The sequence below is a fragment of the Sphingobacterium gobiense genome, from assembly GCF_002980575.1.
Taxonomy (GTDB): Bacteria; Bacteroidota; Bacteroidia; order Sphingobacteriales; family Sphingobacteriaceae; genus Sphingobacterium; species Sphingobacterium gobiense.
Window position 1 is genome coordinate 115,344 of the sequence record NZ_PVBS01000005.1, and the last position, 115,343, is coordinate 230,686.

Below are 115,343 nucleotides of genomic sequence, written 5' to 3' on the forward strand. Positions count from 1 at the left end.
GGGCTTCTATACAGCACTGCATAACCAATTCATGAATGTGCGGACCGCAGAGGAAGACGCCATTATTCTTGAAGAAATGCGCAATGGGACGGGCGCAACCGTCTATGGTTCCAATATAGAATTGAGTATCGCTCCTTCCAGTGCTGTTACTTTTCAGGCCGGGGGGACTATACAACGCTCGAAATACAACGAGGAGCAGATCATCTTTGAAGCCGAAAACCCGGCGGATGATGTCGCTACTGTGCGCTTTCTACGCACGCCAAACACCTATGGTTACTTGAACACGAATATCAAAGCGACTAAACAATTCGCCGTCGATGTAACTGGTGTGTATACTGGCAGCATGATTGCACCGCATTACCAGGCGGATCAGACGCTCCTGCTCAAAACGACTCGAGATTTCATGGAAATGAACCTGCGTTTAGGTTATACACTACCCATACGGAAGGAATTTAGCGTAGAATTGTTTGGGGGTATACAAAATATATTTAACGCTTTCCAAAAGGATTTCGATAGTGGTCCATTACGCGACTCTGATTATGTTTACGGACCAGCAAAACCACGAACATTTACTTTCGGAATCAGGATTGGCCATTTTCATTAACATCATTTGTAGAGACGTCTGGTATGGCGTCTCTACTAAATTTAAGAAAGGAACAATAGCATGATACGTTATATAGGTACTATTATATTTTTTTTACTAAACCTATCAGCTTTTGCGCAGCAACAAAATACCGTCAACTGGCTTTCTTTTGAGCAGTTATCGGACTCGCTCGCGACAAAGCCCAAGAAGGTCCTGCTTTTTTTTCATACCGATTGGTGCGCCTATTGCCGTAAAATGCAAAAGGTCATTTTTACGGATCCTGATGTTGTAAATGAGCTGAACAGTAACTATTATGCTGTACAATTTGATGCGGAAACTGTGGATACGATACACTTCGACGGACAAGTTGTTGTAAATGAGTCCTCCAAAAAACGTACAGGGCAATACCACAATATGGCAAAGCTGTTAGCCGCCCGCGATGGTAAACTTAGCTTTCCGACTACCCTGATCTTGGCTTCTGATTTCAACGTGGAACAGCGATTTTTTCAGTATGTAGACCGGAAGAAATTGATGAAAGCATTGAAGAATAAGCCTTAGATATCCATAGCCGTTTTGCTTATAGCTAGCATCTAACTACTAATATAGCTTTGCAGTTGGTCTATAGTCTGCTTTTGATCTTCAATAATATGTTTCACGATGTCACCGATAGAAATTATACCGATTACTTTACCGTTCTCCACAACAGGCAAATGCCTAAATAGATTGTTGGTCATCATTTCCATACAGCTATCAATTTTTTCGTTCGTCGTGATGGTCCGAGGATTGTGTGTCATGACCTGCTGGATAGGCGTATCTCTGGATGTTTTACCCTGCAAGATAATTTTCCGAGCATAGTCACGCTCTGTAAAGATACCCATCAACTTATCATTTTCAATAATTAACAAAGCACTGATGTTCTTCTCCATCATCATTTGTAGCGCATCCAATACGGAGGTGTTTTGGCTTACAGCGTGGATAATGGATGGTTTTCCCTCGAGGATGTGTTGTACAGTTTTCATCTTATTATCTATTTATAATGGTTGTTTATCGCTAATAAGTTGACTATCAAACGAATTAGACAATTAAAGATAAGGTTTTTTAACGAAATAAAAAATAAAACCATTTTTCTTACTTTTGCTGTAGCATTACGATATGAACCTGCGTTCTATCATCTAGAAAAGATTTTAAAAATTTATGAAACCGATTCCGATTTGTCGGGAGAACACTCATCAACCATTAAAAAAATAAGAAGAAAAGATGAAAACTCTATTTAAACCATTAATTGTATTATTATGTGCTGCAGTTGCATTTAGTTCTTGTATGAAGGATGACAGCGCGGAGAGAGAAGCTGAGCAGCGTCGACAACAAGAAGCTATAGTTGCTTCATTAGCTGCCGACAAACTTAAAATTGACACTTATCTAGCAGCGAATCCCTCTGAAGCCCCCGGGGGTTGGCAAGCAGATAGTAGAGAAGAGACATTTTCTCTGTTAGGTAAAACAGTTAAAACAGGCATCCACTTTGAAGTGGTTACAGTACCTTCTGAAGAAGATGATGAAGCTTTTGAGTATGAATTCTCCAGCTCAACTGGTCCGGTCCCTCCAAAAGTAAGAGTAAACTACACAGCATCATTATTGGACGGCACCGAGGTACAATCTGGAGAAAACGAAAATATTGATTTCGCTACATTCCAGTCTAGTTCAAATGTTTATAATGGTGTATGGATTATTTCCTTTTTCCCAAAATCGTATAGAGTGAACGGTGAAGACGTACCATACTATGGATTAACAGCAAAAGGCTTAAAAAAAGGCAGCCATATCCGCGTGATCGCCCCTTCTTATTGGGCTTTTTACGATAAAAAAGTAGGCGATATTCCAGCCAACTCACCATTAGTATACGAGTTTGAAGTACTGAGTATCCAAAAATAAAAACAGCAAGAAATCATTTAATAGCACTATTACAAAGGGCGTGTCCAAAAAATCTTTTAGACACGCTCTTTTTTTAATCAAGACAATGAACAACCTATCAAAACTCTTTTTTTTCTTTGTGTTGGCTACAGTCAGCATCACGTCCTGTAGCAAATCAGACGACAACAATAACGATTTGGCGGATGAACAACGTCGTAGAGATTCTCTTAACCGCGTACGAATCGAAGCCTTATTAGAAGAACAGGCTCCTATACTAAAAAATTTTGCAGAGGAACATATCCCAGGGGCAGTATTGGATGATTCCACGGGTATTTGGTTCAAAATTCACACTCCGGGAGAAGAAGGATCCTATACAAGTTGGTTAGTTCCAGGATCCATGGGCGGTTTGGCCCTAGCCAGACCCACTGTAGAAGTAAAATATGCCGGGAAATTACTGAATGGTAATGTGTTTGATAAAACATCCGAAGACGACCCAAAAGACCAAACCCGCTCTTTCCAAATCGGAAATGATAATATGGGCGGTGGGTTGATTCCAGCCTGGAATCTTGCATTCTATCCCAAAGAGGTACGATTAAACGGCAGAGACTATAAAGTAGGCGGTCTCACCGAAAATGGCTTGCAGAAAGGCGCCGTCATCGAGCTTGTTGCTCCATCGCCTTACTGTTATGATAACCGCGAGCAAAAGGATAAAGACGGGAAAGTTACCATCCCCCCGGATTCACCTTTACATTTTTATATCGAGGTGGTGGATATAAAGGATAAAAAATAATTTAATACCGATAAATAAACGAAGCCCGCTGATTCAAACAGCGGGCTTCGTTTATTTTTATTATTTTTACTCTTAACAAATCCATATACAATGAAGATAGCGCTTGCTCAACTGAATTACCATATAGGCAACTTTACCGCCAACGACGAAAAAATTATCAATCATATTGCACGGGCCAAAGCAGATGGCGCCGATTTAATTGTCTTCGCTGAACTTGCTATAGGCGGATACCCCGCTAAAGATCTCTTACGAAACGCACAATTTATTCAGCAATGCACCAATAGCCTGCACCAGATTGCACAAGCTTGTCAGGGCATCAGTTGTATTATCGGATCACCGGTGGTAAACACGGATCCTGAAGGCAAACCACTTTACAATGCAGCCGTCGTATTGGCAAATGGTCAGATCCAACACACGATTAAGAAAAGCTTATTACCGGATTACGACGTCTTTGACGAATACCGATATTTTGAACCTAACCGATCGGCTTCCTGTGTTGAAATCAACGGAGAAAAGGTCGCCTTAACGGTATGTGAAGATCTATGGGATGACGAAGTCTCGAATTCGTATGTAGGCGATATAATGGCTGAGCTGCGGAAAGAAAATCCATCGCTCATCATCAATATTGCTGCCTCTCCGTTTTCTTACACGCACTTCGACAACCGACTCAACGTTTTAAAACGGAATGTTATAAAAGCAGGATGCCCGTTAGTATATGTCAATCAGGTAGGTGCCCATACCGATATTATCTTTGATGGTCGTTCATTAGCGCTGGATCGAAACGGTAATATATTGTCTGAACTAAAAGATTTTGCAGAAGATTATACGGTGGTGGACATCCATGCGCAAGCACCAATTCTCCCAGAGCAAAAACCTACTGAGATTGCGTTAATACACCAGGCTCTCCTTTTAGGAATGCGCGATTATTTTCAGAAGTCGGGCTTTAAAAGAGCCGTACTTGGCCTTTCGGGAGGTTTGGACTCTGCGATTGTCGCCGCATTAGCATGCGAAGCACTCGGTGCGGAAAATGTCCTTGCTGTCTTGATGCCATCTAAGTACTCGAGTGAACACTCGGTAAAAGATGCGTTGGATTTAGTGGAAAATACAGGCTGCGCGCACCAAATTATTCCTATCGAAGACATCGCCAAGTCCTTTGATCAGACACTAGCAGCATCGTTTGCAGGTCGAGCTCCCGATGTTACGGAAGAAAATATACAGGCTCGCGTCCGAGGCACAATCCTCATGGCACTTTCCAATAAGTTCGGTCATATCTTATTAAACACTTCCAATAAAAGCGAAGCGGCTGTAGGCTATGGAACATTATATGGGGATATGGCGGGATCCTTGAGCGTGATTGGCGATGTCTACAAAACCCAAGCTTATACATTAGCACGTTATATCAACCGAGAGCGGGAAGTCATCCCGGTAAATACCATCGTGAAACCACCATCTGCGGAGTTAAGACCAGATCAAAAGGATTCCGATTCTTTGCCCCCTTACGATATATTAGATAGTATACTCTATCAACTGATTGAATTGGAAAAATCAACGGCGGAAGTTATTCAATCGGGATTTGAGGAAACATTGGTAAACCGTATCGCGAGGTTACTGTATAATGCTGAGTTTAAACGCTTCCAAGCTCCACCTATACTACGTGTAAGCCCGAAAGCATTCGGGAGCGGACGAGTTATGCCGTTAGTAACGGGGTTTTAATCTTTTTTTCTTGACAAAAAAAGAAACAAAAAAGTCAAGGCTGAGTATGTTTTCGCTATCTTTCTTTGTCTATTCCTAAACAGAATGAAACTCGCTACGCTTAAAACAACATTCTGTTTTATACGGAATAGCCTGCATCAAGATGTACGCGAAAAAATACAAGGCCGTTTTCCTCCACGTAACCGCTGTTTATTATTGAACGCTTTCATTATGCATTGCATTCCCCCCCTTAACCTCAAATGTCGCCTTGGAAACGTTGCATCTATACAAGTTTGCCTTTGCACGCACCACTCTATGCAAGGATTTCCCAGCGACGAGCTTTTGGTTCTTTTCACGGGGAAAAGAACATAAAAATTACTTTAAACCTTTCATCAATTCACTTGTCTAATACAATACTAAAACAAGCGGTTTATTATGAACAAGATAAAATATATTTTGATATTGGGTATTATTGCGGTCCTTGCATCTTGTGCTTCCGTGAAGTATAACACTACCCAGGTGCAGAACCAGGATTTTCGGCAATATAAGACCTATAGCTGGCTTCCTCCCGTGGATTCGCTGTCTAAAAATTATTTTAATAATGATATTGCAAAAACGAATATCCTGAATGCTGCGAATAAGGAATTAGAGGCATTAGGGCTGCAGTATTCCAAAGACAACCCAGATATTCTTTTTCGCTATATTACCATCGTAAACAATAAAAGCCGTATGGTCTATAGTCCCGGTTGGGGCCCATGGGGCATGGGTTGGGGTATGATGGGCTGGGGCTGGGGAATGGGCTGGGGAGGCCATAGCTATCCTGTAGGCCACGAGAAATATCGCTATGCCCACCTGATTATCGAGGCCGTTGATCGACGCACAAACAGTGTTGTATGGCAAGCACGCGGTTCATCAGAAGTTAAAGCACCTGAAAGGACCATCAATAAATTGCCACAAATTGTCAACGGAATATTCAAACAGTATCCGGTAAAAAAATAAAAAAGTGGCGATGCACTACGCATCGCCACTTTTGTTATCGTGTAAATACAAGTACTTGGTCTAACACCACACCTTCGTCTAGTGCAGAGATTTTGATTCTTGCTTTATCCTTTCCTTTTATAGGGAAGCTTATCTTTCGAATAGCTTGATTCCGAAGCACATTCATTTTCCATTCCTCACTACGTCCTACTGTTTTATAAGAAATTTCTTGAAGAGGTGTGTCATCCAGCGCGACGCCGAAGCGCAGCTCACTACCTACGACCGGATGCCCGGGCAATAAGCGTACTTCCACAAAAACAGAATCACTTTGTATTTTCTCTAAGTCATAATACAGTTCTTCGCCTTTGTGCACAATCACTGCCTTACCTTCATAACCTAAACCCTCCACAGGATGAGACGGCCCCTGTAGATCGGTCCCATTCAACGTTAAGTGTGGTTTAACATCGCTGACCATAGGTACAGTTGCCTGCTCTTCCTTCACGCGTTGAAACACCGGTAAATTTCGAGGTTTATAATCCATCATACGGTTCCATTTTCCACCATTCAGCGCATTATATTGATCCGTCAACCTCACGATTCGATCAAAGGCATCATGGCTTTCTTTCCAGTCTACTTTCCCATGACGCGCTAATTGTGCATATAGCATCTTTTGGTTCATCTCTGCCGCGCCTTGAATTGGATACGTTATTAATTGAAAAAAAGCTTCTCTCTTATTTTCCGGAATAACGCTTTCTATCACCGATACCGCTGTCGAAAGTTCACGATAGGACTGTAATCGATGGCGCACTTCTTCTTCACTCCATGGCAAGTCGCGTACCGTTCGATAATATGTCCGATCGGCTTCCTCTTCACGCGTATTACCCATAAATTCCGGTTTACGGATATGTGCCAATCGGTAATGTTCTTGCATAATAGGCAGTAATTTTTCTCCTGCCTCATCGCCAAATTCACGCGCTAGCCAACGATGAAGATGCTGTTTAACACCCTTTTCGTTGATTTCTGCCATATCCCAAGCCATATCCAAAAACAATTCTGTTTGATACTCCCCAGGCTTGATATCCCCTACATTTACGATCCAAATCTTGCGCACTTCATATTCGTAAGCTGTTTTCAGCTGTTGATGAATCAGTGCGGGACTCGCTGTAGATAGCCATAAATAGTCGTGGGGACGACCCCAATACGAAATATGGTAATATACGCCGTTTCCACCGCTTCGTTGCTTTTCTTTTGCATCGGGGAAGTGCGTTATGTAACCGTAATTGTCATCACACCACATTAACGTTACATAATCGGGGACTTTCATCCCAGCTCGATACACATCAAGTACCTCTTTATAGGGTATAACCACCTGTGGGATTTTTGACGGATCGGAGTTGATGTACGTTTTCAATAGCTCCGTTTGGTCAACTATAACCTTATCAATAGCATCCTTATATGCAGCTATACCCTTCACACCTTCCATAGCACCGTCATGTTTACCGCGCATTCCCATGGTAAAAATATTATTGGAATTGCGCAGTTTTTTCAAGCGATCGGACCAATAAGACAGTACGTTGTCCTTGTTCGTAATATAGTTGTATCGCCCCTCGCCTACGATATCCCATTCTGTCGCACTATTTCTCGCGAGGGGTTCACAGTGTGAAGATCCTATATAGATACCATATTTTTCGGAGGCTTCACGGTTACCTTGTACGAAATAAAACGGAACCGTCACTTCGTGCATAGCCGGCCAGATGGTATTGGCCCGCAGTCGCAATAACAGTTCAAAAATTTTGCTATAGGTTTTCGGACCTATCGTCTGCATTTTTTTTGTTTTATCGGGATCGATACCTTCCTTTATTTTCGCTTCGGGTTCAAATGTATGGGCGCTCCAAGGTGTTAGCCCCCAATCTTCATCGTTCAGGAAAATCCCCCTATACTGTACATTTGGACGCTGACTATCTTGAAAACCAACAGGTAATATGACTTCTGACTTTCGTTCGGGAGTCACATCGGCCCACCATACCCAAGGTGAAACACCAATCAATCGAGACAACTCCAACACACCATACGCCGCCCCATGTGGATCACTTCCAATCACAAAAAGGTATTGTGTGTTTCCAACTGTTATCGTTTGTATATGGAAAGCTTCCCATTGTCCTTTAATATCTGAGATATCAATCTGATGTTTGGCCAGAAGCTGATCAAATGTCTGGCTTTCGCCGGGGATACCAATGATTACTGATCCATCCTTTGGTTCATCGGTCAACCGAAACGGCCGCTCCGCCACACTTTTCGAATCTTCCACAACGAGGCCGATTGCCGTTCTTACCAAAGACATTGTACCACTATAGTGCAGCGAAGCCCCCTGTCCGTTGGCTACTAGTTTAAATCCTTCCTGTCCATAATTGCTAAAAGCAATAAACAAAAGGAAGAACGTTCCTATTACTCTTTTCATCGTAATTAAAATTGTGTTTTATAACGGCGGAATGCAACCTCTACCGTTATGACTATTTTTTCAATTCATTTTTTAACTTCCCGTATACAAACTCTTTATATACCACTTTCTTTTTAGACAACTGATTATTGCTGCTGGCGTATAGCCCCACTCCTAAGCCATTGAATCGATTAATGGGGCTGTCTGCCAATGCCGTCAAATCCTGTATTTTTCCGATAGGTTCCATCTGTGTTTCGGACGCTCCAAAATAGAACCTTATATCCAAGCCTGTTACCCTCAACTGAAAATATACATCGGCTTTATCGTACGGAACCTGTTCAACCAACTGTTTCTCCCCTTCAATTTTTCTATAGAGCGCTATCGTTGATTTTTCCTTAGCTAAGAAATAATAATTGTCAGTCGTCCGATATAGTATAAGTCCAGCATGTTCATTAGCTAATGTTGTTTCCATATACAATTTAGTCATTGCCTGAAAATAATGATCCGTCACCCGTTGAAGCAATATCGGAACAGCAGATAAGCTGTCTACAGATTCCTTCATCAATTGCATCTCTAACTTATTGCCAACAACGTTATAAAACGGATATTGAGGAGCACGAACAGAATACCAGCTTTTATCCCAATGATGCAGTACTTTTTTTTCATTACAAGGCGTCCAAGGTAAATTCGGACGTTGTTGTTCTAAAAGAACTTTACCATACCCGGCATTAAATATTGGCGTTTCCCCTTCAAAATCTACTTTACATAGAAACGTTTCTCTCCCTAAAGGCACTTTATTATTAACAGTACGCTTTCCAAGCACGACCGACCACCATTCTCCGTGCTGCGTTTGTACCAGATCCGCATGACCGATAGCTTGCAGCGGATAATCTTTACCTAAATGTCGATGGGTCAATACAGGATTAATTTGATCCGCGACATAAGGTCCAAAAATAGAATTGCTATGATGTACCGTAACAGAATGGCTCTCGTCGGTACCACCTTCGCCAATCATCAATAAGTAGCGACCTTTCACCTTATAGAGATGTGGTGCCTCCGCATATCGGGCATTATTGGCATGGCCGTGGATCAACATTTTCGGTTCGCCCACCAACTTTTGTTTTTCTAAGTTTATCTCTTGTATCCATATGGTGCATTTACCTGGCCAACTATCGTCACCCTTAATATCCCATCTATTCCCTGTATAGTAGCATTTACCGTCATCATCCCAGAATAAACTAGGATCAATCCCGGGGGCATTCTCTAACCAAACTGGATCAGACCATGGACCAGCTGGATTTCTTGCTGTAATATAGAAATTTCCGCCACACGTATTACAAGTTGTAATAATATAGAATACTCCCTCATGATAACGAATAGTCGGCGCCCATATTCCATTTTTCTCTACAACAGAACTCATATCCAGCTGATCCGATCGCTTAATACCATGCCCTATCAACTTCCAATTCGTCAGATCTTTACTATGATAAATCGGTAACCCCGGATACCACGCAAACGAAGAAGTGACTAAATAGTAATCATCTTCTACTCTACAAATAGAGGGATCTGGATTAAAACCAGGCAATATCGGATTACGGAATGTTTCCGGTATATCCTGGGCATTCGCCCAGGTCAGGCAACAAAATAAAATAACTGTAAAAACTTTTTTCATCGTATTCCCAAAACCTGTTACTCCATCACAAACCCTTCTACATTTTTTGTCTGAATTTCTTCTTCGGAAGCATGGCTAAGCGTCACGTTTTTCAACTGTACATTACGTACGGGCAAATCTGCATTCCCGTTGATCTTGCTTAGAAATTTAGCCCTTTTTGCTGATACGTTTTCTAAATAGACATCCTGAATTGGCGTCAATTTTCGAATCACCGTTGGCACCAAAGTACGCCACTGATATAAAACATCCGTATCAATTCCCAAAATACCTTCCCGGATCGCATTGGCTTCGATATTTTTAAAATATACATGCTTAACATGGCCGCCCATACGCTCATTCGTTTTGATAAACAACAGGTGCATCAGTTTTTCGTTATCATCTGCCACTTTACAATTTTCTACGTAAACATTTTCGATACCTCCGGATAATTCACTGCCTATCGCAACTAACTGATGGCCGTCTTTCACGAGACAATCTCGGATAACAATATTCTTAGATGGCGTTTTTAGTCTCCAGCCTTCCGGATTCCTCCCCGATTTAATGGCAATGGCATCATCTCCCTGATCGAATACGCAGTTCTCAATCAGTACATTTTGACTCATTTCTGGATCAATACCATCGTTGTTATGGCCATGTGCGTACACATCAATACCACGCACGATGATATTCTTAGATAAATAAAGATGTAACGTCCAAAATGGACTGTTACGGATCTTGATATCTTCTACCAATACATTCTCACAACGGTTAAACTGTATAAACTGCGGGCGCATATTCGACGTATCGTTGACCATATTTCTATCTTCTACCGGCACTCGATCCTGCGCCCAGTTATATAAGCGTTTGATACTTTCCATGTGTGCCGATGGACGCGGAAACCATTTACGCCATTGACTAATATCTGCCCTAACCTCGCCTTTTCCAGTAATCGCAACGTTCTTTGCGTCGAACGCATAGATCAATGGCGAATAGTTGTAGCATTCCAATCCTTCCCAGGTGGTAAATACGGCCGGCAAGTAATCTTGTGGATCGGGAGAGAACAACAATACGGCACCTTCGGAAAGATGGAGATTCACATTGCTCTTCAAATGGATTTTCTTGGTTTTCCATTCGCCCGCCGGGATAATCACATTCCCTCCGGCAACGGTAGCGGCAGCTATGGCTTTTTCAAGGGCTACAGCATTTTTTTCTTTGTCTCCCGGTTCTGCACCGTAATCTGTAATGACAAAATCCGCAACCCGTGTAAAGTTCGGTGTTTTGATTTTCGGCATCTTAAAAGGAGCCTCCACGCTAACTTGTTGTAAGGTTACTTGGCTTTTCTGTGCAGAAAGTCGACCTCCGGTAAGAAAAAGAACCAGGAACATCGTCATCGTATATGTATTCCGCATTGTTTTCATCATCTAATTTATTATTCGACTACTATTTTCTTTAAAGCAACGCCATAGCCTGTACTACCGTAATTGTTTCTTCTTTTATCCGACCAGTTCCCACGTTCGCCCATTACGGTGACGACCACAGTATAGGTATCTTTCGGTAATGCCGGACTTACAAATTTGAGTATTTCGGTAGGATATAAACAATACATATCGACAATGGACTCTATAATCGTATTACCTTTTTGATCCCGTATACAAACTTTCGCATACCCACCGTCTGGCCTAGCCAGTCCGTATAATTTTAGACTCGTTCCGGTAAACGTGTACGAAAAATGATCGTCTTTATTATCTGACCGATAAATCGCCATGCTGTCTGCTTTCCAATTGCCTTGAAAGTTCACCGCATCCAGATCTTTCCCTTCGATCTCCGTTCCTTGCGTTTGTAAGAGCTTATGTTGCCCTGTGGACAAATCGACCATCCAAGATTCCTGATAGGCAGGAATAGACAGATCTTCTCCATCTATCTCCAAAGGCTGCCACACATAAGTCGCCGCCGAATTCTGCTTCGGAAACGACCAACGGTCGCCCATATACATAAAGGTGGTATCCTTTGTACCCATAATCGGCAGTACAAAAGAGCACTGGGAATTCCAGGTCAAGCTACCCTCGGGCGCAAACAAACCTTGTTCTGTCCATGGGCCAGCGATGTTCCGTGCGGTATGATACTGATTATCGTTACGCTCCCAGCTGGTCAGGTTTGAACTGAGCAGGAAGTACACCCCATTTTTCTTTAGCATCGCGGGGGATTCGCCCATACCGGGAACATTGCTGGCGACTTGCTTTTCAATTCCACGATAATCGGCTGTCAACTGGTAAATGTCTCCGTGATGTACCAAGAGATACCCCGTTCCGTCTTCATCCTGAAACGCGCCCATATCCCATCTCCTGATCGGCTTTCCTTCGTACAGGATGGGACCTTTGAACGTATAAGGCCCGGTGATATGTTGTGCTGTTGCATACCCTACGTATTGATCTTTGTAGTTCAAGGAATCGACGTGCATAAACATAACATACTCGCCCGTAGCCGGCGATTTCATCACCTTAGGTCGTTCCCCAACACGGTTCTTGCCTAACTTCCCTTCTTCCTGCACCGGAAGTGCCATGCGCTCAAACGTCCAGTTATAGAGATCCGCCGAGGAATAGCAGGCGAAACCGTTAAACACATTAGCCGAATCAGCCTTAAACCCGCCGAACAAATAATACCGACCATTATCTTTGATGACACCCGCGCCATGTGCACTTACGGTATTCCCATGTTGGTCAAACCAAGGCACGCCCGAATAAATCGCTTCGTAGGCGGGTTGCTCAAAACGAGTTTGCCCGTAGCTACAAACGGCTATACAGGCAAACAAGAAGATTGTCGTTAGTCTTTTCATGGAATCTATAAATTTATATAATAATACCACGGGTTGCAACCCGTGGTAACCTGTGATCTCACAGACAATATTTAATACCCGTCATTCTGTGGGTATTCTCCCGTATCCCTATCGATTACTGATTGCGGAATTGGTCTCAAATAATATTTGTTATCCACTATTCCTGAAGGATTCGCCATTTTTGTAAGTATGTTGTGTTCAAAAGCCCTCTCTAACTTTCGGGTACGTTTTAAATCCAGCCATCTTTTATACTCTCCGGCCATCTCTCTTGCCCTTTCATCTAATATAAAATCCAAATCAACATCTGCAGCAGTGATAGCTAGACTTTGTCCTGCTTTCGCCGCTCTTTCTCTAAGAACATTCAGTTTTTCTACAGCTTTATTAGTCTCTCCCGCATTATAATAAGCTTCTGCGGTAATCAAGTACGTCTCTCCTAGTCGAAATAAAAATACATCTTTTGTGCTGGCATAAGTAAATTCGTTGTTATAGGGAAGGCCTGCATCCGGTGCATAAAACTTATTGATCATCGGAAACTTTTCTGCACCTCCCACATTGCTGAATGCTTGCTTCCACCGCTCAAAACGGATCACTTCCACACGAGGATTATTAGTTTTCAAATTTGCTTCATCTGCTGAAGTGAATGGTTGGTCAGGAAACGGAAAATAAAACCTTAAGTCTCCCTTCTTTATATTTCCTTCATCTTTTGTTGCATAAAGTTCACTGAGAAAAGTCGCTTCATACCGGGCATCCTTGGTTGTATTGAACAACGTATACAAAAATTGTGTAGGCATAAAGTCCGATCGTCTTCTATTATAGTCTGTCACAGCGCTAACTTCGTCAAACCCTTGTTCTCGCCAATAACGCCAACCAAACATAATATTCTGTGCATTGCCATTATAACCCGGTTGCGGCCCATACTGCACCGAAAAAATAATTTCCCGATTTTTTTCATTCCCTGGTTCGAAAACTTCAGCAAAAGAAGGTTGTAGACTATACGCAGAACCATTAATGAGCTCGTCTCCTATCTGTGCAGCCTGGGTAAAATCCGCGTTGCTACCGAATGATTTATATCCTTTTGTTAAATACAGTAAAGCTTGCAGCTGTTTTGCAGCTCCTTGTGTGACTTTCCCAGCCTCCACTTTGGTCGGATCAGTTTCCAACGATGGTATAATAGCCGATAGCTCATTCAGTAAAAATTCGTATACCATTTGTTCAGATGCGGGTTCGAAATGGCTGACAGGTTCCGTAAACTCCTCTTCTACAATGGGTACCGAACCAAAATTCTCCACCAACAGATAGTAGTAATAAGCTCTCAAAAAGCGAGCTTCAGCCGTTCTTCTCGCTTTCAGCTCCTCCCCTAAATCGGCAATTTCATCTGCTCTGTGAATAGCCGTATTACAACGCTGAATTCCGCTGAAAGCAGCGGAGAAAAAAGTATTAATAGGATCATTATCCGGTGTCAAGGTGCGGTATTCGTTGAGCTGTTCTGCCGGCACATCGTTCGCCGAACCACTAACCAGTTCAATCTCTCCACGTGTACCAATATCTGTTCCCCACTCAAACAAACTGGGGTTGATTCCGTAGATATTCCGCAAAGAAGCATAACATGAGTTAATTAAGGATTCATAACCGGCAACGTCTACATAGTAGTTCTCCGCCGTTATTCCGCTGATATTATTTTCTTCTAAAAATTTCTCACAAGAAGAAAAAGCAACGGACAATATAAAAATGGAGATGAAAAGATTCTTTTTCATTGTCGTTTTAAATTTAAAATGAAACATTTACCCCAAAAAGATAACTACTCGTACTTATAGCCGTCCCATAGGTGTTCTGGGCGGCCCATTCTGGATCATATCCTTCATAGTCGGTAAACAAAAACGGATTGGTCGCAGTCGCATAGAACCGCAGACTATTAATCTTATATTTACTAATTAAACTGGTAGGAACCGTATAACCCAATGTTATATTACTGACACGCACAAAATCTGCTTTCCGAAAATAAGCGACATTTACAAACGTACCAGGTGTGCCTGGTTGAAAATGCGTCTGCGACGGATTGTCCGGTGTCCAATAATCAACATTCACCTGATTATAAATTTGATTGTAATTCATAAAACTACTGTTAAATGATGAATTAAATTGTTCTCCCCGACGGGTATAGGCCATTGCATAAAGATCTATATTACCATATCGAAATGTTGTCGCAAAAGAACCTGTCCAAGTCGGCACACGCTTGCCAATAATTTGCCGGTCTTCCGCATTAATAACCCCATTATTATCAAGGTCTTTTACACGCACCTGACCGGGCAGCTGGTTATATCCGGCCGCGATCTCACGTTCCGATTCCTGCCAAACTCCATCAAACACATAATTATAATTTACTTGTACCGGATGCCCAATAAAAAAAGCATTCCCAATATCATCAGCTTTCCCATTGGCGGTTTCTAGGATTTCATTCTTATTCGCATCAAATACAAAATCCGTCTTCCAAGAAAACTTATCTGTTTGTACATTCACCGTAGTCAGTCCCACTTCTAAACCGCGATTTCTGAGTTTCCCCATATTTGCACTTACCGATTCCCAGCCTGAGGGTGCAGGTAGATTGCGGTTAAGTAATATATCATGAATTTTGCGATCGTAAAGATCAACCGTTCCGTATATCCGATTCCCTAAAAGTCCGAAATCTAAACCTAGGTTAATTTCCTTGGTCGTTTCCCAAGTCAACAATTTATTTGCGAGCCTGTTAGGAGAATACCCTTGAACCAGTGCATTTCCAAAAAAATAGGTCGATGCTTCCAAGGTTGCCTGCGTAATATAGGGATCTACTCTGTCGTTTCCCGACGCCCCGTAGCTCAATCGAAGTTTCAGATCATTAATCCCTCCTATTTGTTGTATAAATTCTGTTTGCGAAATACGCCATGCAGCCGATGCAGAGGGGAAAAACCCCCATTTGTTTCCTTGCGCCAGTCTGGAAGAACCATCCCACGTACCGGATACCGTTAATAGATACCTATCATTAAAGCTATAGTTTATCCGGCCGCGGACAGATGCTAATGTGTACTGCACAAAATTTGAGCGAACAGTCGGCCCTCGAAAGGTACCGTTAAAATCTGTATTTGTAGCGGATCCGAAGTTGTACCATAGCGAGTGATAAGGTAAGTTGTAAACATCTATTCCGCTCGATTCCAGTCGATCTTTTTGCATACTTTGTATGACGGTTGCTGTTAATTTATGACTTCCCAACGTCCGTTCGTAAATCGCCTGGTTGTCCCAAAGCCAGTTAACCTGTTCACTTGTACTATTATCTCTTGATGAATTATACCCGCCATTCCCTGCACCTTCTTTTGATTCCGAACCAAAATACCAAGCAAACCTATCGGTATTGAGACTGGGTGAAAAAGTTGTTTTCAACGTTAAGTACGGTAACGGCTTTACCTGTAAGTATATCTGCCCGAATGCCCTGATGCCTCGACTATCTCGTATATCATTGACTGCATCAAATAAAGGGTTAGTCACACCGTCTCCGCCAAGAACACGAAAAACAGGGTTGCCATCGCTATCATAAGGAGATACAGTGGGCGGCAGTCGATATGCAGAACGTAAAGTTTCCGAACTCCCTAGATTTTGTAAATTTTGCCCAGCGTAAAAACTCATTCCAGCCATCCATTTCTCTCCGATATTCTTATCTATATTTCCACGAAAGGAATACCGTTTAAAATCTTCTGGGCTCACGTTACCACCCTCTTGTAAAAATCCAATTCCTAACGAAAAACGGGTTTGTTCATCTCCGCCACTAGCGGAAACATTATGGTTCATCTGCCTGCCATCTTTCAGAAAAATCCCGGGCCAATCAGTAAAACGGCCAGCGTCAATATTTGTCCATTGCTCTGATGTAAAGAAAGCATTGTTACTGCGAGAAGTATCCCGCCCGGTTGCCAAAAACTGATCGGTACGATATTTTACATATTGCTCTCCATTCATCATATCCGGCAAATTTGTAGGTTTTCTTGCTCCAACATGCCCATCGTATGTAATCGTCGTTTGACCCTGCTTTCCCCTTTTAGTGGTCACAATCACGACACCCTTAGCACCCCGGGAGCCATAAATCGCCGTTGCCGAAGCATCTTTCAAAACATCTATTTTTTCAATATCTGCCGGATTAATATCATTGAGTCCCGAAGTGGTAGGTATTCCATCGATTACGAACAAAGGGGAGTTAGAGCCTCCGAAAGAACTAATACCACGGATATTAATATTATAACCCGAGCCGGGTTTACCCACATTTTTGACCACAACTGCGCCTGGTGTTTGCCCCTGCAATGCTCCTGTTGCATCGGCTGTTGCAGCTCGGGCAATAGTCGTCGATTCCACGGAACTAATCGCCCCCGTAACATCCGATCTCCGCTGGGTTCCGTAACCTACAACTACGACTTCTTCCAGATCTGCGTTGACGGAACGTAGTTTAATCTGTAATTCTGTTCGCCCATTCAGTGGAATCTCCTGCGTTTCATAACCCACCATCGTAAAAATCAGCGTAACGTTATTATCGGGTACTTCAACGATAAAATACCCCTGCTGATTTGTTGTTGTTCCATTTGCAGAGCCACCTTTCACAACAACAGACACTCCCTGTATAGGGCCGATGGAATCCGATACCACGCCAACAACCGATTGCTGTTGTTTACTTTCTTTCGCTATAATCTTAGCGGAAACAGGTTTAACGCCTGGTTTCTCCTTCACTACAATTGTTTTCTTACTTACCGTATATATCAGTGGTTGATCTGCAAATACTCTTTTCAAAGCATCATCCAATGATGCGTTTTTTAGATTTAACGATACACGCTTCGACTTATTAATCGTCAATGGGTTATATAGAACGTGATATCCGCTCTGCTTCCCGATAGTTTTTAAGGCTTGCTCTAGAGAAGAATTTCTTAGGTCGAGCGTAACCCGTTGTGCGTAACTTGACGCATGTAAACACATCGTTCCGAGCACCATAAAGAATGCTATCAGTTTCATTATTTTCCAGATTTTTGCACCTCGTCTACGGACATATAGACTTGGAGGCACCTCATAATTTTTGTACATTTGGGTGTTTAGCTTTAAAGTGATTAAGAACTCGGTTTATTTTTAATTGCATTAGCTGAACCACCGGGAGCGCGGCATCGCTCTCGGTAATTTTGCTTTTAGTTTTTTTATCTCGTGTAGCTGTCTAGCCCATGACCAAAATCCTCCTTCCTTCTATTTTAAATGTTACGGTCCCGGTCAGTTCAAGCATATCTAAAACCTCATACACTTGCCCGAACCGCGAGACCGTTCCTGAAAAAAGCTTGCCTTTCATATTTCCTTTATATTCCACTTCCACATCATACCATCGAGCAATCTTCCGCATGACGTGTTCGATGCTTTCTTCGTTGAACATAAAATAGCCTTCTTGCCAAGCTAGGATCTCTTCAAGGTCAAAAGTTTCCGTTGTTACCTGTCTCTTCGTCTTATCATATACACTCCGTTCACCCGGTTTAAGCGTATAGTTAGATCCGGCGATATCTACCGCTACCTTCCCTTCAATAAGGGAGGTTTTTACACCCTCTTCATCAGGATAAGCCATGACATTAAACTGCGTACCCAAAACGGTTATCTCTTGGTTATCCGATTTCACCACAAAGGGTCTTCCTGTATCCTTTTGTACGTCAAAAAACACCTCTCCCTCCATTTCAACAAACCGCTCAGTTCCGATAAATGCAGTCGGAAAACGTATAGATGACGACGCATTCAGCCATACTTTTGTTCCATCAGCTAATGTTACTTGGTACTGTCCTCCTCGCGGTGTACGGATCGTATGATATCTTATCTCATCTTCCGACATTTCTCCATAACGTAATTCACCTTCTCCCGCCTTATCTGCCAATACTTTTCCATTAATGGTGACATTACCTAATTGAAGTTCGTTCAGCGAGACCTCTGTTCCATCGTCCAATATAAGCACCGCATTATCACCTCCAGGTACAATCACAATTGTCTCTGTTTCGTCAACGAAGGATGTCTCCCGCTCCGCTACGAGCCAATATAATCCTCCTATGATGAGCACGATAGCCGCCGCGGCGTAGACCCACCATTTTCGCATAGACTGCCGGTATAAAGGCAAATTATCATTATTCGTTTGCATTTCTCTGTGCAAACGTATATAAAGACGTGTCTTAATCTCCCCTTTATCGCCCATAGTCTCCTCGTCCCATGTGATTTCTTCCAATTGAAATTTATCCTGGTAATCTTGCAATTGGCTCAGCTCTTCCTCTGAACAGTGACCAGCTAAATATTTCTCGTATAATTTGATGTACTCCTCTTTGGTTAACATATTTTGATTCCCTTTATATCATAGAGCTTTTTTCTCTCAAGCACACACATACTATTTTTATTATTATTAATCCTATATTTCCTTTATAGATATCTCTTGATGCAGAGGTAACGCATTTAAATTGTTCTAAAAAATAGAAGGATTTCTTTAATCAATTTTTGCCTCTCAAGCCGCAGCGTGGCTTTTACTTTTTTTACCTCAAAAAGTAAACAAAAAAATCGTCGCTTCAAATCTTTGGGGAAAGGGGTAGTACTAAGGAAGAATTCCTGCCACCTCAAAAATTTGGATGCGACCTTGAAGGCTTAAGGAGTGGTTCATGCAATTGTGTTGGCGGTTCGGATTCCGGTCGGTTATTGCTAGCGGGCAGAGTCGATCAAGGTCTCCTTCCCGGTGGCGGACAGACGGAGCCAATGCTTAGGTTTTCGATCGTTATTGTAGCCTTGCCAAGCATTTTCCCTGTGTGGGACGGGCTTGTGCGACGAGCCACCTGAAGGAGGCTAAGGCCTTTTTGCTTCGTTTTTGCCTAAAAAAATGAAGGCCCCGTCCTGGCAAAGGGCAGCGAAGGTGGTGCGTCGGACAAAAAAGAATTTGTCGAAATTAAACCTTGGATGAAACCTTACAACAAAATATCCGTCCCTGCAAGGTTGAAGAGAGCGAAATAAACCAGGTGGTGCCCATGAATGCTTTTGAAAGCATATGATCATAAATAATTTATTTTATATGCAGAACGCGATTATATTGCATATAAAAATAAATTTATTTAGGTTTGATATTGCTAACAGGAAGCCACAAGCACGTAAACGAAAAATAAAACCGTTTTGCTAACCCATGGGAAACAATAAACTTATAGATTCATCTTGCCTCAAAGACCACGAGTATTGGGAGAAGGTACAACAGATAAGTTGTTCCCAGTCTTTTTCAATTCTTTTTGACCGGTATTGGGAAACTTTATACTCCACAGCATTTTCCTATCTAAAGGACCGAGAAAAAAGCGAAGAGATTACGCATGATATTTTTCTCAATCTTTGGCGAAAACGGGAAACATTGACTATTCAGTCGTTCTCCGCCTATCTTCGAGCAGCAGCCCGTTATCATGTATACAAAGAACTTAAGAAAAAGAAAGCATCCGTCATCGTGTATACGGCCGAGCTTACCGAAACAGAGATAGGGATGACCAACCACGGCGAAGAACGTCTTATTTACCAAGACGCGGAAAGATACATTGACGGCCGCCTACAGTCGTTACCTCCCCGATGTCAAGAAATATATTTCATGAGTAGAAAGGAAAATTTGACAAACGATGAAATCGCAAACAAATTGGGGATATCGAAGCGTACCGTAGAGAACCAGCTGACGGTGGCCTTACGCCATATCCGGATACAACTGAAGGTCATCAGTATAATGTTATTAATGTGGTTTACACTCTAAAAGATTGAAGACATCTAAAAAGGGAGGCGCCTTTTTAGACGCCTCCTTTTTAACTATCTCACTCCAAAACGATATTCTGTTTTTGAGGTGTATTGTTCTCCTGGTTTCAGCACCGTGGAGGGAAACGATGGCTGATTAGGTGCATCTGGAAAATGTTGCGTTTCCAGACAAAACGCAGAACGGAACGGGTACCCCTTTCCTCCTTTGCCTTTCGGATCGCTATCTGTCATAAAGTTACCGCTATAAAACTGCAACCCCGGCTCAGTTGTTAATATTTGCATTTCTATCCCAGTTTTAGGCGCATAGACCGCAGCTACTTTACGAAATCCCTCCCCTTTCACTAATTCAAAGTTGTGGTCATACCCCTTACCAACCTTTAGTTGTTCGTTATCCGTATCGACACGTGATCCGATCGTCTGCGGTTTACGGAAATCAAACGCCGTACCAGCTACCGCTAAGCTCTTGCCTGTAGGGATCAACGTTTCGTCCACTTCTGTGATAGCTTCCGCATCTATTTGCAATTCATGATCTAATATCGTTGAGTCTCCTTCTCCGTTGAGATTAAAGTAAGCGTGGTTGGTCAAGTTCAGTACCGTTTCTTTATCTGTTGAACCTTCGTAATTGATAACCAACCCTCCCTCATCCGTTAAGGAATACGTTACTTTCAACGTCACCGTGCCCGGATATCCGGCTTCCCCATCTGGAGAGGTATAAGCCAATGTAATAGCGGTATCCGAAGTCTGCTCTACGGCCCATACTTTGTTATACACGCCATTTGTACCGCCATGGAGTGAATTTTCACCGTCGTTCTTTTCCAACGCATATGTTTCATTGTTAAGCGTGAAGGATGCGTTACCTATACGGTTTCCATACCGTCCAACAATGGCGCCATAAAAGTTACTTGCATTTTGCTTAAACTCTTCTGCCGTATCGTAACCCAAGATAACGTCCGTCTCCTCTCCTTCCTTATCTTTTACGTTTAGACTAACTAGCCTTGCTCCGTAGTTTGTAAGGGTTACATGCAGCTTGTCATTTTGTAGCGAATACAGTTTTACATCTTTTTCGTCAATAACTGTCTCAAAAGCGGTCTGTTCGACACTGTCGCTTTGTGTTTCGCCTGTTTCGCTTTTATTAGTTCCTTGCTGACAGGCATAGGTCAATGCAGCTGTAGCCAATATGGCAATGAAAACATTTCTTTTCATGTTCTTTATAGTTTATAGTTGTTATGTTGTATCCTTTTTTACCAGAACCTCACGTAAATTGCTGTTACAAGCAGTAAAGTTATAACAATCATCACGAGAATGGAAGGTTCCACCTTAAACATTTTTCTATCGAGTTCAAATGCTTTCGGATTAACTTTAGGACCAAATAAGCTTATGCCAACCATCACCAGTATCGTAAATGCAAAAGCTAATCCCATACAGATTTGAAAAGGAATCTCGTATACACCAAACCTGTTCGTGTAGGCGGTATAGATCCAAGTTTCGGGACCGAAGACGTTCACCGCAAACTCATTAAAGAAGACGGAAAGTACAAACCCCGTAATAAGCCCCGCAATCGCCGCTGCTCCGGTCGTGCGCTTCCAAAACATACCTAACAAGAACATAGCAAAGACACCTGGACTGATAAATCCGGTATACTTCTGGATAAAGGTAAATCCACCAGCACCGCCGATACCCAAGGTGTCGTTCCAGGTAAAGAGAACAGCTATCAGGATGGACACAATAATCGTTAATTTACCGATCCAAACCATTTTGCCTTCACTGGCTTCTTTATTCATGTATTTCTTGTAGATATCCAACGTAAAGATAGTAGCTATACTATTCGCTTTACCTGCGAGACCCGCTACGATGGCTGCTGTCAACGCTGCTAATGCCAATCCTTTCATACCGTTTGGTAAGTAACCTAAGATGGCAGAATAGGCATTATCCGCATGGAAGACGCCGCCTGGTGCCATTTCTTCCTGCAAAGCTCCATTCTTATACAGCACATAAGCCGCGATTCCGGGCAACATGACAATGATCGGCATGAAAAGTTTAAGAAAACCTGCAAAGAGAATACCTTTGCGTGCTGTATTGAGGTCGGCCCCCAATGCGCGCTGCGTGATATACTGGTTACAACCCCAGTAGTTTAGGTTCACTATCCATATCCCGGCAAGATACATGCCTATACCCGGTAACATCAAATATTTATTAATTTCTTCCTGTGTAGCACCTGGTCCCGGTTTCTCAACAATCATATTGAAATGCTCCGGCGCATCGGTCATCAAGGCATTGAAGCCAGCAAGTACATCTTTACCAAATCCGAAGTGTTCACTGACCAGCGTCAGGGCTACATAGGTTGTTGCGATACCACCAATGATCAGTACAACCACCTGTATAACGTCAGTAAAACCAATAACACGCATACCGCCGAGCGTAATGATAACGGCAAAGACCGCTAACGCCACCATGATTAAATGAAAGGTATCTCCTCCACCCGCAAGGCTAGAGATCGCTATTGCACCCAAATAAAGGATCGATGTTAGGTTAACGAACACATATAAAAACAACCAAAACACCGCCATGATAAGGCTTGTTGTTTCGTTATAACGGTTGTTCAAGAACTGCGGCATCGTGAAGATCTTATTCTTCAGATAGACAGGAATGAACCATACAGCCACAATAATAAGTGCAACTGCGGCAATAATCTCGTAAGCTGCTACCGCGATTCCTACTTCAAAACCATTTCCGCTCATCCCGATAAACTGCTCTGCAGAGATATTGGAAGCAATTAAAGACGCCCCAATGGCCCACCAGGTTAATGAGCCTTCGGCAAGAAAATAATCCTTACTGGTATTTTGTGCTGCCGTTTTCTTGCGGTAGATCCAGTAGCCATATCCGGCTACAACAAAAAAGTAGATTACGAAGATAATATAGTCTACTGTTGCAAATTTTTCCATGTGTTATACAACTGATAAGTAAAAAGGCTTTCCGCTACATCATTATGTTTTGGAAAGCCTTGGTAAGGTTATTTTTTTAGCAAGTAATATAATTCATTCCACTTTAGTTGGTTTTCCAAACCGGTCAGTGTTGTATTTTCATCAATTGCTACATATTCGAGCCCTGCGATCCTTGCAAAATCTTCCAGATATTCTGGCGTTAAGCTCAGACTGTATGCGGTGTGGTGTGCTCCTCCCGCATAAATCCAGGCGCTACATCCTGTTTTCATATCCGGTAACGGTCTCCATAGTACCCTAGCTACGGGTAATTTTGGAAGTTTCTCTACGACCGGGACACCTTCCACTTTATTTACAATCAGGCGAAAACGTGTTCCCATATCTACCAACGAAGCATTCAAAGCGTCTCCGCTTATACCGTTAAAAACCAAACGTGCCGGATCAGCTTTTCCGCCGATACCTAGTGGATGCACTTCTATCCTCGGCTTGTGCGCAGCCAATGCAGCATCTACCTCCAACATATGTGATCCTAGCACCATAGCATTGTCCGGATCGAAATGGTAGGTATAATCTTCCATAAAAGCTGTTGTACCAGGTAGTCCTGCACCCATTACTTTACAAGCGCGAACTAATGCAGGGGTCTTCCAATCGCCTTCTCCCGCAAACCCATAACCTTCTGCCATCAAACGTTGAACCGGTAAACCCGGAAGTTGCACCATACCGTGCAGATCCTCGAAAGTATCGGTAAAGCCTTTGAAATTGCCTGCTTCCAAGAATTTGCGAAGCCCGATCTCGATTTTAGCGGCTTCTATTAGACTTTCGCGATGTTCTCCACCTTCTACTACGTTAGGAGCAAGTTCATACGTTTCTTCGTATTCGTTTAACAGTGCTTGAAGTTCTTCGTCACTGGTTTCATTGATCACCGCAACTAAATCACCGATAGCGTAGGTATTCACCGAAAAACCAAATTTTGTTTCCGCTTCTACTTTGTCCCCATCGGTAACAGCTACGTTGCGCATATTATCGCCGAAACGTGCAAACTTCGCCCCCTGCCAATCATGCCATGCGGCAGCAGCTCGTGTCCATACATTAATCCGGTCAACGACTTCTTCATCCTGCCAATGGCCGGTTACGACCTTACGTCCTATATTTAACCGCGTTACTATATGTCCAAATTCCCGGTCACCATGTGCGCTTTGGTTGAGGTTCATGAAATCCATATCCATCGTTTCCCATGGAATGTCTCTATTATATTGCGTATGCAGATGCAATAACGGCTTCTGCAATGCTTTCAATCCTCTTATCCACATTTTGGCAGGAGAGAATGTGTGCATCCAGGTCACCAACCCAATACATTCCCGCGTAGCATTAGCTTCCACGATGGTGTCATAAATCTCGTCGCTATTCTTTACAATAGGCTTATAGATTACCTCCACCGGAATTTTTTCGTGGGCTGAAAGATAGCCTGCAATTTCTGCAGCATGCACCGCTACTTCGCGTAGTGTTTCTTCTCCGTATAAATCTTGGCTCCCCGTCAGGAACCAAACTTGTAATTTATTTAATGCAATATTCATTTTTCGTTATTTATTTTTTGATAACTCAGCCCTTATAATTTGTCACGCATCACTGCCTTATTCCTGACCGTAATATGCATCCGTACCATGTTTACGGTCGTAATGCTTTTTGATCAATGCGTCTTTAAGCCGAGGTGCGTTCGGATTGATTTGTTCCGTTAAATGTGCCATTTGTGCGACCGTTTCCAATACAGCACTGTTATAGACTGATTTAATACCCGTCTTCCCCCATGCAAACGGAGCATGGTTTCCAACCAACACCATTTCGACTTCCTTATAATCCAACTGCTGCGCTTCAAAGTGGTTAATAATCTGAAAGCCTGTTTCGTATTCGTAGTTTCCTAAGATCATCTCATCACTCATTGGTGGCGCACAGGGTATGTCAACCGTCAGATGATCCGCGTGAGTCGTTCCAAAAATAGGAATATCCCGTTGACTCTGCGCCCATGCGGTGCCGTATGTAGAATGGGTATGGGTAATCCCACCAATACCATCCCAATGTTTGTAAAGCACCGCGTGTGTCTTTGTATCCGAGGAGGGACGCAAGTTGCCCTCTACTGTATTTCCTTCGAAGTCGACAATCACCATCTGATCTGGCGTCAGCTCTTCATATGGAATACCACTCGGTTTAATAGCAAAAACGCCTTTGTTACGATCTGCCACACTTACATTTCCAAAGGTAAATAGCACTAAACCTAATTTAGGCAGCTGCATGTTGCACGCGTATGCCTCTTCTTTTATTGCTGTATACATTGTTATTATTCGTTTTCTGTGATTTGACTAACCAATCGCTGTTCCCTGTTTCTGGCGTCTTTAGTTTCTACAAAAGATCCTACTTTTTTATACTGCTCATAACGATCTGCATAAATGGTTACCATCTCCGGTCGGGGACTATAAGTACAGTCGAAGCCTTGTCCCATGGCTTCCATCGCATCTTCTACTTTAGTATAAATACCAGCTACTGTTGCGGCAAACATCGCTGCACCTAATGCACAAGTTTGTTCCGATTTGTGAACCCGTATTGGCATATTAATTACATCGGCCATCGTTTGCATAATATAAGGAGACTTTTTGGCTACACCGCCCAGTCCGATAATTCCTTTGACCGGAATGCCTTCATTTATAAAACGATCGACAATACTTTTTGCGCCGAAACAGGTTGCCTCCACAATGGCACGGAAAATCCGCGGCGCGTCTGTTCCGAGGTGCAGTCCGCTTATTGCGGCTTTCAATGTTTGGTCGGCATCGGGAGTACGGCGGCCATTAAACCAGTCGAGCGCAAGTTCGGAGGTCGGCGTTACCGGCAGCGCTTCCGCTTGCCTTCCTAACTGTGGAATGACTTGATCATCGATGAAATCGACCACTTTGCTCAAGTCTTCTTCTCCTAAGATTCCGCTATCTGCTAACAAATTTTTTACCGGCCAGAGCAATACGCTTTTGAACCAGGCATAGGCATCACCAAAGGCCGACTGCCCTGCTTCCATACCAATCATGCCCGGAATCACTGAACCATCTACCTGTCCACAAATACCTTTTACGAGCGTATCCGCTACCTCTGTTTTTGGCGCGACAAGCACATCACATGTGGAGGTACCGATCACCTTACTCACATAATAAGGCTCGATCTCTCCACCCACAGCTCCCATATGACAGTCAAATGCGCCTACACCTACAACAACGTCGGTAGACAACCCTAATCGCGCCGCCCATTCTTCCGATAATGTACCCGCAGCTTGGTCGGAGGTATATGTTTCCGTAAATAACCGTGCTGTTATACCATCTAATAAAGGATCTAACGAACTAAAAAATGAATTGGGGGGTAAACCATCGAACTCGGCTGCCCAAAGCGATTTATGTCCCGCGGCACAAACACTCCGCTTAATAGCTGTTGCTTGCGTTCCGCCTGTCAGTAGAAAAGGGATATAGTCGCAGTGTTCCACCCATGTATAGAGAGATTTTCGCACCGACTCATCTACCCGTAAAACGTGCAGTAATTTTGCCCAAAACCATTCAGACGAGTAAACTCCGCCAACATATTTTAGATAGTTTAGATCAAAGCTGCTTGCATGATCATTAATTTGTTGCGCCTCCTGCACTGCGGTATGGTCTTTCCACAACACGAACATCGCATTGGGGTTATCCGCAAATTCATCTAATAAAGCTAATGGAACACCGTGCTCATCTACCGCTACCGGCGTAGACCCGGTAGTATCTACCGAAATAGCTTTTACCTGCTGCGCAGTGAGAACTCCGTCCGCTTTTTTTAAGCAATCCTTCACCGTTGCTTCTAGCCCTTCAATATAATCTAGTGGATGTTGGCGAAACTGACTAGCCGACGCATCACAAAATTCTCCCTTTTTCCACCTTGGATAATAAAATACGGACGAAGCAATTTCATTTCCATTAGCTGCATCGACCAATATGGCTCTCACGGAGTCACTGCCATAATCCAATCCAATCACATACGATTTTTCCATTACGAACACCTTTTCTGGTTTATAATACCTTTTTTCTGTCCCTCATCCATATTCATACAAATTTGGATTCAAGCGTTTCTCGTTCAAAATTAATGTCAAATTAACACTTAATTTTAGAAAAGTGAAAATTTTATTTTATTTTCCGTAAAATAAATTTAATTGTAGCTATATTAACAGCATAAATCAGTAATCTATTAACGTAGGGAAGCCTACAATCAATATATGGATTTTTACAAAAACGAACCAAAAACGTTGCTGGCCGTGGATTGCGTTATCCTAGGCTTTAATGGTGAATCGCTAGAAATATTATTAGTAAAAAGAGCAATTGCGCCAGAACGCAATAAATGGAGCTTGATGGGAGGTTTTGTACAGGACGATGAAAGCCCAGAACGGGCAGCCTCGCGTGTACTCAAAAAGCTAACGGGCTTGACGAACCTCTATATGGAAAATTGCGGTATATTTGGCGAACCTGGCCGCGAAAAACGACGGGTGGTCAGTATCACTTATTTTGCGCTAATCGACACAAAACAATATAAGCATATCCTCAGCGAGGAGTATGAAGCAAAATGGTTTCCTTTGAATGATCATCCGAAGCTTATTTTCGATCACGAAGACATGATTGCGGCTGCAAAGCATACGCTACGCACTAAGGCGGCATTGTATCCCATCTTGTTTGAGTTGTTACCGGAAAAGTTTACTGTTCCTCAAATTGCATCCTTATATGAATGTGTATATGATATCGATCTCGATAAGCGAAATTTTAGCCGTAAGCTTCTCGCTTCCGGCCTTATTATCAAACTAAATGAAAAAGATAAGAATTCGAAAAAAGGTGCTTTTTATTATCGCTTAAATATGGATATATATAAGGAAAAAATCATGTCTTTCCTACGCTATTTGCCCGGCTGGTCCACCGAATGATGAATTATGAATTTATACGGCCTAAGTACTATAAAGAAGGTCGGATATTGACGTAGAATGGTGTCTCTTTTTGTTCTTTTTTCTGGTGTTTGATGATCTGCGCGGCATATTTCCCCATGAGTTCGAAATCGGTAGATATAGTCGCTATGCCATTGAGGATAAATTTTTTGAGCGGTGTTTCATTGTAAGATATTACCCCGACATCTTTGCCGATTTGATAATCTTTTGCTATCGTTTTTTCTAAAAGCTGTACCAGGTCGTCTTCGGCCAGCATGATATAGCACTCCCCTTTCTTCAGCGTTTCTGCGGAGATATCGCCCACAAGCAGGTGATCAAACGCGTATTGCTGACAAAACCTATAAAAGCCTTTGATTATAGCTTTAGGGTAATCGCTGTGGTCAGGAAAAACAAGTTTCAATGTGCGGTACTGGGAAAGAGGGGATAACATTTTCTCCAAGGCCTCATAAATATCTTTCTCATAGTTTTCATAGACCGCGTCAAAACTTCCTTCCAACCCATCGATAAGTTTTCCTAATAACATCAACTTATCGATTGGAATAAGCCCTAGAACCTCCGGAGCTTGATCACTCCCCTCTTTGAAATGGGGAAACACGACATAGTGGTCATATTGTTTCGTCAAATTCAGTAACAGGCTACGCAAATGGGAGATATCACTGTTGTAGACAAACAAATCCAATGATGCTTCATCCCCCAATTCTCGTGCAAACGCATCGTAAATAATTTTTTTATGTGCACTCAGTTTATTTAGAAATAGGGCAATCTTCTGTTTGCTTACGACATCTGATTTTGCGACGAAATACCCCTTCCCAGGTGTAGAGGAAATAATATCTAAGCTTTTCAAATGTCTGTAACCTTTTTCTACGGTGTCTCGGGAGATATCGAAATAGACGCTCACTTCATTGATCGATGGGAGGATATCTCCCTGCTTTAACTGGTTCTTTCGTACACCTTCGATTACTGCATCTGCTAATTGCAGATACTTCGGTGTAGACGAAAACTCACTGATCTGAATGCTTTTGATAAAATCAATGTCGCTCATGCTGTTTCTATTATCGAAACATTAAAGAAACGCTTTTTTTGGAAAAAATGCAAGTTTTTCCCACGTAGCAATATAACGAAATGCAACGTCGGCGCACGGAAAAACAGCAAATAGTTATTTCTCAACGATTATGTACATGTACATGTTGATGCATGCCCGGAACATCTTTGCTTTGTCAAGTGCGTTATTGATCTTGTTCCGTGACTTTGCCGTCAACTACATGGATATCGCCACAAACGCAGACAGCATGTTTCACTTGTGCAGGTACAACTGGGTTATGTCACTTGAGTTTGTCGTTCATTACAGTGACATAGCCGTTATGTCAAGCAACAAGTGCGTTTTGTAAGCCGACAAAGCCGACAACTACATTGCTTTGTTGATTAAGTCACGGTACATAGTCGCTAAGTACATGGAGGTTGGGGCTATGTAGATGTACAAAATGGGAGATGATCAAATAAAAACAACTTAAATTTATAAAAAATAGGCAGTCCAAGATGAACTGCCTATTTCTACTTTGTCATTTATAAATTCAGTTTATTGTGCTTTTTCTAATTCTAGTACAAAGGCACCAAATCCACCCGCTGAAACGGTATACGAACCGTTAATTCTAATTCTGCCGCTACATGGATCTACATAGTTCGCATTTCCTCCGCCAGTAGATGCTACATATAACGTACCATACTGCCAAGAACCACCATAGGTTCCCAATGGCTGACGCGCAACAGAAGCGGTATTATCTCCTAAATTAATATCGATGGTAATCGGATTAAAACCATCTATAGGATAAGTGATCGCAATGGTGGATTCGTCTACCTTAACCACGTCTGCGATAGATCCTACACCAAAATCAGCCCAACCATCTGTAACAACTCTAAATTTACCGTCACCGATAAAATCATCCGCAATATAACTACAGATAGCGGAATAGCGAGCCGTCGGAGAAGCGTCTGGTTGGCTTCCAACATTGGCACCATAACCATCTCCGACCTCAGGAAAAGCAAGATAGGTCGCTCCTCCGGTAATATAGTTTACGCCAAAATCATAGCTATCGCCAGCAACAATAGTTCCGAACAAATCAGTCAACAACTGGCCGGATACGTCGAACTCATCGGGGTAGGATGTAATGTTGCCTTTCAGTGTTTTTACATTTTTGGCGTCTCCATTTTTCATCACCACAAAATCTAGATAATCTGGCTTTTTGTCCGAGTCTTTGAAATATAAATCGATACCAATTTTTGCTTCAAAAGACATTGGATCATCATCTAGTATTGCCGGACTACCCGAAATTTTCGTAATATGCGGCTGATTAAGATATACCATACCGTCAGGCATAGTCGCGTTATCACTTTTTCTACATGCTGAAACCACCACCAGTGACAACAGCATCAATATGCTAAATATTTTCTTCATTTCAATACAAAATTAATTAAGGCATCCAAAATACTTTAGCTGTACCCAAATTACCCTTTTGAGCCGGTGCATTTGTGTTTTTATTTATCTCATCAGCTATAAATGGTAAAGAAAGTGGGAACGGTCTATTCAAAACAACACGTACAGGAGCAATGTCGTCGCCACCATTTCCGCCCGCTGGCGGTGTTACAATCCCACCGAAGTCCGCAGGATTAAACAGAACTGGATAACCTGTTCTTCTATAGTCATTATATTGGTCAACCCATGATCCGATAGAGGACAGCCATTTTTGCGTCATGATATGCTCCAGCTTTTTATCATTCGAGGCAGAAGTGAACTGTGCCATAACAGCAGAAATATAATCATCTTCTTCATCAGATCCTGACAATACAGGAACAGACTGTGAAGACTGATTATTGGCCACAACATAGTCTATCATTTTAGAAGTTTCCGATATCGCTCTCTCTAAAAGCTCTCCCGCATTGCCGGATATTAGACCTTCTTGTGCTAACTCTGCCTGCAAAAACAAGATATCAGCATACGTGATCATCCTATAAGGTGCAGCTCCAGTTCCACTACTTGCGCTAGCGGTACCACCGGCACCCGTATCATATCTTCCGCCGACCGGATATATTCCGAATAAACTGATCACATTCTGCGAATTTTTTGATCTGTTTGGCCCTTGTGATCCGAAATAGATAGAAACAAATCCTCCATCCCGATATTCTACGATATCTGAAGGGGCATCATCTTCCGTCATCTGGTTATAAAAATAATACGGGATTCGAGGATCTTCGATACCAGTCAATATATTATTATTATACCCCTTCATGATCTCATAAAGCCATGGCGAAGGTGACATGGTACGCTGTGTTGCATAATACTGAGAGAAAGCAGGATTACGGTCATCCGTAGCGCTATTTATCCCAAACGGTACCATAAAAGATTCTGCTGTAGAAGAGATCAAATCACCGCTTGAAATCAGTGCATTGACCTCACCACTTACATCCTTCACTTTACGTTGTTGCACCAACAATTTAAACTTAATGGAGTTTGCCGCTTTAATCCAACGAGTCACATTTCCCCCGTAGATCACATCATCTGCCCCCGGTACAATTTCATTTTCCGCACTTGTGCTTTGTAAATTCACTATCGCTTCATCGAGCAGAGTAAATAATTGTGGATAAATATCCTCGCCTTTATCGTATTTAGGGTATCTGATTTGATTTGTAGTCAATTGGTTTGCTTCAGAAAACGGAACCTCGCCAAATAAGTCAACCAATACAGAATATGCGTAAGCTTTGATTATTTTAGCAATACCGACATACCGAGGATTTCCGTTTTCGGTACCTTGATTGATAATAAATTCGGTATTTGTCAAGACGTCTCTATACAAAAGAGACCAGCCAGCATCCCAAAAATAGTCATTCGGCAGTGCACCGTATTGATCGGCATTGCCGTAATGTGTCATCTGATGTGTATAGGCAGATAGATTTGTACCAAACCCACCTTTAGAAACACCGTTTTCATCAGTGTCACTTCCCATCGAAAGCCCGTAAGCTAGGTATTTTTGAATCCTTGGTAATAACACGTCCTCTGATAACGCGAGCGGATCATTGGGGTTATCGTTAATATCGAAGTGTTTTGAACACGAAGTAACAAAAACAGCAACGGCAGCTATGATAAAATATTTAGTTTTTTTCATGATACATTTCATTTTTAGAATCTAGCAACTAGATTGAATCCATAACGGCGTGTAGTTGGTGCAGCGGACAAGTCAAAACCTTGCGTCGTGGATGAACCAAAACTGTTGACCTCTGGATCGAAGTTAGCATATTTAGGGAAGTTCGGCGCAAAGAACCACAGGTTTCTGCCAGTAACGCTAAAGTGCAATCCTTTAACAAACGTGTTGGCGAATAATTTCTGTGGAAGTTCATATCCTAAAGACACCTCACGCAATCTGTATACAGTTGCGTCATACATATTCCATTCCGTAGCTGTATTGATAGCAAATGTCTGCCCCACGCCTGGATCTGGAGAGAAGTAAAGGTCATTGACTGCTATTCTTGTTTGGTTCTGGATTTTGTTGCCATTTCCGTCTAGTATCGGCTGACCCGTTATCGGATCGCCATACACGCCAGGGATAATAGCATTATATTCACGACCTTCCGTATCTCTGGTTACACCCCTACCCAAATAAGAAGAATTAGTCACGGAATACATATCTCCGCCTTTCGTCCAATCGAAAAGCGCCATCAATGTAAAGTTTTTGTAACTAACTCGGTTATTAATACCCAGCTTAAAGTCCGGGTTAGGGTCACCAACCATACCCTCCTCAGGATCCTCGATCATCGCTCCCGTTGCCGGATTGATCAACAGGTTTCCTTCATCGTCACGCATAGACTTCGTTCCTCTGATATACCCGAAAGGCATCCCCGGCTCCAAATATGGAGAAACACCTGTCAAGACACCTCTCAATTGAATCCTGTCCGTTCCCTCCATTAAGTCTAATACCATATTTTTATTCTTCGTAAATGCGGCGTCTATGCTCCACTGAACAGGAGACTCTGGAGACAATGGTTTTACTCCCAAAGAAATCTCAACACCTCTATTTCGAATTTTGCCGAAATTGGTAAAAAGGAAATCATAACCGGAAGAGTTAGGCATACCTGCGCGAGCCAATAGACCCGTAGAAATTTTGTTATACCATGTGAAATCCACAGTCAATCTATTTTTTAACAAACGAAGTTCTGTTCCTAACTCGACCTCATTGGTAAATTCAGGTGTCAAGTTTGGATCATACGCCGTATAATCGTAACGGCCTGTCGGTTGGCCTTGAAAATTCGGCCCGAACAAGAACACATCTTGTAACATGTAGGGGTCTGTATCACGACCTACCTTTGCCCACGCAGCCCTGACTTTAGCATAATTTAAGATATCGCTATCCATATTCAAAGCATCGGTCAAAACGAAAGAGGTAGATACTCCGGGATAGAAATAAGATCTGGAATTCGAAGGTAAAGTTGAGGACCAATCGTTACGCCCAACCAACTGTACAAACCAATAATCTCTAAAACCAAAATTGGCTTCAGCGAACACGCCCATTATACGACGTTTGAATACCTGATCCGTGTCAAAAATTTGTTGAGCCGTGTTTTTTAAAGAATAGATACCAGGTGTAATGAAACGTCTACCTTCATTGATTACACGGTCCGTAACACGTTGATTATAGTTGTGCCCTATTCTACCAGTTAAAGAAATATCTTCATTAATCTTTGGAGTAAAAGTAGCAAGAAAAGTAGATTCGAGTTCCTTATGATCCCTTCCATCTAATATCAATGCTCCATTTCCCTCAAAAGCACGTGAACTGATTTCATAACGTTCCGAACGATCTAGGAAACTAATATTTGTTCCTAACATATAGCTAAAGCTTAACCAATCGGTTGCTTCAAAATCCAATCCCGCCGAACCCAATATGCGGTTTTCCCTCGTTGTCGCAAAGTTATTGTGTGCCGACCATGTTGGATGATCAAATTGACCGGCCCCTAACCAGTTGAGGTTATGTCCGTTCGCGTCTTCCCAAGGTAATGATACATCCCAGTTTCTTGCTAAGAACAATGAACGCGCAAATTGAGAAGCCGCCCCAGACACCTGGTTTTCCCCGAAATACCCTCCGATCTGGCCGGAGTTAGCGAATGTCAAATTAGCCCTCGCGGTCAATCTATCGTATAATTTGGCTGTTCCGCCGGCAGAAAGATTATAGCGTTTATAACTGGAATTGGGGACATACCCTTGATGGTCTAACATAGAAGCAGTCATATTGAATCCCAAGACATCCGTACCTCCGTTTATTCCAACCGAGTTCTCGTACACTACTCCTGTGTTAAACAAGTCTTTCACGTTGTTTGGGTATGCTTGGTATGGAACTTTACTTCCAGGTGCAAAAATACCTGCATCTATATAGGGACCCCAAGCCGCAATACTATCTAGGTTCCTGAACGCTGGCCCCCACGAACCATTAGAGTTTGAATAGGCAAAGTTGGCCCCTGCTCCGTAAAGATTTTGATATTTAGGTAGGTTTGCTATATTTTCTAGCGAAACGGAACTTCTGAACGTAATCGATGTTGGTCTGTTCAATTTCGCACTTCCAGACTTCGTCGTGATTAAAACCACTCCATTAGAAGCCCTCGAACCATACAGCGCGGATGCAGCAGAACCTTTTAGAATGTTCATGGTTTCGATATCATTCGGATCCAACATGGCGATACCGGATGAATATGCTGTACCTCCAGATGTTTGATTACTTGTCACAACACTAGAATTATCGAAAGGAACGCCGTCAACAATAATAAGCGGCTGATTGTCGCCAGTAAACGACGCGTTACCCCTTATCTGGAAACGTGTTGCAGCTCCAGGTGTACCTTGCGATGTACGAATGTCTACACCGGCTACTTTACCCTGCATGGATTTCAAAATATCCGGCTCCGAATTTTGCACTAGATCTTCGGGATCGACATTCGCCTGAGCATATGTCAAACTTTTAGCTTGACGTTGGATTCCCATCGCGGTAACGACTACCTCTTCTAAAGTTCCCTCGTCTGCAGTTAATACTACATTGACGACTGCGCGGGAACCTACGTTAACACGCTGGCTAGTGTAACCTACATAGGAAAATGCGAATACGGCATCATTTCCAGTAACCGAGATGGAATAGTGGCCGTCTCCATCGGTTTGCGTGGCGTTCGACGTACCCACCACAGCCACGGACACACCCGAAATTGGGCTTCCATCGCCTGCCGATGTCACGCGACCACTCACCTGTCGGTTTTGTGCAAACGATACCCCTACCAGGCACGTTAACACAAAAATTAAACTGAGTAATTTTTGTTTCATGTTTGTTTTGTTTAGTTATTAATTTGTTGATTGTTTATTGCTTATGCTATTTACTGAAATACATAGCGGTTTGTTTAAACGTTACATATCTTACACGAATTACTACTATCGTAATACCAATTTATGTAAACCAAAAAGTCAGTAAAGTTAAAACCTACATCACATGCCGTTTGTGTGTAAAAAGTTACCGCCCTAACAAAGAAAATGCAAAAGATTAGTTAATAAAGTCTGTTTCATCTGAGTTGTTTGTTTAGTTAATCAATTTTTCTATATCTCCCATTAACAGAAAACGCATGCACACTACGCTATAACTGTTAAAAACTGTTAAACTATGCAAACATAAAAAATTAACTTTGTTCTTGCAACTTTTCAAAAAAACTCACACAATCACTGATACCGTACTAATAATTCGGGCGGAAAAGTACAAAACAGAAAAAACCAACAAACAAAATAACAATACAGAATACCATTAACATAACAAAACTTTATTCTATAAACATGCCTAAATTAAAAACATTAACACTGTATATATTAAACTAAAAACGAATTCAATATTTTGGAACAGAACGATAAATATTATATTCTGTAAAGAAAAAGCCACATCAAAATGCGTCAATAAGTACACATAAAAAATCTATCTTTGTAGCATGCGTTTTGACATCATTACTGTTTTACCGGGCTTACTGGACAGTCCATTTGCACATTCTATTCTACAACGTGCTCAGCAAAAGGGCTTGGTCGACATCCACGTACATAACTTGCGGGATTATGCGACAAACAAGCATAAATCTGTTGACGACTATCCCTATGGCGGAGGCTCAGGAATGGTCATGCAAATTGAACCCTTTGCAGCCTGCATCGAAAAGTTACAAGCGGAACGGCAATATGACGAAGTAATTTACATGACACCGGACGGCGAAACCCTCAACCAGGAAATTGCAAACGTGTTATCATCCATAGAGAATGTCATTATCCTCTGCGGACATTACAAAGGAATCGATCAGCGTATCCGGGATGTATTTGTGACCAAAGAAATTTCCGTAGGCGACTATGTGCTATCTGGTGGAGAGCTTCCCGCTGCAATATTGGTTGACGCTGTTGTCCGATTGATACCGGGTGTGTTGTCAGATGAAACCTCGGCTCTGTCAGATTCTTTTCAAGACGGATTGCTGGATGCCCCCATCTATACACGGCCCGCTGAGTGGCGCGGTCACCGTATCCCTGAAGTCCTGCTCAGTGGTCACGAAGCAAAAATAGCTGCTTGGCGTTATGAGCAACAACTGAAACGTACGGAAGAACGTCGACCTGATTTGCTAAATGATTAAAACTAATCGACATTTTTTATTTTTTTATCAAAAAAAATTTGTCAAATAAAAAATATTCATAAATTTGCGCTGTACATGATAACAAAACAATTACATACAAGCTGGTGGTGGCCCGAAGTAAGCAACGTCGGGAATGTGCTTGGTATGTATTAGAAGATATTCATAATCAACCAAAACCATTTGAAAGTAAGCCCGGCGATTAAACGTCGGGCTTTTTTTATTTTTGGCACAGCGGCTACGAGATGAGACTACGTCCGCTACAACACGAAAAACAACAGTATGAAATACACATTAAAAACGAACTACAGAAAGATACTGGCTGACACGACGACGCCGGTAAGCATCTACCTCCGTTTGCGAGATACCTTTCCCAACAGTTTGCTCTTGGAAAGCTCAGAATACCATAGTCGCGACAACAATATCAGCTATATTTGCTGCGATCCTATTGCAGGCATCACCCTTAACAAAGAACATCTGCGCATCGTTGAGCCGGGCAAGCAGCCTGTTTACAAACCGGCTAGCGAAATTAACCTCCGAGAAGAGGTGTCTTCTTTCCGTAAGCACTTCTCCCAAATGAAAATTGAAGGAGTGAATGTTATTTCTTCTGGACTGTTCGGATACTTTACGTTTGATGCTATTGAGCACTTTGAAGACATCGAGCTAACAGCAGGTACACATCTAGCACGCGAAATTCCAGCTATGCAATATCATGTATACCGTTACGTTATCGCTATTGACCATTTTAGAAATCAACTCTATATCTTCGAAAACCTGCTCGCCGACGAATCCTCCGATCTAGAAAGATTGGAATATTTAATACAAAATAAAAATTTCCCAGAATACCATTTTAAACGCCAAGGCGGGGAAGCTTCTAATATGAGGGATGAAGATTTTAAGAATCTGGTCAACAGGATGAAACAACATATACAACGTGGAGACGTCTTTCAGATTGTACCCTCACGTGCTTTCTCCACGCCATTTGCGGGAGATGAGTTTAATGTATATCGCGCGCTGCGGTCGGTCAACCCTTCACCTTATCTTTTCTATTTTGATTACGGCGATTTCAAACTATTTGGTTCATCGCCCGAGGCACAGTTAACGATTAAAAAAGGGGAAGCCACCATATACCCCATCGCGGGAACGTTTAAGCGCACAGGCGACATGGAAAAAGACGAAAAGATTGCCGAAGAATTGAAAAATGATCCAAAAGAATCCGCAGAACATGTCATGTTGGTAGACTTAGCGCGCAATGATCTGAGTCGCCATTGTACAAACGTAAACGTAAAATCATATAAAGAGGCACAATATTACTCCCATATTATCCATTTGGTATCAAAAGTTTCCGGTGATCTCAATCCTACTTCAAACCCTTTTGATGTAGTAGGCGACACATTCCCTGCCGGAACACTCTCCGGTGCTCCCAAACATAAAGCACTTACGCTGATCGATCGTTATGAGGGTTTGCCGCGTTCTTTTTATTCTGGAGCGATAGGTTATATGGGCTTTAATGGTGATTTCAATCACGCCATCATGATTCGCTCTTTTCTAAGCAAGTATAATGTACTGCATTATCAAGCTGGAGCGGGGATCGTTCTGGATTCTGATGCTGAAAAGGAGTTGCAGGAGGTTAATAATAAAATTGCAGCTTTACGCCGCGCATTAGAAATTGCTGAAACGTTATGATACGGCCACTGCCATACTGCACGACACTTTCGCATGTCAAAGCATCGATTGAGACCATCGATAATCGGATATTGGAGTTAGAGGCGCTCCGAAAACTATACGAAGACAAAGAAACGGAGTTAGAACAGGAAGAACAAATATAATGACACAGAACAACATATTAGTAATCGACAACTACGATTCATTCACGTATAACCTCGTCCACTTGTTACAAGAATTAGGACAAACGTATACCGTGTGGCGAAATGATAAATTCGAATTAGACGATATAGAACCCTTTAACAGCATATTGCTGTCGCCCGGCCCGGGAATACCAAAGGAAGCGGGGCTTTTAATGGATGTTATCCGTCGATATGCTCCCTCCAAAAGCATCTTAGGCATCTGCTTGGGGCAACAGGCAATTGCGGAAGTATTCGGCGGTACACTATACAACATGCCTAAGCCTTTACATGGCGTCGCGACCGACATTATTATTACCGATGAAACGGAAAAACTTTTTCATGATTTCCCTAAGGATTCCAGGATTGGACGTTACCACTCGTGGGCGGTGTCCAAAGATAGTTTGCCGGCATGCCTCCATGTAACAGCGGTAGATGCTGATGGAGTCATCATGGCATTGCGCCACAGGGAATACGATGTACGTGGTGTACAGTTTCACCCAGAATCGGTGTTAACAACAAATGGCAAAAAATTGATTGCGAATTGGTTATCTTAATTTACATTTTTGACCGCAAAAGCGTAGCAAAACTCGTCGCTGGGAAATCTTTGCATAATGGTTAAGTGCAAAGAAGAGATGCCTACAATGCAAAGTTTCCAAGGCGACATATCGTGTTAATTAGGGACATCTTAAATATAGTTCCGATAACTACAGAATATGATGACAATATTAGATAAAATAATAGAACGAAAAAAAGTAGAGGTAGCGGAAGCTAAAAAGCAAGTCTCATTGGAAGAACTAGAGCAGTATCCGTTTTTCAGCAGAACTTGTTATTCGCTGAGAGATTCCGTATTGCATCCTGAACGGACGGGCATCATTGCAGAGTTTAAACGGGCGTCTCCATCAAAGGGGCTCATCAATAGCACCTCAAGCGTCGCGGAGGTGGTGATAGGTTACCAGGATGCGGGTGCTTCGGCAGTTTCGGTATTGACGGACTCGGATTTTTTTAAGGGTTCTCTTGCGGATTTACGTACTGCGCGGGAAGTCTTAACCATCCCTTTGCTGCGTAAAGAGTTTATCGTAGACACCTATCAAATAGCCGAAGCAAAAGCGCATGGCGCTGATATCATTCTCCTAATCGCAGCATGCTTAGATAGCAACGAAATACAAGCGTACGCAGATTATGCTAAATCGTTAGGATTGAATGTGCTCCTAGAAGTTCACAACGAAGAAGAACTCCAACGTAGTATCTTTGACAGCATAGATGCTATAGGCGTCAACAACCGGAACCTTAAAGATTTTGTGGTAGACCTGAATCACTCCTATGACTTGGCAAATACTATTCCTAACCGGTTTATCAAGGTTTCGGAAAGTGGCATCTCGGATCCTAAGACGATAAAAGAATTAAAAAAAGCCGGCTTTCAAGGTTTTTTGATTGGAGAAAACTTCATGAAAACCGGAGATCCTACGAAAGCAATAAAGGAATTTGTGAAGGAATTATAGAGGCGCATATATTGCGTCTCTATAGCCTCATTTTCGCTCGCGTTTGCGTATCGCCCTATCCGCACGTTTCCGAGCAGTTTTAATTTTGTAATCGAGCCATTTACCCTTGAACACTTTACGCATAGTATCATCAAAATAACGCGTGACAAATAGGTTTCTAGCCCCTTTTATCTTTTCGCTAATTGAATTTGCCAGTGCTCGCACCGAAATGGAGTAGCCTTCAGTGTCATATTGTATATAGTGCCACCATCCTGCTGGCATATACAATGTATCCCCAGGATTAATAACCGCTTCATAACCATCCAATAACTTTAAGGCAGGGTACTCATCATAGCTGCTTGTTTTTAAGTTGGCAATACTATGAAAGTTATAAGGCAGCTTATACATCAGGTCGGACTGGTTGTTTGGAAAAAGCCATATCCGTTTAGTGCCTTGAAATTGTGAAATGAATACGTGCGACATATCGATATCAAAGTGGTTACGGGTCGCCGAACCTTCTCCTCCGAAAAACATATAAGGAAGCCATTGCAAGACCTTCCCGCCAGTTACATCATTATAGATAACATCTTTTTTTAACTCTGGCCTGATCTTTATCAAATTGAAAAGGAACAGACGAAGCTCCGTAGGCTCCGTACTTATTTTATCAAGATATTCACCAAAACTCATCCTTCCCACTGGGGGACTAGCGGCATGGTTTTGCGATTCTTCTTCACGGCCGTATATATCGATCTGTTCACTCCCTGCTATTTCCTTGAAATAGTCATAGCTCCATTTTTGCCAGCAAGAGCTCTCTTTGCTGATAAAATCTTTAATGATAACCGGCTGTCCTTTGTTGAGATAATCTCGAACAAAATCATTTGGAGAAATTCCTGATATACTATTTACTGGTTTTAGTTTCACAAGTTCTAACGCTTAACAACTATTTACAAACTTACGAAAATATTCTGCAACAGCCCCTTCTATTTATTTACTTGTTTAATGTATTGTTCTACTGCCATAGTCATGCTTGGCGCTTCTGGTGTAGGGGCTGGTATATCTAAGGTTAAATTATGGTTGAGCAGCTCTTGTTGGGTCGTAGCACCAAATGCAGCAATGCGTGTGTTATTCTGCTTATAATCAGGGAAATTTTCGAACAACGATTGTACACTTGAAGGGCTAAAGAAAACGATAATATCATAAAATACATTTTCCAGATCTTTGATGTCGCTGATAACGGTGCGGAACAAAACTGCCGGAGTAAAATCATATCCATTATCCTGTAGCCATTTTTGTGTTTCTTCGTTAGCCACGTCCGAACATGGAAAAAGAAATTTTTCTTTACTATGTTTCCTTAAAACTTCCTCTAGGTCTTTGGCCGTTTGCTTACCAAAGAAAATTTTACGTTTACGATATTGGATATATTTTTGCAAATAAAGAGCGATAGCCTCTGAAATACAGAAATATTTCATATCTGCCGGGACCTCATACCTCATTTCCTCACATACACGAAAGAAGTGGTCGACTGCATTCTTGCTGGTAAAGATAACAGCTGTAAAATCCGCAAAGTTAATTTTTTCCTTACGCACATCTTTCGCCGGAACACCTTCGACATGGATAAACCCTCTAAAATCCAATTTTAAGTTATATTTTTCTGCTAAGGCAAAATACGGAGATTTATCATTTTCAGGTTTGGGTAAGGTAACTAAGATACTTTTTACCTTCTTGGCTCTTGCTTCATCTACTTGCATATTCAATTTTTTTAATTGCTCAATGTTCTAACCAATATCAAAATCGGCGCTACTTCAAGTGCGCAAAGATACAGAATTAAATAAAAAATTGAAAACTTTAGATTTCCGAACAAACGGAATGCAGCTCGTAAGAATCTATATATAAACAAGATAGACACCAATACACTGAACAAAATTAACAGAATCTTAAAATATGTCGTGGGAACAAGCGCTACCGCTAGCAGGAAAGGCATCAAAAAAAGCATACTATTGAAGTAAACCAAGTAAAGTACCGTCACGTATTCCCTCACCAAACGACCTATTTCAAACACAAACGAAATAAACCTAATTAAGAGTATTTTAATAATGAACAATAATGCAACAAGAAACGCCGTTTGTACATAGTTTTCGAAGTTGAGAACATCAAAACGCACGAAAGACGATTCCATGAGCACGATGAAGAGACCTAACGCCAAGCTAAAGATAAAATACAGAAATATATACGGCCATGACGTGAGCATATTATCTTCTTTACTCATCTGCAACAATGCCCGCTCGTCGTAATAGGCTTGTACAATCATCGCAAAATCACCCGGAAAAGCTAGACGTACGAGTGCAATCGCCAAGAACAACAAGAAAACGACCAGCAGCACCCACACGGGGCGCTCACTTTTTATCTCCCCTTGCCCATGAGGTATGCTTTCAGTGGATCCCGCCATAGATTTCATATAATCCAGAGAGGCAACTGGATTTATACTGCGCTGCCTAATTTCAGTCAAAAGTTGTTCGAGGAGTTTGTTTGGGCGATCCTCCGCCGGCAGTATATAATTGAAATTATCTATTTCCATTCCTTCCACGCGATTCCCCCACGCTATGCTGATTATCAAACAAAGTAGGCTACTCAAAAAGATACGCTTCAATAGATACATCCGAAAATTTTCTTACTTTGGCGTAAAGTTAGCATAATATCACCAAGCTGAAAAAAGAAAAAGACATGATGCCATCCGCTATTGAACGTTGCCCTTGGTGCGGTAACGATGATTTATACGTAAAATACCATGATGAAGAATGGGGTAAAGAAGTATCTTCTGACACTGTTCTTTTCGAATTTCTCGTTCTTGAATCAGCGCAGGCTGGCTTAAGCTGGATTACGATCTTACGGCGGCGAGAAGGATATCGGAAAGCTTTTGCAGCATTCGATTATAAAAAAGTAGCACAATTTGATGAACGTAAAATTGAAGAGCTCGTACAGGACGAACGCATCATACGTCACCGTGGAAAAATTGCATCAACCGTAAAAAATGCACAGGTATTTATACAAATACAACAGGAATTCGGATCATTTTACAACTATCTTTACAGCTTTATGCCAGAACGAAAACGCATCGTCAACTCGCCGAAAGACTTAAAATCAGCTCCAACACACAGCAAGGAATCGGATGCCATATCCAAGGATCTTAAAAAACGTGGAATAAAATTCTTCGGCACTACGATATGTTATGCATTTATGCAGGCCGTCGGTATGGTTGATGATCATCTGGACAGTTGTTCTTTTAAAAATTAGTTTTTCCTTTTTTACCACAAAAAAAGAAACAAAAAAGTTCGCCGCTTCGAATGTTTTACATATGGGATAGTACTAGAAATGAGTTTGTACAGTTGTAAACATTCGCATGCGGCATTAGATGTTAACGGGGGATGGTGCAATGCGTAAATGAAAACAATCAATAACGCTTGGCGGTTATACGGATAAAATGGCCTTATATTGTTTTGCGGTCATTTTTCTGGAGATTATTTCGTTAAAAACAAAATAATGTTTGAGCGAAGCGAGTTTTATTTTGTTTAGGAATAAACAAGGGAAAATAGCAAAACCATATTCAGCCTTGATTTTTTTGCTTCGTTTTTTCATCAAGGAAAAAATGAAGAAGAAAGAAATTCTGTAACTTTGCAAAAAATCAACAAGATGGCTGTAAAGATTGGTGAGCATATTGATTTAGGTAAATTTCCGTTACTACTGGCCCCTATGGAGGATGTCAGTGACCCGCCGTTCCGTTATGTGTGTAAGCAAAACGGGGTGGATATGATGTATACAGAGTTTATTTCTTCGGAGGGATTAATTCGCGACGCTGCTAAATCTAAACAGAAGCTTGACATCTTTGAATACGAAAGGCCTATCGGTATACAGATATTCGGCTCCGATATTGAAAGCATGCGTCAGTCTGCCGAGATATGCACCTTAGCGCAACCGGATTTGATTGACATCAATTATGGTTGCCCGGTAAAGAACGTTGCTTGTCGTGGGGCAGGCGCTAGTTTATTACAAGATATCGATAAAATGGTTGCTATGACTAAGGCTGTCGTTGACGCCACGCCCCTCCCGGTAACTGTAAAAACCCGTCTCGGCTGGGATGATAATACTAAAAATGTATACGAAGTAGCAGAGCGCCTACAGGATGTGGGTATAAAGGCATTATCTATTCACGGACGTACAAGAGCCCAGATGTATAAAGGACAGGCCGACTGGAGCATGATACGCGATATAAAACGTAATCCACGTATTCAGATTCCTATTTTTGGAAACGGTGATGTCGACTCTGTGGAAAAGGCTGCCGCCTGGCGAATGGAATATGAAGTCGACGGCATTATGATTGGACGCGCATCCATTGGGTATCCTTGGATATTTCGGGAAATCAAACACTTCTTTGAAACAGGAGAACGATTGGGAGGCCCTACCATAGACGAGCGCGTTGAAGTCTGCAAGACGCATTTGACCAAGTCTATCGAATGGAAAGGGGATAAAACCGGTGTGTTTGAAATGCGACGTCATTACGCCAATTACTTTAAGGGTATACCGAACTTTAAAGAATATCGAACAAAGTTGGTGGGGTTAGGCGACCACAACGAAATTCTGGAAGTGCTGGAAGAGATCAAAGAAAAGTTCGCGGAAGATATGGCAGTGTAAAGTTATTTCAAATTATTTTTCCGTTGTAGGAGCAATTGCTCTATATTCTTCCTCTCCGAAAAAACAATCGCTGAACAGAACAATAATAGTAACCCGTTGCCGATCCAGAAGTTACTATCAAAAATAAAGAAACTAGCAAGCGAGACGCCTAATCCAATCAAAAGATAAAGAATTATTTTTAGGAAATGATAGGGTATTGGATAATATTTTTGTCCCCAAAAAAGAGATAATCCGATCATGGCCAAGTAGGCAGTAGTGGTTGTAGCAACAGCACCTGGATAGGAATAGATGGGTATCAACAGAAAATTCAAAACAATGGTTACGAGTGCCCCCGCTACAGATATATATACCGCAAAGCGCGTCTGATCCGTTAGCTTGTACCACACCGACAGGTTCATATAGATTCCCAACAGTACAAAGTTTAAAAGTATAAACGGTACGACTTTGAGTCCTGTCCAGTAGATGTCTGGCTGGAGTTCATTCCCTTTGATAAAATCTTTAAGCCAATCCAAATTGACAACAATACCCACCATGACCAATACCATCAACATCACAAAGTACTCCATAATCTTTGCATACATATGGCGAGCATTCTCATTCTTGGCGTACGAAAAAAAGAAAGGTTCCGCACCTAAGCGAAAGGCGGTAACAAATAAGTTTAGAAAAACGGCTATTTTGGTTACGGCGGCATATATACCCAATTCCGTTTCTCCATATTCTCCCGGCAGTAGTTTGCGAAAGAACATCTTATCCAGATTTTCATTGATAATAAATGATATATTAGCAATCAAAATGGGAAAGCTGTAGACCAACATGCTTTTCATCAATGGCTTGTCAATGCGCAACCGCAGCGTTAATATCTCCGGCAGCAATAAAAGCAGCGTAAACACACTGGCGAACAGGTTGGAAAGGAAAACGTATCCGAGCCATCCCTCCTGAAACCAACCCGAAGCAAAATTGGCCCAAAAAGGGGATGTTTTTATCCATTCGGGCAGACAGACGATAAAAAACAGATTCGAAAATAGCGTAATGAAGATATTAATGAATTTGATATAGCCATAGCGAATAGGGCGTCCTTCTGCACGTAGTTTCGCAAAAGGCACAACCGCCAATGCATCCGCCACTAAAATAAACACAAAATACTGGATATATTTTGCGTATTCTCCTGTATTACCATCTCCGGCGAACCATGAGGCTATCGGGTCTATAAAAGTGAGTACGGAAACAACTAACAACGACGAGGTAATCAACGTAATCACGAAACTGTTGTTAGAAACTCGTTCTTTATGTTTTGGTTCGACTTTCTGTAAAAACCGGAAATACGTGGTTTCCATGCCAAATGCTAGAATAGCATTCCACATAGATACCCAAGCGTAGAGGTCGGAATAAACCCCATACACAGCTGCATCTTTAAATTTTCGGAGATATATAGGCGTCATCAAAAAACTGATCATCCGGGAAACAATGGTTGTAAAACCATATATTACCGTATCACTCACAAATTTTTTGATGGAAGACACGCGGCTATTTTTTCTTTTTTACGACTTCAAAATTCTGGAATGCTCGTAGGGTTCCCTCAACAGAACTGACTTTTTCAACTTCAGCACGATCAGGCCCTTCATGGCAGAACGCTAACAAAGCCTCAAGCGCAAAGGTCTCACCTTCAGCTTCTAAATAAACCGAACCGTTGGGTTGGTTCATAACGAATCCTTTTACGCCAAGCTGATCTGCCACCGCCTTACACGTTGCACGATAATAAACGCCTTGTACCTTGCCTGTAATCGTAATATTCAGATGTTTCATTATTACAGTCAAACTTAGATAAATTCGCTTTTATATCCAATTTAATTATTCAAGGATATAAAAAGAATTTGCTCTAATTACCTTCGGTGAGCTCACAACGCTCGGTTCTCCTCTGCCCCAAAATACTTTTTTTAGAGGGAACGTACATAAGAAAACGGAAAGAAACTAAGCTATTCTTTTCAACGTGACCCGTTCCGTCAGACGCAAATTATTCATCCCCTCCAACAGTACTAAACCGGGTGTTTTACCAACCTCGATAGATCCTAGTTGATCTGCAAGTCCTAACACCGTCGCACCATTAATCGTTGCCCATGGCAAGATTTGTAAGAAATCCAATTGGCTAAAGTGCGAAGAAAGCACTTTTAATTCCTCCAGAATATCAAGCGTATCATTAGATGCTAAACTGTCTGTGCCTACTACCATTCGGTTTTGGTTCGGAACAAAACTGAGTATTTTAGGTAGCTTACCTTCAATGTAGAGATTTGATTTCGGACAAACACAAAAGTAAACATCTCTGCCCAAACGTTCGACAAAATCAATATCCTTTAAAGACATATAGGTGTTGTGAATCAACATCAGGGGATTGTTCTTTGGTAAGTGCGCAAGATAAGATTGGATAGAATTCCTTGCTTGCGCTTTGAACGAGTCCGCATTCAATCCCATTTCTTTGTAAAAATCTAGAAACTCTCCTTGCTTATAACGATAAAGTCTATTCTCTTCATCGCTCTCTTGATTATGGACACTCAAGATATTATCTTCACTCACGAGCTTACGAAATGCTTTAAACAGTTCCTTCGAACACGAATACGGAGCGTGCGGCGTAATAGAAGCGTGATTAGCGTCAAAATAGAATTCGATATCACGTGCCTTATCCACACGGACTTGTACATCTTCTTTTGTCATCGCCATCACCTCTACAAAGGTGTGATATTTTATGCTGCTATTGGTTTTCGTCTTTGCTGACAACGCCGTATTAACATGATCACCCACAGCTTGGATGCCGTTATCGTACATCGTCTTATCAGCGGCTTCGATTTGCGCCAAAATATCTTTTTCTTTTGCAGACCGTTGTTTCATTACGTCCGCTAAAAAACGCGGCAGCCCAGTTCCTTTTTTTGTTTTACCAAGCATGTGCGACAATTCAATGTGGCAATGAGCATTGATAAACCCTGGTATTAAGACCCCGTCATAGAATTCTTTCTTCACATTGGACACGGCAGGATCCGTTTCTTTGTAGACCCCTTTAATCACGCCTGTTTTATCAATCGCAACGACCCCTTTTCGCATGAAATCTCCCTTAACAGGAATCACAATGCTTGCTGAAATATATCTCATTTAACTAATTGAACTATTTTGTTGTTTCTATTAGAATCAAAAATGACGCCATAATTTGAGAATAGCAAATTAATCTTTACTTTTGCGGTTATCGAAAGGGGTGCCTTGTTGTTTGAACACAAAAACGGGCTGAGATTACACCCAGTTTCGCATAATTGCGAAACGCACCTGATCCAGATAATGCTGGCGTAGGGAGGTTTAGTTGAATAATAAAGCTGTTGCTAACCCCTGGTAATAGTATGTTTAACTTAGTTTAATTGTTTATTTTTATGTTAAAACATGGAATTATTACCGTGGCGATGCTATTCGGAGCACTCTTCGCTTTTGCACAAAGCCAATTTACCGTTCGAGTCCTCGACATCAACCAAAAACCTTTGCTTGGAGCAACGGTCATATTTCAAGGAATCACAAAAACCAGTGATATAGAGGGCGTAGCTGCATTTCCAAACGTAGAACAGACGGTTTCCGATTTACGCGTTCGCTACATAGGATATGCTCCTTATCACAAACAAGTAAACCCAAGTCAACAAGCAGAACTTACGGTAGTACTGTATACAGAAACAAGAATGACCGGTGAAGTACAGGTCATGGCGACACGAGCGGGAGACAACGCTGCAACGACCTATAAAAACATTTCAAAAGAAGATATTACGCGCGGCAATCTCGGACAAGATATCCCGTATTTACTCGACCAGACACCGTCCGTAGTCATCGGCTCGGACGCCGGCGGGGGAATTGGCTATACCAACATGACAATCCGCGGGTCGGACAACCAGCGTATCAATGTGACCCTGAATGGTATCCCATTAAATGATGCAGAGAGTATGGGATCTTTCTTTGTAAATCTACCAGATTTTGCTTCAAGCTCCGAAAGTATCCAGATTCAACGTGGTATAGGAACTTCCACCAACGGTGCAGGAGCGTTTGGCGCCTCACTTAATATCCAGTCGGATGCACTAGAGCTAAACCCATACGCAGAACTAAATAATAGCGTTGGTTCTTATAATACGTGGAAAAATACGTTTAAAGTGGGCTCCGGATTAATTCAAGATAAATTTGCATTCAATGCACGATTATCACGAATTAGTTCCGATGGCTATATCGACCGCGCTTCATCCGATTTAAAATCTTTCTATATCGATGCGGGATACTATGGTGAAAAGCATCACTTGAAAGCCACTGTATTCTCCGGCAAGGAGAAAACTTATCAGGCGTGGGATGGCGTACCAGAAGAAATGCTGGAAGATAACCGTCGCTATAATGGTTTTACATACGAAAACCAAACCGACAACTACACGCAGACCCACCATCATCTTCACTACAACTATTTTGCGTCTGACCAGACTACACTAAACATGGCGTTGCACTATACGCGCGGAGCTGGTTATTACGAAGAAGACAGAAAAGGAGAGCCATTTAGTGGATACGGTTTAGCGCCTATCAATATCGGCGATTCTACGATCAACAGCACAGATCTTATCCGTCGCCGTTGGTTGGACAACTATTTTTATGGAACGGTATTCTCTATCCATCATCAGGTGAATGAAAACCACAATTTGATTTTCGGTGGAGGCGCCAATCAATATCGGGGCGATCATTATGGTGAAGTAATTTGGGCACAATATGCATCGGATAGCCAATTAGGCGACAAGTACTATTTCAACGACGCAGAGAAAAATGATGTCAATGTATATGGTAAATGGAACGCTACCTTTGGTGCGATGCGCTTGTATACGGATTTGCAATACCGTTTAGTCGATTACACTTTCGAGGGATATAACCATAATCTGGAACTGGCAGATGTGAATGTAAAACATCATTTCTTCAACCCGAAAATAGGGGCTACTTACCTCTTGTCGCCCACAGCCAATGTTTACGCTTCGTATGCATTCGGCAATAAAGAACCGGTTCGCGATGACTATGTGGAATCCTCCCCCAACGCGCGACCAGAAGCTGAAAGAATGCATAATATTGAAATGGGATACCGATTGAGAAGGGAATCATTAAATATTGGCGGAAACTTGTATGGTATGTTCTATAAAAATCAACTGATCAAGACCGGTGAAATCAACGACGTCGGTGGTTCAATACGCGAAAACGTACCTGATAGTTATCGCCTCGGCTTAGAACTGGATGCCGCGTGGCAATTATCAGAACATTTCCGATGGAAAGCCACGGCAGGATTGAGCCAAAATAAGATCAAGAACTATACGGAATACCTTACCGTTATGGACGAAGACTGGAATGAATTGGACGGGCCACAGGTAGAACAACATTACCGCTCAACGACGATTTCCTTCTCGCCATCCACTATTTTGTCCAATGAGTTTTCCTATTCACCTATACGCCCGCTGGAATTTAGTGTGGCTAGCAAATACGTATCAAGGCAATATCTGGACAATACGCAGTCGACAGACCGTAGCGTGGATCCTTTCTTTGTAAACAATCTGCGTATACGTTATAATTTCTCGTTGTTAGGGATGAACGATATAGATGCTAATTTAGCTATTAACAATATCTTCAACGAAAAGTACGAGTCACACGGTTATACATATGGTGGGATCACGCCTGATGGAACGCGTCTTTACGGCAATGCCTATTTTCCGCAAGCGGAAACAAATTTCCTGTTCGGCTTGAATATTCGGTTTTAATTTCTATTTTGCAACATGCGAGCAGTTATACAACGGGTTACCCAAGCCTCGTGTACCGTAGATGGCGTATGTACAGGAGAAATTAAACAGGGATTGTTGGTATTATTGGGTATAGAAGAAGATGATACCGATAGCGAGACGGAATGGGTGGCTCACAAATTGGTCAATCTCCGTATATTTTCTGACGAGGCTGGCTTAATGAACAAGTCCATTCAAGACATAGCTGGCAATATTCTTCTTATATCCCAATTTACATTGATTGCACAGACCAGAAAAGGTAATCGACCGTCTTTTATCCGCGCGGCAAAACCCAACAAAGCGGAGCAGTTATACCAAACCATGAGTGAACGTTTATCCGCGCTACTGAACAAACAGGTACAGATGGGTGTCTTTGGAGCGGATATGGAGATCGATTTGTGTAACGATGGTCCGGTAACGATCATTTTGGACACAAAAGAGTGATGAATTATGGGTGCTAATTACGAACATATAAACTATTTCTAATGACAATTAAAGAAGCACAAGACATTGTAGATAAATGGATCAACAACACCGGCGTCCGTTATTTCAATGAGTTAACAAATACCGCCATGCTTATGGAAGAGGTAGGTGAAGTAGCCCGGATTATGGCTCGGCAGTACGGAGAGCAGTCGTTTAAGAAGTCAGATAAGGAAGTCAATCTAGCAGATGAAATGGCAGATGTACTATTTGTACTTATCTGTCTCGCTAATCAAACGGGCATAGACCTTACCGATGCATTGCAAAAGAACCTGGAAAAAAAATCAATTCGCGATGCAGATAGGCATAAGAATAACGAAAAATTATTGTAACGTTATCTCAATTTCCGCAAATACGGGCAAATGATCAGAAGCATAGGTTTCGGGAATTATTTTATAAGTCTTCCAACTGAATTTTGTCTGTTTGCTGACCATGATATAATCAATTTCGTTCTTTGCTCCGATATTCGGATGCGTAGGGCCATTGGTTGACTTATTTCGGATAAATTGTTCTTCCAAAATCTTAATGGTTTCGTCGTTAGGTTTCGCGTTAAAATCCCCAACGAGAATTAACGGGGTTTCTATTCTTGCACCTAATTCTTTTATATAGTTTGCTTGTGCAACTTTATTTTTTGCTTTTAAATCCAGATGTGTATTGGCGAAAGACAGCACTTTACCATTAGATAATTCCACATCGACAATAGCGAGCGATCTATTTTCACTTTTCTCGACCATGGGCAAATCATAACGTTTATTACCAACAATTTTATGCTTGGTGAGGATTAACGTGCCATATTCACCGTCTTCTAAATCGATTCCTTTGGAGAAAAAATAGTGCATTCCTGTCAAATCTGCTAACTCTTTCGCTTGATCTACCATCTGGGAGCGCGATAAACGAACATCTACCTCTTGTATACCAACCAAATCGGCGTTAGCGGTCTTAATAACCTCCGCTATATGAGGCAAATCAATCTTATTCGGATCTCCCGGAGGGTTACCGTGATGTATATTATACGATAATATGCGAACCGATTGCGCATGAAGCAAGGCGAAACAAACACAAAATATGATGGTCGAAACGAATGTTTTCATGACGTCTAAGTTAGGCAAAAAAATATTTTTAATCTATATTTACATACGATAAACAGTTTTATCTCCATGAAGTTACTTTCTAGCATCCTTATCATTTTACTTTTAGTAGGTTCTTATACTAAAGCACAAGATAATACTGAACGCGTTGCTCAACCAGAATTTAATCATGCAGCGATAGTCACGGCGCACCCCCTTGCCTCACAGGTTGGCGTAGATATCCTCAAAAAAGGAGGTAACGCGATTGATGCTGCTATTGCAGTGCAATTTGCCCTCGCCGTGGTTTATCCAAATGCAGGTAATATCGGTGGAGGCGGCTTCATGATATATCGAGATAAAAATGGTTTCGTGACGTCTTTGGATTTTCGTGAAAAAGCGCCTGCGAGTGCACATCGTGACATGTATTTAGATGAAAAAGGGGATCCCATTACAGACCTCAGTCTGTATGGTCAACTCGCTGCGGGTGTCCCGGGTTCAGTGGCAGGTATGGACAAGGCACATAAAAAATATGGCAGCATGCCGTGGAAAGAGCTTATCAATCCTGCTATCGATTTTGCTGAAAATGGTTTCCCCATCACCGCCCGACAAGCAAAAGAGTTCAATAATTACCAAAAACGATTTAAGAAGTTTAATCTCAATGGCGCTGCAATTATTCGTAACGAAGACTGGAAGCCCGGAAATTTATTTGTGCAGAAACAACTTGCTCGTACGCTAAGGCAGATTGCTAGTCAGGGCCGGGACGGCTTTTATAAGGGAGCTGTAGCTGATTTCATTGTCGCCGAAATGAAACGTGGTAATGGCATTATCACCCACGCGGATTTAACTAATTATGAAGCAGTTTGGCGAGAACCGATTATCGGAACTTACAAAGATTATAAGATTATTTCCATGCCGCCGCCTTCCAGTGGCGGCATTGCACTATTAGCTTTATTACAATCGGTGGAACAATATCCTTTACATGCTTGGGGCTTTCAGTCCGATAGCACAGTAAGAGCGATGGTAGAGGCAGAACGGCATATTTATGCGGATAGGGCGTCCTATTTAGGTGATCCAGACTTTTATAAGGTGCCGGTAAAACATCTAACGGATAAAAAATTTAACCAGGATCGCATGGCAAAGGTTAACTTAGCTAAAGCAACGCCTAGCACCGAGGTAAAAGCTTCTTCGTTTCCCGGCTACGAACCGGAAGAGACCACACACTTCAGTATTGTTGATGCGGAAGGAAATGCTGTTTCATTAACTACCACGATTAATGGTTCTTATGGCTCTTATGTATGGGTAGATGGCGCTGGCTTTCTATTAAATAACGAAATGGATGATTTTTCTGTAAAACCGGGAACTCCCAATTTATATGGTTTACTAGGAGGTAAAGCGAACGCCATTGTACCACAAAAAAGGATGCTTAGTGCGATGACACCTACCATCGTAGAACAAGGTGGACATTTAAAGATGGTTATTGGAACGCCTGGCGGTTCGACGATCATTACATCGGTATTCCAGGGTATTCTTAATGTGTTAGAATTTGGCATGAGCGCACAAGAATCTGTCAGCAAGCCCCGTTTTCATCACCAATGGAAGCCCGATCGCATTGATGTAGAGGAGAAAGCTATCGCCGATTCTGTCCGCAAAAGTCTGGAAAGCGACGGTTATATCCTTCATCCAAGAAACGCAATAGGCCGTATGAAGAATATTGTGGTACTTCCTAACGGAAAATTGCAAACGGGTGCAGACCCACGTGGTGACGATTTTGCCGAGGGATATTGATAGTTATATCTATTCTATTCCAAATATCTTGAGTCAATTTGCTTATTCGCTTTTGCACCGAGCTGCTTTAGATTTTCTACTTTTTTTATTACGTTTCCAGTACCCGATGACAACTTTCGCATTGCTTCTTGATGTTTTTCGGATGCACGCTGCAGATGGGTCTCTAATTGTTGCATATCGTTTAAAAAGCCTACAAACTTATCGTATAGTAAGCCGGCTTCTTTCGCAATTTCCAGTACATTTCGATTTTGGCGTTCCTGTACCCATACACTTGCAATCGTTCGCAAGGTTGCCAACAGCGTTGATGGCCCTACGATAACGACACGTCTATCCCAAGCGTTGGAAAACAGATCCGGCTTTTCCCGAATAGCAACACTCAGCGCAGACTCTATCGGCATAAACAATAAGACAAAATCTGGAGAATGAATACCATAGAGATCGTGGTAATTCTTTGCTGATAACTGCCGAATATGCGATTCGATGGACTGTACATGTTGTCGTAAGTATTGAACTTGTTCTACTTCATCATCCTCATTCACCCAACGTTCGTAGGCCGTCAACGATACTTTAGAATCGATAACCAGATGTTTATCATCCGGCAGTAAGATAATAGCGTCCGGGATTTTCCGGCTATTGTCTTCATCAAAAACAGCTTGCAGTCTGTATTCTTGATCTTTTACCAAACCCGAACGTTCCAACACGCGTTCCAAGATAATTTCGCCCCAATACCCTTGTTTTTTACTATCGCCTTTCAACGCCCTGGTCAGATTATTTGCTTCGTTTTTAATCAGCATACTCTGTTGCATCAACTGCTCCACTACACCTTTCAACACATTACGTTCCGCGGCTTCTTGCTGGTATGTACGTTCTACTTTCTCCTCAAACGTCTTGATTTTTTCTTTTAACGGTGTGAGTATCTGGTCCAGTTGTTGTTGATTGACAGTTGTAAATTTTTGCGTCTTTTCTTCGAGAATCGCATTTGCCATTTGCTGAAACTCCAAATGAAACTGCTTGCGTAATTGTTGCATTTCTTCCTGCTGGGCCTGGTATTTTTCTTGCTGTGCCTGCAGATATGCATTGGTGCTTTCGAGGGTTCGCTCTACGGCAGCTCGCTCCCGTCGTTCTGTTTCAAGTGTTTGCTCGACAAGCTCTTTTCCTTGAACCAATAACCGCTCTCTTTCTTGCACTTTAGTCAATTCTATCACGGCGGCTGACTTCTCCCGTTCGACTTGCTGCAACACATTTCTTGGTATCTTTTTTGCCTGCAGCCAAATAAGCCCAATAGTGATACCGAACAGGACAACAATGATAAGCAGTAACAAGATATCCATAAATCCTTCTTTATTGTAGTTTTTGGTGCGTTCTCCACCATAAATCTGGCATGTCGCCGCTTACCGCTTGCTGGTAATCTTCGTAACGACATGGCACCCAATAATACCGCTCGTTTACAGATCTCGATCCAAAATAAGGCACTTGCATCCACCAACGATCGGATTTCTTACTCTTAACAAAAACCAATTCGTAGTCATCATTTTCTAGCGTCGTGCGATAAATTATATAAGCCGATTTCGGTATAACCGGTGTATCATTTTTACGACTGTAAAATCCATCAACAAAACACCATATCATTTGGGCGACCAAACTACCTGTATGTCCCATGGGATCGAAGGTCGGATTATATTCATAAAATCCAATAGACGAACACTTATCCGACATTCCTGCATAACGTGCCAATTGACAAGCTTCGTCTCCATATAACCCGTTCGGATTTGCGTTGGCGTTGCCTGGCGCTTCCGAAGCACGTATTGCACCGATATCAAAACTAACCATATCCGCAGCACGAATCAACGGCTCTGCTTGATCGAGCTTACCGGCCATTATCCCAATACGCATGGTACTAAAAAATAGTTTATCATACATATTGATAGATTCCTTACTTACTAAATAGGTTTGATAGGCCAGGTTACTTAGATTGAATAGGTAATCCGGCTGATGCAATATAATATGATTGAGATAGGTATTGGAATTTAACGGGGGGCTCTCTACTTGATCTTGGTCCAGGTCAAATCGGGCGTCAATAATCGCTATTTCCACGCGTTGTTCCAATCCTTCGTAACCCGTATATTGGGCATAGGTCAGGTCCTGCCCTCCACCTATTATAACAGGTAAAATATCCTGCTTCACCAATTCCTCTACCACGGTTCTCAATGCAATGTACGTATCCTGTACCGTCGCACCTGCTCGGATATTCCCTAAATCGGCGATACGCATATCATAGTCGCCTTGATAGAGATTATAGAAATGCTTTCGCACGGCGTCAGGCGATTTCTTCACGCCACGATTGTTAACAGATGCCCGCTCCTCCTCTACGCCCACTAAAGCTACATGTGGCTTTCGTTCTGCGTGTTCTAAATCAGGGAAAGAAGTTTCATAAACCTGTATGATTTTCCCGAATTGCGAGTTATAAAAATCGTTGCCAGCACAAAAGTCCCGCGCTACGATAGGTGTAAAAAAATCAGCTAAAGACATTTTAACAAAGTAAAAGGTAAAACCCCGAAAGGCTCATTGATACCTCAAAAGTAAACAAAACATCAATAAAGTAAGCAGTCAAAAGCGAAAGTTTCCGCAAATTGTGAAAAGAAAATAAATACCCGTTTCTTATACTTGCAAACCCAATATCAATAGGTTATCTTTGAGCGAAACAATTTCAACGACAATTCAAGATAGGTGATATTAGTAACCGGAGGAACAGGCTTTTTGGGATCTACATTGATCAAGTTTTTAATCGATGAGGGAAATGCCGTTCTAGCGATTAAGCGTGAACAGTCGGAAGTCCCCGAGACATTGCGATCTTCTTCCTTAGTGGAATGGTTGCATGCTGATATCACAGACTATTTTGCTTTAGCGGATGTTTTTGCTGGCGTGACCCAAGTATACCATTGTGCCGCTAAAATATCCTATCAAAAAGAGGATTGGGCAAGTATGTTACACACCAATATCGAAGGCACCAAACACATCGTCAATCTTTGTTTGGAGCACGGCGCTCGCCTGGTGCACGTAAGTTCCATCGCTGCTTTAGGCTCTCCGAAAATGGGCGAGTTGATTTCTGAACAGAGCAAATGGGATGATGGTGCAGACCATTCGAAATATGCGCTTTCTAAATATGAAAGTGAAATGGAGGTATGGCGTGGCATCATGGAAGGGTTGGACGGCGTTATCGTCAATCCATCCGTTATTATGGGCGTAGGTTCTGGCAAAAAAGGTTCAGGAGCAATCTTTAACTTGATTCAAAAAGGAATTAAAGTGTATCCTCCAGGAACAGTAGGTATTGTAGACGTGGAAGATGTTGCCAAAATCATGATCCTATTAATGAGCAACCGCGATATCAGAAGTGAACGCTTTGTACTCAATAGCGAGAACATCACCAATAAAAATTTATTGGAACGCGTAGCTGACGTATTAGGTAAACCGGCTCCAACCATTAAGGCCAGACCTTTTATGCTTAGCATCGCCTGGAGGGTGGCCAAGGTTATCGCCTTATTCAAAGGAGGGCGGCCGACCTTGACACGTGAAACTGCGAAAGCTTCGGCTTCTCATTTAGCTTATTCAAACAAGAAAGTGACCGACACCACAGGATACTGTTTTAAACCGGTTGATTTAACTTTGAAAGAAATGAGTAGGAATTTTAACAATTAATTAAGATGAAACCTGCGTAAATTACCATAGAACAAAATATGAATAATTTGTGCAAGCTCCATTGCCATAAAAAATAAATCACTCTAATGAAAAATTATTACATCATTGATTTCGATAGCACTTTTACGCAAGTCGAAGCTTTGGATGAATTAGCAAGAATATCCTTAGAAAACCATCCCGACAGAGACAAAATCTATCAGCAGATAGAGGACTACACCAACCTCGCCATGGAAGGGAAGATTTCCTTTAGAGAGAGTTTAACGGGACGTGTTCAACTCCTAAGCGCAAATAAAAGTCATTTGGATAAACTGGTAACCCAACTGAAAAAAAAGGTGTCCCGATCGTTTGGTCGAAATAAAGAATTTTTCAAAAAGCATAAAGACACCGCATTGATTGTTTCGGGTGGATTTAAGGAGTTCATTACGCCGGTTGTAACCCCCTACTACATTCAGAACGAAAATATATATGCTAATACTTTTAAATTTGATAAAGATGGTAACATTATCGGTTATGACGAAAGTAATCCTCTTTCTGATGAAGGTGGCAAAGTCAAATTGCTGAATGAGCTTAAATTGGACGGCAGAATATTCGGCATTGGTGATGGTTATTCGGATTTCCAGCTAAAAGAGTCTGGTCTCATCGAGAAGTTTTTCGCATTTACAGAAAATATCGCCCGCAAGAGTGTTACAGACAGAGCTGACCACATCACGCCTAGCTTCGACGAGTTCCTATATGTCAACGATCTACCTCGCGCCATTTCATATCCTAAAAACCGAATTTTATGTCTTATCGTGGGCAACATACCAGATATTGCTGTGCATATCTTAAAAACAGATGGTTTCTCTGTCCGGGTAAAAGATACCTTTGAAGATAAATATACCAAAGACGTTGGTATGCTTTTATTGGCCGAAGGTACACGCGTTGATGACGAACAGCTATCCCAAGCTGACAAATTAAAAACGATTGGATACCTTGGTGATGTAAAAGGATATGTAAATAAAAAAATATGCACGGAAAAAGGAATCGTCATTTTTGATGATAAAAAACAAAAAAAGCATAACGCGGGATTTATCCCACGACGTATGGCAGACTTCATTAACAATGGAGATACCTATATGAGTCGAAATTTCCCCAATCTGATGCTACCCCGACTTATCCAAGCACATCGACTTTTACACATCCATAAAAATGTGCCCGGTGTCATGGCGCAGATAAATAACGTATATGCAGAAAACGACATCAATATTATTTCACAATTTTTGATGACAAAAGGGGAAATTGGCTATGCGGTTACGGATATTCATACAGCGTATGATCGAACTGTTTTAAAGCAATTAAAGCAAATCGACAATACCATTAAATTTAGGATACTATACAAGTAGAGACACAGGCTTTTGTACCCCTTTACTTGCTTAACCGACAAATTGGACCTTCCCTTTTGGGGTGACCACCATATCCAAAGGGACATCCAATGGATTTATGTCGTCAATTTTTTCGATGGGTTCGAAGAGCGAAACACCTATTTTTCGACAATCGGCGCGACATTTTGATAAAAAGCGATCGTAGAACCCCTTACCATACCCTATCCTATTACCAGCTTTGTCTACAATTAATAAGGGCACTAGTACTACATCTAGTAATGTCTCGCTCACTTGTTCTCCATCAATAGGCTCTACAATACCCCAAGCATTTTCCTTTAACACGACATCTTCTGTTAGTAGAAAATGTTTCATGGAATAATCTCTAGGTTCGGAACGACTAACAACAATATGTATACGGGGATAATACACGCGAATATTCGTGATAAATGACCACATATCCGGCTCATTTTGCTCCGTAATAGGCAAAAACGTATGGATGTAATGTACCCCACGCCAGTCAACTTGCAAGAGTTCGTTCAATATCGAGATATTAAATGATCCAATTTCTTCCTCCGTTAAGAGGGAACGCCGTCGTTTGTAATCTCTACGTAACTCTGCTTTTGTCATACTCGATTAACAAAAAACGGCCTTGTGCCTTAAAGGCTAACAAGACCGCATAATCAACCTAAACCTAATGTTCTATTTTACACGCTCGATATAATCTCCCGTACGTGTGTCCACTTTCACTTTATCCCCCTGATTGATAAACAAAGGCACACGGATCTCAACTCCTGTTTCCACCGTTGCATTTTTTAGTGCATTTGTGGATGTGTCACCTTTTACAGCAGGCTCCGTATACGTGATCTCCAACTCTACAGATGCCGGTAAGTTTGCCATAATCGGCTCATCGCTTTCAAAAGCAACCAACACGTTCATCCCCTCTTTCAAAAATCGCGCTGCATCTCCAAACAATGCTTTTGGGATATTGAATTGCTCGTATGTATTGTTATCCATAACGATGAAGAAATCGGCGTCATCATATAAATATTGATAATCGCTTGTCTCTACACGAGCAATCTCAACCTCTTCGTCCGTTCTAAAACGGTATTCTACCAACTTACCCGTACGCACATTACGCATCCTCGCTTGATAAAATGCACGTAAATTTCCTGGTGTCCGGTGAATATATTCCTCCACAGTGACCAACTCTCCATTAAAACGAAGTATATTCCCTGATTTTACTTCAGATGCTTTTGACATAACAATCTATTTGGTTTTGTGTAGCAAAAATACAAAATCTCCGCTTCTTATAAAAACGATAATTTCTTCTCTTTAAAAGAAATCATATTTATTTGCTCGTCACAAAAATCGTATTCTTTTTCTTGATTAGAACCTATAATTAGTATACGAGCTGTTCCAATCGTACGTTCAATCAAAGATAGATACCATTCTTCTCCTTCTACATCCAGATTACTCATAGGCTCGTCAAGCAGTACAATACCACTATCGGCACAACAGGCCAATGCGAGCTTAACCCGTTGCTTCATTCCGGAAGAGAAAAAACGAATTTCTTTATCTAAGGCTTTTTCTAAATGTAACGTTCTAACGACTTCGTCTAAATCAAACCCCGGTAGGTAGCCTTTGAATTTGAAATGAAACACAATCAACTCCTTTAATGTCAATTCTTCTATCAACTCCATATAGGGAGCAGCTAGGGTCAACTGTTGGTATATATTTTCCGGTGAGATAGATTGAGCATCTATACTTTCGTAGGCAATTTTTCCTTCACTCGGCGCAAGGCTTCCAGATATCACTTTCAACAATGTTGATTTTCCGGAGCCATTTGGTCCCAGTACTGCATATTTCTTTCCACATGAAAAGGTATAGTCAATATGGCGGAAAATCCACTCGCTGTTATACCGTCTGCCTAAATCGTGTAAAGTTATATTCAATAAGTCCTTATTTTTAAAGTGTGGAAGTTCTTCCCTGATTAAAACCCTTAATTACACCTCGATTAGAATTGCGTACAAAGGAAAGGATCTCATCACGTAACTCTGTAGGTGTAAACTCTGCTTCTACTAAGTCTAACGCTTTCGTCAGATTGCGGTGCTGGACGAACAATACCCGATAAATATCCTGAATTTCTGTAATCTCTTCGGTGCTAAATCCTCTGCGACGTAACCCGACAGAATTAATACCCGCATAAGCAATAGGCTCCCGGGCAGCTTTGATAAATGGCGGCACATCTTTTCTCACTAGCGTTCCGCCGGTTACAAATGCATGTGATCCAATTTTACAGAATTGATGTACAGCAACCATTCCCGCGAGAACAACATAATCTCCAACAGTGATATGCCCTGCCAGCGTACTGGAATTGGAGAAGATACAGTTATTCCCCACAAAACAGTCGTGGGCAATGTGACTATAGGCTTGAATAAGACAATTTTCCCCAATTACTGTTTTGTACCTATCTTTTGTACCCCGATTAATGGTTACACATTCCCGAATTGTAGTATTGTCTCCAATCTCTGCCGTCGTAATCTCGCCTTCAAATTTCAAATCTTGTGGTTCACCCGAAATAACGGATCCGGGGAAAATACGACAGTTTCTTCCAATACGAGCACCATTCATGATGGTAACGTTGGACCCTATCCAAGTGCCCTCTCCAATTTCTACATCCCTATGTACGGTAGAGAATGGCTCTACCACTACGTTTTGCGCTATTTTAGCTTCGGGATGTATGTATGATAACGGTTGTATCATGTTAATTACCTTTTACTTTTACAATTTGAGCCATAAGCTCAGCCTCACTCACTACTTTGTCACCTACCATGCCTACGCCCTTCATTCTGGCAATTCCCCGACGAATAGGTTCTAGCAACTCACAACTGAAAATAATCGTATCACCAGGAGTCACCTGATTCTTAAAACGAGCATTTTCTATTTTTAGGAACAGTGTAAGCCAATTTTCTGGATCGGGAACCGTATTTAACACTAAAATCCCACCTGTTTGTGCCATGGCCTCGATTTGCAATACCCCCGGGAATACTGGTGCTTCAGGAAAATGTCCCATAAAAATATCTTCGTTCATCGTGACATTTTTTAATCCTACAACGTGCGTTTCTGACAGCTCCAAAATTTTATCGACCATCAACATAGGTTGACGATGCGGTAATATTTTCATAATTTGTACCGTATCATAAACCGGTGCCATATTCGGATCGTAAACTTTTAGATTCTTACGATTCTTGTCTTTCTTGATTTCTGCTTTTATTTTCTTAGCGAAAGCCGCATTTGCAGTATGTCCCGGACGGGCAGCCATGATATGCCCTTTCAACGGACGTCCGACTAAAGCCAAGTCGCCAATCATATCCAGCAATTTATGCCGTGCAGGTTCATTTTGGTAGCGCAATTGGATATTGTTCAAAATTCCCTCATTAGCAACTTCCACTGTTTTATTAAATAATCCTGATAATTTATCCAGTTCTTCCCTACTCACCTCTTTATCGACAATAACGATAGCATTGGATAGATCTCCTCCTTTGATTAAGTTATGGTTGACCAAGCTCTCTAATTCGTGCAAAAAACAGAATGTTCTCGAACCAGAAATTTCATTTTTAAATTCCGTGATATTACTGATAGAAGCATGTTGACTACCCAATACAGGTGAATTAAAATCAATCATACAAGTCAGGCGATAGCCATCCAACGGCATCGCTATAATTTCAACTTTTCTATCTTTCTCTACATAAACAATATTATCCTGGATTTCATAATAGTCTCTATCCGCTTCTTGATCTACCAAGCCCGTTTCTACTAACTTCTCTACAAAAATTCTGGAACTACCGTCCAAAATAGGAACTTCCGGACCATCTATTTCAATGAGAACGTTATCTACCTGAAGTCCCACCAACGCTGCCATCAAGTGTTCGATGGTGCTGATCGATGCCCCATTTTGGGAAATGGTCGTACCACGCGATGTATCGGATACATTATCTGCATCTACAGCTACGATAGGCTCTCCATCCAGATCGATTCTTTTAAATTTATACCAATGGAACTCTGGGGCAGGCTTAATGGTCATGTTTACAGCTTTGCCTGTATGTAGTCCAATTCCTGAAATGGAAATTTCAGATTGTATCGTCCTCTGTTTTACATTCATATCTAACATTCTATTTAGGAAATTTATCGATTTTCGTTATAGAGTTCTTTAAGACGAGCTTCCAATTCCGCAACACGTTGTTCTAGTGCAGGCAATTTGCTATAAATGACGTGCGAACGTAGGTTACTGTTATAGGGCATGGCCGGCGAACCACCCCATTTCTTATTTTCTTGGCCTATAGATCTATTAACCCCTGATTGGGCTTGAATTTGTGATCCCGTTGCTACTTGAATATGTCCCACTACGCCCACTTGTCCACCCAAGACGACGTGCTCTCCAATCTTCGTGCTTCCAGAAATGCCTGTTTGTGCGGCTGCTACGGTATTGGCGCCGATTTCTACATTATGGGCTATTTGTATGAGGTTATCTAATTTCACCCCTTTTCGAATGATTGTAGAACCAAGTGTTGCTCGGTCAATTACCGTATTAGCGCCAATCTCCACATGATCTTCAATGACTACGTTTCCAATTTGGGGCACTTTACTATAAGTACCGTCTTTTTGCGGAGCAAAACCAAATCCATCACTGCCTACAATTACACCGCTATGAAGTACCACGTTGTTTCCAATTTTACTATCGTGATAAATTCTAACGCCCGGATAAACTATCGTATTATTTCCAATAATAACGCCGTCTCCGATGTATACTTGGGGATATATCTTCACCTGATCGCCAATGACGACATCTCGTCCGACATAAGAAAAAGCACCGAAATATAAATCTTGCCCTATACTTGCCGATTCGTGGATGAAAGAAGGCTCTTCAATCCCACTGCGTTCGTTACGCAACTGATCATAAACACGCAAAAGTTCGGAAAAAGCGGAATATGCGTCTTTAACACGAATTAAACTAATGTTGACAGGTTTAGTCAACTGCAGGTCCTCATTAATGATAACAACGGACGCATTTGTCTCATAAAGGAAATGTTCGTATTTTGGGTTTGACAGAAAAGCTAATGCCCCCTCTTCACCCTCTTCAATCTTAGCCAGCTGATTTACAAGAACATCAGGATTTCCTTCAACGTATCCGTTCAATAATGTTGCTATTTGATTTGCAGTAAATTGCATCTTACAAATGTATACTTTTTCTTACTATTTTTTTGAGAAATTATTCCCCTCATCCAGCGGGTGTCCTATTTCTTTTGGATAGGAAATGGCAAACTTAACCACGCGCTTTGCCAACGCCTCTATATTCGAAACATCCGAGGCTTCCGTAATATCCTGAACATAGCCACGGTTGTTTATGATTTTAATTGTATTATGCTGTGTATCGTAAGCACTGTTTTGGATCACTTGCGTATACACGAAGTAATCAACTTCGCTTTCTTCCAAATCGAAATAATTTTTCACTTTTTCGCGTATCATATCCACATCTGTTTGTAAAAACGGCGTATTTCTGAGTTCTGTACGTGGAAGATCTCTGTCCATCAATTTTCGACACAGTGTACGTAATATTTTGTCTTCATCATATACCCATTCTTTCAAAGCTGACATGATATCGGTATCGTCTAAACGGGTAAACCACGCTAAATGACGAATATCCGCTAAGAAATTTTGATGGTTAATTTTATTTTTCAAAAAATGGCCTAAGGCCGTTGTGGCAAATAGGACGTGCCCTTGTGCCGCCAGTTCTTTAGCACGATAAAGAATCTTAATAAGCATTTGTTCTGCGCTGACAACCGTTTTATGCAGATAAACTTGCCAATACATAAGACGACGAGCAATTAAGAATTTTTCGATAGAATAAATTCCTTTTGCTTCCACGACCAACTCGCCCTCCTCCACATTCAGCATCGTTATAATACGATCAAAAGAAATAACGCCTTCCGACACTCCCGTAAAAAAGCTATCGCGGTTTAAATAATCCATACGGTCCATATCCAATTGGCTGGACACTAATTGATGAAAAAACTTTCTAGGATAATGATCGTTAAAAATGGTAATCGCTAAGGATAGCCTCCCTTCGAACTCTTCGTTCAGTTTATCCATCAACAGGGACGAAAGCATTTCATGAGAAACACCCTCAATAAGTGTATGTTCTAACGAATGTGAAAAAGGCCCGTGACCTATATCGTGCAGCAATATCGCGATCAGCACGGCTTCTTCCTCCTCATAGCTAATAGACACATCTTTGTTACGAAGTGTATCAATTGCCGACGACATGAGATGCATAGCGCCAATGGCGTGTTGAAAACGCGTGTGAAGTGCTCCTGGATACACCAAATGCGTCATGCTAACTTGCTTGATAAACCGCAGCCTTTGCAAGTATGGATGTTGAATAAGATCGAAAATAAAAGCCGACGGAATAGAAACAAATCCGTAGACAGGGTCGTTAATTATCTTTTTCTTATTCAACTTTACGCTATGATGTTAATTATTATCTTTAAATTTCATCCATCTATTTTCTTTTCAATGGCTGATGAGAGCTAGAACAAATTCATTTCATATGCTTATAATTATATTGTATATAAAAATGAATTTGTCTATGTTTGAGACACGAACGAGCGCTTTTCAACAAACAACTACATCGTAGTCGCAAAAGAGTTCAAAGGTAGTCATATATGAGGACAAACTCTTTCTATTTCAACATAGCAGTTCATCTCTCTTTCTTTTTCCCTCGGTGCTTAATCGCCTTCGGATGTCTAAATTAAGCGCAAAGATAAGGAGAATGAAGTTAATTAATGTTAAAAATACATGATACAAAAAATACATATACTGTGGGCTGATGATGAAATTGAGTTTTTAAGGCCACACATCCTATTATTGGAAGAGAGAGGTTATCGCGTGAAAACCGTTAATAACGGTAACGATGCGGTGGATGCTTTTCAAAACGAGCCCTTTGACCTTGTTTTTCTAGATGAGAATATGCCTGGTAAAACGGGACTGGAAACACTTGTCATATTAAAAACCATTAATCCAACCATCCCTACGGTACTAGTAACGAAGAACGAAGAGGAACATCTGATGGAGGACGCGATTGGTTCCAAAATAGACGATTATCTAATTAAACCTGTCAATCCCAAACAAATCCTCTTGACCATAAAAAAATTCACCGAGAATAAACGACTGGTCAGTGAAAAGACTTCTATGGCTTATCAACAGGAATTCCGGAATCTTGGGATGACCATCAATGATGACCTAAATTATAAACAGTGGGTAGAGGCTTATCGTAAACTTATTTATTGGGAACTTTCTTTGCAGAAGCTGGAAGATGCAGGTATGCACGAAATTCTCACGATGCAAAAATCTGACGCCAACACACTGTTTTCCAAGTTTATAGAAAAAAATTATTTAAACTGGATACAAAACAAGGAAGAAGGCCCAATTCAATCACATCATGTGTTTAAAAACAAAGTATTCCCCCATCTAGACAAGGAACGACCTACTTTTTTCTTCTTAATTGATAACTTGCGGTACGATCAATGGAAAGTGATCAACGAAGTCATAACAGACTATTATCGGTTGGAGGAAGAAGATGCCTACTATAGCATCTTACCAACGGCCACTCAGTACGCAAGAAATGCGATCTTCAGCGGTTTAACACCCTTGGAAATGGAAAAAAGATTTCCCGATTTTTGGCAAAACGATGATGATGAGGGAGGTAAAAACTTATATGAAGATAAATTCTTAGCAGATCAAATCAATCGCATCTATCGTCGGGATTTAAGACATTCCTATCACAAAATAATCACATTAAGCCAAGGAAGAGATATTGTTGAGTCGATGAATAACCTAATGCAATACGATTTAAACGTCTTAGTTTACAACTTTGTCGATATGCTGTCGCACGCCCGCACAGATATGGCTATGATTCGGGAATTGGCAAATGACGAAAGGGCCTATCGTTCATTAACGCTATCCTGGTTTGAGCATTCTCCACTGTTGGACGCTTTAAAATGGCTCGCACAGCGAAATGTACGCGTTATCGTCACGACCGACCATGGCACTATACGGGTTAAAAAACCGAGTAAGATTATTGGCGACAGAAATACAAATACGAACTTGCGGTACAAGCAAGGGAGAAATTTGAATTATAAAAACAAAGAAGTGTTTGTAATCAAAAACCCACATGACGCACAACTTCCTAAACTTCATGTGAGCTCAACATTTGTGTTTGCCAAAGATGATTATTTCTTTGTCTACCCTAATAACTATAATCATTTTGTTAACTACTATAACGAAACGTTTCAACACGGGGGTGTCTCTTTAGAAGAGATGATCATTCCATACGCGGTTTACACACCTAAATAATAGCTTCATCACCTTTAAAGAACAATTTAGTAAGATGACAATTGTCGTGAATAATCTTCAAGAACTGGACATTGCTGCTCAACAGATACTGTCCGATTTCCCAAATGACAGGATTTTTTTGCTTTATGGCAACATGGGGGCGGGTAAGACAACACTAGTCAATTCCTTTTGCAGGGCGCTAGGCGTGACTGATAACACGAGTAGTCCCACATTTTCAATTGTCAATGAATACAATTCATCCCATGGCCCGATATATCATTTTGATTTTTATCGCTTAAAGCGTGAAGAAGAAGCGCTGGATATGGGGTACGAGGAGTATTTTTATACAGATGCTTATTGCTTTGTAGAATGGCCGGAAAAAATCCCCAATCTCCTTCCGGAAGGATCCCGCCAGATAACGCTTGCCGTTTCGTCAACGAATAACACGAGAAAGATCATAATAAAATAAATTTCTTTTTCGTGCAACCTTTGTACAATTATCATCGTCTTGTTATTAAAGACTAATCTGAAATTGGATAACGCGAACTTAGATACCTTATGGAATGCCTGTCTAGCGGGAAACCGCAAGGCGCAGTTTCAATTGTATCAAATGTTATCCGCTCGGATGTTTGGGGTGTGTCTACGTTATGCACAGTATGAGTCGGAAGCAGAGGAAATTCTCCAGGCTGGATTCATTAAGGTATTCACAAAAGGACAGCTATTTGACAATAAGGGTTCATTAGAGGGGTGGATTCGTAAAATCATGGTCAACACGGCCATTGAATTACACCGGAACAAGAGCAAACATGGTTTTGAACCACTTACGTTCGATTATCCAGTGGCCGATAGTCGCTCTGGAAGCGACGAAAACCTGCAGTATAAAGATTTGTTGGCTATGGTGACAACACTTCCATTAGGTTACCGAACAGTCTTTAACCTCTACGTGATCGAGGGCTACTCGCATAAAGAAATTGCCCAAATGCTATCCATTAGTGAGGGCAGTTCCAAATCACAACTGTCCAGGGCGCGACAATGGCTTAAAGAGAAATTGATGAAAATTGAAAATATCGGTTATGAACGATAAAGATTTAGACAAACTATTTCAGGAGCACCTGGAACATCATACTGCTCCTCCAAGAAACGACATTTGGCATCAAATCGAAAACCGGTTAGATCAACAAAAGGTTGTCCCCGTCAGAAGACTGAATTGGGTAAGTTATGCCGCAATAGCCGTTGGATGTCTTGGCTTGATTGCATTATTATATAATATTATGCCATTTACAACGACAGAGGATATATCAATTATAACCCAAAAGGAGGTACCGATGGCAGCGAAAAATACTAAGCGAGAATCCTCCAACTCAGTTCAGTCGGTTATCCCTGTTAAAAAAGGACACGCGAAGCGATCCGAACAAGAAGTAGCAAAAAAGGACGAGTTTGTGCAAAAGGCTTCCATATCCGAGAAAAAAAAACCTGCTAACGAGCGTCTACCTCTAACGGAAGAACCGCGTGTGGAACTCGTGGGATTAGAACCAGCTGGTGTTTCACTACCGCTCACAGCTGATCTTGATATAGATGACAAAGTACCACAGAAGTACGCTATCAGTGTCCCGCCTGTCGCTCCGTTGATTGATAGTCCGGAAACAGAAGAAAGCATGTTAGCTTCTACTCGAAAAAAACCGACCGAAGGTATAGTACCTGGCATCTTGAACAAAATATCAGATGCATTAAACCCCACTGATAATACAAGCGTTCAATTCAGTAAAGATGACGAAGGATTTCTTCGGCTCGATATAGTCAATAGCTTAGTGAAAAACCGTAATAAAAAAAGAAGATAATCTATTATGAAACCATCATGGCTTATTCAAACCAGACAGCGGGATGAATAACCCTGATAGCTTCATCACCATTGAAAGAAAATTTATACAGATGAAAAAGAACTTATTATTTACAGGATTAGTCGGCATAGCGTTACTTATCTCCGCACAACATTCTTTTGCACAAGAAGACGAAGGCAGTGATACCCTCGCCAGAAAAATCGACCTCGAACCAACTTTGGGAAAAAAAGATTATGATGACCGTGGCAAGGTGATCAAATATCCGCGTGTATTTGGCGGGCTTACTTTTACGCGGATAGATTGGGGATTCTCCCGCCTGATGGACGATGGAAGTTTTACATTAGGAGAGGAAAATCAGTTTTTAAAATACAAGAAGGCATCTAATTTTGGGTTTGACGTTGCGCAATTCGGTGTTCGTTTTAACGACGCTTTCAAAATGTATGTATCCGCAGGCTTTGAGTGGAATTATCTCAGGCTAAAAAATGATATTATTCTAAATACGGACGCAACCCCATTGGCTTATAGCCCGTCCGATATTACTTATAAAAAGAACATATTTACGTCGACCTACCTTCGCACGCCACTAAGCTTCGAATGGCGAGGAGGTAGAAACCATCACGGCCACCGACCCAAAATCGCTTTTGGTGCAATGACGGGCATTCTGCTCAAAGGAACACAACGATTCAAAAGCGAAGAACAGGGTAAGCAAAAGTTCAGGGACAACTACAATTTGGCAAGTTTTCAATATGGGGTGTTCGCACGGGTAGGATTTGGATCACTAGGTGTTTTCACTAAATACTACATGAATGATATGTTCGAGAATAGCCCGAACCAAGAAAACTTAAATAATTTCACATTTGGGCTGACATTAGGGTTCTAAAGGAATGGAAGCGAGGAACCGTCTTTGTTCGTAAAATATGTTACTTTTGTACCATACAAGGTAATTATTCTCTATGGTGCAGCAAACCTCTTCTTGTCAATATATTCCTACCGATCAACAAAAAACGGGAATACCCCTTATCTACGGCGAACATCTTTCTCACACCTTCCATGCGAAGCAGAATGTTGTAGCGGTTGATAAGGTTGATTTCGGTATCGCTGAGGGAAAGATCACAGCGATTATCGGAGAATCAGGAAGTGGTAAAAGCACGTTGTTAAAACTTATATACGGTCTATTAGAGCCTTCTTCAGGGGAAGTTCGCTATCGCGGCTGGTTAGTTCCCACCCGAAAAGACAAACTTATCCCAGGGCATGATGCTATGAAATTAGTATCACAGGGATTTGATGATCTCAATCTGTATGCAAAAGTCTGGGATAACATCGCGTCCCAGTTGCCCAACACCAATCTTTCGCTGAAAGAGTCCAAGACACGTGAAACACTAGACAGACTAAATATTCTTCATCTTGGCCAACAACGGGTGGCCGATTTGAGTGGCGGAGAAAAACAACGGGTGGCTATTGCGCGTGCTTTGGTGAACGAGCCGGAAGTGCTACTCATGGATGAACCCTTCAACCAAGTAGACGCCGCATTTCGAGATGCATTACAACAAGATATTCGACTGATCGTAGAAGAAACGGGCATTACGGTACTTTTGGTTTCCCATGATCCTACCGAGGTTCTTGCCATGGCCGATGAATTAATCGTCATGAAAAATGCGAAAATAATGGAGCAAGGGTCCCCGACAAGGCTTTATTACGAACCGACCCATAGCTACACGGCACAACTTCTTGCAAAAAGCAATATATTATCCTCCGACCAAGCCGCTCTCCTGGGAATTTCATCACACCATACTATTGGGATTCATCAGGAGGATGTCGCTTTTGAAGAACATACACAAGGGGAGTTTCAAGTAAAAGATATACGTTTCCGTGGCTTCTACAAAGAATTGGTGTTAAATAACAGACAGCTTGCTTTGCATGCCATTTTACACCCGTTATCCAATATCGCCATCGGCAGTAACGTAGTAGTTACTATTAAAAAATATATTACGTTTTATTAAAACCTCGGTGTACCCGGCTCTTATTTTAAATCCTCTAACCACGTAAACATGGCTTCTGACCATTTTTTAGCATCGGTTCTATTATGCAAGCCAAAACCATGCCCACCGGTCTTATAGACGAATATTTCATTGATAACACCTTCCCTATCCAGTGCTTCTTGGTAACGCAAGGCGTTGGCGATGAGCACCGTTTTATCGTCTTCGGCGTGCACTAAAAAAGTAGGAGGTGTGTTCTTTGACACCTGTTTTTCCAAAGAAAAATACACAGAATCTTCTGTTTCGGGATGTTCTCCTATCAAATTTTTCTTGGATCCCTTATGCGTAATCTCATCATCCATCGAAATAACGGGATAAATCAATACGGAAAAATCAGGTGCTAAATTAATAGCATGCTTATTCTCAATTTTCACATCATCAAAATGATTTGACAGTGATGAAGCCAAGTGGCCTCCGGCTGAAAAGCCTATTACACCGACCTTGTCAAAGTCATAATGTTCTCTAATACATTGCATACTGCGTTGGGCATCCTGTAAAGGCCCTATCTTTCGTACCTTCATATACTCATCTTTAGGTAAGCGGTAATACAGCACGAATGCACTGTAACCCTGCTCATTAAACGCCTTAGCTATTTCATGTCCTTCGTGGTTAATCGCCACATGGGAATATCCACCTCCAGGAATCACCAATACAGCCTGTTTTGCACTAGGCAACTCGTATTTATACAAAACAGGAACATTCTCCGCTCCCAAAGCTTCAGCTGATTTTGTTGCGTTCGGGATTATGGAATACAATGCAACTTTTTCCTGCGCTAACGTATAATAATTTAATAACACCACAAATAGTAAAGAATAAATAAACCTCATTTTTCTATTGATTAGCTACGATAATTAAATCCAGATCTTTCGAGGGCAAATTAAACTTTTCGGCAATGTCTTTGTTTGTCAACATCCCCTGATAGAGATAGACTGCACTGCGAATACATTTATCAGACCATATCATATTATTCATACCCCCGCATTCTCCAATCTGTAGGAGCAGGGGTGTCATAATGTTTGTGAGCGCGTAGGTCGCCGTACGAGCCACACGCGATGCAATATTAGGGACACAATAATGTATCACGTCGTATTTCCGGAATACGGGTTGGTCAAGGGTAGTCACTTCGGACGTTTCGAAACATCCACCTTGATCGATGCTGACGTCAATGAGCACAGAATTTGGTTTCATTTTGGAAACGGTGTCTTCCGAGATGATACAAGGAGAACGACCGTTCTTCGAGCGCACAGCTCCAATAACAACATCACAAGATCTAATTGCTTTATTTAATACAATCGGTTGTATAACCGAGGTAAAAACGCGGCTTCCTACATTATTTTGTAGTCTGCGTAATCGGTATACAGAACTATCAAATACTTTAACCTGTGCTCCGAGAGCGATAGCGGCACGAGCGGCGTATTCACCTACCGTACCTGCACCAATAATCACCATTTCTGTAGGAGGAACACCCGTAATACCCCCTAGCATCAGCCCCTTTCCATCAAAAATATTACTAAGATACTCTGCTGCAATAAGCACGGAAGTTGCACCCACAATTTCACTCATGGCACGTACAACGGTCAAATGCCCACCCTCATCTTGCAAGTATTCATAGGAGATCGCTGTGATTTGCTTGCGCATTAAGCCCTGTAACACAGACAACTTCATTAGCGAGGGCTGATGGGAGGACAGCAAGACCTGCTTATTTCTCATCATGTTCACCTCCTCTAAGGTTGGGCTCGCGATTTTAATTACGATATCGCATTGAAACACCTCTTGTTTATCACGGCTAATCCGCGCACCTTGTTCGCTATAATGGGTGTCTAGAAAGTTTGAAGCATCGCCAGCCCCCGACTCAATAATTACCTCGTGACCGTATTCAATGAGCAAAGCAACAGATAATGGTGTTAGGGGTATCCGCTTTTCCTGTAATGATATTTCTTTCGGCACCCCAATTTTTAATGTGTGCCGACTTTTACCCACACTTGCCAATGCTTCTTTCGGTTGAAATATCGCCTTGTGGGCAATTTTTGACATATCGTTCATGCTACAATCATATCTGTTTTTAAACTAGTGAATTTAGAGATTATTCTTGATATTTGGGGAATCAGATTCATAAATCCTTTTTTTTTTATACTTTTACAATCTATGTAAAAATATGTCAATGCAAAAGTTTCCTGTTTTTAATCAAATTGGCATTGTTCCGAGATGGACTATTTTTATTTTTGACTTAGCTATTGCAGCTATAGCCTTTGTATTCGCTTACGGCTTATTCCAGTCGTTCAATATACAGGCGTATGCCCAATCACGTTTTGCGGTCGAATTGATTTACTGTTTAGGTATTACCTCTTTTTCCTTCCTGATTTTCAAACTCTATTCGGGCATTGTCCGCTATACCAGTGCCGTTGATTCCATCCGCATATTATCTACGTTGCTTTTTAACGTCATTATTCTGTTCGCTATTAAGTTGGTTATGATTGCTTGCAACGTTCCGACACTTATTCCCGTTAATGTCATCATCGTATATAGCCTGTTTGCGTTTACCGGCTTAACAACCTATCGAACATTAATTAAAATATTTTTTCAATATAATAAAACTAAGTCTTCGGATAAAAAAAATGTGGTTGTATATGGTGCCGGTGATTTAGGCATAGCAGTAAAACGTACCTTTGACCATGACCTCAAGTCCAACAAATACATCGTTGCCTATCTCGATGATGACGAAACTAAGATCGACAAATATATTGACGGTATTAAAATTTTCAGTTCAAAGGATCTTGGCGGTTTGATCGATCGATTGGCTATCGATGAATTAATTTTTGCCTCGCACAGAATCAGTACAGAAAAAAAGAATCAGGTTATTGATATTTGCCTAGAGCAAAAGATAAATGTGCTTACCCTCCCCCCAGTTAGCGAAATCATCAACGGCACCGTTTCGCCCACACAAATCACGAAAGTTAAAATCGAAGATTTATTGGAACGAGCTCCTATAAAACTGAACAACGGAACACTTTTAGAACAATTAAGAGGGAAACGTATCTTGGTAACAGGTGCCGCAGGTTCTATCGGAAGTGAAATTGCTAAACAACTGGGATATTTCGAACCGCAACTTATTATCTTATGCGATCAAGCAGAATCCCCTTTACATAACCTACATTTAGACCTACAGGAGCGGTTTAAAGGCCAGGCCTATCAAGCTTTCATTGCGGATGTGAAAAATGAGGGACGAATGCGGACACTGTTTGAAACATTTAAACCTCAATATGTTTATCATGCGGCAGCATACAAGCACGTACCCATGATGGAAAACCATCCTATTGAAGGTATACGGACGAATGTGTTCGGTACATTTACTTTAGCAAATCTTGCAATCGAGTTTGACGTATCGAAATTTGTTTTTGTTTCTACTGATAAAGCTGTCAACCCTACTAATGTCATGGGGGCGACCAAGCGTATTGCCGAAATGTACGTGCAGTCCTTAAACAACAATTTGGCCGTAAGTCGTCCAAATGCAAAGACCCGATTTATAACGACACGCTTTGGGAATGTTCTGGGATCAAATGGCTCCGTTATTCCACGTTTTCGAGAGCAAATCGAAAAGGGGGGACCACTTACAGTGACGCATCCGGAGATCACACGCTATTTCATGACCATTCCCGAAGCGTGTCAATTAGTTATCGAAGCAGGATCCATGGGGAATGGAGGAGAGATATTCGTATTTGACATGGGAAAATCAGTCAAGATAGTTGATCTTGCCGAAAAAATGATCAAACTTTCAGGCTTTATTCCTTACCAAGATATCGATATTAAGTTTACAGGACTACGTCCGGGTGAAAAATTATACGAGGAATTGCTTAACGATCTTGAAAACACCCTCCCTACTCATCACCAAAAAATTATGATTGCAAAGGTCCGAGAAAATAATTTTTCATTGGTCAGCGAACAACTCAATCGTCTCTTTGAGGCCGCTATAACAGACAATAACGTGGAGGCTGTTCGTCAGATGAAAGCTATCGTTCCCGAATTTAAGAGTCAAAACTCAATCTATGAGCAGCTCGACGGTAACATTTCACCTACCACCACCGGATAGACAACAAAATGTTTACTAAATTTATACTTGAAAAGCATAGATTAACGTGAATATCCACTATTGTCAGTAAAATACCACAGAAAACTTGTAATAAAATTTTAAAAGTGTAATTTTGCGTTCCATATTTATTATACGATAACAACAAATGTCAAATAAAAACGTAAATCAAACTGAACCTAAAAAACCTTCAGGTTCATTTTTTCAGGATAATCAAAAAAGTATTGCTTTCATTGTTGGTGGTATCATTCTTTTGATTTTACTGTACCTAGGTTATCAGCGATTGTACCTAGCTCCTCGCGCCGAAAAGGCAGCAAATCAACTATATAAAGCAGAAGAATATGCTGCAATTGACTCCCTACAAGCCAAAGCTATTGAAGGAGACGGTTCATTTTTAGGTTTTAAGGAAATCGCAGAAGAATATTCCAATACGAAATCTGCTAATATTGCAAATGCTTATCTAGGTGGATTGTACCTACGTCAAGGAAATTTTCAGGAGGCAATAAAACATCTTCAAAAATATTCGGATACAGGAAGCGATATTTTAGATCCATTGGTTACGGGATTAATTGGAGATGCATATTCAGAATCTAAAGATTACAAAAGTGCGGCTAATCACTACAAAAAAGCGGCGCAGAAAAGCAAAAACACCTATACAACTCCCTTATTCCTTAAAAAATTAGGTTTAGTATACGAAGCGTTAGAAGATTTCAAAAACGCGGAACAGGCTTATCAATCAATCAAATCCGACTATCCAAATAGTCCCGAAGCGAACATGATTGATGGCCTTATAGCACGTACTCAGGCAAAACAACAATAAGAAATAGCTCATTAGAGGATATAGGCTGCTTATTTTTTGTAAGCAGCCTTTTTTATTTATCTTTGCCCTATGTCTAGTAGCATGAAGAATTTGTCAGACTTCTCACATATTGAAGTTGGCAACGCGAAGGGTTTGAAATTTGCAGTCGTCGTTTCCCAATGGAATGCCCAAGTTACGGGATCCTTGTTAGATGGCGCCCTGCAAGGTTTACAGCAGCACGGAACTGTAGAAAATGATATTGATATTATCCATGTTCCCGGTAGTTATGAATTGATTTCCGGAGCTGATATAGCACTTCGTAATAAATCGTTTGATGCAATTATATGTCTTGGTTGCGTCATTCAAGGTGAAACAAGGCATTTTGACTTTATATGTGACGCCGTAGGAAACGGTATCGCAAACGTTGCTATCAAACATAATAAACCAGTTATTTTCGGCGTATTAACAACAGATAATATAGAACAGGCTCTGGATCGGGCTGGAGGAAAACATGGTAACAAGGGAGAAGAAGCTGCCGTTACAGCAATCCAAATGGCACTCATCAGTAAACAATACTAGTGGTTGTTGCATTATCCTTAAATAGGAAGGAATCAACTATGAAAACATTCCTAATAGCAATTATTATCGGGGTACTTTCCTTTTCTCATGTCATTATATCGGCACAGGAGGAGCAGGAAGTGAGCAAGGTCCTATTGAAAGGAATCGGTGGAAAGAACAAGTGGGACAGTACAAACTATATTCTCTTTACGGTAAATGGAAACGACGCAAAATACTTTCAAGATGCACGAAAGTTTATCATCAATACGAAGTCGGGACAAGCACGTTTCGAAGGCAAAACTAACGACGGAAATAACATTGTATCCCTGTTCAACTTTAAAACAGGTAAACTAGCTAAGTTTTTTATCAACGGCAAAGAAGTAACACAGACGGGCTCCGAAACAAACGAGCATTTTACCAAAATTAACGAGCAGTTCATAAGGGACTATACTTTTCTTTTTCTGCCTGTGTTGATCGAGCAACCCGAAACAAAAACAGGGAAGATATCTACTAAGATTTTTAATGCAGAAAAGCTAAATTCGCTTTCCTTTCAATTAAAAGGAGGTGTATCAGGCGAGGTATTATTTAGTGGTGAAACGGGATGGATTAAACAATTTGTCAATAAAGAAGGCCACACGTATCTTGTAAACGGCTACAAGGATATAGGTGGCGGGTTATTCCTGCCTACCAGTTTTAAGAACCTAAAGAATAATGAAAAGAGTGTAATATTTTCCACCGTAGCGGCATTTACGGAAATGGAAGAGTCGAGGTTTTCAACATTGTAATCTTCCACTATTTCTCGTGGGAAATGGCTTTTATAACGTCCAAGCGTAATTATTATCTTATTTTCTCCATCTGAAAACTATTTTTTCAATTTTATTTTGTACAATAAATAATCATTTCTATATTTGCACACCGAAACACAAAAACGGCCCGTTCGTCTAGGGGTTAGGACGCAAGATTTTCATTCTTGAAACAGGGGTTCGATTCCCCTACGGGCTACAGACAACAAAGTCAAAGCACAAACGAAAAAACGCTGTAAACAAGAGTCTACAGCGTTTTTTCGTTTGTGCCAATTCACTACTATTTTATTCACTAAATCGCTTCAAGCAATCATTACTCCGTATCTTCAGACGTTAACAAAACGGGTGTTTGAGGGTTAAGAACAATGGTCCTTGCTAAGCTTTTGTGTAACAGTTTCTTGAAAAAACTTCTTGCGTCGACAAGTGTAACGAGGGTCATGTCAGCATTCAGCTGTTTGAGGATGTCGTTTACGGCATCCACATTTTCGGGTACGTGAGCGAGTTCCGTGGACAGATTATCCAAAGGCGTCTCGTTCTCCAATACCGCTTTCCATTCTTCTAAACGCTGTCGGTCGCTTTCTGCCGGCTCATCTTCCGACTCATGGATATGAACCAAGGTACAGGATGGTCGCATATGGCCAAACAAGGAATTAAAGCTAGTAAGACTCTTGACATCCCCCTGCTGATAGTCACTGAAGAACACAACGTGCTCCAATTTGAAAGCATTTTTTGTATGCTCCGGGACGATCAATAACGGACGGGACACATCCTTCGCTACGTCATAGGTATTATTACCCAACAGGTCCTGCCTTCTGCCAGATTCTCCTTGGGCGCCCATAATTACCAGCTGAACGCTGTTTTCCGCAATATAATCATTGACGGCGTCCAGTAGGCTGCTTTTTTTGACGGCGCTCGAGGCCACTTGTATCTCCGAAACATTATTCAGCTTGCCCATAAACTCGGCAAGTCCGTCTTCTGCCCGTAGTTTCGCCTGCTGCTCGTCCGTCTCATTGGCTCCCGAGGTCTGGAAGGCTGACGTGAACGACTGGTAGACGTGAAGGATATAGACGTCTGTCCCCATTTGCTGGGCAAGTTCTATGGCATAACGTGCAGCTGTTAGCGAATTGTTTGAAAAGTCTGTGGGTACCAAAATGGTTTGCTTCATATCTGTTTTTTTTTACCGCCTCGTATATTACACCAACGGGCTATTCCACCAAAAATACAAAGCCTTGATGGTTTTGGCAAGTAGAGAACGTTATTCAGGAAAGGATTTACTTTTTTGATTCCAGAAATCCATATTACGAAAATTGTATTTTGAATTGTTGAATACAGGATCTTTTCCCTCACTTATCTGTCCGTTGTAGTCTTTTAGCAATATCAATACTCTGTTGTGCAAGAAAATAATGGCAATGACATTGAGCCATGCCATGATGCCGACACCAATATCCCCCAATATCCATGCGGATTCTGCCGTGGATATACAGCCTATATATACCGATAAGAGAATAAGAAGACGCAATGTCCATATTAATAGCTTGTTTTTGCTCGCCCCCATTACAAAACTTACATTGGTTTCAGCAATATAATAATAGGCCATGATTGTGGTAAAGGCAAAAAAGAAAAGAGCAATCGCTACAAAACTATCTCCTAACAGTGGGAAGTGTTTCGCGACGGCATGCTGCGTATATTCCGGTCCAGCCTGTATAGACTCGTGAAGGTTCTGAACAAGAAAACCTCCCTCAGGATCGGTTACGTTGTACTGCCCAGTAAACAGTATCATGAATGCCGTTGCCGTACATACAAATAAAGTGTCTACATATACAGAAAACCCTTGTACCAGTCCTTGTTTAATGGGATGGCTTACCGCCGCTGCTGAAGCCGCATGGGGCGCTGTACCCTGCCCGGCTTCGTTGCTATAGATACCACGCTTTACTCCCCATGATATCGCCATTCCGATGATGCCACCAAAGACAGACTCCGTGTTAAAGGCCGCATCGAATATCATGGCAATAACGGCCGGTATTTGTTGAAAATTGAGCGTCATGATAACGATCGCCATCAAGATATACGCTCCAGCCATAAACGGTACAACATATTCTGCCACCCGGCTTATACGTTTGACACCGCCAATAATAATAAAGGCAAGAAGTGACACCAATACTACTGCGATAACGTGGTGAGAAATCCCAAAAGAGGAATGGACAGCTAACGAAATACTATTGCTCTGAACACTTGGTAATAAAAAACCGGTACTGATAATGGTAACAACCGCAAATGTCCATGCAAAGACTTTAGAGTTTAATCCTTTCAAAATATAAAATGCTGGCCCACCTCGATACTGCCCATCCTTTACCTCCTTGTACATTTGCCCGAGGGAGGCTTCAATGATGGCGGAAGAACTACCAAGAAACGCAATCACCCACATCCAAAACACTGCTCCTGGACCGCCCATACCGATGGCGGTAGCGACACCTGCTATATTACCTGTTCCAACACGTCCCGATATTGCGAGGGAAAAAGCTTGAAATGAAGATATACCTCGGCTTGAGTTACTACCTGCAAAAAGAAGTTTTATCATGTGTTTGAGATAACGTACTTGGGGAAACCGAAAACGCAAAGTAAAATAGATCCCTGTAAACAGGCAGAGGTATACAAGGGCGTCGCTCCAGACAATATTATAAATTTGGTTTATGAACTGCTGCATCCAGTGATGTTAAAGTTTAAGAGCCCTAAGGTAGAAAAAAATACACACTAAAAACAAATTATAGAATTTACCTATCTTTTTTCTATAACTTATATCTTCTGTTTATACACAATTAATATCCGACTATTTATCGCGGCAGATATGATTTTTTTTTTACCTTTATCCCGAACCGCTTGCATTACATGTGATTTAAGGTTAGGAATGTGGTGGGTACAAGATGAACTTACCGAAGGCGTTTTTGTCATTCTTAAAATATATAGAATCAACTTGAGCGTTGCTCGGTTTTTTATCTCCACCAATCTATGGACATTCTTCCGACCTGATTCCCAGGCGCTGATGCAATCACATTTTACGAAGAGGTTTTTTGTATCATTAGAAAAATTCAAATAACTATTGCTCATGAATATTTACGAGGTGATTTCCATCGGTTTATACGTATTGATTATGATTATGATCGGTATCTACGGATATCGAAAATCGACAAGCAACTCAGAGGAATTTTTAATAGGTGGACGCAAGATGGGACCATTTGTGACTGCCTTGTCTGCAGGGGCATCCGATATGAGTGGATGGCTATTGATGGGATTGCCCGGCGCAATGTACATGATGGGAATGTCTGGTTCGTGGCTCGCTATCGGGCTGACAACAGGTGCATTTCTCAATTATGTCATCGTAGCGCCACGTTTACGCGTATACACCGAGGTGGCAAAAAATGCTATAACGCTTCCGGTATTCTTTGAAAACCGATTCCGGGACAAGTCACAACTGTTGAAACTAGTATCCTCCGTTTTTATTTTGATATTCTTTACGCTGTATACTTCCGCGGGCATGGTTTCCGGAGGCAGACTGTTTGAATCTGCTTTTAACATGGATTACAGTATCGGTCTTTGGGCTACGTCGCTAGTCGTCGTTTTTTATACGTTTATCGGCGGTTTTATGGCCGTCAGTTTAACAGACGCTGTACAGGGTAGTATCATGGTCATCGCGCTGCTCCTGATACCATCGGTTGTTGTTTTTCAACTAGGGGGAGTAGAAGAAACATTAGACATCATCCAACGCAAGAACACTAACTATATGGATATGTTGCGGGGAACTACTGCTGTTTCTATTGTTTCTCTGCTAGCATGGGGCCTGGGATACTTCGGTCAGCCGCACATTCTTGTCCGATTTATGGCAATCGATAGTGTGAAGGATATAAAAAAGGCAAGGCGGGTAGGCATGACCTGGATGGCAGGAACAGTTCTTGGTTCCCTACTCCTGGGATTTTTTGGAATTGCATACCTTCAACAGTTCGATGCGGAAACCATGCAGCGGTTCGATGCGTCGCAAGAACTATCGGAAACGATATTCATATACCTTTCAAAAGCTCTTTTCCATCCACTTATCGGCGGATTCCTGCTTTCAGCCATTTTGGCCGCGGTTATGAGTACGATATCATCCCAACTTCTAGTCACTTCCAGCTCGATGACAGAGGATATTTACAGAACATTTTTTAATAAACACGCCAATGCAAGGAACATGCTTATCATGAGCCGGCTCTCTGTCCTTGTCGTTGCAATCGTTGCGTTTCTACTCGCATTGAATCCACAAGAAAGCATTCTTGGGCTTGTTGGTAATGCCTGGGCCGGATTTGGCGCAGCCTTCGGTCCGTTGGTTATTCTGTCATTGCTTTGGAAGCGTATGACAGTGGCGGGAGCCTTGGCGGGTATGTTAGTGGGTGGAGCCACGGTCTTACTATGGATTTACATACCCCACGACTACAAGGAAGTATATGAAATTATTCCAGGGTTTCTTTTAAGCTTTCTGACGATCGTCGTCGTTTCACTGATGGGTAAACCTGTTTCGGCAGAAATCGAGAAGGAATTTGAAGAAGTAAGGACGAGAACGTCCAGTTCAGACACACAGTAATGTAAACGAAGAAAGCATCAATCATGGATTGATGCTTTCTTCGTTTACAAGTTGGCAATCGCTGCAAATAGCTAAAAGAATTATATTTCCTTTAGCTCTCCAACCAATTTAGTAATGGTTTGCTTGGCATCGCCAAAGAGCATAAGACAGTTATCCGCACCAAATAACTCATTCTCAATACCGGCGTATCCTTTCCCCATGCTTCTTTTACTAACGATAACGGTCTGTGCTTTCTCGACGTTCAAGACCGGCATACCAAAAATCGGACTATTCGGGTTTGTTTTAGCCGCAGGATTAACTACATCGTTAGCTCCAACCACAAATACAAGATCCGTATTGGCAAAGTCATCATTAATTTCGTCCATTTCGATAAGCTTATCATAAGATATATTTGCTTCTGCTAAGAGTACATTCATATGTCCCGGCATTCTACCTGCAACGGGGTGGATAGCAAAACGTACGTCGACACCTTTTTTTTCACACAATTCACTTAGTTCTCGAATGGTATGCTGAGCTTGCGCAACGGCCATTCCATAGCCGGGAACGATGATTAGAGAAGAAACGGAATCAAAGATTTGGGCGGCTTCTTCAACACCCACTTCTTTCACAACTATTTGCGGACCATCAGCTGATGTGCCTCCCCCACCAGATGTCTGGCCAAACCCTCCTAAAAGGACGTTGGCCAATGAGCGGTTCATCGCCTTACACATAATCTGTGTGAGAATAATTCCTGAAGCTCCTACCAACGCACCAGATACAATGAGTACATTGTTGTTAAGAACAAAACCTGTTGCACAGGCAGCCATTCCCGAATAGGAATTTAGTAAGGAGATAACAACCGGCATGTCCGCTCCGCCGATGGGGATAACCACAAGTATCCCTATACTTAAAGCGAGAACACCTAGTACGATAATGTAGATCGGATTCGTAAAATCTGTCAATGCAAAAACTGCAACAACGACAGACAATACTAATAGAATCAAATTGACGAGATGTTGACCTTTAAAAAGAATCGCCCGACCCGACATTTTTCCGCTGAGCTTCATAAAAGCAATAATCGATCCAGTGAATGTAACTCCCCCGATGAAGATACTCAAAGCAACGCTAACTCCCGTTATTGTATCAACTCCTAAATTGCGTTGTTGTGTATTCAGCCAAAAATCAGATAAAGCCACAGCCAGCGATGCCAACCCTCCGAAGCCATTAAACATAGCTACCATCTCCGGAATCTTTGTCATTTGCACTTTAAATGCAATAACTAACCCAATAGTGGACCCGATAAGAACACATATAAGTATATCAATCAGTGAAATAGCCTCTACCTGAACGACAGTTGCCAATACGGCGATGAACATACCAACTGACGAGACGATATTTCCTTTGCGAGCGGTTTTCGTACGTCCTAACATTTTAATGCCGGCTATAAACAATATAGAGGCGACTAGATATGAGATTTGTATTATGATGTTCATTCTTTCCTATTTTTTTTTGAACATTTTCAGCATTCTGTCAGTAACCGTGTAACCACCAACCACATTAATGGTTGCTAAAATAAGTGCCAGCATTCCCAGCCACTTACTTACGGAAACAAATCCCAGTTCATTGCAGGCGAGAATTGCCCCCACAATAGTGATTCCGGAAATCGCATTTGATCCTGACATCAGTGGGGTATGAAGCGTCGGAGGCACTTTATTTATTAGCTCAAAACCTAGATAACTGGCTAATATTAATATGTACAATAGAATAATAAAACTCTCAGCAGACATAACTTATGATTTTTGAATTATTTAGATAAAATAGATTTTGTAAATTCATGCACCAATTCCCCTTGATGTGTGATCAATGCTCCTTTGGTTATTTCTTCGTCCATCTCCCATTTAAAACCTTCGTTGTTGGCTAGATGAAGTAAAAGAGCACTAATATTGGTTGCATACAGTTGACTAGCATTGACGGGCAACAATGACGGAATGTTAGATTCCCCGATTATAGTGACATTATATTTTTCGACAGTCTTGTTAAATTCTGAAATTTCACAATTACCTCCAGATTCAACGGCCATATCGACAATTACGGAACCGGCTTTCATAGATTTAACCATTTCCTCTGTAACCAGAATTGGTGACTTCTTACCCATCACTAGCGCGGTTGTAATGACAAGATCAGCGTCTTTGATTTTATCTTTAATCAATTGCTGCTGTTTTGCTAGAAATTCTTGCGAGACTTCTTTCGCATAGCCGCCTTCTGTTTTTACTTCCTCGGCTGTCTCAACAACTAAAAAGCGGCCACCTAACGACTCCACTTGCTCCTTTGTTTCTGGCCGCACATCGGATACTTCGACCACAGCACCCAGACGTTTGGCAGTAGCGATAGCTTGTAAACCAGCTACTCCAGCTCCAAAGACAAGCACCTTCGCGGGAGTAATTGTTCCAGCGGCGGTCATCATCAATGGGAATATTTTTCCCAAGGCATTCGCTCCTATAACTACCGCTTTATAGCCCGCCAAATTTGCTTGCGAACTCAAAGCGTCCATTTTCTGCGCTCGTGATATACGAGGTACCGCATCCATAGCGAACGAGGTAATTTGACGAGCGTTTAGCATATCGAGAAGTTCCGGTTGCGTATAAGGGTATAGCAAAGAAATACTGACCGCTTGTTTTTTATACTGCGAAGCTTCTTCTCGCGTAGGAGCGTTCACTTTGAGAACGACGTCTGCATTAAAAATCTCGGTTTTTGAAACAATACCTGCGCCCGCCAATTTGTAATCTTCATCGGCGAAGTTAGAACCTAGCCCAGCGCCACTTTCTATCTGAACCTGAAAACCTTTCTTGACGAGCATTTTAACTATCTCCGGACTAAGCGCCACTCTACGCTCATTGATTTTGGTTTCTTTAAGTACCCCTAGAATCATTATTTTTGAATATTATTACAATAAACCAATTACCTCTAAAAAATATTGCAAATTCGCCGAATATAAGACATTAATTAATATAATTAAAATAAAAAGCGGCAATAAATAAAATAAAAATTATTTATTGCCGCTTTTAGTATGGAATTTATATTACTTTTTATTATCCGCTTTTTTATCTTTTATTTTTCGCTCCAAAGGCCGGTCCGTAGGATCATTTGGCATAACATTCAGTTGCTCTACCTGCGGATCTACGCCAGCTTCCCCATCGCCATCTTTAGTACGTTCTGTCTTTTCAACCACCGACCCAAGTTCCTGATAAGTATCTCCTTCTTTCTTTTTCTTTTTCTCTCTGAGACCTGTCTTTTCATTCTCTACTTTTGTTGCCATAACCATTTATTTTATAAGGTTTCAATTGAATCTTCTTTCATAGAATGAGAAGGCGTATCAGATTTTGATTTTACTTGTAACGATTTTGCCTGCTCCAAATGGTTTCTAAGCGATGGCACCTTTTCCGCAGCCCAACTTCTAAACTCCTGATCACTTAAATTATTAGCTGCATTTTCAAATAATACAATAGCACTTTCGTGGGTTTTTACCGCAACATCCTTGAACGCGTTATCAAAATCCGCTCCTGAGAGCACAGATAACGACTCTAATATGGAAGCTTGATTTTCTTCCATACCATTCGGTACAACTAATTTTTTGGCCAACGCAGCGTCTTGCAATTCCTCAAGCACCTTGGTATGATCATTTATCAACATTTGACCATATCGCTTGATTTCCTCATTTTCTGACTGCTTTAAGGCCTGTGTTCCCAATGCGATTTCGAATTGGTTCGAACTAACCGCTTTCGTTAAAAACTCTTGGTCCCTATTAGCCTCCTGTGCGGATATACGTGGTAAAAATAGAATAACCGTACCTAGCACGGCGAAACAATACTTGAGATATCTTTTCATACTTTCATACTTTTGTTATTTTAATAAAGAATTATGACCGTCCTACGTAAATCAGAACGCTCTTTAATCTCCTTAATATTAATCATGTCCTTGTGTTTTGACAATCTTATTGTAAATGCCAAAAAGTAAAAAAGGAGCAACCCACTGTCCAACAAACAAAGCGGTATGCTTATGTCCCATACATTTTAACGTAGCGGATGCCGCCATCGCCGCAATGGCGACACATAAATATGCCTTTGATGGCACTTGCGCTGTCTTATTTTCAATTTCCTTGGTCATTTCGCCTTCCTTCGCATTGACGTTTTTTTCTAAATTTTCCATGTTATTCCTTTTTAATTAAACCATCTATTTTTATTACTGCCTTTTATTATTTGCATATACATTTGTTGTAGCAGCTTCAAGAGTACAATATATCTCTTTCATAGTAAAAGGATTATATCTCGAAATAGTTGGCTAAAAATTAAATACGGGTATTTCACGCCACTGAGATACGTATCTCACACTCCGACTCGTATTTATTCCGTTTTAGGTATTTATTTAATAAACAATCCCTTACAACAAATTGTTCATTAAATACGGTTAATAGAAAAACATAATCAGATGAAAACAATTATCATTACAACAGACTTTTCAGAATCAGCACTAAATGCTGCCAGATATGCCACGAAACTAGCAAAATCTGTAGAGGCAAATCATATTATACTTTATCACGCATATGACAATTTGCCTATTGGCACAGATCTCCCGATGACAGACGCAGCCCCTTCTCTAGAGAAACAAAGTTTATCAAATTTAGAGGCGGTACAGCAGGAATTAATACAGATACTCGGAGGAAATAGCTCTGTGAGCATCCATGTGGTAACGAATCACTTCCCATTACTACACGGTATTGAAGGACTTCTCGAGAAATGGGATGCTGATCTGGTTGTAGTAGGAGCCACGGGAAGGAGTAATTTGGAACAGGCACTAATCGGCAGTAATACGGCCAACCTAGCGTCATCCTTAAAGCGACCATTGCTTATCGTCCCCAATCATGCTGGCTACGAGCCTATCCGCAAGATCGTTTTCGCCTGCGATTTAAAAGAAATATCGCCTGCCACGCCCGTGGCCGAAATTGCCCAATGGCTAGAAAGACTTCGCGCAAAATTACTGGTTCTGAATGTCATACCAGAAGCGAAACAAGCAAACCCCGACACAACTACGGAGCAATATAAAATAAATGCGCTATTGGAAGTATTCCAACCGGAATATCACTATACAACAGGTGATGACATTGCAGAAGAAATAGAAACCTTTGCTGAATACCATAACGCTGGATTAATTGTTACTATTCCAAAATCATATGGATTCTTTGAGCGACTATTTCACCGAAGGGTAAGCAAACAGCTGATCAAAAAATCGAGCATTCCGCTCTTGCTTCTTAAAGAAAAAGAGGAATAGAAAGCTTCACGAATGCATTCAAATAGCCTAGACGACCCTTAACAGGGTCGTTTTTTTTAAATACCGTATATAACTGATTAACGTAAATCGAGCAAATATCATCATTGAGGGTATTTATTTTATTTTTTGGGTATTTATCACTGCAACTATATTAAACTGAAAAGGTTCTATTTACACATTAATACATAAAATATAATGAAATTGGGCTATAGCTCTGTTTCATAAAAAAATAATCAGATGAAAACACAAAACTTTTTTACTGAGAACGGACAAGGTCCTATTCTAGCTTTCACATTGGCAGACCCAGCATCTGATCCTGCGACTCCGAATCGTGGAGGAGGAGGAAATCCACCGGATGAAGAAAATCTACCAGATGGCGGAGAACGCGTTGAGAATCTCCCTCCCGAACAACCTGATGTAGATCCTCTTGAGCGGGAAGAACCAGAATTGGAGGAGATCGATGAGAACCAGCCCGATGAGCAACCCGACATCGATCCATTAGAAGCTCCGAATCCAGATATCGACGAGATCAACCCTGATGCAGATCCCGAAATTAATGAACTTTCTACGCCAGAACCTAACATTGACCGCGGTACTTCAATCGTACCGGGCACAAATCCTACAGGAAGAGATCATTCGCGATTCAGCTAAAACGAGGAGAGACGAGGTGACTGGAGAACGGCGACTAAGGAAGTAGGAAACTACGATATCAATATACGAGCGAGCGTTATATAGGAAGGGAATGCTGCCGAAAACTGTCGGGGAATCTGGTAGCGGTTAACGGAATCATGCCTAGCTAGAAGAAACTTTAGCTCCTCGGGCATCCATATCTTCCTTAAAGGATTCTAAAAATCGACTCCGAAAGCGTTCAATATAACGAACGTGCTTAATGCCTACCTGAATGCTAAGTTGATAGCTATCAACCGTAATTTCCTTTGTGAATATTTTCACGGGTATAGACCGGTCTATCTCTTCAAAGCTCGCCAGCTTGGCCTCCAATTCTTTCTTGACTTCTTCAACTTGAATGGTATTGTCCACAGTTAATGTCATATTCACGCGGATATCCGCGTCTCTAAACGTCCAATTGACTAACCTTCCAGAAAGTAAGTCACCGTTAGGTATAATTACTCGAGCACCTTCATCTGTCAACAATGTACTGGAACGAATACCGATTTCCATCACCTGGCCTTTTTTATCAGCCAACTCCACATAATCACCGATCTTGAAAGGTTTTTCGAAAACCAGAATAATACCCGAAACGAAATTATTGATGACATTCTGTAATCCCAAGCCTATACCAACACTCAATGCACCAATAATAACCGTCAATTTATCGATCCCTAAACCCAATATACTAATACCCATCAAAAAACCTATAACGATAATAAGCAGCCTAAACAGTGGGAATAGCGTCATCTTCCGAACCTGCAACTCATTTTTAGGCGAAGAATCATCTAATAAATTTTTTAAGTTTTTCTGAAACCAGTTTGCTAACCAAATAACGGCGCCTGCAAGCATAAGATTACCATAGGCAAACACAATTCCTCCGATTTTATGTTCTGTCATGAGCAAACGTTCCAACAGCGAACTCGCTTCTCGGACGAGATGGAAATTGTTCAACAATACTAACACAATCAAAGCAGCCGAACAAAAACGGAATAGGCGTTCAAAACTCAGCAACATTCGCTTCACATCGAAACGACGTAACATAGCTTCGGGCTTCGCTCGTTCATATTGCTGCTCAATATCGTGAAGTAACATTTCGCGTACAGCACGTAGTGCAATAATTTGCAATAATCCAATACCCGCCGCCAAACTCCACATACGCGCAAAACTGACATATCCCATTATATTTAGCGCGATGGCCAGAAAATGCCCTAGTATAATCGCCCAACGGGCATAGCGGTGAATATATCCTATCGGATTATCGATGTCTGTTCGGCGTCCTATAGACCAAACCATGATCATACCGATGACGTTAGCCAATATTGCAAAAACCTTCGTCCACCACGGGGTGGATAAAAAGAGATTTGCCACTATCAATATAATATAAGAAATGAAAATCAGCCCTAGTACTTTCCGTTTAAAGGCCGAAAGCTCTTTGTATAAAAGAATATAAAGGAACACAAAAACGAGAAAATAACTGCTTTCAAGAATAAGAACAGGCACAGACAAGGAGGCAAAAGGCAATAACGTCAAAAAGAAAATGGACGCTTTCAAAAACGGGATCCATAATGGTTCGTTCTGATATAATCGAAATTCCTCATCGTCCTGCTCTGCCTTACGCCCCAGCTTATACATCCAATAAAAATAAAATAGGCTTATTAAAATTAGAAAAAGACGATTACTCCATGCCGGAAAATCGAAAAACCCTGAAGTAGAACCATCCTTCCCTAAATTGGTGTGTACCGCCCGCATTATATGCCGTTGAATAGGTTTCTTCTTTACAGTACTCGTATCTACATCATTTATTGCTAGTTCTGCTCGTTGGTTTCCAATCCATCTTTCTAGGTAAATGACGTCGGCAATCAGTCTTTCATAGCCATTGATCAGATGTGACAATGTGTCTACCAAGTGTTTATTTTTGTTTTCGATAGCATCCGTTTCTAACAATTCTTCCAAAACCACACTATCTCCTTCAACAGGTGTATGTGCAGATGTTAACGGCCATGTCGTTCGGGCAGTCTTAATATCATAAATATATTTTGAAATCCCTTTCTTTTTCTCAATCAGAAAAATCAACGTGCTATCTAGGGCCGTGGAATCACGTGTTCCACGCTCGAACAAAAAACGCTTTTTTATACTGTCGACAGTGAGTGAAAAGGTATCTTGTACCCGTTTCCAATGCTGCAACTGTGCTTGCCTTTCCGCCCAAATGACGTCTTGTGAACGAACGGTCGAATCTTGCGAGTGAGCCACAGGATAAATGGCGCCGTACAGTATGAATACAAAAAGCCGTAATAACGACTGTACAAATATGCTATTGTTCTCCTTTTTACCCATAGTTATAGAAATAGAACACCACGTACGTTCAAACGTTTTGCGCTGATACAGATTAAGCGGTTTCCTTTATTTATCCATTACTTACACACGACCTTTACTTGGCTTTATGTCGAAGTAGACCCGCCACCGTATTCTCCAATTCATCTAGATCAAACGGTTTGGCCAAATATGCCTCTGCGCCCGCCTGTTCCGCGAGGGAACTTACGTCGTTGTTCGCTGAACAATAAATGACGGGGATATGCTTAAAAGCAGGTTCACTTTTGAGTATTTGCGTAGCTTTTACGCCACCAATATTAGGAATCCAATTGTCCATAATAATCATGTCCGGGCTTACTTCTTTAACCCGTTCCAAAATATCATGTGAGGTTTCTGAAATTTCTACTTGGTATCCCGAGGATTCGAGAACAATGGTAAAAACATCTAAAATATTGGTATCATCATCAAATACAAGTATTTTTTTGTTCTTCATGGTGCTGTAAAATTAATAGTTCGTACTTAACTGATTAATGAAGGAAGCCATTTCTCCTGGTTTTAAAACCGTGTCAACCTGTAAATTAAGAAGGGCCTGTTGAGGCATAAAAGCTATTTCGGCTGTATCGGGATCCTGGACGAGGATTGTACCTTGCTGCTTTGCTATACACCGCAAACCGTCGATACCATCTGTGTTAGCTCCAGATAACAGTAGGGCAGTGGTATGCTCCGTAAATATTTGTGCGGCAGACCGAAACGAGACATCGATAGATGGTCGAGAATAGTTGACTTTTTCCGAATAATCCAAAGAGACTAGCTGCTTGTTTTCAAATAAAAGATGATAATCTGCCGGTACTAGATATATGTAACTGGCTTTCAGCGTCATTTTATCATAGGTTTCCTCCACTGGTAAACGGCTACGAGATCCCAATAATCCTTCCAGTATACTTTCGGGGTGTGACTGGCGATGAACCACCACCACTATGGGAAAAGAAAGGTGATCGCTAAGATGAGGCAGTACCTCCAAAAGTACACTGATGCTTCCCGCAGACCCACCTATTAATAGAATCTCTGTCACCTTTTTCATGGCCATTTTTACTAAGATATTTTTTTCCAAATTCGATCCTCATTCCACTGTTTGTATCGGTGCTCGACATTGGAAAATCGAAGCGTTTCCTTGGCTCCCAACGCCAAAAAGCCAAGCGGCTGAAGACTATCGTCAAAAAGTTTAAACACTTTGTTTTGAAGGTCCTTATCAAAATAGATAAGGACATTTCTGCATAAAATAAGCTGAAATTCATTAAAGGAGGAATCTGACACCAAATTATGGGTGGAAAACACCATTCTACTGCTTAGATTAGAATGGAATTTTACCACGTCATACATCGAAACGTAATAAGAAGAAAAATCCCGTTTTCCAGCTGATAAAATATAGTTTCTGGAATACTGCTTCATTTGATTTAATGGGAAAATACCTTTGGAGGCCTTTTCTAGCACGTTGGGATTAATGTCCGTCGCATAAATCAACGTTTTATCAAACAAATTAGCTTCCTTTAACAATATAGCTAGTGAATAAGCTTCCTCGCCTGTTGAACAGCCAGCTACCCAGATACGAATGAACGGATACGTTCCTAGGACGGGTAATATATGCTGGCGTAATGTAGCGTAAAATTGAGGGTCTCTAAACATCTCCGTGACATTGACGGTTATTTCTTCAATAAAACGCGACAGATAGGCCCCATCATGCGTAAGCCTATACCTTAATTCCGCAAAGCTTGCGAACTTATCGAGCATACATATTCTATTGAGGCGTCGTTTTAACGACGCCTTGCTATATTGCGTAAAGTCATAACCATACAAATTGGAAATATCCTTTAACAACATTTCCATATCATCGTCCTTCACTATATCCAACTCAATCATCTATAACAACTCCTCAATAACTTTCATTAACTTATCCACATCGATGGGTTTCGCAATATAATCATCTGCTCCGGCCGCCAAGCATTTCTCCCTATCACCACTCATTGCATTTGCTGTAACAGCAACAATTGGGACCCTTCCATATACATCCGAACGTCGAATCTGTTTTATAGCTTCATAACCGTCCATTTCAGGCATCATCATGTCCAACAAGACCAATCCTATCTCGGAGTTAGCTTGCAAAAGCTGCAAACCTTCTAGCGCGTTTTGAGCAGATAAAAACGTGTATCGCCTAGCTTTCAGCGTTAATTGTAACGCGAAAATATTCCGGCTATCGTCATCGATAATTAAAATTACCTTTTGCGTTTTCATTGTTATGTATAATTCCAACGTTAGTTCTCATCCAATCATTTTCCTTTTATTGGTTGACAGAGCTCGACGTAAATAATTATTTTTCAATATTATTTATCTCTCGGTTTCATATAACCACACTCTCAGAAGGGATAACAATTGGTCTTTATCGACCGGTTTGGATATATAATCCGACGCTCCCGCTTTGATACATTTTTCACGATCGCCCGTCATCGCCTTTGCCGTCACAGCAATGATGGGTAATTTAGCGTATTTCTGTATACTCCTGATTTGTCTGATCGTTTCATAACCATCCATTTCAGGCATCATCATGTCCATTAAGATAATCGATGTCTCCGGATGCATTTCCAATTGTTGTAATGCCTCTTTCCCATCTATTGCTGAAATTACCTTCATTTGATAGTGCTCCAATGTTTTCGTCAACGAAAAGATATTCCGCACATCGTCATCTGCAATCAGCACCGTTTTTCCATTAAGCACCTCGTTAAGGGAGCCTAACTTATTTAATTTCCTTTTTTCCGGTTCTAGATTGCTTTCTTCTACCAAATGAAGAAATAACCCTACCTCATCCAGAATACGTTGGAACGAATGTGCCGTCTTAATAACAATCGAATCGGCATACTGTTTTATTTTCAACTCTTCCGTCTGAGATAAATTTTTACCTGTAAAAATAATAATAGGTAAATGTTCTAGCCCCTCATTTCGCTTAATCGCTTCCAACGTTTTATAGCCTGTTTCATCCGGCACACCCATATCCAAAATAACACAATTAACATTGTCAGATATCAATGCGCGAATACTATCGTCTACACTGTTCTTAATCTCGGAGACGATATTAAAATTGCTCAGAAAATAAGATAATGCCGTCGCATGTTTTGGGTTTTCTTCAACAATCAACACCTTTTTAGGACTCCGGGTAAGCGCATCTTCTATTTTACGAAACATTTGTCCAATCTGTTCTATCGCAATAGGTTTATTTATAAAATCAATAGCACCTTTCGACAGACTCTCCCGTTTCACTTCCAACGACGACATAATGTGTACGGGGATATGTTTTGTTTTCGCATTATTCTTGAGTTCTTCCATCACTTGCCACCCGTCTTTTACAGGAAGCTGTATATCCAATAAAATTGCCAAAGGTTGATACTTTTCAGCCGCCTCTGTCGCCCAATCCCCCCGTACAATCACGATGCCTTTATACCCATTTTGATTTGTATACTTAAGCAACGTTTTAGCGAATGGCGTATCGTCTTCAACAATAAGGATAACGCTATCTCCCGGTTTAATATCATGGCGGTCATCTTTAACTTCCTCAGGAATATCTGAGATAGTTAACGAAGAGGATGCATCAGTAACTAGGGAGGTCACCTCTTTTACATCATGTGTAATGCTCTCTACCAGCATATCAGGTGCGGCTACCAAAGGGATGACCATTTTCCGGATAGGGATAATAAGACAGAAGGTACTCCCCTCGCCTAGCACACTGTTCAGCGTAATTTCGCCGCCTAATAATCGGGCAATTTCTCTACTGATAGAAAGCCCCAATCCGGTCCCCCCAAACCTACGTCGTGTAGAACCATCTGCTTGTTGGAACGCCTCGAATATAATCTTTTGATTTTCTGGACTAATTCCAATTCCTGTGTCTTCCACGATGAACTGTACATAATCGGGATTATCGTGTTGTTGAGAAATCGATAATGTCACGCGACCTTTGGGCGTAAATTTAATGGCGTTGGAAAGGAGATTGCGGAGCACCTGCTCAAGCCTTAGTTTATCTATTTCCACATAGTTCGTTGCGCTTTCGTCTATTTCAACCTTTAACTCAAGTCCCTTTTCCTCCACTATTGGCAAAAACAAACTTAATAAGTCGTTTCTCAGATCGCTTAATGCCACATGTTCGTACTCGAGTTCCATCTTTCCAGCTTCTATCTTCGAGAGATCCAAGATTTCATCGATAAGGTTCAATAAGCTAGAACCAGAGCTTTGTATAACTTTGGCGGATTCCACTTGGTCTTCCGTTAAATTGGCATCTGCATTTTCGACCATTAATCGAGATAATAACAAAATAGAATTTAGCGGTGTCCGGAGCTCATGCGACATATTGGCAAGAAACTCCGACTTATACTTTGTGCTGAGCGCGAGCTCCTCCGCTTTCTTTTGAATTTCAAGATTTCGTTCAGCAATAAGATGATTCTTTTCCTCTAACAGTTTTGAGCGTTCTTCTAATTCCTGATTTGACTGCATTAGTTCTTCTTGTTGCACGCGCAGTTCTTCTTCAGAAGCCTGCAGTTTTTGCGTTTGAGCTTCTAGCTCCGTATTAAGATTCTCTAGTTCTGCATGTTGTGTTTGTAGTTCCTCTGCCTGGGCTTGCGTTTCTTCCAATAACGTTTGGATCTGCTTTCTCCCTTTCGCAGCCAAAATTTCTAACGTAATATTGCGACAAGCCTCTTGATAGAAGTCCATGTCCAATTGCTCAAAAGGTAGCCTACTTCCGAGCTCAATTACTCCAAAACACTGTCCTTTTACCATCAAAGGCAACCACAGTAGATGGGTGGTTTTTATTTCTCCCGAAGAAAAACTAACAACATAGTCCTTTTCATCTACGTTTTCTAAAACTTTAATTCTTTTATCTTTAAATACTTGCCCCACAATTCCTTCGCCCGGCTGATATTCCTTTTTCATGTGGTCTGCTAAACCATAAGAACCTGATAGCGAAAGCAGGCCTTTGTCCCATATATAAACCGCCCCATTTAAACACTCTGTATAGGATACCAGCAACTCCAACGCGTCATTCGCAACGATCTCCTCCGTCTTATTGCCCGCTAAAATATCGTTTATTTTAGCTAGTCCGGTTTGTCGCCACTCGTTATCATTAAGCCTTCCAAACGACTCTTCCAACGCAATTGCCATACCATTGAGGGAAGTAGCAATATAACCCAATGTATCCTTTTGAGCATCATCTAGCCTAACGGAATAATCTGCATCTGCGATCCGTTGCGTCATATTGTGTATAATATTCAAACGGTGTGTCGTATCCTCATCTTTCTCGCGAAGCAGTAATTGCATATTCTCTCGTCTTCGAAACTCATTTCGGATTTGTAGGTAGAACAAGATGGTAACAACGAGGGAAACCAAAGCTGCAAAAATGATAAAGAATGAAGTCAATCCAGAATTTCGCTGCATTCTCGTGGTTTGGAGATCGAGCTTACTAGCTTCTTCATGCACAAAGCGACCGATAATATTCCTGCAGCTGTCCATATACAATTTACCACGCTCTAACTGTTCGACCGTAACTGCCCCTCCCTCTCTTTTTAAATTAACATGTTCATTTAAGAGATCCAGCCTCGTCTTCATTAATACCTCTATGCTGTCTACACGTCGTGCTTGTTCTGGTGTATCACTGGTTAACTCGCGGGTTGCGGATAAAGATGCTGGCAGGGAAATTCGGCTTTCATGATAAGGTCCTAAAAACCTTACCTCACCTGTTAACAGATAGCCACGTTGCCCTGTTTCCACGTTCTGTAGATTAATCAAAATCTGATTGATCGAATCGATTGTTCGATGTGTTTTGATAACCTTGTTGCGGTTATTCATCTGCGTCTTGATACTAATGTAGGAAGCAGATGAACTTAACAATAATACAAACAACGAAAATCCAAATCCAACCTGTAATTTCCGAATAAGATTCTTGGACATAACGATTTAGTTAAAATGGTATAGTAAAATAAAAGGTCGTCCCTTGGTTTGAAGAACTTTCTATGCCGTACGTGCCATTGTGCTGTTTAATAATTTCTGCACAGATATACAAACCGATCCCTAGTCCTTGAAATTTTACAGATGATTCCTCCACGCGGTAAAATTTCGTAAAGATATTATTTTTTTTGTGGTCCGGAATCCCAATTCCAAAATCTTGGACGGCTATATAAAGCTGATCTCTATCGGCAGCAGTGTGTATAACTACCTTATCACTGTCGGGAGAATATTTTATAGCATTCGTCAGGAAGTTGATTAGCACTTGCTCGATACGAAAAGCATCACCGTTCACTTCTTGTGTAATTAATTCCCCTTTTCGTTCGATTTGTACCTGCACATGGCTATGCGTATAATAAATAGTTTCGATAGCGCTTTCAATCAGCTTTTCCATATTAAACAGCTTTTTATTCACCTTTAGCTTTCCATTTTCAATCTTGGAAATGTCTAATAGATCAGCAATAAGACTGTCCAATTTATTAATCTGATTTTGCGCACGGCTGATATAGGTTGCAAATTTGCTTTCTTTCTGGACATCCGGCATACGTTCTAATAATTGAATATAAGCCTTGATACTCGTCAGTGGAGTCTTGAGTTCGTGGCTTGCTATACTCAAAAATTCATCTTTTTTCCTCTCTTCTTCTTTCTGTTCGTGTATATCGGTAAAAGTTCCTACCCAACTGTGTACTCCCGTTCTGTCCTTGACAGGGATAATACGTAAGAGATGATAACAAAAAAGTCCGGATTTCAGTCCTTTGATACGCACTTCCAGCTCCAATGGCTGGCTACGTTCAATACAGTGTTGCCAAACTTTTTTGATACAAGTATCATCTGGGTGTACTTCGGGGAACGTCTCGGGGCAACGAGAAAATTTATACCACCTTTTATTGACAAAAGTAATCCTACCTTTACCATCCGCTGTAAAAGCAATTTGTGGCAAACTTTCGAGCGTAGTATGTAAATGCTCCACCTTATCTCTCAGTTCCTGTTGCGCCTTTTTTCTCGTTTCTATCTCTGATTCCAATATTTTTTGAGTCTCGTTCAGTGCTAGTGTCTGCTCATATAATCGATAGAACGTCTTTACTTTCAGCATTAAAATATCGGGGTCTACTGGCTTGGTTATATAATCTATACCACCCGAAGCGTAACCTCTAGCTATAAATTTCTTATCTGTATTCACAGCGGATAAAAATATAATAGGCACTTCTTTGGTTTTACTAAACCCCGATAGCGTTTCCGCTACTTCAAAGCCATCTATGCCCGGCATTTGCACGTCCAGAATAACCAGCGCGTAGTCGTTTTTCAATACTTTTTTAAGAGCATCTTCCCCCGAAAGGGCGGAATCAACTTCAAAACCTTTGGATCTTAGCAGCTTATCAAGTGAATATATATTTTCTATTTGGTCGTCAACGATTAAAATCATGCATTCTTTTTTATTAGTTTTACGAACTTAGCGTTATGCGGATGGGACAAAAACCAATCCAAAAAACTGCTCTTCGAGCCTTCTTCGAAGAAAGAGAAGAAAAGAATTTGTATACGTTTCCATGTCTAAATACAAGGATTACGAATAACGAATCTACATCATATTTCGCAGAATAAAATACATCAAAATCACAGCTACTAAAATTTTAATGGCGTATTCACCAAACAGGATTCTCCGCCATTTCATTAGACGTTCATCTGGATCTTTCACCAATCGATACCCAAAGCCGATGGTTAGGTAGGGAATAAAAGGTAGTAGCAAAGCATTGTAATGAAATGCTTCCCGAAAATCTCCATGTAATATTGCATGAACCGCACGTTGCGAACCGCATCCCGGGCAATCCAATCCCGTCAATGCCTTGAACGGACACTGCGGAAACCAGCTATGAGCAGCAGGATCGTAGATATAATAAATGTACGTCGCGGCTCCCAACATTACCATACTGGCTCCTAGAAATACCCAACGATACTTTCTCAACATGTTGTTAGAAATTTCCAGACATCATCGCCCCGAACATTGCGAAACCAAAAATAATGAAATAAAGCAGCCACAGTCCAATACAAACGCCGACATTGATCCACAACCATTTTTTTGCATTTGCAGAATCCGTCTCCGCTCCCGATACATCACCAGCATAGAATTTTTTTTCCACGCGTGATGCGTACACAATGGAGGGAATTCCTAACGGCCAACAACAAAAAATGGTCGTAAGAATCGTTTCTAGCAGATAGGTCTTTGGCGGTTGCCCCATACGCTGGTTATATGGTGAAGCCGGTGTATTCGGAAATTGAGGAGGAGTTTGTGATCCTGTGAAATAAGGCTGCGAATCGATGGATAGAATACCGCTCAATTCCGGTACATTTTTAGCAAGCACCCAGTTCGGCATACCTTCAGTCCATACATATGTATCGCCAGTAACACCTTTGGTTTTTAACTCCTCTACCGAAAAAGGGCCGAACGTATTTGTTCCATCCGTATAATGATATTTTTGCATCTGATATGAATATGTTGGACTAAATATAAAAAAGAAAAAAGGCTTCAGAAAATATCCGAAGCCTTTTGTTTCAATTATATAATAGGGACGTGCCTATCTTACATCATGCCTGGCATACCTCCGCCCATTGGTGGAGCTCCAGCACTAGCCGCTCCAGCCTCTTCTGGCTCATCAGCTAACACACATTCTGTAGTTAATAGCATAGATGCAACAGAAGCTGCATTTTCCAATGATACGCGAGAAACTTTGGTTGGGTCGATAACGCCTGCACCAATCAAGTTTTCATACACGTCTGTACGTGCATTGTATCCGAAGTCAGCCGTACCTTCTTTTACTTTTTGAACAACTACCGCGCCTTCGATACCGGCGTTGTTACAGATTTGACGAAGAGGTTCTTCAATAGCACGCTTGATAATGTCGATACCGATTGTTTCATCTTCATTAGCACCTTTAAGATCTACTAACGCCTCAATCGCACGGATAAAAGCAACGCCACCACCAGCAACTATACCTTCCTCTACTGCAGCGCGGGTAGCATGCAATGCATCGTCTACACGGTCTTTTTTCTCTTTCATCTCTACTTCTGTAGTGGCACCTACATAAAGTACAGCTACACCACCAGACAGTTTCGCCAAACGTTCCTGCAATTTCTCACGGTCGTAGTCTGACGTTGTAGTTTCGATTTGTGAACGGATTTGTGCAACACGAGCTTTGATATCGTCCGCATTTCCTGAGCCATTAATAACTGTTGTATTGTCCTTGTCTACGGTTATTTTCTCCGCTTGGCCTAGGTAAGAAAGCTCCGCATTCTCTAATTTATAACCTCTTTCTTCAGAGATAACCGTACCGCCTGTTAAAATAGCAATATCCTCTAACATTGCTTTACGACGGTCGCCAAAGCCCGGTGCTTTCACCGCAGCTACTTTCAGTGAACCACGGATTTTGTTCACGACTAATGTAGCTAAAGCTTCGCCATCCAAGTCTTCCGCAATAATCAACAACGGCTTGCCTGTTTGCACTTGTTTTTCCAAGATAGGCAACAATTCTTTCATATTGCTGATTTTCTTGTCGTAAATCAAGATATAAGGGTTCTCCAATTCCGCTTCCATTTTGTCAGAGTTCGTCACGAAATACGGCGACAAATAACCACGGTCAAACTGCATACCTTCAACTGTCTTCACCTCAGTTTCGGTACCTTTAGCTTCTTCTACCGTTATAACCCCGTCGTTTCCAACTTTCTGCATAGCCTCGGCAATTAAAGAGCCGATTACTTCGTCATTGTTTGCAGAAATCGTAGCAACCTGTTTGATTTTGTTGTTATCAGCTCCTACCTCTTTTGATTGCGATTGCAAATTAGCGACAACCGCAGCAACCGCTTTGTCGATACCACGTTTCAAATCCATTGGGTTAGCACCCGCTGCTACAGATTTCAAACCCGGAGCAACGATAGCTTGAGCAAGAACAGTAGCAGTTGTTGTACCATCACCAGCTTGATCAGCTGTTTTAGAAGCAACCTCTTTCACCATCTGTGCGCCCATATTTTCCAAAGCATCTTTCAATTCGATTTCTTTGGCTACGGTTACACCATCTTTTGTAATCGCAGGAGAACCAAATTTTTTCTCGATGATTACATTACGACCTTTAGGTCCCAAAGTTACTTTTACTGCGTTCGCCAAGGTGTCGACACCTTTTTTCAGTGCGTCACGCGCTTCTACGTTATATCTTACTTGTTTTGCCATTTTTTTAATTAGTATTTAGTACTAAGTATTAGATATTGCTAACTCTTTTTTTAATATTGATTTTACCTTGACTTATAGAACCGCGTAAATATCAGATTCACGCATAATCAAATACTCCTTACCTTCGTAAGTAATCTCTGTACCTGCATATTTGCCATATAAAACTTTATCGCCCACTTGAACAGTTAGCGGCTCTTCCGGTTTTCCCACTCCTATTGCAACGATAGTCCCTTGAGAAGGTTTCTCTTTTGCCGTGTCCGGAATGTAGATTCCTGATGCTGTTTTTTCTTCTGCGGGAGCTGCCTCTACGACAACTCTGTCTCCGATAGGTTTAATACTTAATGCCATAGTAATCTAGTTATTTTTTAATTTGATTTTTGATTTAAATTCTTCTCTTCATCTCCATCACCAACTATGCCAAATGGAAAAACAAGGGAATTATTGTCATTTTTTCACGCACTCGCGCCATCCTGTCATACTAAATGAGACAGTATTTCAAACACCGCCATCACCAGGATTCACAACGCGATAGCGATGGACACGAGATGTGGTTCTTGATAGTCTCTTTAAAACAGATGTTTAAAAAAAAGACCTCACAACTAGTTTGCGAGGTCTTCAATATATCGATTAAGCTACGTCTTAATTTACGCTATCAACACCTGTTGCCGGCGTAGGCGTTTCCGTTCCCGTGACGGGCGCTGTTTCTTGTTGTGTAGGACCCGGATTAAGGTTCAGTGGAGAAGTTTGTGCCGGAGCATCGATTTGATCACCGAGTCCTCCTGTTCCCCCTCCGGCTGATGGTCCTAAAATGTTCATCGCCAAACAGAACACCATCAATGCAATGGCCAAGCCCCATGTTCCTTTTTCTAAGAAATCACCTGTGCGTTGCACCCCCATTAAATTAGAGCTGCCAGCGAATCCTGATGCTAAGCCCCCTCCTTTAGGGTTTTGAATCAACACGATAAATCCCAATAAAACACTCACCAATATGATCAGGACAATTAAAAATGTTTGCATTATTTTATTTGTTAATATAGTTTTTCTTCCAATTCCTTAATTCGGGTCGCAAAATACGATTTTTTTTCTGGAAATCTCAAAATTAATTTTTTATAAACTTCTATAGCTTTGACATACATGGCTTGATCCGCGTATATATCCGCAAGCGTTTCTGTCACTAAGTCAAATTGTTCTTCCGAACTCTTTCTGGCTTTGTTTTCGACATTTAAATTCTCTGGTTGTGGAGGTTGTATCTGAGGTTCTTCCCGAATAAATCGCTCTATCACTTCTGCCACCTTACTTGGTCCATTAGCTATCGATTCGCGACGCTTCACTTCATCGCTCAGTTTATCTTCCGGATGCTGTAGGTGGATAATATGCTCACGAATCTGTTGATCGAGTGTAACACGATCCAATTCCGCTGGATTAAATGACGTTCTATTTGCCACTGGAATTCGAAGACTTGCAAATGGCTGGTAAGTGTCGGCATGCTCCAATCGGGTCTTATGTAACCACCAACGGAAGCTATAAGGCATCAACTCGTCATTATATAAACTAATATTTTCTTCTTTTCTGTCGTTTTCTGTCTGCTGTTCTTCAGAAATTTCTCCTTTTTGCTGTTCAAATTGTTTGTCCTTAGCATGAACAGCAAAATAATCTCCACCTCCTATACCTTCTTGCACCAACGTCTCTAAAGCATCTTTACGCTCTTCCCCCTCTGTATTTACGACAGATTGCGTGTCAGCTCGTTGCTCATCTGGCCGCTTGTGCTCATCATCCGTTAAACGCTCTTCCACAAGAGGTTCTTCCATCTCGTCCGAAGATGCCGCTACATCCTCAAAGGGTACGTAATCGTCATCTTCTACTTCTACTGTAGGCACCTCTTCTATCGGCAACTGAACATATTCTGCCAACCAGTTGGCACTACTTGCCAACAGAATTGCCCGATTTTCTAGGCGAACCGACTGCCCATCTTTCAAAAACTTATGCCTTTCAAAGGCAAAGTGAAGTGGCTGCGAATAGGGATATCGAGCGAGCAATTGCTCAAAATCAGTCAAGGCAATATCCTTTGGGCTAACCAAAGCTTGGTGATATAAATGTATAAATGACGATCCTTGCTTTCCCATATATTTTACCAGTTAGCGAATGCTCTATTGTAAATATCTTCCGTCAGTAAATTAATAATTTCCCTTGTTAAATTTTCTTCTTGCGATTGTATCAAACCAGAAAACTCTCTAAATTGTGAAAACGATTCCTCGAAATTACTCTCTCCGGTTTCGTCTAAACGGTTTGTATATTTTACTTTAACCGTAATCGTCAAACGATTTAAGGCCGCACGATCTGTGTTGGCCTCTACTGCTGCGGGAGCAATATCATACCCCGTGATAACACCTTCGAACATGGCATCTGCCTCACCGTTGACTTGACTAAGTCTAGATTGGTTTCGAATACGTTCCTTCAGCCCCTCTGTAAAGTTTTGACCGAGCGTTTGGTAGACCATAGGCGCAATATTTTCGAAATAAGCCACATGCACCGTTTTCATATTCTGGGGAATAGACCCTCCTGTAAAACCATATTTAACACCACAGCCGTTAAATAAGAAGCATACCACAACAGCTAATAAGGGAAATAAAAATATATTCCTCGTTTTCATGGCATTCATCAATCTAAATTTAAATCTTTGATTTTCCTATACAAGGTACGTTCAGAAATGCCCAGTTCCCGAGCAGCTGCCTTACGTTTACCTTTATGTTTCTTCAACGCCTTTTTTATCAAATCCGATTCCTTCTCTACCAAAGAAAGCGACTCCTCTATTTCCTCAGCTTCTTGGTCATCATATGACATATAGTCATTCCCTTTTGGGCCTTGATTAGGGTTATGAATAGTTAAAGTGGGGTTTACACCTTCTTCACCTAAATAGCCCGCAGAAGGCTTAACTTCTTTATACAATTGATTAATATACGGTGAATTTTGCTCATAAGTACCTGGATTTACTCCCTCTTTAATAAGCTCTACCACAAGTTTCTTCAAATCCACCATATCCTTTTTCATATCAAAAAGCACTTTATACAATAAATCTCGCTCTGAAAAATCTTCTTTTCCGGCATCTTTGACAAAGACGGGCAACGATGATACAGGCTGCTCTACGGGCAAGTACTTAGATAGTATAGACGAATCGACAACACGTTCCTTTTCCAACACAGCAATTTGCTCGGCAATATTTTTTAATTGTCGCACATTTCCAGGCCAGCTATAATTCATTAGCGTTTCCTGTGCGTCTGGTGTCAATTGTACCCCTGGCGATCTGTATTTATCTGAAAAATCAACAATGAATTTTCTAAAGAGTAGATTGATGTCTTCTTTACGTTCTCGTAAAGAAGGAATCCGCAACGGGACAGTATTCAAACGATAATACAGATCTTCTCTAAACCTAGCTTTTTTTACCGCTTCATACACATCGACATTCGTTGCCGCAACTACACGTACATTCGCTTTCTGTACTTTCGATGAACCTACACGAATGTATTCCCCCGTCTCCAACACCCGTAATAGCCTCGCTTGTGTACCTAAAGGGAGTTCGCCTACTTCATCCAAAAAAATAGTCCCACCATCTACGACTTCAAAATATCCTTTTCGTGCTTCGTGTGCACCCGTAAATGAACCCTTCTCGTGACCGAACAATTCAGAGTCTATAGTTCCTTCTGGAATCGCACCACAGTTTACCGCGATAAAAGACCCGTGTTTTCTCGCACTTAACTGGTGAATAATATGTGAAAAAACCTCTTTCCCTGATCCACTTTCGCCTTGTATCAACACAGATATGTCCGTTGGGGCCACTTGCCAGGCGACATCAATTGCACGATTTAATAACGGTGAATTACCAATGATTCCAAATCTATTTTTAATATCTTGAATATCCATTTTCTTCCGACCTTCTACTCTACAATCCTGCCAATTAAAGTTGCTGATGTACAACGTTCAGCCAATACGTGGACATATTGCCCCGGCTTGAAGCGTTCATCAATAGGGAAGACAACCATCGAATTTTGATCATTTCGACCACAATAATCTTGATCCGAACGTTTTGAAAATCCTTCAATAAGAACTTTTTGTACTTTGCCAACAAAATTTTGTAAACGATAAAGGCTGTGCTCCTGCTGTTTATTAACGACCTCTGTCAACCGTCTTTTCTTCACATCTTCTGGTACGTCATCTTCATAACGTTTTGCAGCCAATGTACCTGGTCGCTCGGAATAAGCAAACATATAGGCAAAATCATACTTTACGTAATCCATCATAGAAAGCGTTTCTTGATGTTCTTCTTCTGTTTCGGTACAGAATCCCGTAATCACGTCAGTAGATATACCACAGGTTGGAATAATACGACGGATAGCATTAACCCTATCCATATACCATTGTCGGTCGTATGTACGGTTCATCAATTCCAATACCCGTGAACTTCCCGATTGCACCGGCAAGTGTATGTATTTACAAATGTTTTCGTACCGAGACATGGTATACAATACCTCGTCGGTAATATCTTTCGGATGAGAAGTGGAGAAACGCACACGAAGTTCCGGACTTACTTCCGCCACCATAGCCAATAGCTGTGCAAAGTTTATCATCTGTCCCTGCGTTTCGTCTTCCGCTACTGGCTTCGTATATTTATACGAATCGACATTCTGTCCCAACAAAGTGACTTCTCGATAGCCAGCGTTAAACAGATCTTGTGCTTCTTTCACAACAGAATGGCAGTCCCGACTTCTTTCACGCCCGCGTGTAAAAGGAACAACACAAAATGAACACATATTGTCGCACCCGCGCATTATAGAAATAAACGCAGAAATTCCATTGGAGTTTAAACGGACCGGACTTATATCTGCATAGGTTTCCTCTCTTGAAAGCAGTACATTGACCGCTTTGTTGCCGTCATCAACCTTATCTATCAAGTTTGGTAAATCACGATAAGCGTCTGGACCTACTACGACATCAACTAGCTTCTCCTCTTCGAGGAATTTCGACTTCAATCGCTCTGCCATACAACCTAGAACACCCACTACCAAGCCTGGATTCTTCGCTTTCGCAGATTCAAATTCTTTCAGCCTATTCCGCACACGCTGTTCTGCGTTTTCCCGGATGGAGCAGGTGTTGATAAACACAACATCAGCTTCCTTATAATCTTTGGTTGTTTCAAAACCATTATCCAACAAAATAGAAGCAACAATCTCACTATCAGAGAAGTTCATTTGACAGCCGTAGCTTTCGATATACAATTTTCTTCCCTTAGATTTGCCTGTAGGGAGCATATCCAAAGCCTCACCTTGACGAGACTCGTCGTGTATTTTTGTTGTGTGTTGTAATTCTATCATAGCATCAACTAAAAGATTACAAAGTTACAAATAAAAACTTAGATTGATGACAGTTTGGCAGCGCTTGTAAAAAAACCTATAGCTCAAGCAGGGGCACCAACAAGGATAGAGATGCCATGGAGGTTCTGGATGGTCTTTCGATCCAGACATAAAAAAAAAGCGCTGTCCAGATAGAACAGCGCTTTTCATTATTATATATACACAAAAATTCTGATGCCTAATTCCCAGCTTCCGCTTGTGCTTCTTTAATCATGTCGTCACCAGCTACAATCACAATCTCCACGCGACGATTTTCAGCCCGTCCCGCGTCTGTATCGTTGGATGCAATCGGTTCCGAATAGTTTTTACCTTCTGTTTTTATCCGAGAACTACGCAATCCCTGTGAAACGGCATAAGCTCTAACTGATGCGGCACGGGATTCTGATACCTTCTGATTTGCAGCTAACGTACCAATATTATCGGTATGTCCAATAACTAAAATATTCGTACCCGGCTCTTTATTTAGTGTTTCCACCAATTTGGAAATATTTGTCTTCGCAGCAGATTTCAGCGTGGAACTATTGAAGTCAAATAAAATGCCTTCGTCAAACTTCACAATGATCCCTTCATCGGCTTTGATCACTTCCGCCCCAGCTACTGTATTTTCAATCTCCTTGGCCTGTCTATCCATCTTTTTACCGATCAAGCCACCTGCTACACCACCAATGGCCGCACCTGCGATAGCCCCTACAGCCGTATTACCGGCCTTGCCACCAATTAATGCCCCTAAACCAGCTCCCGCAGCTGTTCCAATAGCAGCTCCTTTTGTTGTGTTACTAGCATTTTGTACAGCAGCACAACTGGCAAACAACATTACTGACGTGGCTACTGACAAGCCATAGACAGCTATTTTTCTATTGAATTTCATAATTAATTATTTTCTATGTTCACTTAATTACATTATACAAACAAAGTAAATGCCAAAATACAACAACTATGACTTAAATCAACGGAAACCTGCATGGATGCCGTTAATAGAGGGATATAAATATTATTCTAATAAAAATTAAACAGAATTATCGTTCCTGTGGAGGAATTTCGAGTTTCGGCAAACGGTTAGAACGGGGTCGTCCATTTTTGTCCCAAGCTTCAAATGACCGTTTAACATAATGCATGAAGTCATATTGCCCCCAATTTTTAACCATACTATAGGAAGGACGGTATATATCCATAAACGACTGGAGTTCGTCTCCCTCTAAGCTAATCAAGGACTGTACGCTAGTTTTGTTAAAAACTCGATCAACTTGGCTTTCTTCAAGTTCTCTATCCATCAAATTTGCAAATCGCTTTGCGTTTTTTGCATCACGTCCAAATAAATTATACAACGCGGTCGCCGGACTACCTAAATAAGTACCCACTGTATTCTTGCCTCCGTTATAGACTCCTTTCTTACGATAGTCGTCCAACATATCCCTCATCTCCGCTTCCTTGCTCATCCGGCTCACAATCACCGTTTCAATTGTCAAACCAGCCTGCATTTCGACAAGGATATCTTCATTTGTCTGCAAAACGGTTTTCACCGGCCCATATCCGGTTTTTGTCAAAGAAAGACTGTCTCCAACAGACGCTTCGATGATAAATACACCAAATGTATTTGTTTGCACACGCTTTTTTGTCCGCAAGTTCGTTACGTTTACCTCCGAAAGACGTGTGCTTCCACCCTTTTCTACTACGATACCTGAAACTCCACTTGACTGCTGTGCACATGTGTTTGATGCTCTTATGAGTAGGAGCGTTATACAACTCACGAGTAACCAAATATATTTCTTATTTATATACATTCATATAAATTTAGCAAATGTTTAGCGTAACCAATGTTAAAAAGTTCTAAATCTAACCAAAAGTTAGCTATACGGATAGAAAACAAAATTGCCACCCTCTGGCACGACAACAAAAAGACACATATATCCATTGGTATCTTTGAAATGCTTCACAAAGTAGTCTTTTCGATCTTCTTTGATAAGTCCACGGTCGACAAACTCCTCCAGCGAGCTCACATTAATGGTCCACTGTGTATTCAATTCGTCTTTATTTAACAATAGCTCTCCAATACTGACCTCATGTTGATGCGCAATAAAAATTGGATATAACGTGTATCCTTCTGCTATCATTTCCGTAGCCACCTCCTTTATGGAATCACTGTAAAAATCCAGATCAACTTTCAAGCTTTTAAGAGGGCTGTTTGCGGTCGGATCGTCTGAAGACGACATTCTTCTCATTAAATCTTCAATATCCATATTCTCTCTTTACTCCTCAATTTTCACTAATAAAACGACATTTTCTACATGTTGTGTATGTGGAAACATGTCCACAGGTTTGATACGTTCTACCTTGTATTTTTCTTGCAATAAAGCTAAGTCACGAGCTTGCGTTGCGGCGTTGCAGCTTACATAGACTACTTTTTTAGCTTCCATTTCCAAAATGCGATTCACAACATCGGGATGCATTCCTGCTCGTGGTGGATCCGTAATCACAACATCGGGCCGACCATGCTCGTTTACGAAATCCGCAGTCAGTACATCTTTCATATCCCCTGCATAGAACTTCGTATTGCCAACCCCATTTATTTGCGAATTGATCTTCGCATCTTCAATAGCAGAAGGCACATACTCTACACCCACAACTTCTCTCGCCATACCTGCTACAAAATTAGCAATTGTTCCTGCTCCGGTGTATAGATCATAGACCAATTCATCTCCTTTTAAGCCGGCGAAGTCGCGTGTTATCTTATACAGCTCATACGCTTGCGCAGAATTCGTTTGATAAAAAGACTTTGGTCCCACCTTGAACTTCAATCCTTCCATCTCTTCATAGATAAAATCACGTCCGCTAAAAATATAGATGTCCTGATCAAAAATGGTATCGTTACGCTTCTGATTGATGATGTATAACAGTGAGGTAAGTCCTGGAAGCTGCTCGCTGATATAGTTCATCAATAAATCGACCTGTCCTTCTTCCGGGTAGGCAAAAACAACAATCACCATCACTTCTCCTGTCGAAGACGTACGGACAATTAGATTACGCAAAGCACCTTCATGTGCACGTAGATCATAAAAAGAGATTCCCTGTGCTATGGCAAAAGTACGCACCGCATTCCGAATAGTATTGGATGGATCTTGTTGCAGAAAGCAGTGATCTATGTCTAAAATCTTGTCAAACCTTCCTGGCACATGAAACCCTAGAGCGTTAAAATCGTCTGGCTTTACTTCTTCGTCCACCGACGTCAGCCATCGTTTATTAGAAAATGTAAATTCCAGTTTATTCCTATAATACGTCGTTTCCGCCGAGGCCAGAATAGGTTCCATTGAAGAAACATCAACTTTACCTAAGCGCTTGAGTGCGTTCTCGACATATTGTTGTTTGAACAACAACTGCGCGGGGTATTCCATGTGTTGCCACTTACATCCTCCACATACACCGAAATGCGGACAAAAAGGGTCTACACGATATTTTGAGGGCTCCTTTAATGCTACCAAACGTCCCTCTACAAAGTTTTTCTTCTTCCGGAACAGCTCTACATCTGCGACGTCGCCAGGCACAGCCTGCTCGACGAACAGTACTAATTCGTCGTGCTTAGCGACCCCTTTGCCCTCTTCCGCTATATCAATAATTTGGACATCGGATACAAACCGCTTGTCCTGTGGAATTCGTCTACCCATAATGGGTGCAAAAGTACGGTTTTTTTTGGTGTTCTTTTTTTAGAAAAAAGAACGAAAGAAGCGTCGCTTCGGATCTTTGGTATAGGGGATAATACTAAGGATGAGTTTCTACAGTTATCAAAGTTCCGGAGGCGACATTTTATGTTAATAGAGGTGGTGCAATTTACCTCGCCCACCCTAGATCTGCTTCCGTTATAGGCGAAACATATATCTAAAAGCGATCAATAATAGAATTTGTTCTTTCCGTTTCGAAGGCATGTACTAAATACGTATATAATATAACACGGATGTAGACCCCCACGCACACGGAACGTGGGCTAAAACGGCCGCGGAACCTTGCAAGCCTAGATCTTTTGCTTCTTTTCCATCAATGGGAAAAGAAGACGAAAAACTACGTCTCTAACAATGTCGCCTGCACCAGATAAGGCAAGATTTCCTTTTGAAAAGAGATGAAGTTTTTACGCACATCGGCATCTGTCACTGCAGTAAACGCGAACGAAAACACGATATTCTTACTCGATTTGATCAGAAAGGTTAATCTTTCTTCCGGTACAGTTAGTGCAATAGTCGCGTTTTGTATAAAAGAGCTAAGTAGCAGAAATTCCAAATCGTCGGAAAGTGTCTTCAAGTACTCCTGCGCATTGGCCGACTCCCGAATAAATTCCCATCCCACAAACTCATTACAGACAGTGTACGTCACACGGCTTACACGAAGAATCGTATTCGCTAGAAAAGTAGAAAGGTCTTTTTCTCTGATATTTTTATTCAGAATGTCTTCTACGTTTTCCCGGATATAATCCATTAATACTGCATGCAGAATGAGCTCTTTACTAGCAAAATGTTTATAAAATGTTGCTTTTGCGATGCGCGCCTGTTTTGCCAGTTCATTTACACTGGTTTTGTTATATCCGTAACGCCTAAAAAGTTCACGTGCGGATTTCTTTATTGATAATATGACTTGGTCAGACTCCATATATTATTGGGGAGATTACACCAGTTCCGTCTCAAACTGCGACAAGAAACGGACATCGTTTTCAGAGAACAAGCGTAAATCCCGAATTTCGTATTTCAAATTTGTTATCCGTTCGATACCCATACCAAAAGCGAAACCCGAATACTTCTTGCTATCAATCCCACAATTCTCTAACACATTAGGGTCTACCATACCACACCCCAATATCTCCACCCATCCGGAATTTTTACAGAGTTGACATCCTTCTCCTTTACAAATTGTGCAAGAAATATCCATTTCGGCGGATGGTTCGGTAAAAGGAAAATATGAAGGACGGAAGCGTACTTTTGTACCCTCGCCATATAACTCTTGCACAAAATGAAACAAGGTTTGCTTCAAATCTGCAAAAGAAACATTTTCGTCGACATACAGGCCTTCCACTTGATGAAAAAAGCAATGCGCTCGTGCTGATATGGCTTCATTTCTATAAACACGTCCCGGCATAATAGCACGAAATGGCGGTTTTCCCATTTCCATTAAGCGAACCTGAACAGAAGATGTGTGTGTACGTAACGCGATGTCATTACCATCTTTCTTTTCTACGAAAAAGGTATCTTGCATATCCCGGGCAGGGTGTTCAGGAGGAAAATTGAGTGCAGAGAAGTTGTGCCAATCGTCTTCGATTTCTGGTCCTTCGGCCACGATAAAGCCCAACTTTTTGAAAATTTCTACGATTTCTTTTCGTACTAACGAGAGCGGGTGCCTAGATCCCAACTGAAACCCCTCACCCGGGAGCGTCAAGTCACCCTCCTCACGCTGCAGGCTCTTTTTTGTTTGTGCAAACTGGGCTTGGGCGTCGCTATATGTTTTTTCGGCTAATAACTTAAACTCGTTTAAAACTTTGCCTAACGTACGCTTTTCTTCAGTTGATACCGTTTTAAATTCTTCAAATAATCCTTTAACGATACCCTTGGCAACTAAAAACTTTAAACGAAAATTTTCAACATCAACTGCCGAAGTGGGGGCAAATCCTTTTATCTCTTCTGTAAACTGCTTAATTTTGTCCTGCAACATAATGCCAAAGATACGGCAAAATATTAAAATATTACAAGATGCCCTGCCGAAATTCCAACGCACTAAAGGACCTAAGCATCAGTATTCATGACATACTAAAAAGGCAGCCCATCGGCATCATCGTTATTTTCTGTAAAATCGACTTCTTCGTCTTTTCCTCCATCATTTTTTTCTTCTTCCTGCGATGTGGATCTCCCCGTTTGTGCAAAATCAGAAGGACGTCCCAATAATTTAAAGCTCTCGCCAACGATCTCTGTCACATACCGACGAGTTCCCTCTTTATCCTCATAATTACGGGTCCGCAACCGCCCTTCTATATAAGCCAGCTTTCCCTTTTGAAGATATTTAACCGCCATCTCCGCTAGATTGCGCCACATAACGATATTGTGCCATTCAGTATGTTGAACCCTTACACCATCTTTAGTGTATGTTTCAGAAGTTGCAAAAGGAAAACTGCAAACGGAGACATTGTTGTCTAAATAACGTACTTCGGGATCTTTTCCCAAATGCCCGACTAAAATCACTTTATTAACACTTGCCATAATTTATAATTTAGGGCTAATTAATTGTATCTTGTTATATAAGATTATATACTCTATAGTCAGAATGAACACTTTTGATTTCACGCTACCTATTTAACGGAGATGAGATGACCATTTTTTTCCAGAAAAGAGAATATAAGTTTATGTTTAGCTAATTTATCGATTTTTTCACAAAAATAGTAATTCCAACCCTTTTTTTTCTTTTTCAACGCATGAGGATCTCTAACTATAAAAAAACGTGCATAAATGTTTTGATGACTTAGCACTTGTTTTATCTGTTTGCCTACAGCCTCCAAAACCGCATTCTCTTCAAAAAATTGGACAAAATCTGCATGTGCCATTAAATCGGACAGCGAAACGTCTTCCGCGGTCTCTATCATCGGGAACTCATAAAGGTTCGTCCAGACATCGCCTTGTCCTCGCTTTGACATCAAAATTTTGTCGTCCTCCACTACAATAAAATAATGGAAATATCTATTACGGCTCACCTTCCCTTTCAACTTCACAGGTAGCACATCAACTCGTCTTTCTTGAAAAGCTACACATTCCACACGAAAAATACAATCCGCACATAGCGGGTTCTTTGGCTTGCATTGCAAAGCTCCAAAATCCATAATAGCCTGATTGTATATACCAGGATTACGTTTATCAAGCATATCGTGGGCAATCTCAGCAAATGTTTTTTTCCCCTGTATGGAATTAATTGGTTCCTTTACCCCAAAGTAGCGTGCCAACACCCTATATACATTTCCGTCGACTACCGCCCTGGGTTCATTTGCCGAAAAAGACGCAATGGCTGCTGCTGTATATTCTCCAACACCGGGCAAACGAATAGCTTCCTCATAGGCAGTTGGAAACATACCCTGAAAATCACTCACAACCATTTTAGCTGCTTTATGCATGTTTCGGGCACGCGAGTAATATCCTAAACCTTGCCATAGCCTTAGGATATCTTCTTCGTCGGCTTCTGCAAATTTTGTTACAATTGGAAATGCCTCTACAAAACGATGGAAATAGGGCATTCCCTGTTCCACTCTGGTCTGTTGTAAGATAATCTCCGACAGCCAGATAATATAGGCGTCATGTGTGGCTCTCCACGGCAAATCACGCCCTTTTTCACAGTACCAATTCATTAATTTTACAGCGAACGACATGCACAAAGTTGCCTATTTTTTTGTAATAAAAAGAGTCCTAAAAAATGTTAAAATTTGTAAAATATTGACCACAAACAGCTTGTTATACTACCTTTGTGCTTTCGTATCATAAAAGTTTTTATTGTTGAGGCCCATGCTAAAGAAAAAAACCGCCGTGCTTTTCGTCGAACCGGATGGTACATCTACCAAGAGAATGCAGGTACCCACGTTCGTCGTCACTCACTGGAGAAAAATTTTGTGTTCCTTCCTTGCCTTCACTGCTATAACGGTGCTATCTGTCGTGTACGTGGTTAAACAAAGAACATCTGAAAAATATATAAAGGTCTATGACCAAAAAATAAATAAGCTGAAAGCTGAAAACCGTCTGTTGGAATTGGATGAGTTCAACAATCAGCTGACAACCGAGGAAATAAAGAAATCGTTCAATTCCATCGATAGTACCATTGACCGCATTAACCAAAAGATGAAGAAGCGGGGACTGAAGGAAATTAAAATGAATCCCAATATGGGTGGTCCTGTGGAAAAAGATAACGATGATTTAGTAGAGCTTTCTGTTTTCTACAAAAAACAACTAAAAGATCTGGAATCCAAATTAGATGGTTTACCGTTAGGTAGGCCACATCAGGGCCGAATTACATCGTCCTATGGATATCGTAGGAACCCCTTTACAAACCGCGGTCGTGAAATGCACCAAGGAGTAGATTTGAAAGGAAGAACAGGAGATCCCGTTAAGTCAACAGCAAAAGGTAGGGTTACGTTTGCCGGTTGGAAAGGAGCATATGGATATGTGGTCATGGTTAAACATAAGAATGGCTATGAAACGCGCTACGCGCACTTAACCCGCACACGTGTTAAAAGAGGACAGGCTGTGGAAGCAGGAGATATTGTCGGTTTGCTCGGCAGCACTGGTCGAAGTACCGGGCCTCACTTACATTATGAAGTTCTCTTAAACAACAGAAAACTCAACCCATCCAAATACTTTTCATTGTAATAAATTACGCTGCAAGAGTTTACCATTGCAACACACTAACTATAGGGAAATGATCCGAAGGGAATTTCCCCATATACGTATCTGTTAAAATACCGTATTTATATACATTGAACGGTTTAGTAATAAAAATATGATCGATACGCTGCTTGGGCTTAATACCTTTTCCCCACGCGTTAAAAGAGGAGTTCGGTTCGTACACGATTTTTGCCTGTTCATAGGTGTCTTGTACTATTCCACTTTTTGAAAGCGTAAAGTATGCTTCGTTGGTTTCATCCACATTAAAATCGCCAGTCAAGATGATGGGCAAATCTTCTGCTAGTTCTTTTGCTTTTTCTAAAATAAGCTTTGCGCTTTCTCTGCGTGCTTCAATACCTCGATGGTCAAAATGCGTATTCATGAAGATAAATTGCTTGCTATTTTCGGTATCTTCAAATACACCCCATGTACAAATCCTTG

The 115,343-nt window shown here is 41.3% G+C and carries 103 protein-coding genes and 1 tRNA gene (2 of these 104 cut by a window edge); 36 read left to right on the top strand and 68 right to left on the bottom strand.

The genetic code is table 11. The features are described 5' to 3' along the window. Positions 1-604, top strand: partial view of a TonB-dependent receptor gene (locus C5749_RS18120; protein ID WP_105727626.1) — the end only. It extends 1,745 nt beyond the left edge of the window; 604 of the gene's 2,349 nt are visible here — the last part of the coding sequence; its start codon lies beyond the left edge, outside the window; the stop codon is at positions 602-604. Positions 605-664: 60 nt separating this feature from the next. Further along, positions 665-1,141 (top strand): thioredoxin family protein, encoded by a 477-nt coding sequence (locus C5749_RS18125; RefSeq protein WP_105727627.1) that lies wholly within the window; start codon positions 665-667, stop codon positions 1,139-1,141. Between the two features lie 32 nt (positions 1,142-1,173). Here C5749_RS18125 and C5749_RS18130 read toward each other — a convergent pair whose 3' ends face one another. Next, positions 1,174-1,602 carry a CBS domain-containing protein gene (locus tag C5749_RS18130; protein ID WP_105727628.1) on the bottom strand — a complete coding sequence of 143 codons (429 nt, stop codon included), beginning with the start codon at positions 1,600-1,602 and terminating at the stop codon, positions 1,174-1,176. Positions 1,603-1,840: 238 nt separating this feature from the next. Here C5749_RS18130 and C5749_RS18140 point away from each other — a divergent pair, with 238 nt between their 5' ends. The 4 genes from C5749_RS18140 to C5749_RS18155 all read left to right on the top strand — a co-directional run bounded on the left by C5749_RS18140 (position 1,841) and on the right by C5749_RS18155 (position 5,969). Continuing rightward, complete coding sequence (locus C5749_RS18140) at positions 1,841-2,509, top strand: FKBP-type peptidyl-prolyl cis-trans isomerase (RefSeq protein WP_146113790.1); 669 nt, start codon at positions 1,841-1,843, stop codon at positions 2,507-2,509. An 85-nt stretch (positions 2,510-2,594) separates the two neighbouring features. Beyond that, on the top strand, positions 2,595-3,278 hold the full coding sequence (locus C5749_RS18145) for an FKBP-type peptidyl-prolyl cis-trans isomerase (RefSeq protein ID WP_105727631.1): 684 nt from the start codon (positions 2,595-2,597) through the stop codon (positions 3,276-3,278). A 90-nt stretch (positions 3,279-3,368) separates the two neighbouring features. Then, positions 3,369-4,991: an NAD+ synthase gene (locus C5749_RS18150; RefSeq protein WP_105727632.1), complete on the top strand. Its 1,623-nt coding sequence runs from the start codon at positions 3,369-3,371 to the stop codon at positions 4,989-4,991. Positions 4,992-5,405: 414 nt separating this feature from the next. After that, positions 5,406-5,969 carry a DUF4136 domain-containing protein gene (locus tag C5749_RS18155; RefSeq protein ID WP_105727633.1) on the top strand — a complete coding sequence of 188 codons (564 nt, stop codon included), beginning with the start codon at positions 5,406-5,408 and terminating at the stop codon, positions 5,967-5,969. A gap of 34 nt (positions 5,970-6,003) precedes the next feature. Here the strand turns inward: C5749_RS18155 and C5749_RS18160 are convergent, their stop codons facing one another. From C5749_RS18160 to C5749_RS18190, 7 genes are all read right to left on the bottom strand, one after another. Continuing rightward, positions 6,004-8,406 (bottom strand): glycosyl hydrolase 115 family protein, encoded by a 2,403-nt coding sequence (locus C5749_RS18160; RefSeq protein ID WP_105727634.1) that lies wholly within the window; start codon positions 8,404-8,406, stop codon positions 6,004-6,006. A gap of 52 nt (positions 8,407-8,458) precedes the next feature. Continuing rightward, on the bottom strand, positions 8,459-10,057 hold the full coding sequence (locus C5749_RS18165) for a glycoside hydrolase family 43 protein (RefSeq protein ID WP_105727635.1): 1,599 nt from the start codon (positions 10,055-10,057) through the stop codon (positions 8,459-8,461). 17 nt (positions 10,058-10,074) lie between these two features. Then, positions 10,075-11,457: a glycoside hydrolase family 28 protein gene (locus C5749_RS18170; protein ID WP_245893840.1), complete on the bottom strand. Its 1,383-nt coding sequence runs from the start codon at positions 11,455-11,457 to the stop codon at positions 10,075-10,077. 8 nt (positions 11,458-11,465) lie between these two features. Continuing rightward, positions 11,466-12,869: a family 43 glycosylhydrolase gene (locus C5749_RS18175; protein WP_105727636.1), complete on the bottom strand. Its 1,404-nt coding sequence runs from the start codon at positions 12,867-12,869 to the stop codon at positions 11,466-11,468. A 71-nt stretch (positions 12,870-12,940) separates the two neighbouring features. Further along, positions 12,941-14,623, bottom strand: a complete 1,683-nt coding sequence (locus C5749_RS18180) for a RagB/SusD family nutrient uptake outer membrane protein (RefSeq protein WP_105727753.1) — start codon at positions 14,621-14,623, stop codon at positions 12,941-12,943. Positions 14,624-14,636: 13 nt separating this feature from the next. Then, positions 14,637-17,888, bottom strand: coding sequence for a TonB-dependent receptor (locus C5749_RS18185; protein WP_245893841.1), 3,252 nt, complete (start codon positions 17,886-17,888; stop codon positions 14,637-14,639). A gap of 193 nt (positions 17,889-18,081) precedes the next feature. Further along, positions 18,082-19,224 carry a FecR family protein gene (locus C5749_RS18190; protein ID WP_105727638.1) on the bottom strand — a complete coding sequence of 381 codons (1,143 nt, stop codon included), beginning with the start codon at positions 19,222-19,224 and terminating at the stop codon, positions 18,082-18,084. A gap of 828 nt (positions 19,225-20,052) precedes the next feature. Between C5749_RS18190 and C5749_RS18195 the strand changes: the two genes are divergently transcribed. Continuing rightward, positions 20,053-20,652, top strand: a complete 600-nt coding sequence (locus C5749_RS18195) for an RNA polymerase sigma-70 factor (RefSeq protein WP_105727639.1) — start codon at positions 20,053-20,055, stop codon at positions 20,650-20,652. A gap of 53 nt (positions 20,653-20,705) precedes the next feature. On the opposite strand, the gene C5749_RS18200 is transcribed toward C5749_RS18195, so the two are convergent. The 5 genes from C5749_RS18200 to C5749_RS18220 form a co-directional block, all read right to left on the bottom strand. Then, positions 20,706-21,854 (bottom strand): aldose epimerase family protein, encoded by a 1,149-nt coding sequence (locus C5749_RS18200; protein ID WP_105727640.1) that lies wholly within the window; start codon positions 21,852-21,854, stop codon positions 20,706-20,708. A 38-nt stretch (positions 21,855-21,892) separates the two neighbouring features. Next, positions 21,893-23,593 (bottom strand): sodium:solute symporter family transporter, encoded by a 1,701-nt coding sequence (locus tag C5749_RS18205; protein WP_105727641.1) that lies wholly within the window; start codon positions 23,591-23,593, stop codon positions 21,893-21,895. 68 nt (positions 23,594-23,661) lie between these two features. Next, complete coding sequence (gene araA / locus C5749_RS18210; protein ID WP_105727642.1) at positions 23,662-25,164, bottom strand: L-arabinose isomerase; 1,503 nt, start codon at positions 25,162-25,164, stop codon at positions 23,662-23,664. Positions 25,165-25,221: 57 nt separating this feature from the next. Further along, positions 25,222-25,917: an L-ribulose-5-phosphate 4-epimerase gene (locus C5749_RS18215; protein ID WP_105727643.1), complete on the bottom strand. Its 696-nt coding sequence runs from the start codon at positions 25,915-25,917 to the stop codon at positions 25,222-25,224. A 5-nt stretch (positions 25,918-25,922) separates the two neighbouring features. Next, complete coding sequence (locus C5749_RS18220; RefSeq protein WP_105727644.1) at positions 25,923-27,641, bottom strand: ribulokinase; 1,719 nt, start codon at positions 27,639-27,641, stop codon at positions 25,923-25,925. Positions 27,642-27,863: 222 nt separating this feature from the next. Here C5749_RS18220 and C5749_RS18225 point away from each other — a divergent pair, with 222 nt between their 5' ends. Continuing rightward, a complete protein-coding gene (locus C5749_RS18225) occupies positions 27,864-28,559 on the top strand; it encodes an NUDIX hydrolase (protein ID WP_105727645.1) in 696 nt (231 codons plus the stop codon). 28 nt (positions 28,560-28,587) lie between these two features. Here the strand turns inward: C5749_RS18225 and C5749_RS18230 are convergent, their stop codons facing one another. From C5749_RS18230 to C5749_RS18245, 4 genes are all read right to left on the bottom strand, one after another. Continuing rightward, positions 28,588-29,619: a GntR family transcriptional regulator gene (locus C5749_RS18230; protein WP_105727646.1), complete on the bottom strand. Its 1,032-nt coding sequence runs from the start codon at positions 29,617-29,619 to the stop codon at positions 28,588-28,590. Positions 29,620-30,153: 534 nt separating this feature from the next. Further along, entirely contained in the window at positions 30,154-31,029 is an 876-nt protein-coding gene (locus tag C5749_RS18235; RefSeq protein WP_105727647.1) for a hypothetical protein, read from the bottom strand. 16 nt (positions 31,030-31,045) lie between these two features. Further along, positions 31,046-32,734: a SusD/RagB family nutrient-binding outer membrane lipoprotein gene (locus tag C5749_RS18240; protein WP_181151521.1), complete on the bottom strand. Its 1,689-nt coding sequence runs from the start codon at positions 32,732-32,734 to the stop codon at positions 31,046-31,048. A 14-nt stretch (positions 32,735-32,748) separates the two neighbouring features. Then, positions 32,749-35,922 carry a SusC/RagA family TonB-linked outer membrane protein gene (locus C5749_RS18245; RefSeq protein ID WP_105727649.1) on the bottom strand — a complete coding sequence of 1,058 codons (3,174 nt, stop codon included), beginning with the start codon at positions 35,920-35,922 and terminating at the stop codon, positions 32,749-32,751. Between the two features lie 647 nt (positions 35,923-36,569). On the opposite strand from C5749_RS18245, the gene trmD reads away from it, so the two are divergent. The 5 genes from trmD to trpC all read left to right on the top strand — a co-directional run bounded on the left by trmD (position 36,570) and on the right by trpC (position 40,590). Next, on the top strand, positions 36,570-37,247 hold the full coding sequence (gene trmD / locus C5749_RS18250) for a tRNA (guanosine(37)-N1)-methyltransferase TrmD (protein WP_105727650.1): 678 nt from the start codon (positions 36,570-36,572) through the stop codon (positions 37,245-37,247). A 279-nt stretch (positions 37,248-37,526) separates the two neighbouring features. Then, the gene (locus tag C5749_RS18255; protein ID WP_105727651.1) at positions 37,527-38,930 is read left to right on the top strand and encodes an anthranilate synthase component I family protein; all 1,404 of its coding nucleotides are present in this window, start codon (positions 37,527-37,529) and stop codon (positions 38,928-38,930) included. Further along, positions 38,927-39,073, top strand: a complete 147-nt coding sequence (locus C5749_RS18260) for a hypothetical protein (RefSeq protein WP_245893842.1) — start codon at positions 38,927-38,929, stop codon at positions 39,071-39,073. The genes C5749_RS18255 and C5749_RS18260 overlap by 4 nt, the downstream gene beginning before the upstream one ends. Continuing rightward, the gene (locus C5749_RS18265) at positions 39,073-39,645 is read left to right on the top strand and encodes an anthranilate synthase component II (protein WP_105727652.1); all 573 of its coding nucleotides are present in this window, start codon (positions 39,073-39,075) and stop codon (positions 39,643-39,645) included. Before C5749_RS18260 ends, C5749_RS18265 begins: the two co-directional genes overlap by 1 nt. Before the next feature lie 162 nt (positions 39,646-39,807). Then, positions 39,808-40,590: an indole-3-glycerol phosphate synthase TrpC gene (trpC, locus tag C5749_RS18270; protein ID WP_105727653.1), complete on the top strand. Its 783-nt coding sequence runs from the start codon at positions 39,808-39,810 to the stop codon at positions 40,588-40,590. Between the two features lie 27 nt (positions 40,591-40,617). Here trpC and C5749_RS18275 read toward each other — a convergent pair whose 3' ends face one another. Genes C5749_RS18275 through C5749_RS18285 form a run of 3 tightly spaced genes read right to left on the bottom strand, consistent with a single transcriptional unit; the run spans position 40,618 to position 43,225 of the window. Next, a complete protein-coding gene (locus C5749_RS18275; RefSeq protein ID WP_105727654.1) occupies positions 40,618-41,490 on the bottom strand; it encodes a cupin-like domain-containing protein in 873 nt (290 codons plus the stop codon). Between the two features lie 59 nt (positions 41,491-41,549). Continuing rightward, positions 41,550-42,317 carry a uroporphyrinogen-III synthase gene (locus tag C5749_RS18280; RefSeq protein WP_105727655.1) on the bottom strand — a complete coding sequence of 256 codons (768 nt, stop codon included), beginning with the start codon at positions 42,315-42,317 and terminating at the stop codon, positions 41,550-41,552. Positions 42,318-42,328: 11 nt separating this feature from the next. Then, the gene (locus tag C5749_RS18285; protein ID WP_105727656.1) at positions 42,329-43,225 is read right to left on the bottom strand and encodes a DUF4271 domain-containing protein; all 897 of its coding nucleotides are present in this window, start codon (positions 43,223-43,225) and stop codon (positions 42,329-42,331) included. A gap of 68 nt (positions 43,226-43,293) precedes the next feature. Here C5749_RS18285 and C5749_RS18290 point away from each other — a divergent pair, with 68 nt between their 5' ends. Continuing rightward, positions 43,294-43,860 carry a DNA-3-methyladenine glycosylase I gene (locus C5749_RS18290; protein WP_105727754.1) on the top strand — a complete coding sequence of 189 codons (567 nt, stop codon included), beginning with the start codon at positions 43,294-43,296 and terminating at the stop codon, positions 43,858-43,860. A gap of 396 nt (positions 43,861-44,256) precedes the next feature. Further along, entirely contained in the window at positions 44,257-45,255 is a 999-nt protein-coding gene (dusB, locus tag C5749_RS18295) for a tRNA dihydrouridine synthase DusB (RefSeq protein ID WP_105727657.1), read from the top strand. Between the two features lie 2 nt (positions 45,256-45,257). Here the strand turns inward: dusB and C5749_RS18300 are convergent, their stop codons facing one another. From C5749_RS18300 to C5749_RS18310, 3 genes are all read right to left on the bottom strand, one after another. Then, positions 45,258-46,754 (bottom strand): MATE family efflux transporter, encoded by a 1,497-nt coding sequence (locus C5749_RS18300; RefSeq protein ID WP_245893843.1) that lies wholly within the window; start codon positions 46,752-46,754, stop codon positions 45,258-45,260. A gap of 25 nt (positions 46,755-46,779) precedes the next feature. Beyond that, positions 46,780-47,058 carry an acylphosphatase gene (locus C5749_RS18305; protein ID WP_105727658.1) on the bottom strand — a complete coding sequence of 93 codons (279 nt, stop codon included), beginning with the start codon at positions 47,056-47,058 and terminating at the stop codon, positions 46,780-46,782. A gap of 165 nt (positions 47,059-47,223) precedes the next feature. Next, a complete protein-coding gene (locus tag C5749_RS18310) occupies positions 47,224-48,393 on the bottom strand; it encodes an amidohydrolase family protein (protein ID WP_105727659.1) in 1,170 nt (389 codons plus the stop codon). Positions 48,394-48,662: 269 nt separating this feature from the next. On the opposite strand from C5749_RS18310, the gene C5749_RS18315 reads away from it, so the two are divergent. The 3 genes from C5749_RS18315 to C5749_RS18325 are packed head-to-tail and all read left to right on the top strand — an operon-like array spanning position 48,663 to position 51,874. After that, positions 48,663-51,044 (top strand): TonB-dependent receptor, encoded by a 2,382-nt coding sequence (locus C5749_RS18315; protein ID WP_105727660.1) that lies wholly within the window; start codon positions 48,663-48,665, stop codon positions 51,042-51,044. Positions 51,045-51,059: 15 nt separating this feature from the next. Beyond that, entirely contained in the window at positions 51,060-51,506 is a 447-nt protein-coding gene (gene dtd / locus C5749_RS18320) for a D-aminoacyl-tRNA deacylase (protein WP_105727661.1), read from the top strand. A 41-nt stretch (positions 51,507-51,547) separates the two neighbouring features. Continuing rightward, complete coding sequence (locus C5749_RS18325) at positions 51,548-51,874, top strand: nucleotide pyrophosphohydrolase (protein ID WP_105727662.1); 327 nt, start codon at positions 51,548-51,550, stop codon at positions 51,872-51,874. On the opposite strand, the gene C5749_RS18330 is transcribed toward C5749_RS18325, so the two are convergent. Continuing rightward, positions 51,866-52,633 carry an endonuclease/exonuclease/phosphatase family protein gene (locus tag C5749_RS18330; protein WP_105727663.1) on the bottom strand — a complete coding sequence of 256 codons (768 nt, stop codon included), beginning with the start codon at positions 52,631-52,633 and terminating at the stop codon, positions 51,866-51,868. The genes C5749_RS18325 and C5749_RS18330 overlap by 9 nt on opposite strands. Positions 52,634-52,699: 66 nt before the next feature. On the opposite strand from C5749_RS18330, the gene ggt reads away from it, so the two are divergent. After that, on the top strand, positions 52,700-54,394 hold the full coding sequence (gene ggt / locus C5749_RS18335) for a gamma-glutamyltransferase (protein ID WP_105727664.1): 1,695 nt from the start codon (positions 52,700-52,702) through the stop codon (positions 54,392-54,394). 14 nt (positions 54,395-54,408) lie between these two features. On the opposite strand, the gene C5749_RS18340 is transcribed toward ggt, so the two are convergent. Further along, on the bottom strand, positions 54,409-55,725 hold the full coding sequence (locus C5749_RS18340) for a DNA recombination protein RmuC (RefSeq protein WP_105727665.1): 1,317 nt from the start codon (positions 55,723-55,725) through the stop codon (positions 54,409-54,411). Between the two features lie 10 nt (positions 55,726-55,735). Further along, positions 55,736-56,923, bottom strand: coding sequence for a formimidoylglutamase (locus C5749_RS18345; protein ID WP_105727666.1), 1,188 nt, complete (start codon positions 56,921-56,923; stop codon positions 55,736-55,738). Positions 56,924-57,121: 198 nt separating this feature from the next. Between C5749_RS18345 and C5749_RS18350 the strand changes: the two genes are divergently transcribed. Together C5749_RS18350 and C5749_RS18355 are read left to right on the top strand one after the other, a co-directional pair. Then, positions 57,122-58,090, top strand: coding sequence for an SDR family NAD(P)-dependent oxidoreductase (locus tag C5749_RS18350; protein ID WP_105727667.1), 969 nt, complete (start codon positions 57,122-57,124; stop codon positions 58,088-58,090). An 86-nt stretch (positions 58,091-58,176) separates the two neighbouring features. Then, on the top strand, positions 58,177-59,472 hold the full coding sequence (locus tag C5749_RS18355) for an HAD-IB family phosphatase (RefSeq protein WP_105727668.1): 1,296 nt from the start codon (positions 58,177-58,179) through the stop codon (positions 59,470-59,472). 30 nt (positions 59,473-59,502) lie between these two features. On the opposite strand, the gene C5749_RS18360 is transcribed toward C5749_RS18355, so the two are convergent. The 7 genes from C5749_RS18360 to C5749_RS18390 all read right to left on the bottom strand — a co-directional run bounded on the left by C5749_RS18360 (position 59,503) and on the right by C5749_RS18390 (position 65,967). Beyond that, the gene (locus C5749_RS18360; RefSeq protein ID WP_105727669.1) at positions 59,503-60,078 is read right to left on the bottom strand and encodes a 5-formyltetrahydrofolate cyclo-ligase; all 576 of its coding nucleotides are present in this window, start codon (positions 60,076-60,078) and stop codon (positions 59,503-59,505) included. Between the two features lie 72 nt (positions 60,079-60,150). Further along, positions 60,151-60,711 carry an elongation factor P gene (efp, locus tag C5749_RS18365; RefSeq protein ID WP_105727670.1) on the bottom strand — a complete coding sequence of 187 codons (561 nt, stop codon included), beginning with the start codon at positions 60,709-60,711 and terminating at the stop codon, positions 60,151-60,153. 47 nt (positions 60,712-60,758) lie between these two features. Continuing rightward, on the bottom strand, positions 60,759-61,403 hold the full coding sequence (locus C5749_RS18370) for an ABC transporter ATP-binding protein (protein ID WP_105727671.1): 645 nt from the start codon (positions 61,401-61,403) through the stop codon (positions 60,759-60,761). A gap of 13 nt (positions 61,404-61,416) precedes the next feature. Next, entirely contained in the window at positions 61,417-62,214 is a 798-nt protein-coding gene (gene lpxA / locus C5749_RS18375; RefSeq protein ID WP_105727672.1) for an acyl-ACP--UDP-N-acetylglucosamine O-acyltransferase, read from the bottom strand. Position 62,215: 1 nt separating this feature from the next. Continuing rightward, positions 62,216-63,613, bottom strand: coding sequence for a bifunctional UDP-3-O-[3-hydroxymyristoyl] N-acetylglucosamine deacetylase/3-hydroxyacyl-ACP dehydratase (locus C5749_RS18380; protein ID WP_181151522.1), 1,398 nt, complete (start codon positions 63,611-63,613; stop codon positions 62,216-62,218). Positions 63,614-63,636: 23 nt separating this feature from the next. Continuing rightward, a complete protein-coding gene (lpxD, locus tag C5749_RS18385) occupies positions 63,637-64,680 on the bottom strand; it encodes a UDP-3-O-(3-hydroxymyristoyl)glucosamine N-acyltransferase (RefSeq protein WP_105727674.1) in 1,044 nt (347 codons plus the stop codon). A 24-nt stretch (positions 64,681-64,704) separates the two neighbouring features. After that, on the bottom strand, positions 64,705-65,967 hold the full coding sequence (locus C5749_RS18390; protein ID WP_105727675.1) for an HD domain-containing protein: 1,263 nt from the start codon (positions 65,965-65,967) through the stop codon (positions 64,705-64,707). 342 nt (positions 65,968-66,309) lie between these two features. Here C5749_RS18390 and porX point away from each other — a divergent pair, with 342 nt between their 5' ends. From porX to C5749_RS18420, 6 genes are all read left to right on the top strand, one after another. Continuing rightward, positions 66,310-67,863 carry a T9SS response regulator signal transducer PorX gene (gene porX / locus C5749_RS18395; RefSeq protein ID WP_105727756.1) on the top strand — a complete coding sequence of 518 codons (1,554 nt, stop codon included), beginning with the start codon at positions 66,310-66,312 and terminating at the stop codon, positions 67,861-67,863. 34 nt (positions 67,864-67,897) lie between these two features. Then, positions 67,898-68,311: a tRNA (adenosine(37)-N6)-threonylcarbamoyltransferase complex ATPase subunit type 1 TsaE gene (gene tsaE / locus C5749_RS18400; RefSeq protein ID WP_105727676.1), complete on the top strand. Its 414-nt coding sequence runs from the start codon at positions 67,898-67,900 to the stop codon at positions 68,309-68,311. Between the two features lie 63 nt (positions 68,312-68,374). Continuing rightward, positions 68,375-68,926, top strand: coding sequence for an RNA polymerase sigma factor (locus C5749_RS18405; protein WP_105727757.1), 552 nt, complete (start codon positions 68,375-68,377; stop codon positions 68,924-68,926). Beyond that, on the top strand, positions 68,916-69,680 hold the full coding sequence (locus C5749_RS18410; protein ID WP_105727677.1) for a hypothetical protein: 765 nt from the start codon (positions 68,916-68,918) through the stop codon (positions 69,678-69,680). The genes C5749_RS18405 and C5749_RS18410 overlap by 11 nt, the downstream gene beginning before the upstream one ends. A gap of 91 nt (positions 69,681-69,771) precedes the next feature. Continuing rightward, positions 69,772-70,560 carry an outer membrane beta-barrel protein gene (locus C5749_RS18415; RefSeq protein WP_105727758.1) on the top strand — a complete coding sequence of 263 codons (789 nt, stop codon included), beginning with the start codon at positions 69,772-69,774 and terminating at the stop codon, positions 70,558-70,560. A 73-nt stretch (positions 70,561-70,633) separates the two neighbouring features. Continuing rightward, positions 70,634-71,680: an ABC transporter ATP-binding protein gene (locus C5749_RS18420; RefSeq protein WP_245893844.1), complete on the top strand. Its 1,047-nt coding sequence runs from the start codon at positions 70,634-70,636 to the stop codon at positions 71,678-71,680. Between the two features lie 20 nt (positions 71,681-71,700). Here C5749_RS18420 and C5749_RS18425 read toward each other — a convergent pair whose 3' ends face one another. Both C5749_RS18425 and C5749_RS18430 read right to left on the bottom strand, forming a co-directional pair. Beyond that, positions 71,701-72,543, bottom strand: coding sequence for an alpha/beta hydrolase (locus C5749_RS18425; protein WP_105727678.1), 843 nt, complete (start codon positions 72,541-72,543; stop codon positions 71,701-71,703). Positions 72,544-72,547: 4 nt separating this feature from the next. Next, on the bottom strand, positions 72,548-73,759 hold the full coding sequence (locus tag C5749_RS18430; RefSeq protein WP_105727679.1) for an alanine dehydrogenase: 1,212 nt from the start codon (positions 73,757-73,759) through the stop codon (positions 72,548-72,550). 118 nt (positions 73,760-73,877) lie between these two features. Between C5749_RS18430 and C5749_RS18435 the strand changes: the two genes are divergently transcribed. From C5749_RS18435 to C5749_RS18455, 5 genes are all read left to right on the top strand, one after another. After that, positions 73,878-75,803: a polysaccharide biosynthesis protein gene (locus C5749_RS18435; protein ID WP_105727680.1), complete on the top strand. Its 1,926-nt coding sequence runs from the start codon at positions 73,878-73,880 to the stop codon at positions 75,801-75,803. Between the two features lie 145 nt (positions 75,804-75,948). After that, a complete protein-coding gene (locus tag C5749_RS18440) occupies positions 75,949-76,620 on the top strand; it encodes a tetratricopeptide repeat protein (RefSeq protein ID WP_105727681.1) in 672 nt (223 codons plus the stop codon). Between the two features lie 69 nt (positions 76,621-76,689). After that, a complete protein-coding gene (ribH, locus tag C5749_RS18445) occupies positions 76,690-77,178 on the top strand; it encodes a 6,7-dimethyl-8-ribityllumazine synthase (RefSeq protein WP_105727682.1) in 489 nt (162 codons plus the stop codon). Positions 77,179-77,216: 38 nt separating this feature from the next. Continuing rightward, positions 77,217-77,942 (top strand): hypothetical protein, encoded by a 726-nt coding sequence (locus C5749_RS18450; protein ID WP_105727683.1) that lies wholly within the window; start codon positions 77,217-77,219, stop codon positions 77,940-77,942. Positions 77,943-78,087: 145 nt separating this feature from the next. Then, positions 78,088-78,159: transfer RNA gene (locus C5749_RS18455), tRNA-Glu, on the top strand. Between the two features lie 114 nt (positions 78,160-78,273). On the opposite strand, the gene C5749_RS18460 is transcribed toward C5749_RS18455, so the two are convergent. Both C5749_RS18460 and C5749_RS18465 read right to left on the bottom strand, forming a co-directional pair. Then, positions 78,274-79,125, bottom strand: a complete 852-nt coding sequence (locus tag C5749_RS18460; RefSeq protein ID WP_105727684.1) for a universal stress protein — start codon at positions 79,123-79,125, stop codon at positions 78,274-78,276. A 90-nt stretch (positions 79,126-79,215) separates the two neighbouring features. Then, positions 79,216-80,664, bottom strand: coding sequence for an alanine/glycine:cation symporter family protein (locus C5749_RS18465; RefSeq protein WP_105727685.1), 1,449 nt, complete (start codon positions 80,662-80,664; stop codon positions 79,216-79,218). Between the two features lie 399 nt (positions 80,665-81,063). Here C5749_RS18465 and putP point away from each other — a divergent pair, with 399 nt between their 5' ends. After that, the gene (gene putP / locus C5749_RS18470) at positions 81,064-82,572 is read left to right on the top strand and encodes a sodium/proline symporter PutP (protein WP_105727686.1); all 1,509 of its coding nucleotides are present in this window, start codon (positions 81,064-81,066) and stop codon (positions 82,570-82,572) included. A gap of 80 nt (positions 82,573-82,652) precedes the next feature. On the opposite strand, the gene C5749_RS18475 is transcribed toward putP, so the two are convergent. From C5749_RS18475 to C5749_RS18500, 6 genes are all read right to left on the bottom strand, one after another. Further along, positions 82,653-84,044 (bottom strand): NAD(P)(+) transhydrogenase (Re/Si-specific) subunit beta, encoded by a 1,392-nt coding sequence (locus C5749_RS18475; protein WP_105727687.1) that lies wholly within the window; start codon positions 84,042-84,044, stop codon positions 82,653-82,655. A gap of 6 nt (positions 84,045-84,050) precedes the next feature. Beyond that, positions 84,051-84,338, bottom strand: a complete 288-nt coding sequence (locus C5749_RS18480) for an NAD(P) transhydrogenase subunit alpha part 2 (RefSeq protein WP_105717942.1) — start codon at positions 84,336-84,338, stop codon at positions 84,051-84,053. A 17-nt stretch (positions 84,339-84,355) separates the two neighbouring features. After that, the gene (locus tag C5749_RS18485; protein ID WP_105727688.1) at positions 84,356-85,480 is read right to left on the bottom strand and encodes a Re/Si-specific NAD(P)(+) transhydrogenase subunit alpha; all 1,125 of its coding nucleotides are present in this window, start codon (positions 85,478-85,480) and stop codon (positions 84,356-84,358) included. 150 nt (positions 85,481-85,630) lie between these two features. Then, positions 85,631-85,867: a hypothetical protein gene (locus tag C5749_RS18490; RefSeq protein WP_146113791.1), complete on the bottom strand. Its 237-nt coding sequence runs from the start codon at positions 85,865-85,867 to the stop codon at positions 85,631-85,633. An 11-nt stretch (positions 85,868-85,878) separates the two neighbouring features. Beyond that, entirely contained in the window at positions 85,879-86,436 is a 558-nt protein-coding gene (locus C5749_RS18495) for a DUF4142 domain-containing protein (RefSeq protein WP_105727690.1), read from the bottom strand. 78 nt (positions 86,437-86,514) lie between these two features. Next, entirely contained in the window at positions 86,515-86,757 is a 243-nt protein-coding gene (locus C5749_RS18500) for a hypothetical protein (RefSeq protein WP_105727691.1), read from the bottom strand. A 279-nt stretch (positions 86,758-87,036) separates the two neighbouring features. On the opposite strand from C5749_RS18500, the gene C5749_RS18505 reads away from it, so the two are divergent. Continuing rightward, positions 87,037-87,876: a universal stress protein gene (locus tag C5749_RS18505; RefSeq protein WP_105727692.1), complete on the top strand. Its 840-nt coding sequence runs from the start codon at positions 87,037-87,039 to the stop codon at positions 87,874-87,876. Positions 87,877-88,113: 237 nt separating this feature from the next. Further along, a complete protein-coding gene (locus C5749_RS18510; protein ID WP_105727693.1) occupies positions 88,114-88,527 on the top strand; it encodes a hypothetical protein in 414 nt (137 codons plus the stop codon). A 141-nt stretch (positions 88,528-88,668) separates the two neighbouring features. Here C5749_RS18510 and C5749_RS18515 read toward each other — a convergent pair whose 3' ends face one another. From C5749_RS18515 to mutY, 24 genes are all read right to left on the bottom strand, one after another. Continuing rightward, positions 88,669-90,879, bottom strand: a complete 2,211-nt coding sequence (locus C5749_RS18515; protein WP_105727694.1) for a mechanosensitive ion channel family protein — start codon at positions 90,877-90,879, stop codon at positions 88,669-88,671. A 94-nt stretch (positions 90,880-90,973) separates the two neighbouring features. After that, entirely contained in the window at positions 90,974-91,348 is a 375-nt protein-coding gene (locus C5749_RS18520; protein ID WP_105727695.1) for a response regulator, read from the bottom strand. A gap of 12 nt (positions 91,349-91,360) precedes the next feature. Then, entirely contained in the window at positions 91,361-91,936 is a 576-nt protein-coding gene (locus tag C5749_RS18525; protein WP_105727760.1) for a chemotaxis protein CheB, read from the bottom strand. Between the two features lie 11 nt (positions 91,937-91,947). Then, positions 91,948-92,772: a CheR family methyltransferase gene (locus tag C5749_RS18530; protein WP_105727696.1), complete on the bottom strand. Its 825-nt coding sequence runs from the start codon at positions 92,770-92,772 to the stop codon at positions 91,948-91,950. Next, positions 92,773-93,144, bottom strand: coding sequence for a response regulator (locus C5749_RS18535; protein WP_105727697.1), 372 nt, complete (start codon positions 93,142-93,144; stop codon positions 92,773-92,775). Between the two features lie 93 nt (positions 93,145-93,237). Continuing rightward, complete coding sequence (locus tag C5749_RS18540) at positions 93,238-96,840, bottom strand: response regulator (RefSeq protein WP_105727698.1); 3,603 nt, start codon at positions 96,838-96,840, stop codon at positions 93,238-93,240. Between the two features lie 10 nt (positions 96,841-96,850). After that, complete coding sequence (locus C5749_RS18545; RefSeq protein WP_105727699.1) at positions 96,851-98,317, bottom strand: hybrid sensor histidine kinase/response regulator; 1,467 nt, start codon at positions 98,315-98,317, stop codon at positions 96,851-96,853. 153 nt (positions 98,318-98,470) lie between these two features. Beyond that, positions 98,471-98,857, bottom strand: a complete 387-nt coding sequence (locus C5749_RS18550; protein WP_105727700.1) for a DUF2752 domain-containing protein — start codon at positions 98,855-98,857, stop codon at positions 98,471-98,473. Positions 98,858-98,861: 4 nt separating this feature from the next. Beyond that, entirely contained in the window at positions 98,862-99,371 is a 510-nt protein-coding gene (locus C5749_RS18555; protein WP_105727701.1) for a CD225/dispanin family protein, read from the bottom strand. Positions 99,372-99,469: 98 nt separating this feature from the next. Next, positions 99,470-101,110 (bottom strand): chaperonin GroEL, encoded by a 1,641-nt coding sequence (groL, locus tag C5749_RS18560; RefSeq protein WP_105727702.1) that lies wholly within the window; start codon positions 101,108-101,110, stop codon positions 99,470-99,472. Between the two features lie 72 nt (positions 101,111-101,182). Then, positions 101,183-101,458: a co-chaperone GroES gene (locus tag C5749_RS18565; protein ID WP_105717926.1), complete on the bottom strand. Its 276-nt coding sequence runs from the start codon at positions 101,456-101,458 to the stop codon at positions 101,183-101,185. A gap of 291 nt (positions 101,459-101,749) precedes the next feature. Beyond that, positions 101,750-102,127 (bottom strand): preprotein translocase subunit SecG, encoded by a 378-nt coding sequence (secG, locus tag C5749_RS18570; protein WP_105727703.1) that lies wholly within the window; start codon positions 102,125-102,127, stop codon positions 101,750-101,752. A gap of 11 nt (positions 102,128-102,138) precedes the next feature. Then, entirely contained in the window at positions 102,139-103,233 is a 1,095-nt protein-coding gene (locus C5749_RS18575; protein WP_105727704.1) for a hypothetical protein, read from the bottom strand. A 5-nt stretch (positions 103,234-103,238) separates the two neighbouring features. Continuing rightward, positions 103,239-103,760, bottom strand: a complete 522-nt coding sequence (locus C5749_RS18580) for an LptE family protein (protein WP_105727761.1) — start codon at positions 103,758-103,760, stop codon at positions 103,239-103,241. A gap of 8 nt (positions 103,761-103,768) precedes the next feature. Next, positions 103,769-105,028, bottom strand: a complete 1,260-nt coding sequence (locus tag C5749_RS20010) for a sigma-54 interaction domain-containing protein (protein WP_105727705.1) — start codon at positions 105,026-105,028, stop codon at positions 103,769-103,771. A 14-nt stretch (positions 105,029-105,042) separates the two neighbouring features. Beyond that, the gene (gene miaB / locus C5749_RS18590; RefSeq protein WP_105727706.1) at positions 105,043-106,476 is read right to left on the bottom strand and encodes a tRNA (N6-isopentenyl adenosine(37)-C2)-methylthiotransferase MiaB; all 1,434 of its coding nucleotides are present in this window, start codon (positions 106,474-106,476) and stop codon (positions 105,043-105,045) included. Positions 106,477-106,693: 217 nt separating this feature from the next. After that, a complete protein-coding gene (locus C5749_RS18595) occupies positions 106,694-107,383 on the bottom strand; it encodes a YiaD family glycine zipper/OmpA-like lipoprotein (RefSeq protein ID WP_105727707.1) in 690 nt (229 codons plus the stop codon). 148 nt (positions 107,384-107,531) lie between these two features. Continuing rightward, positions 107,532-108,263: a hypothetical protein gene (locus C5749_RS18600; protein ID WP_146113792.1), complete on the bottom strand. Its 732-nt coding sequence runs from the start codon at positions 108,261-108,263 to the stop codon at positions 107,532-107,534. A gap of 96 nt (positions 108,264-108,359) precedes the next feature. Continuing rightward, entirely contained in the window at positions 108,360-108,752 is a 393-nt protein-coding gene (locus C5749_RS18605; RefSeq protein WP_105727709.1) for a hypothetical protein, read from the bottom strand. Positions 108,753-108,761: 9 nt separating this feature from the next. After that, positions 108,762-110,174: a 23S rRNA (uracil(1939)-C(5))-methyltransferase RlmD gene (gene rlmD / locus C5749_RS18610; RefSeq protein WP_105727710.1), complete on the bottom strand. Its 1,413-nt coding sequence runs from the start codon at positions 110,172-110,174 to the stop codon at positions 108,762-108,764. Between the two features lie 391 nt (positions 110,175-110,565). After that, the gene (locus C5749_RS18615) at positions 110,566-111,147 is read right to left on the bottom strand and encodes a TetR/AcrR family transcriptional regulator (protein WP_105727711.1); all 582 of its coding nucleotides are present in this window, start codon (positions 111,145-111,147) and stop codon (positions 110,566-110,568) included. A gap of 15 nt (positions 111,148-111,162) precedes the next feature. Continuing rightward, entirely contained in the window at positions 111,163-112,200 is a 1,038-nt protein-coding gene (gene pheS / locus C5749_RS18620; RefSeq protein WP_105727712.1) for a phenylalanine--tRNA ligase subunit alpha, read from the bottom strand. 95 nt (positions 112,201-112,295) lie between these two features. After that, positions 112,296-112,742, bottom strand: a complete 447-nt coding sequence (locus C5749_RS18625; RefSeq protein ID WP_105727713.1) for a single-stranded DNA-binding protein — start codon at positions 112,740-112,742, stop codon at positions 112,296-112,298. An 89-nt stretch (positions 112,743-112,831) separates the two neighbouring features. Further along, positions 112,832-113,896, bottom strand: coding sequence for an A/G-specific adenine glycosylase (gene mutY, locus C5749_RS18630; RefSeq protein WP_105727714.1), 1,065 nt, complete (start codon positions 113,894-113,896; stop codon positions 112,832-112,834). 133 nt (positions 113,897-114,029) lie between these two features. Between mutY and C5749_RS18635 the strand changes: the two genes are divergently transcribed. Next, on the top strand, positions 114,030-114,887 hold the full coding sequence (locus C5749_RS18635) for a M23 family metallopeptidase (RefSeq protein ID WP_105727715.1): 858 nt from the start codon (positions 114,030-114,032) through the stop codon (positions 114,885-114,887). A 19-nt stretch (positions 114,888-114,906) separates the two neighbouring features. Here the strand turns inward: C5749_RS18635 and C5749_RS18640 are convergent, their stop codons facing one another. Then, on the bottom strand, positions 114,907-115,343 hold the 3' portion of the coding sequence (locus C5749_RS18640; RefSeq protein ID WP_105727716.1) for an endonuclease/exonuclease/phosphatase family protein. Its footprint extends 400 nt past the window's final position; only the last 437 of its 837 coding nucleotides appear in the window; its start codon lies off the right edge, out of view; it ends in the stop codon at positions 114,907-114,909.

Coding starts and splice junctions, on each gene's coding strand:
- C5749_RS18125 (WP_105727627.1), top strand. CDS start 665: ATGATACGTTATATAGGTACTATTATATTTTTTTTACTAAACCTATCA.
- C5749_RS18130 (WP_105727628.1), bottom strand. CDS start 1,602: ATGAAAACTGTACAACACATCCTCGAGGGAAAACCATCCATTATCCAC.
- C5749_RS18140 (WP_146113790.1), top strand. CDS start 1,841: ATGAAAACTCTATTTAAACCATTAATTGTATTATTATGTGCTGCAGTT.
- C5749_RS18145 (WP_105727631.1), top strand. CDS start 2,595: ATGAACAACCTATCAAAACTCTTTTTTTTCTTTGTGTTGGCTACAGTC.
- C5749_RS18150 (WP_105727632.1), top strand. CDS start 3,369: ATGAAGATAGCGCTTGCTCAACTGAATTACCATATAGGCAACTTTACC.
- C5749_RS18155 (WP_105727633.1), top strand. CDS start 5,406: ATGAACAAGATAAAATATATTTTGATATTGGGTATTATTGCGGTCCTT.
- C5749_RS18160 (WP_105727634.1), bottom strand. CDS start 8,406: ATGAAAAGAGTAATAGGAACGTTCTTCCTTTTGTTTATTGCTTTTAGC.
- C5749_RS18165 (WP_105727635.1), bottom strand. CDS start 10,057: ATGAAAAAAGTTTTTACAGTTATTTTATTTTGTTGCCTGACCTGGGCG.
- C5749_RS18170 (WP_245893840.1), bottom strand. CDS start 11,457: ATGATGAAAACAATGCGGAATACATATACGATGACGATGTTCCTGGTT.
- C5749_RS18175 (WP_105727636.1), bottom strand. CDS start 12,869: ATGAAAAGACTAACGACAATCTTCTTGTTTGCCTGTATAGCCGTTTGT.
- C5749_RS18180 (WP_105727753.1), bottom strand. CDS start 14,623: ATGAAAAAGAATCTTTTCATCTCCATTTTTATATTGTCCGTTGCTTTT.
- C5749_RS18185 (WP_245893841.1), bottom strand. CDS start 17,888: ATGAAACTGATAGCATTCTTTATGGTGCTCGGAACGATGTGTTTACAT.
- C5749_RS18190 (WP_105727638.1), bottom strand. CDS start 19,224: ATGTTAACCAAAGAGGAGTACATCAAATTATACGAGAAATATTTAGCT.
- C5749_RS18195 (WP_105727639.1), top strand. CDS start 20,053: ATGGGAAACAATAAACTTATAGATTCATCTTGCCTCAAAGACCACGAG.
- C5749_RS18200 (WP_105727640.1), bottom strand. CDS start 21,854: ATGAAAAGAAATGTTTTCATTGCCATATTGGCTACAGCTGCATTGACC.
- C5749_RS18205 (WP_105727641.1), bottom strand. CDS start 23,593: ATGGAAAAATTTGCAACAGTAGACTATATTATCTTCGTAATCTACTTT.
- araA (WP_105727642.1), bottom strand. CDS start 25,164: ATGAATATTGCATTAAATAAATTACAAGTTTGGTTCCTGACGGGGAGC.
- C5749_RS18215 (WP_105727643.1), bottom strand. CDS start 25,917: ATGTATACAGCAATAAAAGAAGAGGCATACGCGTGCAACATGCAGCTG.
- C5749_RS18220 (WP_105727644.1), bottom strand. CDS start 27,641: ATGGAAAAATCGTATGTGATTGGATTGGATTATGGCAGTGACTCCGTG.
- C5749_RS18225 (WP_105727645.1), top strand. CDS start 27,864: ATGGATTTTTACAAAAACGAACCAAAAACGTTGCTGGCCGTGGATTGC.
- C5749_RS18230 (WP_105727646.1), bottom strand. CDS start 29,619: ATGAGCGACATTGATTTTATCAAAAGCATTCAGATCAGTGAGTTTTCG.
- C5749_RS18235 (WP_105727647.1), bottom strand. CDS start 31,029: ATGAAGAAAATATTTAGCATATTGATGCTGTTGTCACTGGTGGTGGTT.
- C5749_RS18240 (WP_181151521.1), bottom strand. CDS start 32,734: ATGAAAAAAACTAAATATTTTATCATAGCTGCCGTTGCTGTTTTTGTT.
- C5749_RS18245 (WP_105727649.1), bottom strand. CDS start 35,922: ATGAAACAAAAATTACTCAGTTTAATTTTTGTGTTAACGTGCCTGGTA.
- trmD (WP_105727650.1), top strand. CDS start 36,570: ATGCGTTTTGACATCATTACTGTTTTACCGGGCTTACTGGACAGTCCA.
- C5749_RS18255 (WP_105727651.1), top strand. CDS start 37,527: ATGAAATACACATTAAAAACGAACTACAGAAAGATACTGGCTGACACG.
- C5749_RS18260 (WP_245893842.1), top strand. CDS start 38,927: ATGATACGGCCACTGCCATACTGCACGACACTTTCGCATGTCAAAGCA.
- C5749_RS18265 (WP_105727652.1), top strand. CDS start 39,073: ATGACACAGAACAACATATTAGTAATCGACAACTACGATTCATTCACG.
- trpC (WP_105727653.1), top strand. CDS start 39,808: ATGACAATATTAGATAAAATAATAGAACGAAAAAAAGTAGAGGTAGCG.
- C5749_RS18280 (WP_105727655.1), bottom strand. CDS start 42,317: ATGCAAGTAGATGAAGCAAGAGCCAAGAAGGTAAAAAGTATCTTAGTT.
- C5749_RS18285 (WP_105727656.1), bottom strand. CDS start 43,225: ATGTATCTATTGAAGCGTATCTTTTTGAGTAGCCTACTTTGTTTGATA.
- C5749_RS18290 (WP_105727754.1), top strand. CDS start 43,294: ATGCCATCCGCTATTGAACGTTGCCCTTGGTGCGGTAACGATGATTTA.
- dusB (WP_105727657.1), top strand. CDS start 44,257: ATGGCTGTAAAGATTGGTGAGCATATTGATTTAGGTAAATTTCCGTTA.
- C5749_RS18305 (WP_105727658.1), bottom strand. CDS start 47,058: ATGAAACATCTGAATATTACGATTACAGGCAAGGTACAAGGCGTTTAT.
- C5749_RS18310 (WP_105727659.1), bottom strand. CDS start 48,393: ATGAGATATATTTCAGCAAGCATTGTGATTCCTGTTAAGGGAGATTTC.
- C5749_RS18315 (WP_105727660.1), top strand. CDS start 48,663: ATGTTAAAACATGGAATTATTACCGTGGCGATGCTATTCGGAGCACTC.
- dtd (WP_105727661.1), top strand. CDS start 51,060: ATGCGAGCAGTTATACAACGGGTTACCCAAGCCTCGTGTACCGTAGAT.
- C5749_RS18325 (WP_105727662.1), top strand. CDS start 51,548: ATGACAATTAAAGAAGCACAAGACATTGTAGATAAATGGATCAACAAC.
- C5749_RS18330 (WP_105727663.1), bottom strand. CDS start 52,633: ATGAAAACATTCGTTTCGACCATCATATTTTGTGTTTGTTTCGCCTTG.
- ggt (WP_105727664.1), top strand. CDS start 52,700: ATGAAGTTACTTTCTAGCATCCTTATCATTTTACTTTTAGTAGGTTCT.
- C5749_RS18340 (WP_105727665.1), bottom strand. CDS start 55,725: ATGGATATCTTGTTACTGCTTATCATTGTTGTCCTGTTCGGTATCACT.
- C5749_RS18345 (WP_105727666.1), bottom strand. CDS start 56,923: ATGTCTTTAGCTGATTTTTTTACACCTATCGTAGCGCGGGACTTTTGT.
- C5749_RS18355 (WP_105727668.1), top strand. CDS start 58,177: ATGAAAAATTATTACATCATTGATTTCGATAGCACTTTTACGCAAGTC.
- C5749_RS18360 (WP_105727669.1), bottom strand. CDS start 60,078: ATGACAAAAGCAGAGTTACGTAGAGATTACAAACGACGGCGTTCCCTC.
- efp (WP_105727670.1), bottom strand. CDS start 60,711: ATGTCAAAAGCATCTGAAGTAAAATCAGGGAATATACTTCGTTTTAAT.
- lpxA (WP_105727672.1), bottom strand. CDS start 62,214: ATGATACAACCGTTATCATACATACATCCCGAAGCTAAAATAGCGCAA.
- C5749_RS18380 (WP_181151522.1), bottom strand. CDS start 63,613: ATGAATGTAAAACAGAGGACGATACAATCTGAAATTTCCATTTCAGGA.
- lpxD (WP_105727674.1), bottom strand. CDS start 64,680: ATGCAATTTACTGCAAATCAAATAGCAACATTATTGAACGGATACGTT.
- tsaE (WP_105727676.1), top strand. CDS start 67,898: ATGACAATTGTCGTGAATAATCTTCAAGAACTGGACATTGCTGCTCAA.
- C5749_RS18410 (WP_105727677.1), top strand. CDS start 68,916: ATGAACGATAAAGATTTAGACAAACTATTTCAGGAGCACCTGGAACAT.
- C5749_RS18415 (WP_105727758.1), top strand. CDS start 69,772: ATGAAAAAGAACTTATTATTTACAGGATTAGTCGGCATAGCGTTACTT.
- C5749_RS18420 (WP_245893844.1), top strand. CDS start 70,634: ATGGTGCAGCAAACCTCTTCTTGTCAATATATTCCTACCGATCAACAA.
- C5749_RS18425 (WP_105727678.1), bottom strand. CDS start 72,543: ATGAGGTTTATTTATTCTTTACTATTTGTGGTGTTATTAAATTATTAT.
- C5749_RS18430 (WP_105727679.1), bottom strand. CDS start 73,759: ATGAACGATATGTCAAAAATTGCCCACAAGGCGATATTTCAACCGAAA.
- C5749_RS18435 (WP_105727680.1), top strand. CDS start 73,878: ATGCAAAAGTTTCCTGTTTTTAATCAAATTGGCATTGTTCCGAGATGG.
- C5749_RS18440 (WP_105727681.1), top strand. CDS start 75,949: ATGTCAAATAAAAACGTAAATCAAACTGAACCTAAAAAACCTTCAGGT.
- ribH (WP_105727682.1), top strand. CDS start 76,690: ATGTCTAGTAGCATGAAGAATTTGTCAGACTTCTCACATATTGAAGTT.
- C5749_RS18450 (WP_105727683.1), top strand. CDS start 77,217: ATGAAAACATTCCTAATAGCAATTATTATCGGGGTACTTTCCTTTTCT.
- C5749_RS18460 (WP_105727684.1), bottom strand. CDS start 79,125: ATGAAGCAAACCATTTTGGTACCCACAGACTTTTCAAACAATTCGCTA.
- C5749_RS18465 (WP_105727685.1), bottom strand. CDS start 80,664: ATGCAGCAGTTCATAAACCAAATTTATAATATTGTCTGGAGCGACGCC.
- putP (WP_105727686.1), top strand. CDS start 81,064: ATGAATATTTACGAGGTGATTTCCATCGGTTTATACGTATTGATTATG.
- C5749_RS18475 (WP_105727687.1), bottom strand. CDS start 84,044: ATGAACATCATAATACAAATCTCATATCTAGTCGCCTCTATATTGTTT.
- C5749_RS18480 (WP_105717942.1), bottom strand. CDS start 84,338: ATGTCTGCTGAGAGTTTTATTATTCTATTGTACATATTAATATTAGCC.
- C5749_RS18485 (WP_105727688.1), bottom strand. CDS start 85,480: ATGATTCTAGGGGTACTTAAAGAAACCAAAATCAATGAGCGTAGAGTG.
- C5749_RS18490 (WP_146113791.1), bottom strand. CDS start 85,867: ATGGCAACAAAAGTAGAGAATGAAAAGACAGGTCTCAGAGAGAAAAAG.
- C5749_RS18495 (WP_105727690.1), bottom strand. CDS start 86,436: ATGAAAAGATATCTCAAGTATTGTTTCGCCGTGCTAGGTACGGTTATT.
- C5749_RS18500 (WP_105727691.1), bottom strand. CDS start 86,757: ATGGAAAATTTAGAAAAAAACGTCAATGCGAAGGAAGGCGAAATGACC.
- C5749_RS18505 (WP_105727692.1), top strand. CDS start 87,037: ATGAAAACAATTATCATTACAACAGACTTTTCAGAATCAGCACTAAAT.
- C5749_RS18510 (WP_105727693.1), top strand. CDS start 88,114: ATGAAAACACAAAACTTTTTTACTGAGAACGGACAAGGTCCTATTCTA.
- C5749_RS18515 (WP_105727694.1), bottom strand. CDS start 90,879: ATGGGTAAAAAGGAGAACAATAGCATATTTGTACAGTCGTTATTACGG.
- C5749_RS18520 (WP_105727695.1), bottom strand. CDS start 91,348: ATGAAGAACAAAAAAATACTTGTATTTGATGATGATACCAATATTTTA.
- C5749_RS18525 (WP_105727760.1), bottom strand. CDS start 91,936: ATGAAAAAGGTGACAGAGATTCTATTAATAGGTGGGTCTGCGGGAAGC.
- C5749_RS18530 (WP_105727696.1), bottom strand. CDS start 92,772: ATGATTGAGTTGGATATAGTGAAGGACGATGATATGGAAATGTTGTTA.
- C5749_RS18535 (WP_105727697.1), bottom strand. CDS start 93,144: ATGAAAACGCAAAAGGTAATTTTAATTATCGATGACGATAGCCGGAAT.
- C5749_RS18540 (WP_105727698.1), bottom strand. CDS start 96,840: ATGTCCAAGAATCTTATTCGGAAATTACAGGTTGGATTTGGATTTTCG.
- C5749_RS18545 (WP_105727699.1), bottom strand. CDS start 98,317: ATGATTTTAATCGTTGACGACCAAATAGAAAATATATATTCACTTGAT.
- C5749_RS18550 (WP_105727700.1), bottom strand. CDS start 98,857: ATGTTGAGAAAGTATCGTTGGGTATTTCTAGGAGCCAGTATGGTAATG.
- C5749_RS18555 (WP_105727701.1), bottom strand. CDS start 99,371: ATGCAAAAATATCATTATACGGATGGAACAAATACGTTCGGCCCTTTT.
- groL (WP_105727702.1), bottom strand. CDS start 101,110: ATGGCAAAACAAGTAAGATATAACGTAGAAGCGCGTGACGCACTGAAA.
- C5749_RS18565 (WP_105717926.1), bottom strand. CDS start 101,458: ATGGCATTAAGTATTAAACCTATCGGAGACAGAGTTGTCGTAGAGGCA.
- secG (WP_105727703.1), bottom strand. CDS start 102,127: ATGCAAACATTTTTAATTGTCCTGATCATATTGGTGAGTGTTTTATTG.
- C5749_RS18575 (WP_105727704.1), bottom strand. CDS start 103,233: ATGGGAAAGCAAGGATCGTCATTTATACATTTATATCACCAAGCTTTG.
- C5749_RS18580 (WP_105727761.1), bottom strand. CDS start 103,760: ATGAAAACGAGGAATATATTTTTATTTCCCTTATTAGCTGTTGTGGTA.
- C5749_RS20010 (WP_105727705.1), bottom strand. CDS start 105,028: ATGGATATTCAAGATATTAAAAATAGATTTGGAATCATTGGTAATTCA.
- miaB (WP_105727706.1), bottom strand. CDS start 106,476: ATGATAGAATTACAACACACAACAAAAATACACGACGAGTCTCGTCAA.
- C5749_RS18595 (WP_105727707.1), bottom strand. CDS start 107,383: ATGAAATTCAATAGAAAAATAGCTGTCTATGGCTTGTCAGTAGCCACG.
- C5749_RS18605 (WP_105727709.1), bottom strand. CDS start 108,752: ATGGATATTGAAGATTTAATGAGAAGAATGTCGTCTTCAGACGATCCG.
- rlmD (WP_105727710.1), bottom strand. CDS start 110,174: ATGGGTAGACGAATTCCACAGGACAAGCGGTTTGTATCCGATGTCCAA.
- C5749_RS18615 (WP_105727711.1), bottom strand. CDS start 111,147: ATGGAGTCTGACCAAGTCATATTATCAATAAAGAAATCCGCACGTGAA.
- pheS (WP_105727712.1), bottom strand. CDS start 112,200: ATGTTGCAGGACAAAATTAAGCAGTTTACAGAAGAGATAAAAGGATTT.
- C5749_RS18625 (WP_105727713.1), bottom strand. CDS start 112,742: ATGGCAAGTGTTAATAAAGTGATTTTAGTCGGGCATTTGGGAAAAGAT.
- mutY (WP_105727714.1), bottom strand. CDS start 113,896: ATGTCGTTCGCTGTAAAATTAATGAATTGGTACTGTGAAAAAGGGCGT.
- C5749_RS18635 (WP_105727715.1), top strand. CDS start 114,030: ATGCTAAAGAAAAAAACCGCCGTGCTTTTCGTCGAACCGGATGGTACA.